This window comes from Streptomyces sp. NPDC007856 (assembly GCF_042868225.1).
Classification (GTDB): Bacteria; Actinomycetota; Actinomycetes; order Streptomycetales; family Streptomycetaceae; genus Streptomyces.
The window spans coordinates 814364-924992 of the sequence record NZ_JBIAEC010000001.1; the positions used below are offsets into that span (position 1 = coordinate 814364).

Consider the following 110629-nt stretch of genomic DNA (forward strand, 5'->3'; position numbering starts at 1 on the left):
CAGCTCCGTCGGCCGGCCCGGAGGCAACAGCTCCGCCGCCGCGTGCAGCCCGGTCAGCGGGGTGCGCAGCTCGTGCGCCACGTCCGCGGTGAACCGCTGCTCGCTCAGCAGTTTGCTCTGCAGGCTCGACGCCATGGAGTCCAGCGCCGCCGCCACCGCGGCCACCTCGTCCTGCGGCCGGGACGAATCCCTCGTACGGGGGTCGTCGACCCGCGCGTCCAGGTCGCCCGCGCTGATCCGCCGGGCCACCCGGGCCGTGCCGTGCAGCCGCCGGGTCACCCGGGTCACCGCGAACACGCCGACCAGCACCGTCGCCCCGATCGCGAGCGCCGACGACCACAGGATCGAGGTGTCGAGCCCGCTGATGGTGCGGGACTGCTGCGAATAGTCGACCGCCACGGCGAGCGCCCGGTGCCCGGCCACCGGGCCCGCCGCCCACATGGTCGGGCGTCCGTCGTGCTGGGAGACCATGGTGCCGCGCTCGCCGGCCGCCGCCAGGGCGCGCAGCGGCGCGGGCAGCCCCTCGGGGTCCACCCCGGCGTTCGGCAGCAGCGTGTCCCCGGCCTCGTACGCCTCGGTGGCGTCCGCGAGGCGGGCCAGGGCCTTGCCGCGGGCCTGGCCGACGGTCTGGTTGGTCACCGACACATGCACCAGGACGCCGAGCAGCGCGGCCAGCGCACAGCACATCACCGTGATGAACGCGGCCGCCTTCACGGCGAGCGGCCCGGCCCAGCGGGGCAGTGCGAGCCTCATCGCGCGCTCGCGGAGGAGGAAGCGGAAAGGGAGGACGGTGAGACGGGCGGTGAGACGGACGGTGAGGGCGAGGCCGAGGGCTTCTTGGCGCGCCGGCCCTTACCCGTGTGCAGGTACTCGTCGCGGGAGAAGACCATCGCGCGCTGCCCCGGGTCCCACACCCAGGTCGTGCGGTACTCGTAGCCGGAGATGTCGGCCGGCGAACGCTCGATCAGTGACCGGCCGGCCAGCTCCACGCCGAGGATCGCGTCGTTGTCGGCCAACACCTGCACCAGCCTGTGCTTCTCCACGGTGTAGACCCGCACGCCCGTCTGGTTGGTCGGGTAGAGCCGGAAGCCCAGCGTCATGTCGTCCCGGCCGTCGCCGGTGAGGTCCCGGTAGTACGGCTTCAGCAGCGGGCAGCGGGCCTGGTCGCCGCCCGGCCGGCAGTCCTTCAGCCGGTCCACGGTCGCGTGGTACGCCCCCTTCGACCCGTAGTCGTCCGGATGCGCCTTGATCTCGGCCTCGACCACCCTCACCGGGTCCACCTTGCGGATGTCGTCGCCGGGAACCGTGATGCCCTTCACGACGCTCCTGGTCGCCACGTCGTAGGGGTACGCCGGGCTGGACGCCGGACGCAGGTCCGGCCACAGCTTGGCGGGGCTGACGGCGGCCGGGGTGGTGCCCGCGCCCCGCAGCTCGCCGGCGTCCCCGCAGGCCACCGCCGTCACCGACAGCAGGGCGACGACGGCCGCGGTGAGGGCGGCGCGCGCGGGACGGCGGGCTGGCACGGTGCTCCTGGGGTGTCGGGGTCGGTCGGGGCCCCGTACACCTTATTCGTAGACGCGGAAAATTCTTATGTAAGTCGTACGTAAGTCCTTTTTGCACCCGTGGGGGGTAGGTGCTGCTGGGAGAGAGGCTACTCGGCCAGCTCCTCCAGCAGCCGCACGGTCGACAGGCCCGCGCGCAGGTACTCCACGAACAACTCGTTGTGCAGCGCCCACGCCGACCGCCGGGCCCGGATCAGCCGGATCACCTCGTCCGGCGCGGCATGCCCCCGCTGGACCAGCGCGTGCGCGACGACCAGACCCGAGCGGTTGTACCCGTGATAGCAGCGCACGAGCACTCGGCGACCGGCGTCCAGCGCCTCGTTCGCCGCCCGGGCCAGCCGGATCACCCCGGCGAGCTGCGTCCCGTCCAGCGGGCCGTCCGGTATCGGCCACACATGGTGCTCGACCCCCGGATCGGGGCCGTACCCTGGCAGCCGCAGCAGCGTCTGCACCACATCGAACTCATCACGTACGACGGCGAGCTCCGGCCGTCCCGAGCGGCCCAGGAACTCGTGCCCGCCCATCCACAGGCCGGGCACGATCTCGTTCCACGGGCTCTCCGGAGCCGGTACGTCGGGCTGCTTCCCGCGGATCCGCAACGGCGCCTCCCCAACTCCCCCAACCGGGGCCGCCCTCCACGGTAACCGGTCTTGCCCCAGGAGCACCCCGCCTGTTCCCATGGTCCAGGGGTGATGGCGCATGAGCGCACTGCGCGTGGTGCCGGCCTATCGGCACGGCCGGGAACGGCTGTACGTCTGCCGCCCGGACGGAAGCAATGTCGCCTGGTACGACCGTGAGACGGGCCGGGTCAACCTGCTCGGCGAGGACAGCCGGGACGACGTACTCCAAGCCCTGAAACCGTTCCTGACCGGCCCGGTGACCGTCGGCCCACCGCCCGTGCCGACCCCCGCTGAACTCGCCCGGCTGACCCTGCACCCCGACGACGACCTGGCGCCCAACCGCCCCGGCGAGGCCCTGCTCGTCGCCCTCGACCGCGACCCCGGCCCCACCCACCGGCTGCGCCCCGACCCGCGCCGGCGCGCCCTGGCCGCCGAGGAGACCGTCGGCACGGCCCTGGACGGCCTGGAGGGGGCCGGCTGGCACACCCTGCACTCCATCGCCCTGCCCGGCGGCGACCGCATCCACCATCTGCTCCTCGGCCCCGGCGGCCTGTACGCCGTACACGCCCTGTACGCCCGCAAGGCCCGCGTCCTGATCGCCGACCCGATGGTCACCGTCGGCCGCCGCGAGACCGAGCCGCTGCTGCGCCGGCTGCGGTCCGTCGCCGACCGGGCCTCCTACGCCCTGACCGCCGAGGTCCGCCCCGTACTGGCCCTGGCGGGCCCGGCCGAGCTGACGGTGACCGCCCCACCACGCGCGGTACGGATCCTCCAGGACACCGAGCTGGCGGGCCTGGCCCGGTTCGGCGGCGTGCTGAAGCCGGCGGACGTGGAGGCGCTGCACGGGATGGCACGGGACCGGAATACGTGGGGGAGGGTGTAGGCCGGGGACGGATCGGGGGGTGTCCGGGGGCGTGGATCAGGGGAGTGGGGCCGCCCCATCCGGGTCCAGCATGGGTGCCATCAGGTCACCGAGGTCCTGCAGCCGCGGCGCGATGTCCTCCGCCTGGAACTCCAGCTGAGCCGGGTCGCGGCAGTCGGCGACCTCCTCCCAGGTCACCGGCGCGGACACCAGCGGGGCCCGGCGGGCGCGCAGCGTGTACGGGGTGGCCGTGGTCTTGCGGGCCGCGTTCTGGCTCCAGTCGACGAACACCTTCCCCGGCCTGAGGCTCTTCGTCATCCGGTGCACCACCAGCCGCGGCATCGCCCGCTCGGCCTCGACGGCGAGCGCCTTCGCGTACTCGCTTGTCCGCTCGGAGGACGAGCCCCGGACGGAGGCCAGCAGGTGCAGCCCCTTCGACCCGGCCGTCTTCGGGTACGCCTCGATGCCGTCCGCCGCGAGCCGCTCGCGTAGCCACAGGGCCACCTGGCAGCAGTGGACGACCGTCGCGGGCGCGCCCGGGTCGAGGTCGAAGACCAGCCGGTCGGCCTCGTCCGGGGTCTGCACCAGCCACTGATGGGTGTGGAACTCGGTGACGAGATTCGCCGCCCAGACGAGGCTCGCCAGATCCTGCAGCACCACCATCCGAGCCGGACTGTCCGCCGAGGACCGCGGCACCTCGGCGGTGGTGACCCACTCGGGCGTACCCGGCGGAACGTTCTTCGTGAAGAACAGCTGCCCCTCCGGTCCGTCCGGATAGCGCAGAAAGGACACGGCCCGGTCGCGCAGGTGCGGCAGGAGCACGGCGGCGCTGGTCGCGTAGTAGTGCACCAGCTCCGCCTTGGTGAAGCCGGTCTCCGGATACAGCACCTTCTCCAGGTTGCTGAGCGCGACCCGCCGCCCCTCCACCTCTGTGATAGGCGTCATACCATGACAATCCCAGACGAATAGGGTTAAGCGGTGTAACCGGCATATTCGTCGTAGCCGGTGGATCCTGTGGATCCGGAAGAAGCCGCGGATCCAGCGGATCTGCCGGATCCAGCGGATCCAGCGGATCCAGCGGATCCAGCGGATCCAGCGGATCCGGCAGATCAGATGGATCCGGCAGAGGAAGGGTGCGGCACGTGCGATCCATATGGAACGGGGCCATCTCCTTCGGGCTCGTCAGCATCCCGATCAAGCTGGTGAACGCCACGGAGAGCCACTCGATCTCCTTCCGCCAGATCCACACCCAGGACAACGGCCGCATCCGCTACCGCAAGGTGTGCGAACTGGAGGACCGCGAGGTCAGCCAGGCCGAGATCGGCAAGGGGTACGAGGACGCGGACGGCACGATCATCCCGATCACCGACGACGACCTCTCCCACCTGCCCATTCCGACCGCCCGCACGATCGACATCGTGGCCTTCGTACCGGCCGACCGGATCGACCCGCTCCAGATGGACGCGGCATACTACCTGGCGGCTGGCGGCGCCCCCGCGGCCAAGCCGTACATCCTGCTCCGCGAGGCCCTGAAACGCAGCAACAAGGTGGCCATCGCCAAGTACGCCCTGCGCGGCCGCGAACGCCTCGGCATGCTCCGGGTGGTCGGCGACGCCATCGCGATGCACGGCCTGCTGTGGCCGGACGAGGTCCGCGCCCCCGAGGGCGTCGCCCCCGACACCGACGTCACCATCCGCGACAAGGAACTCGACCTCGCCGACGCCCTGATGGACACCCTCGGCGAGGTCGACCTGGAAGACCTCCACGACGAGTACCGGGCGGCCCTGGAGGAGGTCATCGCCGCGAAGGCCTCCGGCGAGGCCCCACCGGAGGCCCCGGCACCGGCCGCCGGGGGCAAGGTGCTGGACCTGATGGCCGCGCTGGAGAACAGCGTGCGAACGGCCCGCGAGTCGCGCGGCGTGGCACCCGCCGCGGGCGAGGCCGAGGTCAGACCCCTGCCGAGGAAAGCCGCACCCAAGGCGGCGGGCGGCAAGAAGTCCACGTCCACGGCGAAGAAGGCAGCCACCGCGAAGAAGCCCGAACCGGCCCGCAAATCGACGTCGAAGGCGACGTCCAGGGCGACGTCGAAGGCGACGTCCAAGACGGCTCAGGGGGCGAAGAAGAGCACGACGGCCAAGACGGCTCAGGGTGCGAAGAAGACAGCAGCGAAGGAGACGGCAGCGAAGAAGACCGCGTCGCGCAAGCGGACGGCTTGAGGGAGCAGCTTCGTCGGCGAACCCCGCAACAGACCCTGAATGCGGTCTGCCCACCGAGCCGTACGGACCGCAGCGGGCTGACCCTCTGAATCGGCCGGACTGCTGGTCAGGCACCTGCCAGGCTCCGCCCGTGGAGATACTCGATGTCCTGGCCAACATGGCGAAGACGGGCCGTCTGGGCCCGGTGTTCAGCGGAGCCGACTGGAGCGATGTGACCACAGCTCTCGGCAAGCCACGGGACATCGGGACGATGAGCCGGAACAGAAAGTGGCCTCGGCTCTTCGCCTATGGAGACCTGGAGTTGAGTGTCTGCCGTTGCCGCAAGGTCTCCCTCATCTGCATCCAGACCTGGCGTGACGTCGTCGAACTCCCTGTGTCGATTGTCGGCGGGACGGGCACGTTCCCGGCAGGCCTCAAACACCCGGACGTCGTCTCCGCCTTGGACAAGGCCGGCTGTTCCTGGGCGCCGTATCCTCCGCTGCCCCTCGGCGACCAGTGCTCGCTCGTGACGATCCCGACAGGAGCGAACTTCACCTTCGAGATCCCCGAGGACGAGGACCCCGTACTGAACGTCATGGGCCTGCCCGGCGACGGACACACCTGCTCCGCACGGACCACAGGCCAAGATCATTGAGCTGAAGCGCCTGCCAGCCCGGCCGGCCACGGCGCTAGCGGTTGGCGGCCGGGTCCGCAGGCTAGGCAAACACGAGACACTGCGGTCGAGGCCACTGCATGACCGAACCGCTCCTCGTCCCCCGGTTCAAGCAGCCCTCGTCCCGTAGTCCGCCCGCACCCGAAAAGACAGTGGACGCAAGATCGTGGGATCGGTCATGATCCCGCCGTGCACATACCGAGACGATGCGCCGAGGTCCTCGCCGCAACCCTTCTGACGGCAGTGCTGGCCGGCTGCTCAACGCCACGCATCCAGCCCTCGTCAGCGGCCACGGGCTCGGCGACTACATCTCCGTCGGTCCCCGCGACCCCCTCCCCGACCGGGGGCTCACCTGCGTCTGGAGCGGGAGCACAGCTCCTGGCCACCGTCCTGCCGGTACCGGCAGGCGCGCATGCCTGGACCGACCGCAACGGCGCGCTGGACCTGGACGGCTTTGCCCATGGGCTCTTCAAGCCGGACTTCGTCTCGCGGGCGAAGGCCGTGCTCGTACGCCGACGCTTCGTCGCGGCTGCACGGCAGGGCTGGATCAGCAACGACGGAAGCCAGACGGACATCTTCCTCGTTCGGTTCGCCGCACCCACCGGCGCCGAGAGCATGTACGAGTCCATGGCACACACCTGGCAGACCACCGGCGCGCCGCACCAGCACACCTTCGCGGCCCCCGCGGACCACGCCACCGGCTCCGTCATCAGCACCCTCGACAACCTCGGCAACGCCAGTGTCAAACTGATCAGCGTCCGCAAGAACCTGTTCGTCTACATTCACTACTTCACCCCCGCGACCCCCGACCGCAGCGGGGCACTGAATCTCCTCCATCGCCAACTAAGGGCCGTCCCGTAAATGATCTCCGAATGGGCGAGTATGGCCGTCTGGCTGGTGACTTGGCGGTCTATCCAGCGAGGGTGAGGTTGTGCAGGCGGGCGATGCCGAGCATGGCGTGGTGGACTCCGTCGCCCTTGAGGCGGCAGTCGCGGAGGATTTTCCAGGTCTTCATGCGGGCGAAGGCGTGCTCGACGCGGGCCCGGGCCTGCTTGTGCGAGCGGTTGTGTTCCTGCTTCCAGTCGGGCAGTTCCTCACCGGCCCGGCGGCGGTGCGGCATCACGAGTCCGGTGCCCGGATAGCCGCCATCGGCGATCGTCAGGGTCTTGCCGACGGCGGCCTTGGCCCGGGATTCCTCCCACGCTCTGCAGTCGTTCCGGTTGCCTGGCAACGGTCGGCCGACCACGACGACCAGACGGGTGTCGGCATCGATGACGACCTGGTGGTTGGTGGAGTACCGATAGTTCTTGGACTGTTCGGCGATCGCGTGGTCCCGAGTAGGGACGAGGGTGCCGTCCACGATGAGCACCGTGTCCTTGCGGAATCGTCTGCGGGGCCGGAGTGCGAGCGACGGCCCGAGATGGTCGATGATGCGGTCGGCCGCGGATTTCGAGATGCCGAACAGCGGGGCCAGCTGGCGCAGCGTCAAGTTCGTGCGCCAGTACGCGGTCACCAGCAGTACGCGGTCCTCCAGTGGCAGGCTCCAGGGGCGGCCTTTGCGTACCGGCTCCGCGTCTTCGCGGCGTAGCGCGGTGATCAGCTTGCGGAAGCAGGACGGGCTCAGCCCGGAGAACGGGGTTATCCAGGAGGGCTCCGACGCCGTGATCACACCAGCCACGGCAAGATCGTCTCACCCGCCGTCCCGCCTCACGGAGGTGCCGGGGAATCCCCGGCCGCGCGTCGCTGTCCGGGCCACAGGTCGTCATACGAGGCGTCCATGAACTGCGCCTGCGGCCCGCGCAGTGCCGACGCGTCGGCTATCTCGCCTCGGGCCGCCTCAGCGAGGCGCGCCGCATAACGATACGTAGCGCCCCGCAAGGGTTCGCTTCTGGCAGCCAGATCGATCTCCGCCTGCGCAAGCCACAGGTCATCGACGAGCTGGTCGAGCACGGGATCGGCTGTGGTCCCGCCACTGGGCGGGCGCGTGAGCGCCGCCTTCTCCACCTGCGCCGCGATGCTCAGGAACTTCAGGATCACGTTCTTCAGCTCTGCACGGTGCGCGGCCGACTCCTGTATCTCAAGCTGCCGGGTGCTCGCTCGCGACACCAGGTACTGGCCAAACAGCGACCCGCCCGCGCCGAGCGCAACACCTGCCAGAGACAACAGCGCCGGCCCCAAGGTTCCCCAAGATCCCATGACAGGAGTCTCTCAACTCACCGCTTGAGAGAGACGGGCTGCCCATGGACCGCCCACGCCGGGGCAGTTACGGGACGGCCCTCAGGCGTCGTAGCGCAATTGAAGTTGGTCGGTGATCAGGTGGATTTTCGATCCCGGCTTGCCACGGTCGGTCGGATTCGGTCCGGTCAGTGGCCCCCTTTTGCCGCCCGGATGCTGACGGAGTCGATGGCGCACCGCGACCAGTCCAGTTCACCGCGGGCGCCGAGTTCGTCGAGGATCACGCGGTGGAGCCGGGCCCAGACCCGGTCTCGGCTCCACCGGGCGAAGCGCCGGTAGACCGTCGGCCAGGCAGGGCCGAACACCGGGGGCAGCTGCCGCCACGTGCAGCCTGAAGTGGCCACGAAGATGATCGCCGCGAGGCATTCACGGTCACCAGCCCGCCGTCGCCCGCCGCCCTGCGGGCGTATGACCTGCGTCGGCGGAACCACCCGCCGGAACAGCGTCCACAACTCGTCCGGTACCAACCGCTCAACCAAATCCGTCATGCACGGCTCAACGAACGATCACGCCAAAGGAAACGACGTCAAAGGAGCAGGCCCGGCGTGCGCGCGAACAGGCTGAGCAGGAGAAGAAGGAGCGTCAGGCTCTGGAGACGGCGAAGGCGTGGTGGGGCCGACTGTCCCGCAAGCACATGGAGGAGCTGTTCGCCGCGGTAGCCGAACGGGCCTGGCGTGAGGAGCAACTGCGGGTGGAGATTCCCGAGAAGCCGGGCATGGCCGCCCACTTCGCCTACGGAATACCCGTGTATTCGCGTGGCCGGCATCACGCGCTGTACGGAATCGTGCGCCCGTGCCCCGAGTTGGTCTCCCTCTCACCGCAGCTGGCGTACCAGCGCGTCCTTGTCCGCAACGCTCAGGAGATGAGGGAGTTCGACGAGACGCTGGCCGGCCGCATCACCCACTACGACCTGTGCGAACACGAGCAGCCCAGCGTGACTGAGGCTGGGCGTCATGCATGAGGTCCTGCTGACCCGCTACGCGAAGTGCACCGATGGACGGCAGGACGTCGCCAACCGGCGTATCGAAGATCTGCTTCGCGAGTACGAGTGATATCGCCTGACCGTGCTGAAGGCCCCTGGCATCCGCTGACGGATTTCAGGGGCCTCACTTATTGGCTCTGCCTGTCAACGTTATTCGGCGGCCTGAACGCGCTCTGCGGCGATTAGGCGCTCAATTTCTCTCCGTGCGCTGTTGAGCGCAGTGAGCATCCGCACGCGAGTGTGCTCGAACTCGGGGTCGATCTCGACACCGAGGTCATGTCTCAGTGTGACCCTTAGCAGCCATACACCATCCGACAGTGGGCCGCTGAACCATGCCTTCGCTCGCTGATACGCCTCGTTGAGGTTTGGGCTGCTTGGCAACTGCTTGACGACTGAGTACCCGACTTGGAGCGTCCCGTTGAGTGTCGAGGTCACGTGCAGGACATCCTTTGCGAGAGCCATCTGCGCCTGGGAGTACTGGTCGGCCCAAGCCTCCTTGGCGGAGTCGAGCACTGCAGGGTCGATGGTTTCACCGCGCTCGGCCGCGTGGACAGTGTCTCGGGCGGCGATCCGGTAGGCGCGAGCCGTGGTGTTCAGTTGGGCATAAAGATCGCGTTTGGCCTGCTGCGCTTGCTCCTGGCGCTCTTGCTCCCGTTCACGATCGGCACGCTCGTTTTGCTCTCGGGTGGCGCGCTGGCTGAGCACTGCCCCGCCCAAGGTGCCGCCCAGCGTGCCTCCGACGCTGATGAGTGCGACGGCCAGCGTGGTCACATCCACGAGATCCCCCAACTCGTCCATTCGTCTACTTACAGGCGGCGACCGAATACAGTACGACAGCGACCTTCGCCATGCTCACGCGTCTCAGCCTCGGCAAAGTCCGAGACCGGGACGACGATGTGGTTCATGTGTCCCAGCGGGTGGTGATGGCTTCCGCGACGCTGAAGACCTCATCGCACTCGGCGCACTGTGCTTTGCCGAAAACGTAAGTCAACTTATGCGCGACATCGGTCTGGCCGTCTGCGAGTGCGCGACTGTGGAGTCTTTGGGCCAGCCCCTCCAGGGCTGAGGCGTCTGCAGGCCGCAGCGGCGTCTTCTTTGCCGTGGTCTCGTTCATGTACATGCTGTCCGTGGTCGAGAAGAAGCCGTACTCACCGAAGGCTATGAAGTTCTCTGTACTGCACGCTGGACAGGACACTTCGTATTCATCGTCGTTCAGTCCGTCGAGCTGTTCGCCCCAGACGTCAACCCCCTCGAAGCTGAGGAGTGCGGCAAGCAAATAGACGTAAGTGCCGGGGTCGTCGCCGAGGGCCGGATCGCGAAGAGCCTCCTCGGTCAGTTGCGTCAGGTCGGACATCTCCGAGGCGTAGGCAACGTGGGGATCTTGATCGCCGTATGGCTGATCAGTGCTGGCCGCGATGGCCCCGGCCAGCACGAGTGGCATCTGTCTGTCCGCGGGCGACCACTGGCGTGCCATGTCTCGCAGAGCCGGCAAGGCTGCGTAGCTTGCTGAGTAGACGGTCCCTTGATGGCACAGCCGGGACCAAAGCGCGGTCCAGCCTGAATCCGTCGGGGCCGGGCTCACTGCGCCGAGCAGGCTCGGAATGTCTTCTGCCGTGCCGTAGGCGTGGTGGAGCTGGGACCAGTCCGTCATGCCAGCGATCTAAGCAGTCGGGTGCCGCGGACTCCACGGCTGGAGCCGCGCCAGTTGCCCTGTCATCGAGGCGAGCTAAGCCGAGCGCCGGAAGGGGGCAGCGACCTGCGGCGATGCTCCAAGATCCCGTCCACGCCTCGTCCACAGACCCCGACATACGGCCGCTTCGGGCCGCATACGCCTGCACAAACGCGAAGACCCCGGCCTCAGCGTTTCCGCTGGTGACGGGGTCTTTGGGCACCTCACTGGGGACAGGATGCGGTCAGCCCGCCTTGGCGAGGGCCGGGACGAAGCGGGCCGCGTCGATCGTTCCGACGCCGGTCGCCATGTCGTAGCCCTTCACCGCCGTGTAGCCGGTTACTCCTGCGTAGCTGTTGTTCGTGCCGTCCTTCACGTCCACGATCCCGGTGGACGGGTTCGACGAGGACTTCGCGTACAGCGAGTACAGCGCCTTGTGGATGTCTCCCAGCCGGTGCCCGGCGACCTGGTCGGCCAGGGCCACGATTCCCGCGAAGAGCGGGCTGGCCTCGCTGGTGCCGACGTAGACCTCCCAGCCGACCCGCTTGGGGTCGTAGCTGGAGTACACCCATCCGCCGCCCTTCAGCGCGGCGGACATGGAGACGTCCGGGGTGCTGCGGTGATTGCCGGCCACCCCGTTCTGATACGAGGGACGGGCGAAGACGTGGGACTGGCCGCCGCCGCTGGCGCCGTGGTCGTTGTAGACGCTGTCCGGCGCGGTGCGGTTGCCGTTGGCGTCCAGGTGCAGCTGGGTGCCGCCGACCGAGACCACCAGGGGGTCGTCGGTCGGCCAGGCGTTGACCCTGTACGGATAGGTGGTCTGGCCGTTCGAGGTGGTGTCGGTGGGTCCGCTGTCGCCGGAAGCGTCCGTGACGGTCACACGGTGCTTGGCCGCGTCCTTGTAGGCGTACCGCAGGTTCTGGATGCTGGAGAAGTCACCCTTGCTGAAGCCGGGGAAGTTGTTCTCCGCCACGCCCCAGCTCTGGCTGATCACATCGCCCACGCCGCGGTCGATGAGCGATTTCTCGGCGTCCATGACCTCTCGCAGGCCGGTGGTGCCGTCCCCGATCCGGCCGACCGCGGTCTCCGCCAGGACGATGTGCGCGTCCGGGGCGACGGCATGCGCCATCTCCACGTCGAGGGTGGTCTCCCCGGCCCAGCCGAGCTGGTCGGCGTCGCTGGGGTTGAAGCGCGGGACGTTGCCCCACTTGACCACGTCGACATGGGTGCTCTTGATGCCGAACCGGGCGCTGTAGACATCCAGGTCCTTCTGGATGGTCGGCGAGCCGAACGGATCCACGATCACGATCGTGCGCCCCTTGCCGGTCACACCTGCCTTGTACAGCGGGTTCAGGTTGTACGCCTGGCGGTACTGGAGCGCGTTGTAGCAGTCGAACCCCCACTTCGCCCGGCACTGCGCGGTGGTCATCAGGCTGCCGGGCGCGCTCTTCGATTGCTGCCCGGCCGCCGGCACGGGCTTGACTTCTTGCGCCGGTCGCCCGGGTGCAGCGACGGCGACGGAACCAGACAGAAGCCCTGCTACCGCTGCGAAACTGGTGAGGCTGGTGATCCAGGCTGCGGCGACCGCGGTGCGCCGCCGCGCATGAATCCTGCGCATAGATGCTCCTCGTAGTGGACTAGACCATGCTCGGCCGTGAATTGCGATCCCACCCCGAGGCCGTCCGGGAGGCAAGGGATTGCCCCTGTGTGGCTTGTCACTGCTTCGTCCGCTTCGATCACCTATGTCCATGCCGAGCGCGTCCCGCACGGCCTGGGCAACCCGTCGTCGGCGCGCATGCCGGCCTGGCTGTCGCACGGCTTCAGTCCAGGTGGCAGCGGGACCCTCGCGTGTTGGGTTGTCTCCTGCGCAGTTGCGACTGGTTCGATGCCCGCTGTGTCGGTTTTATGAGATAGCTCGGCTCTGACCGCTTCATGAGATACATCACGGTCTGGCCTCCGAGGAGGGAGCGACGCTTGAGCGGGATCGGGTGCCGCTGGAGCCGGACATGGCGCCACGCGCCCACTTGGTGCCGAGCGGAGCGGTTGGTGGCGTCGGAGCCTTCGGAGCGGCGGCCAGACACAGGTGACGGTCCGTCGAATGTGGCTGCTGACCAGGGTGAATGCCCCAAGATCCTGTCCACGAATAGTCCACAGACCCCGTCCCAGGGCCGCTCAGTGCTGCGTACGCCTGCACAAACGCGAAGACCCCGGCCTCAGCGTTTCCGCTGGTGACGGGGTCTTTGGGCACCTCATACTGGGTGCCCCCGGCAGGATTCGAACCTGCGCACACGGCTCCGGAGGCCGTTGCTCTATCCCCTGAGCTACGGGGGCGTGTCGGGTGCGGAGCTTCTTGCTCGCGGCGACGGACAGAACATTAGCAGGTCCGGCGGGGTGATCAGGAACTCGTTTCCGCTGGGGCCGGTCGGGGCGGGTCCACTGGGTGTCGGAAGGGTCCCCTGTACGGGGTGGAAGTGGGGAAAACCCGGACGCGGTGGCCGGTCCGGACCTACTCTCGACTTGTGCCAGGCGCCTCGGGTCGGGTGCTTGTTGTGGACGACAACAAGGTCATCCGGCAGCTGATCAGGGTCAACCTCGAACTGGAAGGGCTCGAGGTCGTGACCGCGGCCGACGGTGCCGAGTGTCTGGATGTGGTGCATCAGGTGCGGCCCGACGTCGTGACGCTCGACGTGGTCATGCCCCGGCTGGACGGCCTGCGCACCGCCGCCCGGCTCCGCGCCGATCCCCGTACGCACCATCTGCCCCTCGCCATCATCAGCGCGTGCACCCAGTACGAGGTCGACACCGGTCTCGACGTCGGTGTGGACGCCTTCCTCGCCAAGCCCTTCGAGCCCGCCGAACTCGTACGCCTCGTCAAGCAGCTGATCGAGCGCGGGGGCGGGGATGACGGGGGAGACGGGGGAGACGGGCATGAGGGAGGGCACCGTGGTGGGGGTGGCGACGGAGAGGGTGGCGGGGACGGGGATGGGGGCGGTGGCTGTGGTGCCGAGGGGGACGGGGGCGACAGCAGGGTTCCGGGAGGTGTCGCCGACGGGATCTCCGATGGCGTACCGGGTGGGATTCCGTCCGGCGGCTAGTCGGCCTGCGATCGGTGGGGCGTCTGCGTGGCCAGGGATCCGTCCAGCGGCTGGTCGGTCAGGGATAGGTGGGGCGTCTGCGTGGCCAGGGATCCGTCGGGCGGCCAGGTGGCCAGGGACCGGTATCGGCGGGGCGCCCAGGTGGTCAGGGATCTGTGGGGACTCCGAGGCAGGGCGGAGTGCCGTCCCACAGTGAGAACCGCTTCGCCTGCCCACCCCCTTCCTCCCCTACGCTTGTCCCGTGACCCCCGTCGAGCTGTCCCGCACCGTGCTGCACGCGGTGCGTTGTGCTGTCGATGACGGGGAGCTGAGTGTGACCGTGCCCGAGCGGGTCGTGGTGACCGAGCCGGGGCCCGGGGGGTGCGGGGACTTCGCCACCAGTGTCGCTCTGCAGCTCGCCCGGCCGGCCGGGCAGCCGCCACGGCGGGTCGCCGAGATTCTGCGGCCCCGGCTCGTCGGTGCCGACGGCATCCGGGACGTCGTCGTGACCGGGCCCGGGTTTCTCAACATCAGCCTCGACGCGCGGGCCGACCTCGTCACCGGGCTCGTCCGGGAGATCCGGGCCCGTGGTGCCTCGTACGGCCATGGGGACGCCCTCGCCGGTCAGGTTGTCGCGCTGCGGGTGCCGTACGAGGTGCGGGCCGAGGTCGTCGCGGACGCCGTCGTACGGATCGTGGCCACACAGGGCGGGCGGGCCACCGTCGAGCACGGTGAGCCCGTCAATCTGCGGCCCGTGCCCGCGCCGGAGGATCCCGCGCCGCTGGGCCACGACGCCTCCCAGTGGGCCCTGCTGCACCCCGCCGCGCACGACCGGCCGCGGATCACCGCCGATCATCTGGTCCAGCGGGAGAGCAATCCGCTGTTCCGAGTCCGGTACGCCCATGCCCGCATCCGGTCCGTCAGCCGCAACGCCGCCCGCCTGGGCTTTACCGCCGAGCCCGGACCGCTCGACGCAGGCCGCTGCGCCGACGCCGGCCCACTGTCCACCAGCCGCTGCGCCAACGCAGGCCCGCTCGACGCAGGCCGCTCCGCCGACGCCCCCCCGGCCACCCCCGCCAACGGCACTCGCTCCACCGCCAACGGCGCCCCCACCCTCCTCACCCCCCTGGCCGACCACCCCCGCATCCTCTCCGCGGCCGCCACCCACCGTGCCCCGGACCGGCTTGCCCGGCATCTCGTCACCGTCGCGGATGCCGTGCTGCCCTTTCTGCCCTCCGTGCTGCCCTGCGGCGAGGAGAAACCCTCGGCCGCCCACCGCGCCCGGCTCGCCCTCGCCGAAGCCGCCGGGACGGTGCTGGCCGGCGGCCTGTCCCTGCTCGGCATCGACGCACCCGAACACCTCTGAGGCTCCTCGCGAGAGACGCCCGGAGAGAGACAGAGAGTCTGAGAGTCACCGTCATGAGCCGTTCCGCCCATCCCGCCGGGCCCCGCCACGCCGACGTGCTGCCCGAGGGGCACTACTCCGCGCCGCCCGCCGATCTCAACGCCCTCGACCACAAGGTGTGGGCGCAGACCGTCGGGCGCAGCGCCGACGGTGTCGTCACCGTCGGCCGCGTCGATGTGAACACCCTCGCCGAGGACCACGGCACCCCCGCCTACATCCTCGACGAGGCCGACTTCCGTGCACGCGCGCGTGCGTGGCGTTCCGCCTTCGGGGCCGACGCCGACGTGTTCTACGCCGGGAAGGCGTTCCTGTCCCGTGCCGTCGTGCGGTGGCTCCATGAGGAAGGGCTCAACCTCGACGTGTGCTCGGGTGGGGAGCTGGCCACCGCCCTCTCCGGCGGCATGCCGGCCGAGCGCATCGCCTTCCACGGCAACAACAAGTCCGTGGAGGAGATCGAAAGGGCGATCCGCGCCGGTGTCGGGCGGATCGTGCTCGACTCCTTCCAGGAGATCGTGCGCGTCGCCCACATCGCGCAGTCCCTGGGCAAGCGGCAGAAGGTCCAGATTCGGATCACCGTCGGGGTCGAGGCCCATACGCATGAGTTCATCGCCACCGCCCATGAAGACCAGAAGTTCGGGATTCCGCTGGCCGGGGGGCAGGCCGCGGAGGCCGTGCGGCGGGCGCTGCAGCTCGACGGGCTCGAACTGATCGGGATCCACTCCCACATCGGGTCGCAGATCTTCGACATGTCCGGCTTCGAGGTCGCTGCGCACCGCGTTGTCGGGTTGCTCAAGGACATTCGTGACGAGCATGGCGTCGAGCTGCCCGAGATCGACCTCGGCGGCGGGCTCGGGATCGCCTACACCAGTGACGACGATCCGCGCGAGCCGCACGAGATCGCCAAGGCGCTGACCGAGATCGTCACGCGCGAGTGCGAGGCCGCCCGGCTGCGCACCCCGCGCATCTCCGTCGAGCCCGGGCGCGCCATCGTCGGGCCGACCGCCTTCACGCTCTACGAGGTCGGCACCGTCAAGCCGCTGGACGGGCTGCGGACGTACGTCTCCGTCGACGGCGGCATGTCCGACAACATCCGGACGGCCCTGTACGACGCCGAGTACAGCGTCGCCCTCGTGTCCCGGACCTCCAGCGCCGAGCCCATGCTCGCCCGCGTGGTCGGCAAGCACTGCGAGAGCGGGGACATCGTGGTCAAGGACGCGTTCCTGCCGGCCGACCTGGCGCCGGGGGATCTCATCGCCGTACCGGCCACCGGTGCGTACTGCCGGTCCATGGCCAGCAACTACAACCATGTGCTGCGGCCGCCCGTCGTCGCCGTGAAGGACGGCGAGGCGCGGGTGATCGTGCGGCGCGAGACGGAGGAGGACCTCCTGCGTCTCGACGTCGGCTAGCCCACCACCCGGGGGCTGGAAGATCTCCGGTCTTCCGGCCCCATGCCCATGAAATACATGTCTCACGATCCGGACGAAGGGTAGAAACTCCCGTCCGGTGAGTGAGACTGGTCCAACCGTAGACGGTAAGAGGAAACGAGGTCGGATGATGCGTACGCGTCCGCTGAAGGTGGCGCTGCTGGGCTGTGGAGTTGTCGGCTCAGAGGTGGCGCGCATCATGACGACGCACGCCGACGACCTCGCCGCCCGGATCGGGGCGCCCGTGGAGCTCGCGGGCGTGGCCGTACGGCGGCCGTCCAAGGTCCGCGAGGGCATCGACCCCGGCCTCGTCACCACCGACGCCACCGCTCTCGTCAAACGCGGGGACATCGATGTGGTGGTCGAGGTGATCGGCGGGATCGAGCCCGCGCGGACCCTCATCACCACCGCCTTCGAGCACGGCGCGTCCGTCGTCTCCGCCAACAAGGCCCTGCTCGCCCAGGACGGGGCCGCGCTGCACGCGGCGGCGCAGGAGCACGGCAGGGATCTGTACTACGAGGCCGCCGTCGCCGGTGCCATCCCGCTGATCCGTCCGCTGCGCGAGTCCCTCGCCGGCGACAAGATCAACCGGGTGATGGGGATCGTCAACGGCACCACCAACTTCATCCTCGACAAGATGGACTCCACGGGCGCGGGGTACCAGGAGGCGCTCGACGAGGCCACCGCGCTCGGGTACGCGGAGGCCGACCCGACCGCCGACGTCGAGGGCTTCGACGCTGCCGCCAAGGCCGCCATCCTCGCCGGGATCGCCTTCCACACGCGCGTGCGCCTCGACGACGTCTACCGCGAGGGCATGACCGAGGTCACCGCCGCCGACTTCCGCTCGGCGAAGGAGATGGGCTGCACCATCAAGCTGCTCGCCATCTGCGAGCGCTCCAAGGACGGTGCGTCGGTCACCGCGCGCGTGCATCCCGCCATGATTCCGCTGACCCACCCTCTCGCCTCCGTGCGCGGCGCGTACAACGCCGTCTTCGTGGAGAGCGACGCCGCCGGTCAGCTGATGTTCTACGGCCCCGGCGCCGGCGGTTCGCCGACCGCCTCGGCCGTGCTCGGCGACCTCGTCGCCGTCTGCCGCAACCGGCGGGGCGGCGCAACGGGGCCCGGTGAGTCGGCGTACGCCGCCCTGCCCGTCTCGCCCATGGGCGAGGTCGTCACGCGCTACCACATCAGCCTCGACGTCGCGGACAAACCGGGTGTTCTCGCCCAGGTCGCGACCGTGTTCGCGGAGCACGGGGTGTCGATCGATACGGTGCGCCAGCAGGGCAAGGACGGCGAGGCCTCCCTCGTCGTCGTCACCCACCGCGCGTCCGACGCCTCCCTCACCGGGACCGTCGATGCGCTGCGCAAGCTCGACACCGTGCGGGGTGTCGCCAGCATCATGCGGGTTGAAGGAGAGTAACCAGCAATGACCCACCAGTGGCGCGGAATCATCGAGGAGTACCGGGACCGGCTGCCGGTATCCGACACCACGCCGGTCGTGACGCTCCGCGAGGGCGGCACGCCCCTCGTGCCCGCGCAGGTGCTCTCCGAGCGCACGGGCTGCGAGGTCCACCTGAAGGTGGAGGGTGCCAACCCCACCGGGTCCTTCAAGGACCGCGGTATGACCATGGCCATCAGCAAGGCCAAGGAGGCGGGGGCGAAGGCCGTGATCTGCGCCTCCACCGGCAACACCTCGGCCTCCGCCGCCGCTTACGCCGTGCGGGCCGGCATGGTTTCGGCCGTTCTCGTCCCGCAGGGCAAGATCGCCCTCGGCAAGATGGGCCAGGCCCTCGTGCACGGCGCGAAGATCCTCCAGGTCGACGGCAACTTCGACGACTGCCTCACCCTCGCGCGCAACCTGAGCGAGAACTACCCGGTGGCGCTGGTCAATTCGGTCAACCCGGTGCGTATCGAGGGCCAGAAGACGGCCTCCTTCGAGATCGTGGACATGCTGGGCGACGCCCCGGACATCCACGTCCTGCCGGTGGGCAACGCGGGCAACATCACCGCCTACTGGATGGGCTACAAGGAGTACGCCGCCGACGGCATCGCCACGCGGACCCCGCGCATGTGGGGCTTCCAGGCCTCCGGCAGCGCGCCGATCGTGCGCGGCGAGGTGGTCAAGGACCCGTCGACCATCGCCACCGCCATCCGTATCGGCAACCCGGCCTCCTGGCAGTACGCCCTGGCCGCCCGGGACGAGTCGGGCGGCCTCATCGACGAGGTGACGGACCGTGAAATCCTGCGCGCCTACCGCCTGTTGGCCGCGCAGGAGGGCGTCTTCGTGGAGCCCGCCTCCGCCGCCTCCGTGGCCGGTCTGCTGAAGGCCGCCGAGCAGGGCAAGGTCGACCCGGGCCAGAAGATCGTGTGCACGGTCACCGGCAACGGTCTGAAGGACCCCGACTGGGCCGTCGCCGGCGCCCCGCAGCCGGTCACCGTCCCCGTCGACGCGGCCGCCGCGGCCGAGCGCCTCGGTCTGGCCTGAACCCGGAAAAAACCCTGACAGGGTGCACAGGGGGCTTACGACACGCATCGTGCGCCTCCTGTGCGCCCTATGTCGCCACAGAACCTTCCTTCGATAGGCTGTACCGAACCCGCCCGTTGCATATGCCCTCGCATCGGGGCAGCGCCGCGCCGTCTGCGCGGCCCGAGGGTCTCCCCGTACGTCATCGAATGTCTTCGACAGTCACGCAGCTCAAGGAGAGTCAACGAGCGATGGCCGGTCCAGCGTTCCGCGCCGCCGCCGTCCGGGTGCGCGTTCCCGCCACCAGCGCCAATCTCGGCCCGGGCTTCGACGCCCTCGGCCTCGCGCTGGGGCTCTACGACGACGTGGTCGTCCGGGTGGCCGACTCCGGGCTGCACATCGACATTGCGGGGGAGGGCAGCGAGACCCTCCCGCGTGACGAGTCTCACCTTCTCGTCCGCTCCCTGCGCACCGCCTTCGACCTGCTCGGCGGACAGCCGCGCGGCCTGGAGATCGTCTGCGCCAACCGCATCCCGCACGGCCGTGGCCTCGGCTCCTCCTCCGCCGCCATCTGCGCCGGCATCGTCGCCGCCCGCGCGGTGACCATAGGCGGCGAGGCCCGCCTGGACGACGCGGCGCTGCTGGAGCTGGCCACCGAGATCGAGGGCCACCCGGACAACGTGGCCCCGTGCCTGCTCGGCGGGTTCACGATCGCCTGGATGGAGTCGGGCGCCGCCCGGGCGATCAGGATGGAGGCCAGTGATTCCATCGTTCCGGTGGTTTTCGTGCCCGGAAAGCCGGTCCTGACCGAGACCGCGCGCGGCCTGCTGCCGCGCACCGTGCCGCACGTCGACGCCGCCGCCAACGCGGGCCGTGCCGCCCTGCTCGTCGAGGCCCTCACCCGGCGCCCCGAGCTGCTGCTGCCCGCCACCGAGGACCGCCTTCACCAGGAGTACCGCGCCCCGGCCATGCCGGAGAGCGCCGCGCTGGTGGAGCGGCTGCGCGCCGACGGCATCCCGGCCGTCATCTCCGGCGCCGGACCCACCGTCATGGCGCTGGCCGACGCCGACAGCGCCGACAAGGTCGCCCACCTCGCGGGTGCGGGCTGGGCCGCGAACCGGCTGGACCTGGACGTCCAGGGAGCGAGCGTGCTGCCGCTTGCGACCTGACACACGGTTGCCGGATTTGGAGAGGGGGAATGTTTGTTGGATCCGGTAGTGTTAACCTCAAGTCTGCACCCGACCCCACCATGGCGAGGTGCCTCGTGTCCCAGTCCGGGACAGACATTCTTCCGGGAGCCTCCCACGCCACTCCGTGTTCCGTGCGCCGTACCTGGGCAGTACGTCGTATGCGGACACTGAGCGGGCCGCCGGGCACGCTCCGGAATCGGTGCTACCACGCCATGTGACACTGAGTGCCACGACTCGCGGAAGCGCCATCACCGCACATTTCTTCCGCCGCTTTGGCGGACCACCGCCCCGGCACGGTTCACGGAAAGCAAGGACCGTAGCCGGACAGCACAACCGGTCGCCGAGCCAGACAGGCCGACGTCCGCTCCAGGGAAGGACCCTTCGTGAGCGACACCACCGATCTGATGGGCGCACGTGTCGAGGAGACCGCTGCCGCGCCCGCCACGGACGCCTCCGCGCCTGCCACCGGTGCCGGCTCCCGGCGGCGCCGCGGTACCGGCCTTGAGGGCATGGTGCTGGCCGAGCTGCAGCAGGTCGCCTCGGGCCTCGGTATCAGGGGCACCGCGCGGATGCGCAAGAGCCAGCTGATCGAGGTCATCAAGGAGGCGCAGGCCGCCGGGGGCGCCGCCCCCAAGGCCGAGGCCGCCACCGAGACCAAGCCGAAGCGCCGCGCCACCTCCAAGGCCCGTACCGGCGAGGACACCGCCGAGAAGAAGGCGGAGGCCAAGACCGAGGCCCCCGCCGAGAAGGCCGTGGCCCAGCAGCAGATCGAGATCCCCGGCCAGCCCGGTGGGGGTACCACCCGCGCGAGCGCAGCCGAGCGCGGGGGAGAAGCCGAGCGTGGGGGAGACGAGGCGCCGACCGAGCGCCGTCGCCGCCGCGCCACCGCCGAGGCCGGCAGCCCCGCCCCGAGCAGCGCGGAGACCATCGCCGCCGAGGCCAAGGCCGAGCCCAAGGCCGAGACCCCCGCCCAGCAGCCGCAGGGCGAGGCCGGTGACGGCGACGGCCGTGGCCGCCGCGACCGCCGTGAGCGCGGCCGGGACCGCGACCGCCGCGGCAAGGGCGACGAGCAGCAGGGCGGCCAGCGTCAGCAGCAGGGCCAGCAGCAGGGCGGCCGTCAGGACCGTCAGCAGGACGAGGACGACTTCGAGGGCGGCCGCCGGGGCCGTCGCGGCCGCTACCGCGACCGTCGTGGCCGTCGTGGCCGCGACGACATCGCCGAGCCGCAGCTCGCCGAGGACGACGTCCTGATCCCCGTCGCGGGCATTCTGGACATCCTCGACAACTACGCCTTCATCCGGACCTCCGGCTACCTGCCGGGCCCGAACGACGTGTACGTCTCGCTCGCCCAGGTCCGTAAGAACGGCCTGCGCAAGGGCGACCACGTCACCGGTGCGGTCCGCCAGCCCAAGGAGGGCGAGCGCCGCGAGAAGTTCAACGCGCTGGTCCGCCTCGACTCCGTCAACGGCATGGCGCCCGAACACGGCCGTGGCCGCCCGGAGTTCAACAAGCTGACCCCGCTCTACCCGCAGGACCGCCTCCGCCTGGAGACGGACCCCGGCGTGCTCACCACCCGCATCATCGACCTGGTCTCGCCGATCGGTAAGGGCCAGCGCGGTCTGATCGTGGCCCCGCCGAAGACCGGCAAGACCATGATCATGCAGGCGATCGCCAACGCGATCACGCACAACAACCCCGAGTGCCACCTGATGGTCGTCCTCGTCGACGAGCGTCCGGAAGAGGTCACCGACATGCAGCGGTCGGTCAAGGGCGAGGTCATCTCCTCGACCTTCGACCGCCCGGCCGAGGACCACACCACGGTCGCCGAGCTCGCCATCGAGCGCGCCAAGCGTCTGGTGGAGCTGGGCCACGACGTGGTCGTGCTGCTCGACTCGATCACGCGTCTGGGTCGCGCCTACAACCTGGCGGCTCCGGCCTCCGGCCGCATCCTGTCCGGTGGTGTCGACTCGACCGCGCTGTACCCGCCGAAGCGGTTCTTCGGCGCGGCGCGCAACATCGAGGACGGCGGTTCGCTGACCATCCTGGCCACGGCTCTCGTGGACACCGGGTCCCGCATGGACGAGGTGATCTTCGAGGAGTTCAAGGGCACGGGCAACATGGAGCTGAAGCTCGACCGCAAGCTCGCGGACAAGCGGATCTTCCCGGCCGTGGACGTGGACGCCTCCGGTACCCGTAAGGAGGAGATCCTGCTGGGTGCCGAGGAGCTGGGCATCGTCTGGAAGCTCCGCCGTGTGCTGCACGCGCTCGACCAGCAGCAGGCCATCGAGCTGCTGCTCGACAAGATGAAGCAGACCAAGTCGAACGTCGAGTTCCTGATGCAGATTCAGAAGACGACGCCGACGCCCGGCAACGGCGACTAGTCGGTACAGACCGGGTAGGAAAGAAGGCCGCCCCCCGTCAATCGGTGACGGGGGGCGGCCTTTTGGCGCTGAGAGGTACGGGTGCGCATCACGTGCCCCTCCTGACTCATCGCCCCATGGGGGACTCTCTTGTCCACGCCTCCTCCCCGCAGCGGTCGGCACAGACGACGCATACGCATCGTCCTGCCCGTCGCCGCCGCCGGTGTCGCCGCGGCCGTCGCCGCCGCGGTGCTGACCACCTCCGCCGGTGCCACGACGACCTCGGCCTCGCCGACCGTCAAACCCGCCACCGGCTCCGCGTCGCTCAGCGAGCTGACGAACCGCGTCGCGGGCGCGCTCGCCACCGACAAGGACTTCAAGAAGGCTTCGAAGACCAAGGACACGAACGGCGGCGGCACGGCCTCCTCGTCGTCCACGTCGTCCACGTCGTCCACGTCGTCCTCGTCCACGACGTCCGGCACCGGCACCGTCAGCCCGATGATCATCGGCGGTACCACCACGAGCATCACCTCGGCCCCGTGGATGGCCCAGCTCTGGTACTACGACGACAAGGGCACCAGCGACACCAGCGACGACGTCGGCTTCTTCTGCGGCGGTGCCGTGGTGGCGCCGACGAAGATCCTGACCGCCGCGCACTGCGTCAAGGGCTTCGACTGGCACGCCAACGGCGCCGTCGTCACCGGCACCGACCAGCTGCCCACCACCGACGCCTCCGGCAACACCGACGTGCACGGCGGCACGGTCTCCGGCGTCTGGCGGCAGTGGAACCACCCGTCGTACAACGCGACGACCATCGACAACGACATCGCCGTACTGACCCTGCCGAGCCCGATCAAGGCGACGCCGATCCGCATGACGACGTCGACCGACACGGCGTCCTACGCGGCCGGCACCAGTGCCAAGGTCTACGGCTGGGGCCGCACCAGCTCCACCAGCCAGGACATCTCGCAGACGCTCAAGACGGCGACGCTGCCGATCCAGTCGGACAGCACGTGCTCCGGCGCCTACGGCAGCGACTTCATCGCCGGCCACATGGTCTGCGCGGGCAACCCCGCGACCGGCAGCGACTCCGGTACCACCGCCACCTGCAACGGCGACTCCGGCGGCCCGCTGATCGTGAACAACCGCATCGTGGGCATCGTCTCCTGGGGCGTGCAGAACTGCGTCGCCAAGGGCGCGTACAGCGTGTTCAGCAAGGTGAGGTCGTACGTCGGCGCCGCCTACCCGCGCATCGACGACACCAACCTCAGCGGCGACCACAAGGCCGACCTGTTCGTGCGCGAGCACTCCACGAACACCGGCTACGAGAAGGACTCCAAGGGCACCTCGTTCGCGTCCCGCGTCTCCTGGGGCAGCTTCTCCGGGTACAACACGATCCTGCAGACGGACCTGGACCGGGACGGCTACCAGGACTTCATCCTGCGCCGCAGCAGTGACGGGGCCGTCTTCTGGCTGCACTACATCCCGGCCACCCAGAGCTGGAGCAAGAAGGAGATCTTCAGCAACTGGTCCACCCGGAAGTCCACCGTCGCCCCGGCGACGTCACCGGCGACTACCTGCCCGACCTGCTCTCGGTCGACTCCTCCGGCAACCTGTGGATCTACCCGGGCAAGGGCGACGGCTCCTTCGCCTCCCCCGTCAAGGTGGGCTCCGGCTGGGGCCAGTACAACTCCCTGCGCGGCCACGGCGACTTCGACGGCGACGGCAAGGCCGACCTGATCGCCCGCCAGAGCGGCACCGGCGACGTGTACCTGTACCGGGGCACGGGCAAGTCCGGCTCGGGCGCCTTCGCCTCCCGGATCAAGGTGCGCAGCGCCTGGACCGGCTACAACGCCTTTGACGCCGTCGGTGACGTGACCGGTGACGGCAAGGCCGACTTCCTGGCCCGCACCTCCGGCGGCACGCTCTACCTGTACCCGGGCACCGGCAAGGCGACCAGCGAGATCTTTGCCACAAGGATCTCGGTCGGCACCGGTTTCCAGGCGTACGACCTCTGGGGCTGAAGCCCCAGGTGAGCGAGGCTCACCGCCCGTAACCCGATCACGCACAGTGCCCATCGCCGTACGCGGTGGGCACTGTGCGTTGTGCAACCCTTGCCCGAGTTTCTCCGTCTGCCCTTACGGAGTGACGATGGAGCGGTACCGACCGCGCCTGACCCTGAAAGCAGGGGGTAACCGACCGACGAGACCTAGGAGCGATGTGTCCGCCGAGAGCACGCCGGAGCCCGTCATACCCGAGCCGGGCGAGACCGGCCCCCGCCGCAGAAGCCGGAAGGCCCTGCGCGCCGCGGCCTGGACGGCCGCCGGTGTCGTCGCGCTGGGCGGGGCGGGCGGCGGTTACCTGTACTTCAAGCTCAACGGCAACATCCGAAGCGTCGACATCGACCAGGCCCTCGGCACCGACCGCCCCACGAAGATCGACAACGGCTCCGAGAACATCCTGGTCCTCGGCTCGGACACCCGCTCCGGCGCCAACAGGAAGCTCGGCGGCGGCATCGACGACGGCAGCGCCCGCTCCGACACGGCGATGATCGTCCACGTCTACGAGGGCCACAAGAGGGCCAGTGTCGTCTCCGTCCCCCGGGACACCCTGATCGACCGCCCGGCCTGTACCGACACCAAGGGCACCAGGCACCCGGCCGCGAGCGGCGTGATGTTCAACGAGTCCTACGCCACCGGCGGCGCGGCCTGCGCGGTGAAGACCGTCGAGTCCCTCACCGGCATCCGCATGGACCACTACCTGGAGGTCGACTTCGCCGGCTTCCAGAAGCTCATCGACGACCTCGGCGGCGTCCCGGTCACCACGACGAAGACCATCGACGACCCGCAGAGCCACCTGGACCTCCGGGCCGGCACCCACACCCTCGACGGGCAGCAGGCCCTCGGCCTGGTCCGCACCCGGCACGGCGTGGGCGACGGCTCCGACCTGGGCCGCATCGAGCTCCAGCAGGCCTTCGTCAAGGCCCTGCTCGACCAGGTCAAGCACGTCGGCGTCTTCAGCAACCCGAAGAAGCTGTACGACCTCGCGGACACCGCCACCAAGACGGTCACCACCGACTCCGACCTGGGCTCGGTCAACTCCCTGATCGACTTCGCGGACGGCCTCAAGGGCATCGGCTCCCGGCACATGACCATGATCACCATGCCGGTCCAGTACGACCCGTCGGACCCCAACCGCGTGCTCATGCAGAAGCAGAAGGCCCAGCTGGTCTGGGACGCTCTGAAGAACGACCGGCCCATCCCGAAGTCGGCCACAACGGGCACGGCAACCGGTGAAGCAAAGGGTGTGGTGAGCGCCCCATAAGGAGCGCGGGGAACTGCGCGAGTACCCACCACCCGCCCGCACCCGCCCACGTCGAAACCACGGCACCCCCGTAGGCGACAACCCACTCACCCGCAGGAATACAACAACCGCACCCCCGGTTTTGGGAGAGGGCCCCAGTCCTGGCAGACTGGTACGTCGGCTCCGGTTCACGCTCCCGCATCCCGCGGCGGCGACCCGGCGCCCTCCCGAAACCTAGGAGACACCTTGAAGCGCGACATCCACCCCGCGTACGTCGAGACGCAGGTCAGCTGCACCTGTGGCGCGTCGTTCACCACCCGCAGCACCATCGAGTCCGGCACCATCCGGGCCGAGGTCTGCTCCGAGTGCCACCCGTTCTACACGGGCAAGCAGAAGATCCTCGACACCGGTGGCCGTGTGGCCCGCTTCGAGGCCCGCTTCGGCAAGGCCGCCGGCTCCAAGAAGTAGCGAGCCCCATTTCGCCGGTCCACGGTCACGCCCTCGCAGGGGTGTGCCCGGGACCGGCGTTTTTGGTCGCCCGCCCTTCCCTTCACCGCAGTACAGGAGCCCAAGATGTTCGAGGCCGTCGACGAACTCGTCGCCGAGCACGCCGATCTGGAGACGAAGCTCGCCGACCCGTCGGTCCACGCCGACCAGGCGAACGCGCGCAAGCTGAACAAGCGCTACGCCGAGCTGACCCCGATCGTCGCCACGTACCGCTCCTGGAAGCAGGCCGGCGACGACATCGAGACCGCGCGCGAGTTCGCGGCCGACGACCCCGACTTCGCGGCCGAGGTCAAGGACCTGGAGAAGCAGCGCGGGGAGCTCACCGAGAAGCTCCGCTTCCTGCTGATCCCGCGCGACCCGAGTGACGACAAGGACGTCATTCTGGAGATCAAGGCGGGCGCGGGCGGCGACGAGTCGGCCCTGTTCGCCGGCGACCTGCTGCGCATGTACCTGCGCTACGCCGAGCGCGTCGGCTGGAAGACCGAGATCATCGACGCCACCGAGTCCGAGCTGGGCGGCTACAAGGACGTCCAGGTCGCGGTGAAGGCCCGCGGCCAGCTCGAACCCGGCCAGGGCGTGTGGGCCCGGCTGAAGTACGAGGGCGGTGTGCACCGCGTGCAGCGGGTGCCGGCGACCGAGTCGCAGGGCCGTATCCACACCTCCGCCGCCGGTGTCCTCGTGACCCCGGAGGCCGAGGAGGTGGACGTGGAGATCAACCCGAACGACCTCCGCATCGACGTGTACCGCTCCTCCGGCCCGGGCGGCCAGTCGGTCAACACCACCGACTCCGCGGTGCGCATCACGCACCTCCCGACCGGGGTCGTGGCCTCCTGCCAGAACGAGAAGAGCCAGCTGCAGAACAAGGAGCAGGCGCTGCGTATCCTGCGCTCCAGGCTGCTCGCCATGGCGCAGGAGGAGGCCGAGCGGGAGGCCGCCGACGCCCGCCGCAGCCAGGTCCGCACGGTGGACCGCTCCGAGAAGATCCGCACCTACAACTTCCCGGAGAACCGCATTTCGGACCACCGCGTCGGCTTCAAGGCGTACAACCTGGACCAGGTCCTGGACGGCGACCTCGACGCGGTCATCCAGGCCTGCGTCGACGCCGACTCGGCGGCGAAGCTGGCGGCGGCGTAAGACACGTACGAGCACGACACGGAGGACTCGCGTGAACCTGCTGCTCGCGGAGGTGGCCCAGGCCACCCAGCGGCTGGCCGACGCCGGCGTGCCCTCGCCGCGTACCGACGCGGAGGAGCTCGCCGCGTTCGTGCACGGCGTGAAGCGCGGCGCACTGCACTCCGTGAAGGACTCGGACTTCGACGCCCGGTACTGGGAGGTCATCGCCCGGCGTGAGCAGCGCGAGCCGCTGCAGCACATCACCGGGCGGGCCTACTTCCGGTATCTGGAACTCCAGGTGGGGCCGGGCGTGTTCGTGCCCCGGCCGGAGACCGAGTCCGTGGTCGGCTGGGCCATAGACGCCGTACGGGCCATGGACGTCGTCGAGCCGTGCATCGTCGATCTGTGCACCGGCTCCGGCGCCATCGCGCTCGCCCTCGCCCAGGAGGTGCCACGTTCGCGCGTGCACGCCGTGGAGCTGTCCGAGGACGCCCTGGTGTGGACGCGGAAGAACGTCGCGGGGTCCAGGGTCGATCTGCGCCAGGGAGACGCCCTGACGGCCTTCCCCGACCTCGACGGGCAGGTCGACCTGGTGATCTCCAACCCGCCGTACATCCCGCTCACGGAGTGGGAGTACGTGGCGCCCGAGGCCCGCGACTACGACCCCGAGATGGCGCTGTTCTCCGGCGAGGACGGCCTGGACCTGATCCGGGGCATCGAACGCACCGCGCACCGTCTGCTGCGCCCCGGCGGGGTCGTCGTGATCGAGCACGCCGACACCCAGGGCGGCCAGGTGCCGTGGATCTTCACCGAGGAGCGGGGCTGGGCCGACGCGGCCGACCACCCCGACCTCAACAAGCGCCCCCGGTTCGCGACCGCCCGCAAGGCGCTGCCGTGAGCACCCCGACATCAGTCCTTTTCGAAGTCCCGCAGTACGTGTACGAGGAGGCCCGCTAGACATGGCACGGCGATACGACACCAACGACGCGACCGACCGCGTGACGGGTCTGCGTGAAGCCGCGTCCGCGGTCCGCCGGGGCGAGCTGGTGGTGCTCCCGACCGACACGGTGTACGGCATCGGCGCCGACGCGTTCTCCTCGGAGGCGGTCGCCGACCTGCTCGCCGCCAAGGGCCGGGGCCGCAATATGCCCACCCCTGTCCTCATCGGCTCCCCGAACACCCTGCACGGCCTCGTCACGGACTTCTCCGAGCTGGCCTGGGAACTGGTCGACGCGTTCTGGCCGGGCGCCCTGACCCTCGTCGCCAAGCACCAGCCGTCCCTGCAGTGGGACCTCGGCGACACCCGCGGCACGGTGGCCGTCCGCATGCCCCTGCACCCCGTCGCCATCGAGCTGCTCACCGAGGTCGGCCCCATGGCCGTGTCCTCCGCCAACCTCACCGGCCACCCGGCGCCGGAGAACTGCGACGCCGCGCAGGAGATGCTCGGCGACTCCGTCTCCGTCTACCTCGACGGCGGCCCCACCCCGGCCAACGTGCCGTCCTCCATCGTGGACGTCAGCGGCCCGGTGCCGGTGCTGCTGCGCGAGGGCGCGCTCTCCCCGGAGGAGCTGCGCAAGGTCGTACCCGACCTCGAGGTGGCGAATTGACGGCCCCTGAAGCGGGGCGTGGCATAGGCATCGGGGAGCGTGTCGCGGAGCAGACGACGACGTTCGGCTTTCCGCGCGACACCTTCCGTATCCTCCACGTCAGCACCGGCAATGTGTGCCGCTCGCCCATCACTGAGCGGCTGACCCGCCATTTCGTGGCGGAGCGGCTCGGCGTGCTCGGCGGCGGGCTGATCGTGGAGAGCGCGGGCACCTGGGGCCACGAGGGCGCGCCGATGGAGGCCAACGCGGAGACCGTGCTGGCCGACTTCGGCGCGGACGCCTCCGGCTTCTTCGGCCGGGAACTGCTGGACGAGCACGTGATCAGGGCCGACCTGGTGCTCACCGCCACCCGCGACCACCGCGCGCAGGTCATCTCCATGGGCCATTCGGCGGGCCTGCGCACCTTCACCCTGAAGGAGTTCACCCGGCTGGTCCGGGCGATAGATCCGGCCACCCTGCCGCCCCTGGACGACGGCGTGGTCATGCGCGCCCGAGCCCTGGTGCGCGCGGCGGCGGCTCTACGCGGGTGGCTGCTGGCGCCCACCGCGGAGGCGGACGAGGTCCACGACCCGTACGGGGCGCCCCTGACGTTCTTCCGGTCGATCGGGGACGAGATACACCAGGCGCTGGACCCAGTGGTGACGGCGCTGACCGGGGTGGCGGCGCGGACGTGAGCGCCCCGTAAAGAGCTGCAATACCGGGCATACCGCACATCCCCGGCCTACATTGGGAACACGTCACCGTCGACCGCCCGGGAGCCCGCCATGTCGGTCACCCATACCCTCGAGACCGACGTCCTGCGGCGGCAGGACCCGGCGATGGCCGAGATCCTGCTCGCGGAACTGGACCGGCAGTCCACCACCCTGCAGCTGATCGCCGCCGAGAACTTCTGCTCGCCGGCCGTGCTCGCCGCCCTCGGCTCCGCCCTCGCCAACAAGTACGCCGAAGGCTATCCCGGCGCCCGGCACCACGGCGGCTGCGAGATGGTGGACCTCGCCGAACGCGCCGCCATCGACCGGGCCAAGGAACTGTTCGGCGCCGAGCACGCCAACGTCCAGTCCCACTCCGGCTCCTCGGCCGTCCTGGCCGCCTACGCCGCTCTGCTGCGCCCCGGCGACACCGTCCTCGCCCTCGGACTGCACTACGGCGGCCATCTCACCCACGGCTCGCCCGCGAACTTCTCCGGCCGCTGGTTCGACTTCGTCGGGTACGGGGTGGACGCGGAGACCGGGCTCATCGACCACGACCAGGTGCGCCACCTGGCCCTGGGCCACCGTCCGAAGGCGATCGTGTGCGGCTCGATCGCCTACCCCCGGCACATCGACTACGCCTTCTTCCGCGAGGTCGCCGACGAGATCGGGGCCTATCTGATCGCCGACGCCGCGCACCCCATCGGGCTGGTCGCCGGCGGCGCGGCGCCGAACCCGGTGCCGTACGCCGACATCGTGTGCGCGACCACCCACAAGGTGCTGCGCGGTCCGCGCGGCGGGATGATCCTGTGCGGGAGCGAACTGGCCGAACGCGTCGACCGGGCGGTGTTCCCGTTCACCCAGGGCGGCGCGCAGATGCACACGATCGCCGCGAAGGCCGTCGCGTTCGGCGAGGCGGCGACACCGGCCTTCGCCGTGTACGCCCACCAGGTGGTCGCCAACGCACGGGTGCTCGCCGGTCACCTGGCCGCCGAGGGCCTCACCGTCACCACCGGCGGCACGGACACCCATCTGATCACCGCAGACCCGGCCCCGCTCGGGGTGGACGGCCGCAGCGCGCGCGGCCGGCTCGCCGCCGCCGGGATCGTCCTGGACTGCTGCGCGCTGCCGCACGGCGACGGCCGCGGCCTGCGCCTGGGCACGGCCGCGGTGACCACGCAGGGCATGGGAGAGCCGGAGATGGTGCGGATCGCCGCGCTGATGGCGGCCGTACTGCGCGGTGCGACCGAGCCGGCGGCGGCACGGGACGAGGTGCGCTCTCTCACAGGTGCTTTTCCGCCGTATCCGGCCTGAACGGGGGTAGGCGATGACCCGTACACCCCGATGTGCGCCGTGGTTCACAGCCGGGCGTGCAACCATCGTGGCTACCCGGAAGTCCCCATCCATATACGTCCATCGCTAGGGTGTGGGGCTGTGATGGCCAGCGAGACCCGTGGGGAAGCCTGTGCGTGAATACCTGCTGACGCTCTGCATCACGGCCGCGGTGACGTATCTGCTGACAGGGCCGGTACGGAAGTTCGCGATCGTGGCCGGGGCGATGCCGGAGATCCGGGCGCGTGACGTGCACCGGGAACCCACTCCGCGCCTCGGCGGTATCGCCATGTTCTTCGGACTGTGCGCGGGCCTGCTGGTCGCGGACCACCTGACCAACCTCAACGAGGTCTTCGCGAAGTCGAACGAGCCGCGGGCCCTGCTCTCCGGCGCGGCCCTGATCTGGCTGATCGGCGTCCTGGACGACAAGTTCGAGATCGACGCGCTGATCAAGCTGGGCGGCCAGATGATCGCCGCGGGCGTGATGGTCGTCCAGGGTCTGACGATCCTGTGGCTGCCCATCCCCGGCGTCGGCAACGTGGCGCTGACCCAGTGGCAGGGCACGCTGCTGACCGTGGCGCTCGTCGTCATCACGATCAACGCCGTGAACTTCGTGGACGGCCTGGACGGCCTCGCGGCCGGCATGGTCTGCATCGCGGCGGCCGCGTTCTTCCTGTACTCGTACCGGATCTGGTACTCGTACGGCATCGAGGCCGCCGCCCCGGCGACCCTGTTCGCGGCGATCCTGATGGGCATGTGCCTGGGCTTCCTGCCGCACAACATGCACCCCGCGCGGATCTTCATGGGCGACTCCGGCTCCATGCTGATCGGCCTGGTGCTGGCGGCGGGCGCGATCTCGATCACCGGTCAGCTGGACCCGGACGCGCTGGGCCTGTACGTGGGTTCCGAGCGGGCCGCGGTGCACGCGACGGTGCCGGTCTACATTCCGCTGCTGCTGCCGCTGACGATCATCGCGGTGCCGGCCGCCGACCTGGTGCTGGCCATCGTGCGCCGTACCTGGCGCGGTCAGTCGCCGTTCGCCGCGGACCGCGGGCACCTGCACCACCGGCTGCTGGAGATCGGCCACTCGCACAGCAGGGCGGTGCTGATCATGTACTTCTGGTCGGCGCTGATCGGCTTCGGCGCGCTGGCCTACTCGGTCAACTCGGCCTCGATGTGGATCGTGCTCGGCGTGGTGTTCCTCAGCGCGGTCGGTCTGGTCCTGCTGCTGCTCCCGCGCTTCACGCCGCGGGTGCCGGTGTGGGCACAGCGCTTCGTGCCGCCGCGCTACCGGCTGCTCCGCCGTGCGGCCGCGGCCGCCGCGGCAGGCGAGGCCGAGGAGCCGCGGGAGGTGCACGAGGCCCCGGAACGGGCCCCCGTCCCCGCCGGGGTCGCGGGCGTCAACGGAGCGACCGCGATCGGCGCTCGTTCGCGTTTCCTTGATCGGCGCTGACCGGAGCCAAGGTAAGAATCTGACTAGAGCATTGCCCATTCATGGGGGAGCAAAGCCTCCCATTACCAGACAACTGGGCCCGGATTTTGCACAGACGCGCACCCTCGTTCTCATGTGTGACAGCAAGCACACCTAGCAGGTAAAGACCTCATCAAATAGTTTGTGATACGGTTCACGAGAACCCCGGAGAGAACCGAAGGACCGTAGTGCGACGGTCCATTGGTGCGAGGTCTCGATCACTCAGCCCGGGACTACGCTCGTCCATGACGACACCCTGCCCCCTGTGAAAGCGGAGTTGCCGCCATGCCGTCCAATGACGCCCGGAACCTTCTGCAGATCGCTGCGCCCGCAGCAGCTGCAGGCGCGATCGCCGTCGCCGTGAGCGCCGCGGTCGCGGGGGGCAAGGGTGCGCTCGGCGCGGCCGTCGGCACGGTGCTGGCCGTCCTGTTCATGGGAATCGGCCTCTACGTGCTGCAGTGGACGGCAAAGACGCTCCCACAGCTCTTCCAGGCGATGGGCCTCATGCTCTACATGGCCCAGCTGCTGCTCCTCTTCATCTTCGTCGCCGTCTTCAAAGGCACCTCCCTCTTCAACGGCAAGGCGTTCGCCGTGGGGATCGTGGTCACGACCGTCGCGTGGATGGCCGCGCAGGCCCGCGCGCACCTGAAGGCCAAGATCTTCTACATCGACCCCGACTCCGCGAAGAGCGACAAGTCCGAGAAGACAGGGCCGTCGTCGTGAGGGGTAGGGGCGGGATAAAGGCCTGTGAGATCTCCTGCTATCGTCCGGTGCCAACTGCGGCATCGCGGGCGCGGGCATCTGAGCTGACGCCTGCTCGATCGCGAGGCTCGATGCCCCCCAGCCGCCCCCACATCCGTAACACCAGTCCGGTGCCGATCCGCGGCCGCGCGCCGCGCCGACACAACGAGGTTGCCGTACCCATGCGTCACGCCGAAGGAGCCCGCGGTGAGTGCTGACCAGACCCAGCTCGCCTTTGACTGGAGTTGTCGGATCATGTCCGACAACGGGTGTGGCTTCCCGGCTCCGGGCCTGCACTCGTTCCTGTTCAAGCCGATCGCCACGGTCGGGGGCTTCGACTTCAACAAGGTGATGCTGCTCGCGCTCATCACCACCGCGCTCGTCGTCGGCTTCTTCTGGTCCGCCTTCGGCAACGCCAAGGTCGTCCCGGGCAAGCTGCAGATGATCGGCGAGGCCGGCTACGACTTCGTGCGCCGCGGCATCGTGTACGAGACCCTCGGCAAGCGCGAGGGCGAGAAGTGGGTGCCGTTCATGGTCTCCCTCTTCTTCTTCGTCTGGATCATGAACGTCTGGTCCGTGGTCCCGCTGGCGCAGTTCCCGGTCGCCTCGATCATCGCCTACCCGATGGTGCTGGCCGTGATCGTCTGGATCCTCTGGGTCGGGCTGACCTTCAAGCGGCACGGTTTCGTCGGCTTCTTCAAGAACGTGACCGGCTACGACAAGTCGCTCGGCGCGGTGCTCCCGCTGGTCATGCTCATCGAGTTCTTCTCGAACCTGCTGGTCCGCCCGTTCACGCACGCGGTGCGACTCTTCGCCAACATGTTCGCCGGTCACCTGATGCTGGTGATGTTCACCGTCGCCTCCTGGTACCTGCTGAACAGCTGGATGATCCCGGCCGCCGGTGTCTCCTTCGTGATGACGATGGCCATGATCTGCTTCGAGCTTTTCGTCCAGGCCGTCCAGGCGTACGTCTTCGTACTGCTGGCCTGCTCCTACGTTCAGGGCGCTCTCGCCGAGCACCACTGAGCCGCCCCCACCTCCAGGTCGTCCGGTGGCCAACCCCCACCGGTCCGTAAAGAAAAGGAAGATTCAGCATGGCTGCCACTGAGACCCTCGCCGCTGTCTCCGGTTCCATCGGTTCCGTCGGTTACGGCCTCTCGGCCATCGGCCCCGGCATCGGCGTCGGCATCATCTTCGGCAACGGCACCCAGGCGCTCGCCCGTCAGCCCGAGGCCGCGGGTCTGATCCGCGCCAACCAGATCCTCGGCTTCGCCTTCTGTGAGGCGCTCGCCCTGATCGGCATCGTCATGCCGTTCGTGTTCGGTGTGAAGTAAAGACTTCCCTCACCGACACGTATCGACGAAAGGCACTGATGTGATCGCCAACCTGGTACAGCTGGCGGCTCCGGAGAAGGGCGGGAACCCGCTCATTCCCGAGGGCCCCGAGCTGCTCGTCGGCACCATCGCCTTCGCCATCGTGTTCTTCTTCTTCTGGAAGAAGCTGCTTCCGAACATCAACAAGGTTCTGGAGGAGCGTCGCGCGGCGATCGAAGGCGGCATCGAAGAGGCCGACGCCATGAAGGTGGAGGCCCAGAGCGTCCTTGAGCAGTACAAGGCCCAGCTCGCCGAGGCCCGGCACGAGGCCGCGCGCCTGCGCCAGGAGGCGCAGGAGCAGGGTGCCGCCCTCATCGCCGAGATGCGGGCCGAGGGCCAGCGGCAGCGCGAGGAGATCGTCACCGCCGGTCACGCCCAGATCGAGGCCGACCGCAAGGCCGCCGCGCAGACGCTGCGTCAGGACATCGGCAGGCTCGCCACCGAACTGGCCGGCAAGCTCGTCGGCGAGTCCCTGGAGGACCACGCCCGGCAGAGCCGTGTGATCGACCGCTTCCTCGACGAGCTCGAGGAGAAGGCCGAGGCCACGCGATGAACGGAGCGAGCCGCGAGGCCCTGGCAGCCGCACGTGAGCGTCTCGACGCGCTGACGGACTCCACGTCCGTCGACGCCGCTTCGCTCGCCGACGAGCTGGCGGCCGTCACCGCGCTGCTCGACCGCGAGGCCGGCCTGCGCCGGGTCCTCACCGACCCGGCGCAGCCCGCAGAGGCCAAGGCGGAGCTGGTCCAGCGTCTGATCGGTGGCCAGGTCAGCGGGTCCGCCGCCGACCTGGTGGCCGGAATGGCGCGCTCCCGCTGGTCGCAGCCCCGCGACCTGGTGGACGCGCTGGAGGAGCTGGCGAGCATCGCCGACCTCACGGCCGCGGAGAGGACGGGCACCCTCGACGACGTCGAGGACGAGCTGTTCCGGTTCGGCCGGATCGTCTCCTCCAGCACCGAGCTGCGCGCCGCGCTGACCGACCGTGCCGCCGGCACGGCGGCCAAGACGGAGCTGCTGCACCGGCTGCTCGGCGGACGGGCCAAGCCGGTCACCGAGCGTCTGGTGGTGCGCCTTGTGACCGCGCCGCGTGGACGTAGCCTGGAAGCGGGACTGGAGTCCATGTCCAAGCTGGCCGCCGAGCGCCGGGACCGCATGGTCGCCGTCGTCACCTCGGCGGTGCCGCTGAGCGACGGCCAGAAGCAGCGCCTCGGCGCCGCCCTCGCCAAGCTCTACGGCCGTCGGATGCACCTCAACCTGGACGTGGACCCCGAGGTCGTCGGCGGTATCCGGGTACAGGTCGGTGACGAGGTCATCAACGGCTCCCTCGCGGACCGGCTGGATGACGCCGCCCGCCGCATGGCGAGCTAGCAGCAACTCGATATTTCGAGAAGAGCAGTACGTACTTACGGCCCTGGTTGGGCCGTGCAGAGGATTCCTGGGGGTCGCCCCCAGACCCCCCAAGTGAAACTTCGGGCCCAACAAGGAGAGCAGGGAACCCAGATGGCGGAGCTCACGATCCGGCCGGAGGAGATCCGGGACGCGCTGGAGAACTTTGTCCAGTCGTACAAGCCGGACGCGGCCTCGCGCGAGGAGGTCGGTACGGTCACCCTTGCCGGCGACGGCATCGCGAAGATCGAGGGTCTTCCCTCGGCCATGGCCAACGAACTGCTGAAGTTCGAGGACGGCACCCTCGGCCTCGCCCTCAACCTCGAGGAGCGCGAGATCGGTGCCATCGTCCTCGGTGAGTTCAGCGGCATCGAGGAGGGTCAGCCGGTCACGCGTACCGGTGAGGTCCTCTCCGTCGCGGTCGGCGAGGGCTACCTCGGCCGTGTCGTCGACCCGCTCGGCAACCCGATCGACGGCCTCGGCGAGATCGAGACCGACAGCCGCCGTGCCCTTGAGCTGCAGGCCCCCACGGTCATGCAGCGCAAGTCGGTGCACGAGCCGATGGAGACGGGCTACAAGGCCGTCGACGCGATGACCCCGATCGGCCGCGGTCAGCGTCAGCTGATCATCGGTGACCGCCAGACCGGCAAGACCGCCCTGGCCGTCGACACGATCATCAACCAGCGCGACAACTGGCGCACCGGCGACCCCAAGAAGCAGGTCCGCTGCATCTACGTCGCCATCGGCCAGAAGGGCTCCACCATCGCCGGCGTGCGCCGCGCGCTAGAGGAGAACGGCGCCCTGGAGTACACGACCATCGTCGCCGCCCCGGCGTCCGACCCGGCCGGCTTCAAGTACCTGGCGCCGTACACCGGTTCGGCCATCGGCCAGCACTGGATGTACCAGGGCAAGCACGTCCTGATCATCTTCGACGACCTCTCGAAGCAGGCCGACGCCTACCGCGCCGTGTCCCTGCTGCTGCGCCGCCCGCCGGGCCGTGAGGCCTACCCGGGTGACGTCTTCTACCTGCACTCCCGGCTGCTGGAGCGCTGCGCCAAGCTCTCCGACGACATGGGTGCCGGTTCGATGACCGGTCTGCCGATCGTCGAGACCAAGGCCAACGACGTCTCGGCGTTCATCCCGACCAACGTCATCTCCATCACCGACGGCCAGTGCTTCCTGGAGTCGGACCTGTTCAACGCCGGTCAGCGCCCCGCGCTGAACGTCGGTATCTCCGTCTCCCGAGTCGGTGGTTCCGCGCAGCACAAGGCGATGCGCCAGGTCTCCGGCCGGCTCCGTGTCGACCTCGCCCAGTTCCGTGAGCTGGAGGCGTTCGCCGCCTTCGGTTCCGACCTGGACGCGGCCTCGAAGGCCCAGCTGGAGCGCGGTTCGCGCATGGTCGAGCTGCTGAAGCAGGACCAGTACCAGCCGATGGCCACCGAGGACCAGGTCGTCTCCGTCTGGGCCGGCACCAACGGCCGTATGGACGACGTGCCGGTCGCCGACATCCGCCGCTTCGAGAAGGAACTGATCGACTTCCTGCACCGGAAGCACCAGGGCCTGATGACCTCCATCAAGGAGGGCGCCAAGATGTCCGACGACACGATCCAGGCGATCGACGACGCGGTGGCCGAGTTCAAGAAGCAGTTCGAGACCTCGGACGGCAAGCTGCTCGGCGAGGACGTTCCTGCCGCTGCCGCCAAGTGACGTAAGGAAGGGACCTGACTCATGGGAGCCCAGCTCCGGGTCTACAAGCGTCGCATCCGATCCGTCAGCGCGACCAAGAAGATCACGAAGGCGATGGAGATGATCGCCGCCTCGCGCGTCGTCAAGGCGCAGCGCAAGGTGGCGGCCTCCACGCCGTACGCGACCGAGCTGACGCGCGCGGTCACGGCGGTCGGCACCGGCTCGAACACCAAGCACCCGCTCACCACGGAGGCGGAGAACCCGACCCGTGCCGCGGTCCTGCTCCTCACGAGCGACCGCGGTCTGGCCGGCGCCTTCAACTCCAACGCCATCAAGACGGCGGAGCAGCTGACCGAGCGCCTGGAGCGCGAGGGCAAGCAGGTCGACACGTACATCGTCGGCCGGCGCGGTGTCGCCCACTACAACTTCCGTGAGCGCAAGGTCACGGAGTCGTTCACGGGCTTCACGGACGAGCCGACGTACGCGGACGCCAAGAAGGTCGCGGCGCCCCTGATCGAGGCCATCGAGAAGGAGACGGCGGACGGCGGCGTGGACGAACTCCACATCGTCTTCACCGAGTTCGTCTCGATGATGACGCAGACGGCGCTCGACGCCCGGCTGCTGCCGCTGCGCCTCGAGGAGGTCGCGCAGGAGGCCGCCCCCAAGGGCGAGATCCTCCCGCTGTACGACTTCGAGCCGTCGGCGGAGGACGTCCTCGACGCCCTGCTGCCGCGCTACGTGGAGAGCCGGATCTACAACGCGCTGCTCCAGTCGGCCGCCTCGAAGCACGCCGCCACGCGGCGTGCGATGAAGTCGGCCACCGACAACGCGGGCGAGCTGATCAACACGCTCTCCCGTCTTGCCAACGCGGCCCGCCAGGCCGAAATCACCCAGGAAATCAGCGAGATCGTCGGTGGCGCGAGCGCCCTGGCCGACGCGACCGCGGGGAGTGACCGATAATGACCACCACTGTTGAGACCGCGACGGCTACGGGCCGCGTCGCCCGGGTCATCGGCCCGGTCGTCGACGTGGAGTTCCCCGTCGACGCGATGCCGGAGATCTACAACGCCCTGCACGTCGAGGTCGCCGACCCGGCGAACGCGGGCGAGAAGAAGACGCTGACCCTGGAGGTCGCCCAGCACCTGGGTGACGGCCTGGTCCGCACCATCTCCATGCAGCCCACCGACGGTCTGGTCCGCCAGGCCCCGGTGACCGACACGGGCGCGGCCATCTCCGTCCCCGTCGGCGACTTCACCAAGGGCAAGGTGTTCAACACCCTCGGTGAGGTGCTGAACGTCGACGAGTCCTACGACGGCGAGCGCTGGCCGATCCACCGCAAGGCCCCGAACTTCGACGAGCTCGAGTCCAAGACCGAGATGTTCGAGACGGGCGTCAAGGTCATCGACCTGCTCACCCCGTACGTCAAGGGCGGCAAGATCGGCCTGTTCGGCGGCGCCGGCGTCGGCAAGACGGTGCTCATCCAGGAGATGATCTACCGTGTCGCCAACAACCACGAGGGTGTCTCCGTGTTCGCCGGTGTCGGTGAGCGCACCCGTGAGGGCAACGACCTCATCGAGGAGATGACCGACTCGGGCGTCATCGACAAGACCGCGCTGGTCTTCGGCCAGATGGACGAGCCCCCGGGCACCCGTCTGCGCGTCGCGCTGGCCGGCCTGACCATGGCCGAGTACTTCCGTGACGTCCAGAAGCAGGACGTGCTGTTCTTCATCGACAACATCTTCCGCTTCACGCAGGCCGGTTCCGAGGTCTCCACGCTGCTCGGCCGTATGCCGTCCGCGGTGGGTTACCAGCCGAACCTGGCCGACGAGATGGGCATCCTGCAGGAGCGCATCACCTCGACCCGCGGTCACTCGATCACCTCGATGCAGGCGATCTACGTCCCCGCCGACGACCTGACCGACCCGGCCCCGGCGACCACCTTCGCCCACCTCGACGCGACGACGGTGCTCTCCCGTCCGATCTCCGAGAAGGGCATCTACCCGGCCGTGGACCCGCTGGACTCGACGTCCCGGATCCTGGACCCGCGCTACATCGCGCAGGACCACTACAGCGCGGCCATGCGCGTGAAGAACATCCTGCAGAAGTACAAGGACCTGCAGGACATCATCGCGATCCTCGGTATCGACGAGCTCGGCGAGGAGGACAAGCTCGTCGTCCACCGTGCCCGTCGCGTGGAGCGCTTCCTGTCCCAGAACACCCACGTCGCCAAGCAGTTCACCGGCGTGGACGGTTCGGACGTGCCGCTGGACGAGACGATCGCCGCGTTCAACGCGATCTGCGACGGCGAGTACGACCACTTCCCGGAGCAGGCGTTCTTCATGTGCGGTGGTCTTGAGGACCTCAAGGCCAACGCCAAGGAGCTGGGCGTCTCCTGAACTCCCTGAGTTCGTCCGAGGGGGCGGGCGCGTCCCGCCCCCTCATCCACGCCCACTAGAATTGACCCCAACACCCGGCGCCCCTGCCGGGTGGTGACCCGAGGAGCCACCCTTGGCTGCTGAGCTGCACGTCGAGCTGGTCGCCGCCGACCGCCAGGTCTGGTCCGGCGAGGCCACCCTGGTCGTCGCGCGCACCACGTCCGGCGACATCGGCGTCATGCCCGGTCACCAGCCGCTGCTCGGTGTGCTGGAGTCGGGCCCGGTGACCATCCGTACGAGTGACGGTGGAACGGTCGTCGCCGCGGTGCACGGCGGTTTCATCTCGTTCGCGGACAACAAGCTGTCCCTGCTGGCCGAGATCGCCGAGCTGTCGGACGAGATCGATGTCCAGCGCACGGAGCGGGAGCTGGAGCGCGCGAAGGCGGAGGGCGACGCCGCCGCCGAGCGCCGCGCAGACGTTCGCCTGCGTGCGGCGGCGGCGCGCTGAACCAGCCGCGCGGTACGTTGACGTCACTCAGCCGCGGCCGGCCCGGAGCAATCCGGTGCCGGTCGCGGCTGAGGCAGATGTGGGTGTTTTTCCGGTTTCATTACTCAGTGACAGAAGCAGTTCCCCTACCTAGGAGACGAGGAGGTCGGTGCCGATGGTCCTCGCTCTGACTGTGTGCGGGATCGTGGTCGCGCTCGTGGTGGTGGGACTGTTCCTGTTCGGGCTGCGCCGCAGGCTCATCCAGCGCTCCGGCGGCACCTTCGACTGTTCCCTGCGCTGGGACGTGGCCGAGAAACCGGACGCGGGCGGCAAGGGCTGGTCCTACGGCGTCGCCCGCTACAACGGCGACCGCATCGAGTGGTACCGCGTCTTCTCCTACGCCTTCCGCCCGCGCCGCACCCTGGAGCGCGCCGCCATCGAGGTGGCCGGCCGCCGGCTGCCCGAGGGCGAGGAGGAACTGGCGCTGCTCTCCGACGCGGTGGTCCTCGCCTGTACCCATCGGGGCACGCGCCTCGAACTCGCCATGAGCGAAGACGCGCTGACCGGATTCCTAGCATGGCTGGAGGCAGCCCCGCCCGGTCAGCGAGTGAATGTGGCGTAGCCACATTCACTCGCTGGGTGGGGGTCCCCCCGGACGAAGTCTGGGGGAGCGCCAACGTCGCTTAGTGGGTCTTTCTACAGGTTGCTGCTGATGGCGTTCACCAGCTCACCGTCGCTGGTGTCGCCGCTGAACTCCCAGAAGAACGCGCCGCCGAGTCCCTGAGACTTGGCCCAGCTCATCTTCCCGGCGATGGTCGACGGGGTGTCGTACGACCACCAGTTGCTGCCGCAGTGCGCGTACGCCGTGCCCGCGACGGTGCCGGTGACCGGGCAGGACGTCTTGAGTACCTTGTAGTCCTCGATGCCCTGCTCGTACGTGCCCGCAGCCGGACCCGTGGCCGTCCCGCCCGGAGCGTCCTGGGTGACACCGGTCCAGCCGCGGCCGTAGAACCCGATGCCGATGAGCAGCTTGCTCGCGGGGACGCCGATGGACTTGTACTTGGCGATCGCGTCGGCGGTGGTGAAGCCCGCCTTCGGGATGCCGCTGTACGAAGTGAGCGGGGAGTGCGGGGCGGTCGGGCCCTGCGCGTCCCAGGCGCCGAAGAAGTCGTACGACATCACGTTGTACCAGTTGACATAGCTCGCGGCGCCCGCGTAGTCGGCGGCCTCGATCTTGCCGCCGGAGGAGCCGTCGGCGGTGACCGCGGCGGTGACCAGCTTGCTCGAACCGAACTTGGCGCGCAGCGCGGCCATCACGTTCTTGAAGGCCGCCGCCCCGCTGGTGTCACAGGACAGGCCGCAGGCGTTCGGGTACTCCCAGTCGATGTCGATGCCGTCGAAGACATCGGCCCAGCGCGGGTCCTCGACCAGGTTGTAGCAGGAGTCGGCGAACGCGGTCGGGTTGGCCGCGGCCTGGGCGAAGCCGCCGGACCAGGTCCAGCCGCCGAAGGACCACAGCACCTTGATGTTCGGGTACTTGGCCTTCAGCTCGCGCAGCTGGTTGAAGTTGCCGCGCAGCGGCTGGTCCCAGGTGTCGGCGACGCCGCTGACCGACTGGTCGGCGGTGAACGCCTTGTCGTAGTCGGCGTAGGAGTCGCCGATCGCGCACTGGCCGTTGGTCACGTTGCCGAAGGCGTAGTTGATGTGCGTGATCTTCGCGGCCGAGCCGGACGTCACCAGGTTCTTGACGTTGTAGTTGCGGCCGTAGATGCCCCACTCGGTGAAGTAGCCGAGTTTGACCTTGTCGCCGGTGGTCGGGGGAGTGGTGGTGCCGCCGGTGGTGTGCACCTTGACCGCGCCGCTGACCGGGCCGGTCTGGTCGGCGGTGTCGCGGGCCTGCACGGTGTAGGAGTAGTCGGTGCCGGCGCTCAGCCCGCTGTCCGTGTACGACGTGGTGGTGACGGTGCCGACGACCTTGCCGTCGCGCAGCACGTCGTAGTTCTTTATGCCCTTGTCATCGGTGGCCGCGCCCCAGCTGAGCTGCACCGAGGTGTCGGTGATGTTCGAGGCGGTGGGCGTGCCGGGAGCGCTCGGGGCGGCGTCGCCGGGGACGGTCGTACCGTCACAACTGTCGCCGTTCAGCTTGCAGTTCGTCGGCGAACCGGGTCCCGCGCCGTTGAAGCCGAAGGAGACCGAGGCGCCGGGGGCGATGGTCCCGTCGTAGGACTTGTTCTTGGCGGTCCAGTGGGTGCCGGAGCTGGTGACGTCCGCGTCCCAGGCGGAGGTGACGGACGTACCGGAGGGGAAGTCCCACTCGACGGTCCAGGAACTGATGCTGGCGGTACCGGTGTTCTTGATGGTCCACTGACCGCCGAAGCCGGTTCCCCAGTCGCTGGTCTTGGTGAAGCTCGCCGTGGCGTTGGTCGCGGCCTGGGCGGGGCTCGCGAGACCGACGAGGCCGGCCAGGGGGAGCAGCAGGGTCGCGAACCCTGCCGCGGCTCTGTGTCTGAAGCGCATGCTGCGCCTCCTCGATATGGAGGAATGTTCGGGAGTGCCAGGGGCATGACTGAGCCATCACGCCCACGGTGCTGCGAGAGTAGAAAGGTCTGGACCAGCGGTCAATAGGTCTGGACCAATTTGCCCCCGCTGTGCCGCTAGATCCCCAACTCCTGGGCCAGCAAGGCGGCTTGGACCCGACTGCGCAGCCCCAGCTTGGCCAGCAGCCGGCTGACGTGCGTCTTCACCGTGCCCTCCGCCATCCGCAGCCGCTCGGCGATCTCGGCGTTCGACAGGCCCTGGCCGACACAGGACAGCACCTCCCGCTCGCGCCCGGTCAGGCCCTCCAGTACGGCCGGACCGTTCGTCGTCTCCCGCACCGGACCGGCCGCCAACTCGGCAATCAGCCGCCGGGTCACGGCCGGCGCGACGATCCCCTCCCCGCGCGCCACCGTGCGCACCGCCTCCAGCAGATCCCGGGCCTCGGTGTTCTTCAGCAGAAACCCGGCCGCCCCCGCCCGCAGCGCCCCGAACACGTACTCCTGGCCCGTTCGGCCGTGACCGCCCGGGCCCGGTCCATCTCGGCCAGCAGCGCGGTCTGTTCGGCGCGCAACCGGGCGGCCTCGGCGGTGTCCCGGTGATTGCGCACCACCCAGCCGGTCGCGGCCGGCGCGAACGCCACCACGCCGATGCCCACACCGATCAGCAGCGCCTGCGGATCGCGCCACAGGGCGGCCCCGGTACGACCCCGCCGAGCACGGTCAGCAGCCCGGTGATCCAGGGGATGCGGCGGGCCGAGGACGGGGTGCCGTACAGGACGGCCGAGTACACGAGGTCGGTGTACAGCACGATCGTGACGACGCTGCCCAGAGTCACCGTGTCCAGGGTCAGCGCGAGCGTGCCGACCGCGAGACCGATGCGCGGCCGGGAGCGGCGCAGCGGCTCGCACGCGGCCGTCACCGCCAGCGGCACCAACGGCGCCCAGGGCGCCGCCCACTGCACAAGTGGGTCCGAGGGCACCCGCGGATGGATCCCGAACAGCCACAGCAGCACCCCGCCGAGCAGCCCGCCCACGGCGATCCGCACGTCGTCGCGGGGGGCGGGGAGCGGAAGGGGCATGCCCCTAGCCAACACGGGGACTGCACCCTTCGCGTGAGCCGGGAGAATGGTCTGGAGTACATCGAAGGTCGCAGGCGTACACCGAGACGGTGTAGCCGCCCCGCCCCCGCCCGCCCGGCGTGGGGTCGTACGCTGACCGGCGACGAGGAGGGGTGCATGACGGACACGGCGGGCTCCGGTGCGGTGCTGGTCGTCGACGACGACGCGGCGATCCGGCGCTCGCTGGAGCGCGGACTCAGGCTGAGCGGCTTCGCGGTGCGGACCGCCGCCGACGGCCCCGAGGCGCTGGCGGCGATCCGGGACACGCCGCCCGATGTACTGGTGCTCGACGTGTCGATGCCCGGCATGAGCGGCATCGAGGTGTGCACCCGGCTGCGCGACGACGGCCGCGACCTGCCCGTGCTGATGCTCTCCGCGCTGGACGAGACCGCCGACCGGATCGCCGGGCTCCAGGCCGGCGGCGACGACTACCTGGTCAAGCCGTTCGCCCTGCAGGAACTGGTGCTGCGGCTGCGCGCCCTGCTGCGCCGCCGCCCGCCCACCGGCCGCGCGGAGCTGCGGGTCGCGGGCCTGGTGATCGACCCGGACGCGCGCACCGCCGAGCGGGACGGCAGGCACCTGGACCTCACCCGGCGCGAGTTCGAGCTGCTGGAGGTGCTCGCCCGCAACGCCGGACTCGTCCTCACCCGCGACCAGCTCCTGGAACGGGTCTGGGGCTACGACTTCGACGTGCGCACCGACGCCGTCGACACCTTCGTCAGCTATCTGCGGCGCAAACTGGAGGCGGACGGCGGCGGCCGGCTGATCCACACCGTGCGAGGCGTCGGCTTCGTGCTCAGAGAACCGCGGGACACACCGTGAGACTCACCACCCGGATCGCCCTCGCCGTCGGCTGCACCGTCCCGCTGCTCGTACTCGCCGCCGGCTGGCTGCTGCTGCACCTCGTCGCCCGGGACCTGCACCGGGCCGAGGACCAGCACCTGCGGCAACGCGCGGTGGCCCTCGCCCCGGACGCCCGGGCGCTGCTGCGGGCCTCGGCGAACGGCCGCCCCAAGGCCACCGACACCCGGGAGCGGCAGCTGTTCACCGCGGCCCTCGACGTCGGCGTACGGCTCGTCGGGACGGACACCAGCTTCGGCGGCGGTCCCCAGCCCGGCCCCGCCGTGACCCTGCCCGACCGGTCCGCCGGTTTCGCCACCGTCCGCGCCGACGGGCGCAGTTGGCGGGCCCTGGCCCGGCCGGTGCGGACCGCCACCGCCTCCGGCACGCTGTGGCTCTTCTCGCCCGACACCGCCGACCGCACCCAGGTCCGGCTCGTCCGCAACCGGGTGCTCCTCACCGCGGTGCTCGCCGCACCCCTGTCCGGTCTGCTCGCCTGGGGCCTGACCACCGGGGCGAGCGCGCCCCTGACCCGCCTCACCCGCCGCACCGCCGGCCTCGATCCGCGCACCAGCGCCACCCGGCTGCCCGCGGAGCGCACCGGGGTGCGCGAGGTCGACGAACTGGCCGCGACCCTCAGAACCGTCCTCGCCCGCTACGACGAACAGGCCGCCCGCACCGGCCAGGCCCTGGACACCGCCCGCTCCTTCTCCTCGGCGGCCGCACACGAACTGCGCACCCCGCTGATGAGCATGGGCACCAACCTCGACATCCTCACCGACCACCCCGACCTGCCGGCGCCGGAGCGCGCCGAGGTCCTCGCCGACCTGCACCGCGAACACGCCCGGCTGCTCGGCCTCCTGGTGATGCTGCGGGACCTGGGGCGCGCGGACCTGGTGGAGGCCGACGCGTTCCGGCCCGTCGACCTGCCCGATCTCGCCGACGCGGCCGTGGCCGAGGCCCGGCGCCGCGCCCCGGACGCCGACATCACCCTCGACACGGCACCCGGAGTCACCGTGCACGGCTGGGAACCCGGCCTGCGCCTGCTGCTGGACAACCTGCTCGGCAACGCCCTCGTCCACGGCCGCGACACACAGGGCCGGGCACGGGTGCGGGTCGGCGTGACCGGCGGCGCGGGCCAGGTCCTCGTCACGGTCGACGACCACGGCCTCGGGGTACCGTCCGACGCCCGCGCGAGGATCTTCGAGCGGTTCCAGCGGGGCCCGGACAGCGCCGGTTCCGGGCTCGGCCTCACCCTCGTCGCCCAGCAGGCGGCCCTGCACCGGGGGAGCGTCACGGTCGTGGACGGGCCGGACGGGTGCGGCGCGCGCTTCGAGGTACGGCTGCCCGCGCAGGGCGGCGGGGCACCCGCGGACGACGGCGCGCTGCCCGGCCGGCGGGACTGGCTGATCGGCACAGCCGGGGCGAACCGGTCACAGAGTTTTCCCAAAGACCGCTCCTAGCCTCCGTCCCGTCGGACGGCGACCGGTCCGTCCGGAAGGGGCCGGACGGACCACCGGGCCGTCCGGGAAGGGAACGGAGAGCAGGATGAACGCACGACGACGTACCCGCACGCTGCTCGCGGGCGGGGCGATGGCGGCCGTACTGGCGGTGGCGGGCACCACCGGGGCCGCGGCGGCCGACAGTACCCCGAAGCCGGGCCCCACCGGCGACGGGGCGCACACCCTGTGCAAGCGGGTGCCCAAGATCGACCGCCGGATCCAGCGGGCCCTGAAGCGGCTGGACGCGGGGGCCGGCACCCGTGGCTCGGTGGCCCGGCTGCAGCAGCGCGTGGACAACGCGAAGAAGGCGGGTCACACCCAGATCGCCACCTTCCTCCAGGACCGGCTGGACTTCCGCAAGTCGCTGGTGACCAGTCTGCAGCAGCGCCAGAAGGACCTGAACGACGTCCGGACCTGGTGCCAGGACAACAACGGCGGGAAGGCGGGGAGTTGATGCGCGCGCCGTGGGCGGCGCTGCCGGCGGTCGCCCTCCTGGTGACGCTCACCGCGGGCTGCGCCCACCACGCCGGGGCGTCCGCCGGCACCCCGGCGGTGTCCGGCACGCCCGCCGCCGCGCCTTCCGGGTACGCCGAGATGCAGAAGAAGGTGGACGCCGCCGAGTCAGCGGCCGCCGCGGCCGACCGGGACGCGACGAGCGACGCGGACAAGTGACGCGTACGGGTCCCGGTGCGTGCGGCGTCCTCAGCGCTCCCCGCCCGGGACCCACAGCACGTCCCCGACGTCCTTGTTGGCGATACGGGCCAGGATGAACAGCAGGTCGGACAGCCGGTTGAGGTAGGTGGCGGTGAGCGGGTTCATCGTGTCGCCGTGCGCCTCCAGGGCCGTCCAGGTCGAGCGCTCGGCGCGGCGCACGACCGTGCAGGCCTGGTGCAGCAGGGCCGCGCCCGGGGTGCCGCCGGGCAGGATGAAGGAGCGGAGCTTCTCCAGCTGCTCGTTGAAGCGGTCGCAGTCCGCCTCCAGCTTGTCGATGTAGAACTGCTCCACCCTGAGCGGCGGGAACTCCGGGTTCTCCACCACCGGCGTCGACAGGTCCGCACCCACGTCGAACAGATCGTTCTGGACGCGCACGAGGACCTTGACGACCTCCGCGTCCAGGCCGCCCAGCGCGATCGCGGTGCCGATCACCGCGTTGGCCTCGTTGGCGTCGGCGTAGGCCGAGATCCGGAGGTCGGTCTTGGCGACCCGGCTCATGTCACCGAGCGCGGTTGTGCCCTTGTCGCCGGTCCTGGTGTAGATACGCGTCAGATTGACCATGCGGCCAGCGTAGTTATGCCCCGGCCGTCCGGAACACTCGTGTGCCCACCGTCACCGCCAGTGCCGCGAAACCGACGGCGACGAGGACGCCGTAGAGCATGTGCGCGCTCGTGTAGTGGCCGACGTACGCGTCACGCACCGCGTCCACCAGGTAGCGGAACGGGACGAAGTGCGACAGCACGTTCAGCCAGGCGGGCGCGAGCGTCATCGGGAGCATCAGGCCGGACAGCAGCATCGACGGCATCGACACCATGTTGATCAGCGGGCCGAACTCCTGCGGGGTGCGGACCTTCATGCCGAGCGCGTACGACAGCGAGGCCAGCGACACCGTGAGCAGGGCGACGAACGCGAAGCCGATCAGGATGCCGCCGAGCGGCGCGCGCAGCCCCATCACCAGCGCGACCAGCACCAGCAGCACCGCCTGGAAGACGAAGACCGTGGCGTCGCGCAGCACCCGGCCGAGGAGGAGGGCGAGCCGGCTGACGGGGGTCACCCGCGTCCGCTCCACCACCCCCTGCCCCTTCTCGACGATGATCGTGAAACCGGCGAACAGGGCTCCGAACAGGCCGAGTTGGAGCAACAGCCCCGGCACGAGCACCTGCCATGAGCTGCCCCCGCCGCCCAGCGGCAGACCGGTGAGCAGCGGGCCGAAGAAGAGCAGATAGAGCAGCGGCGTGAGCACCCCGAAGAGCAGCGCGAAGCGGGAGCGCAGGGACTGGCGGAGGTAACGGCCGTAGATGAGGCGCGTGTCGTGAAGAAGCATCGTCTGTGAATCCCTATACGGCGACGGGGGCGGCGTCGGCCGGGGCGGGCCCGCGGCCGGTGATGGCGAGGAAGGTGTCCTGGAGGGTGGCGTCGATCGAGCCGCCGTACCGGAGCTTGAGCGCGCTCGGCGTGCCCTCGGCGGCGACCGTGCCCTTGTCGACGATCACCAGGCGGTCGGCGAGGGCGTCGGCCTCGTCCAGGTAGTGGGTGGTCAGGAAGACGGTCGTGGCGTGGTCGTCGCGCAGTCGGCGGACCAGGTCCCACAGGTCGGCGCGGCTGCCCGGGTCCAGGCCGGTCGTCGGCTCGTCCAGGAACAGCACCTTCGGGCGATGGGTGAGCGCCATCGCGATGTCCAGACGGCGCCGCTGGCCACCGGAGAGCGCGCCGGCCTTCCGGTCGAGAAGGCCGGTGAGGTCGAGCTCCCGCGCCAGCTCCTCGGCCCGCGCGGCCGCCTCGGCCTTCGCCAGGCGGTACATCCGCCCCTGGGTGACCAGCTCCTCCCGCACGCTGATCTGCGGATCGACGCCGCCGGACTGGGCGACGTACCCACTCACCGCACGCACCCCGGCCGGATCCGTCGCCAGATCGTGCCCGGCGACCGTGGCCGCGCCGCCGGTCGGCTCCAGCAGAGTGGTGAGCATCCGCAGGGTGGTCGTCTTGCCGGCGCCGTTGGGGCCGAGGAAGCCGAGGATCTCGCCCTCGCGGACGGCGAGGTCGATGCCGCGCACGGCCTCCACGGATCCGGCCTTGGTCTGGAAGGTGCGGGCGAGTCCCGCAGCACTGATGACTACTGACATGCCCCCAGAAAAACAGAGTCAGCACAACTTTGTAACGACACCAAATTTGTACTCTGGTCAAGTTTCCATGACCTCCAGCGAAGCTAGGATGCGGGCATGGCAGAGGGGCTCAGGGAGCGGAAGAAGCGGCAGACCCGGCAGTACATCTCGGATGTCGCCACGGGGTTGTTCCTGGAGCGCGGCTTCGAGGCGGTCACCGTCGCCGAAATCGCGGAAGCGGCGAACGTCTCCGTCAACACCGTCTACAACTACTTCCCGGCCAAGGAGGATCTCTTCTTCGACCGGTCCGCCGGCATGGTCGACCGCCTCGCCCGTTGGATCCGCAGCCGGGACGAGGGGGAGTCCGCCGCCGGCGCCGTCCTGCGCGAACTGCGTGCCGAGGTCCAGGCCGTCTCGCCCCGGGTCGGCCTGATGGACGGCTACGACCGCTTCATGCGGGTCATCCATGACGCGCCGCCCCTGCGCTCCCGCCTGTGGACCTTCCAGCAGGAAGTCCACGACAACGTGACGACGGCCCTGCGTGAGGAGACCGGCGCCACCGCCGACGACCCGCTGCCGGACCTGATGGCCGGTCAGGTCTGCTGGATCCATCAGACGGTCTTCGTCACCATCGGCCGCGAGATGATGGCCGGCCGCAAACCGGCCGAAGTCTCCCGAGAGGTACTCGCCCTCCTCGACGACATCGAGGACCTGTTGAGCGACCGCGTCCTGAACTACGCCGTACGCGGCAAGGCCTGAGCGCGCCGCCGGACGGCGCCAACCGCCACGGACCCGCGAGGATTTGCGCTCCGGCCGGCGAGGCCGGAATCCTGTCGGATCCGCCGGCTCGAGGGCCGCCCAGCCCGTCGATCGAGACGTGACCGGTGTCTCAGCGTCTGAGACCGTGACACGCGTTACTAACCGCTCACACAGCGCCGCCGGAGCGCTATGGTCCGCCGGAGAAGCAGACTTGGAGCGCGTTCAAGGGAGTCGGAGTGGCACGGAAGCTCGCCGTCATCGGGGCCGGTCTCATGGGGTCCGGGATCGCTCAGGTCGCCGCGCAGGCGGGCTGGGACGTCGTCCTGCGGGACGTCACCGACGAGGCACTGAAGCGTGGCACCGACGGCATCAAGGCCTCGTACGACAAGTTCGTGAGCAAGGGGAAGATCGAGGCGGCCGCCGCCGAAGCCGCCCTGGCCCGCATCACCCCGACCACCGACCTGGACGCCGCCGCCGACGCCGACGTCGTCATCGAGGCCGTCTTCGAGAAGCTGGAGGTCAAGCACGAGATCTTCCGCACGCTCGACAAGCTCGTGCGCGAGGACACCGTGCTCGCCTCCAACACCTCCGCCATCCCGATCACCAAGATCGCGGCGGCCACCGAGCACCCCGAGCGGGTCGTCGGCGTCCACTTCTTCTCGCCGGTGCCGATGATGCAGCTCGTCGAGCTGGTCCGCGGCTACAAGACCAGCGACGAAGCCCTCGCCACCGCGCGGGAGTTCGCCGAGTCCGTCGGCAAGACCTGCATCGTCGTCAACCGGGACGTGGCCGGCTTCGTGACCACCCGGCTCATCTCCGCCCTCGTGGTGGAGGCGACCAAGCTCTACGAGTCCGGCGTCGCCACCGCCGAGGACATCGACCTCGCCTGCAAGCTGGGCTTCGGCCACGCCATGGGCCCGCTCGCCACCGCCGACCTCACCGGCGTCGACATCCTGCTGCACGCCACCAGCAACATCTACACCGAGTCCCAGGACGAGAAGTTCGCCCCGCCGGAGCTGATGCGCCGGATGGTGGACGCCGGTGACATCGGCCGCAAGAGCGGGCAGGGCTTCTACAAGTACTGAGCACCTTCCGTACGGACATCCGCCGGACATCACCCCCGGGAGTATCACTCCCAGGGGTGAATTCGGTATCGGTTCGCTTACAAGCAGCAACCGCACCACCACTCACACAGTCAGACGTTGCAACGTCACGGAGTACGCCAACCGCACTCAACGGGGAGCGCATATGTACATCAGGGGCGACCACGCCGAGCTGGTCGTCGGGGGCCGCCTCGACGTCCGCAGCGCGGCGGACGCCCGTACGGCCCTGCACTCGGCCGTCGACACCGGAGTCGGCGACCTGGTGCTCGACCTGTCCGAACTGGACTCCTGGGACGCCACCGGACTCGGGGTGATCATGGGCGCCCATCGGCGGGCCGGCCGCTGCGGGCGCCGTCTGGTGCTGCGCGGTGTCCCGCCGCAGATGCAGCGCCTGCTGGTGGCCACCCGGCTGCACCGCATCCTTGCCATCGAAGGCGGCATCGGGGTCGAGTCCCAGCCCCGGGTGTGAGACGCGTACGAGTCTGAGCCGGACGGAGACCGCTGCGGCCGCTGAGACCCGGACACAGCCGCCGAAGCGCACGACGGGGGCAATCCTCACCGGACTGTGATGTCTTGGACCGCACGGCACCCCGCCCTGTCGGAGATACTGAGCGAAGGTTTAGGGTTCGGTCGCCCGCCGCCTCGCAACCCTCGACGAGCGGGCCCGGACCAGAAGCGACAGCGCGGTGTGCGACAAGGCCGGGAGGGGCCGGAATCCGGGCACACGACGCTTTTGGGGGGTCTTAACCCATGGAACCCATGGACCCGATCGACCGGGAACCCGCGGAGCACGGTCAGGCGGCGAGCCGCCGCCCGCCCCGGGAGTCCCTCACCTCGGACTTCGGTCAGAGCACGCCCGCGCTCGCCCGTACGGCGCACGTCGTGGCCGGCGACCTGCTGCTGACCGTGAACCCCGTGGACGGCAGCGAGATAGAGCCCTGCCCGCCGGACCGGCGGCCGGTGCGGCCCCGCAAGCGCACCGCCGCCGAGCGCGCCGAGGCCGAGCGGGCCGCCCGGCCGCCGGTGCCGCCAGGCCCCGCCCAGCCGGCCCTCTCCCTGCTGGAACGCCAGGACGAGCGCGAGCGCCTGGTCCGCCTGCTGGCCCGGGGGCGTTCGGTACGGCTCACCGGGCCCGGCGGCTCGGGCCGCACGGCCCTGCTGGAGCTGGTCGCCGAGGACTGCCTGGACCTCGCCCCCGACGGCGTGGTCCGGCTCACCGGCTTCCACCGCACCACCACCGACCTGCTGCACGACCTCTTCCACGCGGTCTACGACGCCCCGCGCCACCGCCTCGATCCGGAGGAACTGCGCGCACTGGTCCGCGAGATCGGCGCGGTCGTCGTCCTGGACGACGTCGAGTTCGGCGGCGCCGCGCTCGACGAACTCCTCGACGCCACCCCCGAGTGCGCGTTCCTGATCGGCGCCACCCCCGACGTGCCCGCGCCCTCCGAGGGGGCCGAGGTCGAGGAGGTCTTCCTCAGCGGCCTCGACCGCGCCGCCGGCGTGGAGATCCTGGAGCGGACCGTCGGCCGCGTCCTCACCGAGGAGGAGTCCAACTGGGCCGGCGACCTGTGGTTCGAGTCCGAGGGGCTGCCGCTGCGCTTCGTCCAGGCCGGGGCCCTGCTCCGGCAGCGCGACGAGCTGCGGGCCGGCGTGGGGGCGGTGGACGAGTACGGCGTCTTCGAGGACGTACGCCCGCCGGCGGAGCTGTCCCTGGAGCCGGCGGACGAGATCCCGCTGCCCTCCCTCGGCGAGGCCGCCGCGCCCGCCCCGCTGCTCGCCTCCCGGCTCAGCGCCTCCGCCCGTGCCACCCTGCGCTTCGCGGTCGCCCTCGGCGGCGAGGTGCCGCACCAGGCGCATCTGCCGGCGCTGATCGGCGACACCCACGCCGACGCCGCCCTCGGTGAGCTGGCCGGGTGCGGACTGGTCTCGCCGGTCGGCGCCCGCTACCGGCTCGCGGCCGGGGTGCAGGCCCAGCTGGAGGCCGCCGGGTACGCCGACGACGCTCAGGCCCAGGCGCTGGCCGCCGCCGAGCACTACACCTGGTGGGCCGGGCATCCGTCGGTCACCCCCGAGCGGGTGTGCGCCGAGGCGGACGCGGTGCTGGCCGCGCTCGCCATGATCGTCCCGCACCCGGCACCCCCGGCCGAGGGCGAGGAGAGCTGCGCGGTACGGCTCGCCCGTACGGCCTCGCCGGCGTTCGCCGCCGGGCTGCACTGGAGCGCCTGGGAACGGGCCCTGCGGTCCGGCGCGGAGGCCTCCCGGCTGACCGGCGAGGTGGCCGAACAGGCCTACTTCCACCACGAGTTGGGTGTCCTCGCGCTCTGCGGGGGTCAGCTCGACCGGGCCCGCGCCGAGCTGGAGGCGTCCATCGGGCTGCGCGGGGCGCTCGCCGACAAGCGGGGCACGACCGCCGGGCGCCGAGCGCTCGCACTGGTCGCCGACCGCTCCGGTGACGTACCCGGGATCGCCGCGACGGCGGGGGACGAGCTGCCGGAGGTACGGCACGAGGAGTCGGCCCCACCGCCGTACCCGCCCCTCGGTGACCCGCTGGTCACGACCAGGCTCCTGGCCACCACGGAGCGGGGCGGGGGCTTGCGGCGGCTGGCCCGCCGCAATCTCGTGGCGGTCGGCTCCGGGGCGCTGCTCGCCGCCGTGCTGGGTACGGTCGTCACGCTGGGCATGACGTCCAACGAGAACGCCGACAAGAACCCGGCCGGCAAGGTCGACGTGAACCCCTCGGCGAGCCAGGGCACGGACGACGGCACCCTCGGGGCCGACCCGAACCAGACCCCGTCGGCGGGCGGCTCGGCCCCGGCCGTCCCCCGCCCCACGGACTCGGGTGGCACGACGCAGGATCCGACGCCGTCCCAGCCGGCCACATCGCCGTCGTCGGCCCCGAGCCACACCCGGGGCACGGGTGGGGGAGGTACGACACCGACGCCGTCCAGGTCCACGACCAAGTCGGGTACGCCGACACCGACGAAGTCGACCGACCCGAGCCCGTCGGCCTCGACCTCGCCGTCACCCAGCACGTCCTCGCCGTCCGCGTCCACGTCGGCCCCGGGCCCGTCCACGACGGACACGGCGAGCGGCCCGACGGCACCGCAGAGTTCGGGGAGCGCAACGAACTCGGGGACCGCGTCGCAGTCGTCCGGCTCGGTCATCTGACCGAGCCGAGAAGGTGAGCCTCAGAACAGCCGGAGCTTGTCGTCCTCGATGCCCCGCAGGCCGTCGTAGTCCAGGATCTGGCAGTCGATGCCGCGGTCGGTGGCGAGGACGCGGGCCTGGGGCTTGATCTCCTGGGCGGCGAAGATGCCACGGACCGGGGCCAGGTGCGGGTCGCGGTTCAACAGCTCCAGGTAGCGGGTGAGTTGCTCGACGCCGTCGATCTCGCCCCGGCGCTTGATCTCCACCGCGACCGTCCCGCCGTCCGCGTCCCGGCACAGGATGTCCACCGGACCGATGGCCGTCATGTACTCGCGGCGGATCAGCGTGTAGCCGTCGCCGAGCGTCTCGATGCGGTCGGCGAGCAGCTCCTGCAGGTGCGCTTCCACGCCGTCCTTGATCAGACCCGGATCCACGCCGAGTTCGTGGGAGGAGTCGTGGAGGATCTCCTCCATCGTGATGATCAGTTTCTCGCCCGCTTTGTTGACGACCGTCCAGACGCCGTCTTCCTCGCCGGTGCCCTCCTTGAGCGTGCAGGGCGGCGACATCCAGTTGAGGGGCTTGTAGGCCCGGTCGTCGGCGTGGATGGAGACGCTGCCGTCCGCCTTGACCAGGATCAGGCGGGGCGCCGAGGGCAGGTGGGCGGTGAGCCGGCCGGCGTAGTCGACCGAGCATCGGGCAATGACGAGACGCATGGTCGGCAACGCTACTCGACGCCCTGAGGTGCGCGCGATTCGCCCGTCCCGCTCCCGATCGATCGCCCCAATTGTCCCTGGAAACTCTTGTTCATCCCTGGCCGATTGTGCCCGTAACGGGACCGTTCCATATACGCATTCTGCTGGTGTGGTCACCGACCGTTGCCTACCGTAGTAAACGGGAGGTCGCCGTCTATGTACTGAGCGTGTTCGAAATCGCGAACTCCCTGACCTGTCCGGCAACCCCTGCTCCGCGGGGGTGCGAGAGGAGAACCCATGTCGCTCGACGTCTCACCGGCCCTACTCGAACAGGCCGAGCGAGGCGAGGTCGACGAAGCAGCATTCGTCGACTGCGTCCGGACCTCCCTGCCCTACGCATGGGAGATGATCAGCTCCCTGGTGGCCCAGCTGAAGGTCGACGGCGGACCGTTCGCCGACAACCAGACGCCCCCGCCGGACGAGCAGGCACGCGGTCAGCTGCTGCGTGCGCTCGCGAGTGACGCCATCCGCGGCGCCCTGCAGCGGCACTTCGGTGTGCGGCTGGCCTTCCAGAACTGCCACCGGGTGGCGGTGTTCCCGCTGGACGCCTCGGCCGACGAGACGTTGGCCCGCTTCACCTCGGTACGCAGCCAGTTGCTGAACCAGTCGCCGGAGCTTCGGGACTGCTGACGGGGCGGTCCCGGTACGACGGACGTTGTGAGCCGCTTGCTTGCCGCTCCACCTGCGGGAGGTGCATTCAGTGCTGGGGCGGCAAGCCCCCGAGACGGCCCGGGAGTTGTCGGACGGCTCAGCGCAGCTGGGGCAGCACCTCGGCGCCCAGCCGCCGCAGGTTCTCCTCCGTCGCGGCGAGATCGCCCGAGCCCTCCACGAGGAGGGCGAAGCGGGAGATGCCGGTGCGCTCCGAGGTGGCCGCGAGCCGGTCGGCGGCCAGCCGCGCAGTGCCGACCGGGTGCAGTCCGCAGAGCAGTTCGGTGTAGGCGTACGGGTCGCGCATCGCGCGCGCCCGGCCGTCCACCGTCACATGCGCCTCCAGGCCCTGTTTCAGCCAGCCCGGCATGGCCTTCATGAGCGTCTCCGCCGCGTCCGTGCGCCGGTCGGCGAGCTGGCACACCCCGGCCGAGACATGCGCGGCGCCCGCGATCTCCTCGGCCGGCCGGCCCGCCGCGCGGGCGCAGCGCTGCCAGAGGGCCACCATCTCGGCCTTTTCCTCGTCCCCGATGTGCATGCCGAGCAGCATCGGCAGCCCGCGCTCGGCGGCCAGCCGTACGCTCGCCGGGGAGGTGCACGCGACGACGACCTCCGGGCCCGGAGTCTCGGTCAGCGCCTCCGACGGACGGGGTACGACCGGCACCTCGCGGAAGCTGAACCTTTCGCCGGACGCCGACACCCGTGGCTCGCGCAGCCAGCGCAGCAGCAGATCGAGTGACTCGGGGAATCCGTGTTCGTACGCCTCCAGGCCGGCGCCGAAGACCTCCAGGTCCACCCAGGGCCCGCCCCGGCCCACGCCGAGCGTGAACCGGCCGCCGCTCGTCAGGTGCAGCAGCGCGGTCTGTTCGCCGAGTGCGACCGGGTGGGCGGTGGGCAGTACGCTGACCGCAGTGCCGACCCGGATGCGGCGGGTGCGGCCGAGCAGCAGGGCGGCCAGGGTGACGGCGGACGGGCATGTGCCGTACGGCACGAAGTGGTGCTCGGCCAGCCACACGGCGTCAAGACCGGCCTCCTCGGCGACCTCCGCGGAGCGGACCACCCGGTGCAGGGCCTCCCCGGGGCCCTGGCCCGGGAACTGGGCGCCCAGCACAAAACTTCCTACGTACATCTCATTTCCTGCTTCCTTGGCTCCGACCCGGAGCTCCCCCACAGGGCATAACCGTCTGACACGTGCGCAGGACACGGCCTGACGGAGAGATTTGCGGATTGTCTGCAGAATGGGCCGCCCTGGAGGGTGACTTGGGTGGGTTGGTTCCGTACGCGTACCCCACACGGCGGCGCGTAGGCTGGATGCAGCCCGTGCTTCCTGTGCAGCCCCGAGAGGTGTCCCGTGTCCCCGCGTCGCAATCGACCGAAGGCAGCCGGATCGTCGGGCCGGAGCGCCGAGGACGACCGCGCCGGCCGGTACGGCGGCTGGCAGTCGACCGAGAGCTGGCAGGGCGAGGACTGGAGCGTGCGCCATGTCGCCGGGGCGAGCGCGGAGGGCAAGACCTACCGCTGCCCGGGCTGCGACCAGATGATCCCCTCCGGCGTCCCGCATGTGGTGGCCTGGCCGGAGCACGCGGGTGTGGACGACCGCCGCCACTGGCACAAGGCCTGCTGGAACGCGAAGGACCGCCGCACCACAAGGGTGCCGCGGTCCCGTAACGCGCCGAGGTTCTAGCCGGTCTCCTCGCGGCTGACGTGCCGGTGGAACGAAGGTGGGCCGCAGCGCGGACGGCAGGTCGGCCACCGTCCCCCACACCAGGACGTGATCCGGATTCATGGGGTCGTTCTCCAGTGTTGCGATGACCCCTTCCGACAGAAGGATCTTGATAAGGGCGCTTTGCATATGGAGACCGATCATCCCGGAGTACCGGACAATCGGCGCGTCGGGATTGCCGGAGGTGAGGCTGTCGACAGCGGCCTGGGTCATGCCGGGATCGCATTTCCAGCCCACTGACACGGGGGCCGAAGCCGTCTCGGCATCGGGATCGTCGCAGACCACCGCGCCCGATCGGGTCGCCGTTCCGGTTTCCCCGTCACAGAAGGCGGGCAATCCCGCACGCCGGAGCGCCTGGACCACGTGGTCGGCCAGTTCGTCACAGACCGCCAGAACTTCATCTGACGCGCGGGTGAAGCCGTACTCGGACATAGCGACGTCGTACGGATCGAGCACGGACCGAACGAGGTCCAGGTCCAAGGGCACAGGCACGTCACTGCCTTCGGCGAATTTGTAGATCGACGGGCTGTAGCTCACAGTGGGTCTCTTCCTGCAGATGATCGGCACATCGCCTGCCGCTCGTACCTGGTCCTTCGCTTGCGGTTTCAGAGCCTGGTTCTTGACGTCGATGAGGGTTCCGTCCCGATAACCGTCGAACTTCGCATATCCGCTTTTGCGCCACTCCCCGTTCGTGACCAGTTGCCCATAGGCGCGATCGGCCTGGTCCATGGTCTCCGTTTCCGGCAGCCACTTGCCGGGCCCACCCATTTCGAGACCACACGCAATAGCGCCCCCGACGGTTCGACGCCTGGAGACGGCCGGTACGACGGCATGGCGATGTAACCCCAGCGACGGAGTTCCCCCGGTCGCAGAGTGATGGGCGCGAGAGAGACGGTCTGGTCAGGTACCCGTCATGCGCGGCGCCACCTTATGCATTCGGTTGTGCGGCGGTACAAGGCATTCCAAGTGGGTAGAGGCGCGCCGGCCTGAAATCGCTCGTCAAACACGAGGGCCTCCCGTCGGTGCCGTGGGGATCTGGCGATCCACAGCGCCGGGGAGGCCCTCACCCGATCAAGCGAGGCTCACACGTCCCGCTTCTCCAGCAGCGCGATGGCGCCGGCGAACGCGGCTGCCGACAGGCCCAGCATGATCCACAGCGGGTCCCAGCCCGTGGGGCCGGAGCTGCTCAGGGAGTTGTCGTAGAAGCAGCTCATCTGGCTCGGGATGGAGTACTCCAGCAGCCACTGCCGCACCTTGGACAGCGACTGCGAGGCCATGAACAGCGCGATCACCAGCGGGGCCAGGACCGCGCCGATCATGATGGTGATGGCGCCCGCGGAGTGCCGGATGATCGAGCCGATGAGCAGCGAGAACAGCCCGAGCAGCGCGATGTAGAGGCTGATGCCGAGGGTCGCCTTCAGCCAGTCGCCGGTGGAGGGGGTGCGGGCGCCGCCGACGCCGTTCAGCATGGACGCGTGGATCATGGCCATGAGGCCGGACACGGCCAGGGTGACGACGAAGGCGACGGCGAAGAACACGACCGCCTTGGCGGCGAGCACCCGGCCCCGGCTCGGGCACGCGACCATCGTCGTACGGATCATGCCGGTGCCGTACTCCGAGGCCGTGGTCAGCACGCCGAGCGTGATGATGCACATGCTGCCCAGCAGCAGGCCGAAGAAGCCGAACTGGAGCGGGTTCTGGTCCGACAGGGTCTCCGGGCTGGAGTTGGACTTCACCACCGAGGCGGTCAGCAGGCCGATGGCGAGGACGAGCACCACGAAGACGCCGAGCGTCCACATCGTCGAACGCACCGACTTGATCTTGGTCCACTCCGAGGACAGCGCGTGCCCGAGGTGGGTGCGCACGACCGGGATCGGCGAGGTGTAACCGGGGTACGACCCGCCGGGCGCCGCCTGCCAGTGGGGCGCGGCTGCGGGGGCCTGCGGCATGGGGGGCTGGTGGGTGCTCATCGGGCGTCCTCGGGCTTGGTCAGGTCGGCGGGGGCGGTGGCCGGGGCCGGGGGAGCGGTGGCGGGCGCCTGCTGCGGCGCGGGCGCTGCCGCGCCGGCGGGCTGGGCCGAAGCGGGCGGCTGGGCCTGCGGGGCGGCGGGAGTCGTCGGCGCGCCCGCGGCCTGGGCCTGCTGGGCGTACGGGTTGGGGGCGCCGGGAGCGCCGTAACCGGCAGCCTGCGGGCCGCCGTACGGTCCCGCCGACCCCTGGGGCATCGCGAAGGGCTGCCCGCCCTGCTGGGGCGGCGGCGGGGCGTACCAGCCGGGCTGGCCCTGGCCGGGCACCGGCATGGGCGGCTGGGCGCCCGGCGGCAGCGGCTGCTGCAGGCCCGCCTTCTGGTCGATGGTCGAGCGGTAGTCGACCGCGCCCTGCGTCATCCGCATGTACGCCTCCTCCAGCGAGGCCTGGTGCGGCGACAGCTCCCACAGCCGGACGCCCGCCTCGTGCGCGAGGTCGCTGATCCGGGGCAGCGGCAGCCCGGTCACCCGCAGCGCGCCGTCCTGCTCCGGCAGTACATGGCCGCCCGCCTCGGTGAGCGTGGTGCTCAGCTTCTCGCGCAGCTGCGGCTCGGTGTCCGGGGTGCGCACCCGGGCGAAGTCGGCGGAGTTGGCCGAGATGAAGTCCTTCACGCTCATGTCGGCGAGCAGCTGGCCGCGCCCGATGACGATGAGATGGTCGGCGGTGAGCGCCATCTCGCTCATCAGGTGGGAGGAGACGAACACCGTACGGCCCTCGGCGGCCAGGGCCTTCATGAGGTTGCGGACCCAGAGGATGCCCTCGGGGTCGAGGCCGTTGACCGGCTCGTCGAACAGCAGCACCTGCGGATCGCCCAGCAGCGCGGCGGCGATGCCGAGCCGCTGGCCCATGCCCAGCGAGAAGCCCTTGGAGCGCTTGCGCGCCACGTCCTGCAGGCCGACGACACCGAGCACCTCGTCCACGCGGCGGGCCGGGATGCCGGACAGCTGGGCGAGGCTCAGCAGATGGTTGCGGGCGGTCCGGCCGCCGTGCACGGCCTTGGCGTCGAGCAGCGCGCCGACCTGGCGGGGGGCGTTGGGCAGCTTGCGGTACGGGTAGCCGCCGATCGTCACCGACCCGGACGTCGGGTTGTCCAGCCCGAGGATCATCCGCATCGTCGTCGACTTGCCCGAGCCGTTCGGCCCGAGGAAGCCGGTGACGGCACCTGGCCGCACCTGGAAGGAAAGGTTGTACACGGCGGTCTTGTCGCCGTAGCGCTTGGTCAGGCCGACAGCCTCGATCATGCTCCGCACCCATCGAAAGGTTCAGGACAGCGGGGAGCCGCCCCCGTAAGGGTTAGGAGGATATCGAGGCGCTGACGGTTCCGCCCAAGGGACGGCAAAGCCAGAGCACTACGGTCCGTGGCGAAAACCGCTACTGGGCGTCCCTGCGCTTGAGGAGGACATACCCGCCGGCGAGCGCGGCGATCACCCACAGCACCATGATCCCGAGCCCGCCCCAGGGCCCGTACGGCGTGTCGTCGGCCCTCGGGACCACCTGCATGATCCGGCTGCCCGCCTGGTCCGGCAGGAACCGGCCGACCTTCTTCGTCGCGTCGACGTTGCCGAGGATGGTGGAGATCAGGAAGAAGAACGGCATCAGGATGCCCAGCGACAGCATCGGCGAGCGCAGCATCGCGGCCACGCCCATGGAGAACACCGCGATCAGCGTCATGTAGAGGCCGCCGCCGACGACCGCGCGCAGCACGCCCGGGTCGCCGAGCCGCGCCCCGTGCGGGCCGAGCATCGCCTGGCCGAGGAAGAACGCGGCGAAGCTCGTGGCCATGCCGACCACGAGCGCGAGCGCGCCCGCGACCGCGATCTTGCCGAACAGGAAGGTGGCGCGCTGCGGTACGGCGGCCAGCGAGACCCGGATCATGCCGGTGCTGTACTCGTTGGAGACGACCAGCACACCGAACACGATCATGGCGAGCTGGCCCAGGGTCATGCCCGCGAAGCTGACGTAGGTCGGATCGAACGACAGCCGGTCCTGCACCGGCATCGAGTCGAACTGGCTCCGCGACAGCGCGGAGATGAGCGTTCCGATGGCGATCGTGACCACCACGGCCAGCGACAGCGTCCACACCGTGGATGCCACCGACCGGATCTTGGTCCACTCGGACCGGATGACCTGCACGGCTGCCATGGGCGTCAGGCCCCCTTCCACTCGGCGCCCCACTCCCGCGGGGCGTCCCCGGGCCCGGCGTGCGCGTGGTACTCCACGGACTGCGCCGTCAGCTGCATGAACGCCTCCTCCAGCGAGGCCTGCCGGGGGCTCAGCTCGTGCAGCACGATCCCGTACCGCGCCGCCAGCTCACCGATCCGCTCGGCCTTGCCGCCCGCCACCTCCAGCGCGCCCCCGCCCGCCTCCACGACGGTGATCCCGTCCTCGTGCAGCACATCGAGCAGCCGCTCGCGCTGCGGAGAGCGGATCCGGACGTAACTGCGCGCGTACTGCCGGATGAAGTCGGTCATGGTCGTGTCCGCCAGCAGCCGCCCCTGCCCGATGACGACGAGATGGTCGGCGGTCAGCGACATCTCGCTCATCAGATGGCTGGACACGAACACCGTCCGCCCCTGCGCGGCCAGCGACTTCATCACGTTCCGGATCCAGTGGATGCCCTCCGGGTCCAGCCCGTTGACCGGCTCGTCGAACATCAGGATCCGCGGATCCCCGAGCAGGGCCGCCGCGATCCCCAGCCGCTGCCCCATGCCGTACGAGAACCCCTTGGCCTTCTTCCGCGCCACGGCGGTGAGCCCGACGGTGTCCAGCACCTCCGCCACCCGCGACCTCGGGATCCCGTTGCTCTGCGCCAGACACAGCAGATGGTTGTAGGCACTGCGCCCGCCGTGCACGGCCTTGGCGTCCAGCAGCGCGCCGATGTACGTCAGCGGGTCCTTGAGCTGGTCGTAGTGCTTGCCGTCGATCCGGACGTCACCGGCGGTGGGGTGATCGAGCCCGAGGATCATCCGCATGGTCGTGGACTTCCCGGCGCCGTTGGGCCCGAGGAAGCCGGTGACGATGCCGGGCCGCACCGCGAAGGTGAGATGGTCGACCGCCACCTTCTCGCCGTACCGCTTGGTCAGCCCCGCCAGCTCGATCATGCGGCCACGCTAAGACGGGACAAAGCCCCCTGCCACCGGAGCGGGAGGGGGCTTCGTGTCCTTCGGCGACCGTGCGCGGAAGGGTTACCGGGTCTGCTGGGCCGGCACCCCACGGGAGATGGGCTCGTCGTCCCCGGGCGTGCCCGCGGCAGCGACCGCCGCGCCCGTCAGCGTCGCCAGCATCTCGCGGACGTTCGTCAGCTGGGCGTTGATCGAGTCGCGTCGGTTGGTCAGCGCGGCCAGCTCGCGCTCGGATTCCGAGCGGATGCGGTCGGCCTTGGCGTTGGCGTCGGCCACGATGTCCTCGGCCTGGCGCTGGGCGGTCTCCACCGTCTGGCGGGCGCGGCGCTCGGCGTCGGTGCGCAGCTTCTCGGCCTCCAGGCGCAGCTGCTCGGCGCGGTGCTCGATCTCCGCCAGCCGCTTCTCGGCCTTCTGCTGACGCGAGGCCAGGTCGCGCTCGGACTGCTCGCGGCGCTTGGCGAGGTTCGTCTCGAAGTCGGCGGCGGCCTGCGCGGCCTTGGCGCGGGTCTCCTCGAAGAGGGCGTCCGCCTCCTCGCGCTTGGACTGCGCGTCCTTCTGGGCCTCGGAACGCAGCTGGGCGGCCTCGCCCTTCGCCTTCTCGACGATCCGGACGCCCTCGTCCTCGGCCTTGGCCTTGCGCTCGGCGGCGTAGGACTCGGCGTCGTTGCGGACCTGCTGGGCCGCGGACTCGGCGAGGTCGCGGTGCTGTTCGGCCGCCCGCCGGGCCTCCTCACGCAGCTCCTTGGCCTCTTCCTCGGCCAGGCGCAGGATCTTCTCGACCCGGGCACCGAGACCCGCGTACGACGGTTCGGCGTCGGTGACCTGGGCCTGCGCGTTCTGCGTCTCGAGGTGGAGCTCCTCGATGCGCTTCTCCAGGGCGGTGATGCGGGCGAGGGCGCTGTCACGGTCGGAGACGAGCTTGGAGATACGTTCGTCCACCTGAGCGCGGTCGTACCCACGCCGCACAAGCTCGAAGCCGTAGGGGGAAGTGTCGCTCATGGGGTTCCTGTCAATGAGACCGGTGAGGTGATAAGGGGAATCCTAGGGGCCGAAGCGGTGTGTCATCGAGCGGATACGGTTTTGATCTGGAGAATGGCACCTCTTTTGGGTGGCTGGCCGCCGGACGACTTGCCAATGACTCGGGCAAAGCCCCCAGACGTTACCGGAACGCACCGCTCACACTAGCCGTCTGACGACTTGCCACCCGATCGGGGGGCGCCGACCGTCGCGCCGGCCTTGACCGAGCCCTCCTTGCCGGCCGACGGGGCCTCGAAGGACTCCAGCGCCTCCAGGACGTCCTGAACCCGGGAGATCTCGGCGTTGATGTCCTCGCGCCGGCGCACCAGGATCTCCAGCTCGCGCTTGCCCTCCTCGACCGTGCGCCGGGCCTCGCGGATCGCCTCGGCCTTGAGCTCCTCGGCCTCCTTGACGAGGCTGGCCTTCTTCTGCTCGGCCTCCTTGAGCAGCCCCTCCGCCTTCTTGACGGCGGCGATGCGCACCTTGCCCGCCTCGGAGTTGGCGTCCGACACCAGCTCCTTGGCCTTCGCCTCCGCCTTGGCCAGCTGCTCCTCGGCGGCCTTGATGAGCGCGTCGCAGCGGTCGCCGGTGGACTTCATGGTCTCGGCGGCCTCGCGCCGGGCCCGCTCGTGCAGCTCCTCGATCTCGGTGGTGATGCGGTCGCGCAGCTCCTCCGCGCGCTCCCGGATCGCGGTCGCGTCCCGGCGGGCGCCGACCAGCAGCTCGTCGGCGTCCGTGCGGGCCTTCTCCACCCGGGAGTTGCCCTCGACCGTCGCCTCGGCGACGATCCGGTCGGCCTCGCTGCGCGCCGCGCCGACCATCGTGTCGGCCTGCGACTCGGCGTCCGCGGTGGTCTTCAGCGCCTGCTCCTGGGCCTCGCTGAGCAGCTTGTCGACCTCGGACGTGGTCTCGGTGATGAGCGTGTCGACCTGCTCGGCCGCCTCCGAACGCCGCTTGTTGGCTTCCTTGCGGGCCTCGTCCAGGGTCCGCTCGGCCTCCTCGCGGGCGGAGTTCAGGAGCCGTTCGGCCGCCTCCTCCACGTCCGCCCTGAGCTGCTCGGACTCCGCCCGCACCCGCTCGGCGTGGGCCTGTGCCGAGCCGACCGTCTCGGCGGCCTCCGCGCGCAGCCGTTCGGCCTCGCCGGTGGCGTCCCCGATGAGCTGCTCGGCGGCCGCCAGGGCCTCCGCGCGCACCCGGTCCGCCTCGGCGAGGGCCTCCGTACGCACCCGCTCGGCCTCGGCGACCGTCTCGTTCTGGAGGCGCTCGGCCTCTTTGCGGGCCTCGGTGATGAGGGTGTCCGCCTGGGTCGCCGCGTCCGAGCGGATGCGGTTGGCGTCCTCGCGGGCGTCCGCCCGGGTGCGGGCGGCGGCCTGGTCGGCCTCGGCGAGCGCGTCCGAGGCCTCGGTGCGCACCCGCTGGGCGTACTCGCCGGCGTCCGAGCGCAGCCGCTCGGCCTCCGCCATCGCCTCCGCGACCGCGCGCTCGGCCAGCGCCTTGGCGGCCTGAGACTCCTCGTTCGCCTCGCGGCGGACACGGCTCGCGTCCTCGCTCGCCCGCTCCCGCTCGGCGTAGGCGTCGGCGCGGACCCGGTCCGCCTCCTCCTCGGCCTCCCGCCGGGTACGGTCCGCCGCGTGCTCGGCGGCCGAACGCAGCCCGGTGATCTCCTCCTGCGCCTGCTCGTGCAGCCCGGCGACGGAGTCCCGCACCTGCTGGGCGTGCTGCTCGGCGGCGGACACCATCTCGGTGGCGCGCCGGTCGGCCTCCTCGACCAGCCGGGTCGCCTCGGCCTGCGCCTCCTCCACGCGCCCCCGCGCTACGGCCAGCAGCTCCTCGCTCTGCTCGCGGGCCCGCTGGCGCTCCTGGTCGGCCTCGGCCCGCGCGGAACCGAGGGTCTCCTCGGCCTCGCGGCGGCGCCGGACGGCCTCCTCCTGGGCGGCGGCCAGCGTCTCGGACGCCTCGGTGCCGAGCCGCTCGGCGGCGGCCTGCGCCTCCGCGCGCACCCGGTCGGCGGTGTCCTGGGCCTCCGCCTTCAGCCGCTCGGCCTCGGCGGCGGCCTCCGAGCGCAGCCGTACGGCGACGGCCTCGCCCTCGGCGCGCGAGGCGGACGCGTCGGACGCGGCCTCGTCGCGCAGCCGGTCGGCCTCGGCCTCGGCCTGCTGCTGGAGCGCGCGGATCCGTTCCGCCGACTCCGCGCGCAGGCGCTCGCTCTCCTCGGCGGCCTCGCGGCGGATCCGGGCGGCCTCCTCGCGAGCCTCGGTGAGCGCCTGCTCGGCCGACTCCAGCCGGTCCCGTGTCTCGGTCTGCAGCCGGGTCAGCTCTCCGGCGGCCTCCGCACGGCGGGCCTCGACGGCACGCTCGGTCTCCTCGCGCAGCTCGCGCGCGGCGGTCTCGGCGCCCGCCTTGACCGACTCGGCCTGCTCGTCGGCCTCGGCGCGCAGCCGCTCGGCCTCCTTGCGGGCCCGGTCCAGGGTCTCCTCGGCCTGCCGGCGCAGGCTGGTGGCCCGCTCGATGGCCTCGGTGCGGACCTTCTCGCTGTCGGTGGTCGCGGTCTGCCGCAGCTCGTCGGCGTCCGCCTTGGCCTTGGCCAGCAGTTCCTCGGCGGACCTGGCCGCCTCCTCGATCTGCGCGACCGCCTCCCGGCGGGCCTCCGCGCGGATCGACTCTCCCTCGGCGACCGCGTCGGCGCGCAGCTGCTCGGCCTCGCCGCGCAGCCGGCGGGCCTCCTCCTGCAGCTCGACCGTCTTGGCGCGGTACTCCTTGGTGTCGTCCTTCGCCGCGCCCTTGAGCTGCTCGGCGATGTCGTGCGCCTCGGCGCGCAGCCGGTCCGCCTCGGCCTCGGCCTCGGTGCGGATCCGCTCGGCCTCCTCGGCGGCGGCCTTGGTGGTCCGCTTGGCCTCCTCGGACGCCTTGTTGAGCACGTCCTCGGCGGTCTTGGCGGCCTTGGACAGCTGGGTCGCGCTCTCCTCGGCGGTGACCGTGCGGGCCTTCTCGGCGGCCTCGGCGACGATCTTCTCGGCCTCGGCACGGGCGTCCGCGACCAGCTGCTCGGCCTCGGACCTGGTCTGCTCGGCCTCCTTGGTGGCCTCCTCGACCAGCCGGGCGACCTGCTCCTTCGCCGTCCGCGTGCGCGCCTCGCCCGCCGCCTCGGCGCTCGCGAGGGTCTTGGCGGCGGCCTGCTCGGCCTCCGTCTGCAGCTTCTCGGCCTCGGCCTGCGCCTTGCGCAGCGCCTCCTCGGCCGCCGCCATCCGCTCCTCGGCGGCCCGGCTCAGCTCGGTGGCCTGCCGGCGGGCGGTGTCCGACTCGCCGGCCGCGTCGGTGCGCAGCCGCTCGGCGTGGTCGGTGGCCTCCTGGGCCTGCGTGGACGCCGCGTTCAGCAGCCGCTCGGCGTCCGTGCGGGCGCGGCGCAGCAGCTGCTCGGCCTCCGCGCGGGCCGCCTCGGCGTCGTTCTGCAGCCGCTCGCGGGCCTCCCGGGTCAGCCGCTCGGCCTCCGCGCGGGCGGCGGCCATGGCCTGCTCGGCCTCGGCGCGGGACTCCTCCAGCAGCCGGCGGGCCTGCTGTTCGGTGCGGGCGCGCAGCTGCTCGGCCCACGCCACGTTCTCGTTGACGTGCGACTCGACGGTGGCGCGGCGCTCGGCCAGCTCCTGGTCGAGCTGCTGGCGCCGGGTCACGGCCTCCTGGTGCAGCTCCGCCTGCAGCCGGGCGGCCTGCTCGGCGTGCTCCTGCAGGATCCGCTGGGTCTGCGCGCGCGCCTCGGCGGCCATCCGCTCCGCGTCCTGGCGCAGCTGGTCGGCCTGCATCTGGGCATTGCGGAGCAACTGCTCGGCCTGATAGCCGATGTCACCGCCGTCGAAGGCGGGCCGGGTCATCAGGGTGCGGCGCGCCTCGTGCAGCTTGGCGCGCAGCACCTCGACCTGGTAGCCGAGGTCCTCGGCGTGCTGGATCGCCTTTTCCCGCTCGGTCTTCAGCCGCTTCATCTCGGCCTCGAACCGAGAGAGGTGGTCGACGTCAGCCGCCGGCTCTCGCTCCTGGCTCTCGTAGCCCCGCACTGCGCGGTCCCATCCGTCCCCTGGTCAGTTTCTCCTGCGAGCTCCGTCCATCCGCCGAACGGGGCCCCCGGGGAATGGTGTCAGATCAACGGCGGAGCACGGGCTGCTGCCCCGACGCTCGTCCCCCGAAACCCGGACCCCGGAACGGCCGTCCCCCGCGTTCGGGGACGACCGCCCCCAACCCTACCGGCCCATATGTACGGGGGTCAGTGCTCAGGGGACTCAACAGGGGCCGAAGTGACCAGTTCTGTGAGCACGCCATGGCAATCCTTGGGGTGCAGGAAGGTGATCCGCGACCCCATGGAGCCGCGCCGCGGCTCGTCGTACAGGACGCGCACGCCCTTCTCGCGGATGTCCGCGGCGTCCCCGTCCACGTCCGCCGTGCCGAAGGCGATGTGGTGGACGCCCTCCCCGTTCTTCGCCAGCCACTTGCCGACCGCGGAGTCCTCGCGGGTCGGTTCCAGCAGCTGGAGGTAGGAGGCGCCGCCGTCCGAGGTCTCGTTGATCTTGAGCATGGCCTCGCGCACACCCTGCTCTTCGTTGACCTCGGTGTGGAACACCTCGAAGCCGTAGGTGGCCTGGTAGAACTCGACGGTCGCGTCGAGGTCGTGGCAGGCGATCCCGATGTGGTCGATTCGCGTCAGCATGGATTCAGTGCACCGCCACTGCCGTGGTTACGCAACGTGCCAGCGATCACACTGACAGGCCGATGACGGCACGGAGTGCCATCAGTACATTCGAAGTAAACCCTCGTTCACTCCTCGGCCTGGGCAGGCCGGTAAGGGGATCGCAGCTCATGCCTTCTGGAACGAACAGCTCGGTGATCGTCGCGGGCGCGCGCACGCCCATGGGACGACTGCTCGGCTCCCTCAAGTCCTTCTCCGGAGCCGACCTCGGCGGCTTCGCGATCAAGGCCGCCCTCGACCGTGCGGGGATCGGCGGCGACCAGGTGCAGTACGTGATCATGGGCCAGGTACTCCAGGCGGGTGCCGGGCAGATCCCGGCCCGCCAGGCCGCCGTCAAGGCCGGCATCCCGATGAGCGTCCCGGCGCTCACCATCAACAAGGTCTGCCTCTCCGGCCTGGACGCGATCGCCCTGGCCGACCAGTTGATCCGCGCGGGTGAGTTCGACATCGTCGTGGCGGGCGGCCAGGAGTCCATGACCAACGCCCCGCACCTGCTGCCGAAGTCCCGCGAGGGCTTCAAGTACGGCGCGGTCCAGATGCTGGACGCGATGGCCTACGACGGCCTGACCGACTCCTTCGAGGGCATCGCCATGGGCGAGTCCACGGAGAAGCACAACACCCGCCTCGGCATCGGCCGCGCCGAGCAGGACGAGATCGCCGCCCTGTCCCACCAGCGGGCCGCCGCCGCGCAGAAGAACGGCCTGTTCGAGGCCGAGATCACTCCGGTGGAGATCCCGCAGCGCAAGGGCGACCCGGTCCTGTTCAGCAAGGACGAGGGCATCCGCGGCGACACCACGGCCGAGTCCCTGGGCAAGCTGCGCCCGGCCTTCAGCAAGGAGGGCACGATCACCGCCGGCTCCTCCTCGCAGATCTCCGACGGCGCCGCCGCCGTGGTCGTGATGAGCAAGGCCAAGGCCGAGGAGCTGGGCCTGAGCTGGCTCGCCGAGATCGGCGCGCACGGCAATGTGGCGGGACCGGACAACAGCCTCCAGTCCCAGCCGTCCAACGCCATCCTGCACGCCCTGAAGAAGGAGGGCCTGGAGGTCTCCGACCTCGACCTCATCGAGATCAACGAGGCCTTCGCCGCGGTCGCCGTGCAGTCAATGAAGGACCTCGGCGTGTCCGCGGAAAAGGTGAACGTCAACGGCGGTGCCATCGCCCTGGGCCACCCGATCGGCATGTCCGGCGCCCGGCTCGTGCTGCACCTCGCCCTGGAGCTGAAGCGGCGCGGCGGCGGCACCGGCGCGGCCGCGCTGTGCGGCGGCGGCGGCCAGGGTGATGCGCTGATCGTGCGGGTACCGAAGGCGTAGGCACTCTCGTCGTGCGCGTCCGCACGTCGTTGTACGCGTCTGTACGTCTGTGAACTGAACGGAGCTGTTTGATGCAGGACGTCTCCTCTCTGGTGGCCCAGGCCAGGGAAGGCCGGCCGCGGGCCGTGGCCCGGCTGATCTCCCTCGTGGAGGGGGCGTCCCCGCAGCTCAGGGAGGTCATGGCGGCCCTGGCCCCGCTGACCGGCAATGCCTATGTGGTCGGTCTGACGGGCTCCCCGGGGGTCGGCAAGTCGACCTCCACCTCCGCGCTCGTCACGGCGTACCGCAAGCAGGGCAAGCGGGTCGGCGTCCTGGCCGTCGACCCGTCCTCGCCGTTCTCCGGCGGCGCCCTGCTCGGCGACCGCGTCCGCATGTCGGACCACGCGTCGGACCCGGGGGTCTACATCCGCTCCATGGCCACGCGAGGGCACCTGGGCGGCCTGGCCTGGGCGGCTCCGCAGGCGATCCGGGTGCTGGACGCGGCGGGCTGCGACGTGATCCTGGTGGAGACGGTCGGCGTCGGCCAGTCGGAGGTCGAGATCGCCTCCCAGGCGGACACCAGCGTGGTCCTCCTGGCCCCCGGCATGGGCGACGGCATCCAGGCGGCCAAGGCCGGCATCCTGGAGATCGGCGACGTGTACGTCGTCAACAAGGCGGACCGGGACGGCGCCGACGCCACGGCCCGCGAACTGAACCACATGCTCGGCCTCGGCGAGTCCCGGGGCCCCGGCGACTGGCGCCCGCCCATCGTGAAGACGGTCGCGGCCCGTGCCGAGGGCGTCGACGAGGTCGTGGAGGCCCTGGAGAAGCACCGCGCGTGGATGGAGGAGCGCGGGGTGCTGGTCGAGCGCCGCAAGGCCCGTGCCGCCCACGAGGTGGAGACCATCGCGGTCACGGCCCTGCGCGAACGCATCGGGGACCTCCACGGCGACCGCCGCCTCAGCGCGCTCGCGGAGCGCATCGTCGCGGGCGAGCTGGACCCGTACCGGGCGGCGGACGAGCTGGTGGCGGGCCTGACACAGGGCTGAGGGGTCGCCGACTCAGCGATCGCGCTGGTAAGTTGACGGGCATGTTCCTCACCTTGGCGTAGAGCGCACACCGGACCGCGAGGCCGACGAAGAGGCCCTCGCGTCCCTCGGTGTCCCCGCTTCCGCCTCCACCAGAGGAACATCCGCATGTCCACGCATGCCCCTGTGCGGCCCTCGTACGCCGCCGTGCTGCGCCTTCCGCACGCGCGCCGCACCTTCGCCTCCGCCCTCGCCGCCCGCCTGTCCTACGGCACGGTCTCCCTCGCCGCGCTGCTCTCCGTCACCCGGGCCACCGGCTCCTACGCCGTCTCCGGCGCCGTGCTCTCCCTGTTCGGCGCCGCGACGGTCTTCCTGAGCCCGTTCAGAGCGTCCTTGATCGACCGGCACGGTGCGCGCAGGGCCCTGCTGCCCATGTCCGTGCTCTACGGCGCCCTGCTCTGCGTCCTGGCCGCGCTGACCTGGCGCCCCGGGGCACCACCGCCGGCCATTGCCGCCGCGGCGGCCCTCGCGGGCGCGTGCGCGCCTCCGCTGGGGCCGACGATGCGCGCGCTGTGGGCCGAACTCGCCCCCGAGCCGGGCATGCTGGCCCGCGCCTACAGTCTGGACGGGGTCGCGGAGGAACTGCTGTACGTGTCCGGCCCGGTGCTGGTCGGCGCGCTGCTCGGCTTCGCACCCCCGGCGTCCGGGATCCTGCTCAGCGCGCTGCTGGTCGTGGGCGGTACCTGCGCCTTCGTCGCGTCCCCCGTGCTGCCCGGTGCCCGTGGCGCCGCCCCTGGGACGAGGCGCGGCACCCTCTTCGGCCTGTGGGCGCCGGTCGCCGTGGCCCTGGGCGCGGGACTGGCGCTCAGCGGGCTGGACCTGCTGGCGATGGCCTTCGTCACGCAGCGGTCGTACGGGACCGGCGTGGTGCCCTGGGTGCTGGGGGCGCTCTCGGCGGGCAGTGCGGTGGGCGGCCTGGTCAACGGAGCGGTGCGGTGGCGGGCGCCGGCCCGGGTCCGGCTGTGCGGGTTCGCCGTGGCGCTGGGCCTGGTGATCGCGGCGGGGGGCCTGGCGCCCGGCGTGTGGTCCCTCGCCGGGGTCATGGGACTCGCCGGAGCGTTCGTCGCCCCCACCCTGACGACGGCGTACCTCGTGGTCGAGGAGACGGCACCCGAGGGTGCCCGCACCCAGGCGGGCGCCTGGGTCAACACCGGGGTGAACGCGGGGAGTTCGGCGGGAGCGATGGTGACGGGCGCGCTGATCGGACGGGTGCCGCTGGGGGCGTGTTTCGGCCTGGCGGGCGCGGTGGCCGTGCTGCCCGTCGTGGCGGCGTATCGCCGTCGCGGGGTGCGGGTCGCCGGCGGCTGATCGCTCCCCCACTCTCGACTTCGCTCGAGCGGGGGGACCCCCATCGCGGCGGAGCCGCACATCGATACAGCCCCGCGCCCCTGACGGGGCGCGGTTCCCCCAGGAGGCTCAGGGACGGCCCCGCTGCCCCCGCAGATGGTCGGCGATCGGCTTCAGCGCCTTGTCCAGTTCGGTCAGCGCCTCCGGCGACAGCAGATCGATGAAGTGGCGCCGTACGGAGGCGACGTGATGCGGCGCCACCTTCCTCATCGTCTCCATGCCGTGCTCGGTCAGCACGGCGTACAGCCCCCGCCGGTCGGACTCGCAGTTCTCGCGGCGCACCAGGTTCGCGTTCTCCATCCGCGTGATCTGGTGCGACAGCCGGCTCTTGGACTGCAGGGTCGCGGAGGCGAGGTCGCTCATCCGCATCCGTACGTCGTCCGACTCTGACAGGTTCACGAGGATCTCGTAGTCGTTCATAGTCAGGCCGAACGGCTGCAGATCCTTCTCCAGTTGGTACGTCAACAGCCTGTTGACCTCCAGGTGGGTGCGCCAGGCGCACTGCTCCGCATCGGTCAGCCAGCGCGTGGCCGTCTCGGTCTCCATGAATGAAGTCTACCTAAGAAGTTGAATGGCGAACTACTTCGGGTGGTGTGACAGTGCGCACGCGTTCGATGTCACCCTCCGCAGACTACCGCTCACAGCCCGAAGCGGCGCTGGAGGTCTCCCAGCTGTCCGGGAAGGCGCGGTGCCCCCGATGGTTGCCGACCGTGTCCGCCCGGTGCCGCTCCGCCACCTCCGGGCACCCCCGGTTCGGACGGAACGACACCCGTCGCCGTCTCCTCCATGAGGGTCTCCGTCGACTGCAACAGGACCGTCCCGGCGCCCACGAACTCGAACTGGTGCTCCTCCCCGGATACCCCGCCGAGGCCCGTCATCGCACGTAGACCGCCCAGTACACCCGTCAGATAGCCATGGTCGTAGTGATGGCACGGTGACGGGCAGTCGGCCCACCCGACGAGCGCCTGCGGGTCGACCCGGATCGGAGGTTCCATGAACACCACCGGACCGTTAGATGCGGCCACAAACTTTCCGGTTCCGATAAGGGTCAGAAAACCCGGCACGATCGATTGCTTGAGCGCGAGACTTGGCTGAAAAGCGAGCAGGTTGCCCGCGCGAATGGTCAGGTTCCCGTCGTCCAGGTCGTAGGAATTGACGTCGAAGGCCCGGTCGGCGAGCAGCATCTTGCCCGAGCCCGCCGCCACGACCCAGTCGCTCGCGTGCAGTGGCGAATGGAACGAGGTACGGACAAGTCGGTCGAGTCGGCCGTGCCCGATGCCGTTGAACTCGATCGCCCCGTAGTAGGCGATCATCTTCCCCTTCTGCAGGAACCACTGCCCGCTCTTGAGCTCCACGCAGAACGTGTACTTGTTCACGTTGTCGTCGGCGGGCAGGGTCATCGGGTCGTACACCACCGGCCCGGCGCCCGGGGTTCCGTACGCGCTCACAGCTTCTCCTCCGACGCCTGGACGTACACCGTGCCGTTGCCGCTCAGCTCCAGCTGGAAGGCCTCGCCGGAGCCGCGGCCCACCATGTCGCGCCAGCCGAGCGCGGTGGACAGTCTGTTGCGGACCTCGCCGTGGTGGGCGACGTACGCCTGTGGGTCGACGTGGACCGGGCGCTGGGGGGTGATCGGGATCTCGAAGACGCCGCCGTGCGCCATCACGGCGACCGAGCCCTGGCCCCGGAGGGTCGTGGTGAACAGGCCCTGCCCGGTGACCTGGCCCCGGACCAGGCCCATCACTCCGCCCTGCGAGCCCATGAACATCGTGCCCTGCTGCAGTGTGCCCTCGAAGGCGAGCAGCCGGTCGGCCTCGACGTACAGGGTGTCGCCGGAGAGGTTGATGACGTGGACGTGGTGGCCGCCGTGCCCGAAGAAGACGGTGCCGCTGCCCTCGACCGTCATCAGCGGGGTCGCCTCGCCCGTCACCCGGCGCCCGATCATGGACATGAGCCCGCCCTGGCCGCCCTGGATGTTCGGCGTGAAGGACACGTCGCCCTTGTAGGCGAGCATCGCCCCGCGCTGACTGAACAGCCGCTGACCGGGCAGCACGGTCGCCTCGACCATCTTCGAGTTGATCTCCCGGAACGCCATGGCTACAGATCCCCCGCGATCGTGTTCCGCTCGCTCGGCTGCACGTACACCAGTCCGTCGCCCTCGAAGCGGATCTGGAAGGCCTCGCCGCCGCCCTCCCCGAAGAACGTGCGGAACGTCACCCCGGACTGGAAGGACTGCCGCACGTCGCCCTGGTGGGCGATGTAGGCACCCGGGTCGACGATCAGCGGGTACTGCGGGGTGACCCGGAGCACGACCGCCGGCCCGTCGGACATGATCGCCGCCTGCCCGTGCCCCTCGACGGTCGTGGTGAACAGACCGTTGCCCTGCGAGGCGCCGCGCAGCCCGGTGAACGTCGTGCCCGTGCGCAGCCCCGCGTCCGTCACGAGCAGGTTGCTCGACTCCACGTACAGCTTGTCGCCCCGGAGGCTCACGAGGTTGATCTCGGTCGCCCGGTCCGCGAACCAGCACGTGCCGTGCCCCTTCACCTCCATCACCGTCATCTGCTCGCCGGTGAGCCGCCGGGTCACCATCCCGCGCAGTCCCTCGCCCCCACCGGTGAGCTTCTTGAAGCTCATCTGCCCGTCGTACGCGACCATCGAGCCGTTCTTCGCCTTCACGGCGTCCCCGGTCATGTCGACGGCGAGCACCTTGCTGCCTTGAAGTCGGAACATCGCCACGGAGCGAAAGTAGCGGCGCCACGGGTGGACGGAACAGGGCCCGTGGGTGGATACCGACCCTGAGCGGACCCCTAGGGCCGCCGTTTGCTTCAATGGTGGAACGCTTGTGCGTGCGTTCACAAACGGCAGCCCGCAGCCGACGGACCGTAACCGCGAGACCGTCGCGCCCCCTCCCACCGAAGGTGATCCGTGGACATCAAGACCGCCACCGCCCTCCGCCGCCTCCGCCTGGTCTCCGCGCCCGAGGCCGTGTCCTTCCTGATCCTCCTCGTCTGCTCGGTGCTGAAGCGGACCACCGACTTCAACGCGGTCCCCGTCATGGGCGCGGTCCACGGCGTCCTGTTCATCCTGTACGTGATCTTCTGGGCGGACGCCTGGAACCGCGCCAAGTGGCCGCTGAAGACCGGTCTCCTCTACTTCGTCCTCTCGGTGCTGCCCACCGGCGGCTTCTTCGCCGAGCGCAAGCTGCGCCGCGAGGCCGAGAACGCCGTCATCGCGGCCCGCGCCCGCAAGGAAGGAATCGTGAACGCATGATCGTCGCCTTCTCCGTGACGCCGCTGGGCGTCGGCGAGGACGTGGGGGAGTACGTCGCCGACGCCGTCCGCGTGGTGCGCGAGTCGGGGCTGCCCAACCGCACCGACGCCATGTTCACCTCGATCGAGGGCGAGTGGGACGAGGTCATGGCCGTCGTCAGGCGCGCCGTCGCGGCCGTGGAGGCGCGCGCCCCGCGCGTGTCGCTCGTCCTGAAGGCCGACATCCGCCCCGGCGTGACCGATGGGCTCACCTCCAAGGTCGAGACCGTGGAACGGCATCTGGCGCAGTAGTTCGGCCCCCTTTTGAGCGGTCGCCGGGGGAGGTGTACGTTCCCCTCCTGATCATCCGAGCGATCGCTCAACTTCACGCTCTGGCCTGGGGGAACACCATGGGTCTCTACCGAGAGACACACATACGCGCCGATTTCGACGAGCTGTGGGCGCACACCCAGGACCCCGCCACGCGCCTGCGCTGGGACCTCCGCTTCAAGTCCATCGCCCCCCTGCCGGGCGTGGCGGGCGAGCCCCGGCGCTTCACGTGCACCTGGCGTGTGCTGCCGCTGCTCATCGTGCCCGCCACCGGTGTCGCCGCCGGCGAGCGGGACCGCCCCGACGGCACGCGCGTGTGCGCCCTGCGTTTCTCCTCCTCGCACCCGCTCTCCCCGATCGCCGAGGCGAGCGCCTACTGGCGTTACGTGCCCGACGCGCAGGGCGTGCGCCTGCTCACCGGGTACGAGTACCGCGCCCGCGGGGGCGCGTTCGGGGCGGTCGCGGACCGCCTGGTCCTGCGGCCGCTGACGGGCTGGGCGACGGCGTGGTCCTTCGACCGGCTCCGGCTGTGGCTGGAGCGGGGGATCACTCCCGAGCGGGCCCTGGTCAACTGGATCGTCGAGCTGGCGGTCCGTGCGGTTGTCCTCACGGTGTGTCTGACCGGGCTGGGGCTGGAGTCGCTGCTGCGGCTCTTCGGGTCCTTCGCCGACACCGTGGCCTATCTGTGCCCGCTGGTGCTGGTGGTCGCCGGGTCGCTCGCGGTCTTCAAGGCGCCGCTGGCCGGGACGCCCGCCGCCCGGCGCTGCCTGCGGGCGCCGGTCACCCGGGCGCGTGCGCCGCGGGTGCTGCGGCGGCTGGAGGCGTACGGGTGAGGGTCCGGGCGACCTGCGAGGTCCCGGAGCCCGTCAGTGTCACCCCCAGGGGCGTCCGCTCGTACAGCACCTGATGTCCGTAGCGCCGTGAGGTCAGCAGACCGGCATCCCGCAGTACCGTCAGGTGGGCCGACACCGATGAGGGGGCCAGCCGTAGCCGGTGGGCCAGTGCCGTGGTGGTCGCCGGTTCGTCCAGCGCGGCCAGCACCTCGGCGCGGTTTCGGCCCAGCAGCCGTACCAAAGCCTCCGGCGTCCGTTCGCCCGACTCCGTCCACAGGCCCGCGATTCCCCGGGCCGGATAGACCAGCGTCGGCTGCCACGGCGGTTCGAAACCGGTGATCACGTCGGGCCACGAGAAGACGCTCGGCATCAGTACGAGCCCCTGGCCGCCGAGGTCGCGCGCGTGCTCGGTGTGCAGGGCGAGCGTCAGCGTGCGCCCGTCCCAGGACAGGCGGCTGTCCAGCTCCGGCAGCAGCGTGCCGAGGCCCACCTCGGCCAGGCGGCGGGAGTGGAAGGCCACGTCCGCCTCCAGCAGAGCCCGCAGCCGGGGCCAGTCCGGGGCGATCAGCGCCCGCCAGGCCTCCTCCACGGCATCGGCCAGCTCCTCGATCATCCGGGCCGGGTCCGCGAGCCAGGCGCGGCCCTGGGGCGACTCCAGCGCGCCGGGTGTGCAGGCCAGGGAGAGCGCGGTGTCCTCGCGGGCCGCTTCCGGGTCGGACGCCCGTACGGCCGCGATCTCCTCCTCGAACGTGGCGGCCGGCCCGATCGGCGGCGCCCCGAGCCAGTCCGGCGAGTGCCCCCGCCGGGGCATCAGCAGCCACAGCGGAGCCAGGTCGAGCCCGGCCGCCGCGTCCCTGATCCGCCGTAGCCAGGGCGCCTGATAGGCGTGCCGGTCCGGCCGCCTCAGGGTACGCACCGCCTCCTGCGTCTCCCACAGCGGGGAGATCGCGAACCGGCAGCGCAGGAAGTCGTCGTCGCCGAAGTGCAGCCTCGACGCCATGGACACCCCCGGGAGGATTCGGCTGGAGCCGAAACTCTACGGCTCCCGGACTGTCCCCGGGCACGCTGCCCGGCATGTCCGCTCCCACCGGGGCCGGCCCGGCGTCCGCCGGGTACGGCCGTGTCTTCGCCGTGCCCGAGTTCCGGGCCGTCTTCGCCGCGCACGTCCTGTCCATGCTGGGCGTGATCGTCAGCGAGATCGCGCTCTCCGTCCTCGTCTACGACCTCACCCGCTCGCCCCTGCTGAGCGCGCTCACCTTCGCGCTGGGCTTCCTGCCGTACGCCGTCGGCGGCACCCTGCTCGCGCCCGTCGCCGACCGCTTCCCGGCCCGGGGCGTGCTGGTCGGCTGCGATGTGGTGTGCGCCGGCTGTGTGGCCCTGATGACGGTGCCGGGCACCGGCATCGGGCTGCTGCTCGCGCTGCGCTGCGCGCTCGCCGTCGTCTCGCCGGTGTTCTCCGGCACCCGTATGGCCACCCTGGCCGACGTCCTCGGCGACGGGGACCTGTTCGTCCTCGGCCGCTCGCTGCTGCGGATCGTCGCGCAGAGCGCGCTGCTCGTCGGCTACGGCCTCGGCGGTCTGCTGCTGACCGCCGTCAGCCCGCGCCACGCCCTGCTGATCACCGTCGGCACCTTCCTCGCCTCCGCCGCGCTGCTGCGCTGCGGCACCCGGCACCGCCCGGCCCGCACGCGCCGTGGCGCGGACACCCCGCCCGGTCCGCGCGCCCTGCCGACCGACCGCCGGGTGCGCGTGCTGCTGCTCATGTTCTGGATCCCGTCGGCGTTCTCGGTCGTACCCGAGGCGCTGGCGGCGCCGTACGCCGACGAGCTGGGCAGCGGCTCCGTGGGCCTCGGCCTGCTGATGTGCGCGCTGCCCGTCGGCACGGTGGCCGGTGAACTGTTCGCCGGGGCCCGGCTGGGGCCCAAGGCCCGCGAACGCATCGCCCTCCCGTTGCTCTGCCTGACCCTGCTGCCGTACCTCGGCTACGCCCTGCGCCCCGGACTGGCCGCCTCCCTGGTGCTCCTGCTGCTGTCCGGGGCCGGGTCGGCGTACACGCTGGGCCTGGACCAGTGGTTCGTGCGGGCCGTGCCGCGGGAGCTGCGCGGGCGGGCCATGACCGTGCTGCAGGCCGGGCTGATGACCGTCCAGGGCGTCGGCATGGTACTGACCGGTGTGGCGGCACAGACGGTGGGCCTGCGTACGGCGGTGGCCGGGGCCGGTGTGACGGGTGTGCTGTGCTGTTGCGGGCTGGCGATGGCCGCCCGGGCCACGGAGAAGGAACCGGGGGCCGAGAAGCGACCGAAAGCCGAGACGGGGCTGCCCGGAATATGACCGGCCGGTAGGGTCTGATGACGTGCCGAAGCCACTCAGCCTCCCGTTCGACCCCATCGCGCGCGCCGACGAGCTCTGGAAGCAGCGCTGGGGAAACGTGCCGTCCATGGCCGCGATCACCTCGATCATGCGGGCTCAGCAGATCCTGCTCGCCGAGGTGGACGCGGTGGTCAAGCCGTACGGACTGACGTTCGCGCGGTACGAGGCACTGGTGCTGCTCACCTTCTCCAAGGCCGGCGAGCTGCCCATGTCCAAGATCGGCGAGCGGCTGATGGTGCATCCCACGTCCGTGACGAACACGGTCGACCGGCTGGTGAGGTCCGGGCTGGTCGCCAAGCGGCCCAACCCCAACGACGGCCGCGGCACCCTCGCCGTCATCACCGACAAGGGCCGCGAGGTGGTCGACGCGGCCACCCGCGACCTGATGGCGATGGACTTCGGGCTCGGCGTGTACGACGCGGAGGAGTGCGCGGAGATCTTCGCGATGCTCCGCCCGCTGCGCATCGCGGCGCACGACTTCGAGGACGAGTGACCCCGGACAAGATCTCCCGGAACGGGTGGTTACGCTCGTTCGCATGAAACGAAGCGTGCTGACCCGCTACCGCGTCATGGCCTACACCACCGGTGTCCTGCTGGTCCTGCTGTGCCTGAGCATGATCGCGAAGTACGGGCTGGACATCAGCGGTGCCGCCGACGTCACCCGGGTCGTCGCCATCGCCCACGGCTGGCTGTACGTCGTCTACCTCGTCGTCGCCTTCGACCTGGGCTCCAAGACGAAGATGCCGATCGGCAAGCAGCTGTGGGTGCTGCTCGCGGGGACGATTCCCACGGCCGCCTTCTTCGTCGAGCGGAGGATCAGCCGCGAGCTGGAGGCCAAGGTCGCCGACCGGGCCCCGGCCGTCGCCAAGGCGTAAGGGCGACCGGCGTCACACCGCCGTACGGACGCCGTACGGCGGTCAGCCATCGACATTTACTAGGACGTCCAAGTAAATTCGATGGTATGGACGCTCACGCCATCGAGGAGGGCCGCCGACGCTGGCAGGCCCGCTACGACGCGGCCCGCAAGCGGGACGCAGACTTCACCACGCTCTCCGGCGATCCCGTGGAGCCGGTGTACGGGCCCCGACCGGGCGACACGTACGAGGGATTCGAGCGGATCGGCTGGCCCGGGGAGTACCCCTTCACGCGCGGGCTCCATCCGACCGGCTACCGCGGGCGTACCTGGACGATCCGGCAGTTCGCCGGGTTCGGCAACGCCGAGCAGACCAACGAGCGGTACAAGATGATCCTGGCCGCCGGCGGCGGCGGTCTGTCCGTGGCCTTCGACATGCCGACGCTCATGGGGCGCGACTCCGACGACCCCCGCTCGCTCGGCGAGGTCGGGCACTGCGGGGTCGCCATCGACTCGGCCGCCGACATGGAGGTCCTGTTCAAGGACATCCCGCTCGGTGACGTCACCACCTCCATGACCATCAGCGGGCCCGCCGTGCCCGTCTTCTGCATGTACCTGGTCGCCGCCGAGCGCCAGGGCGTGGACCCGTCGGTCCTCAACGGCACGCTGCAGACCGACATCTTCAAGGAGTACATCGCGCAGAAGGAGTGGCTCTTCCAGCCCGAGCCGCATCTGCGCCTGATCGGCGACCTCATGGAGTACTGCGCGGCCGGCATTCCTGCCTACAAGCCGCTGTCCGTGTCCGGCTACCACATCCGTGAGGCGGGGTCGACGGCCGCGCAGGAACTGGCGTACACCCTGGCGGACGGCTTCGGATACGTCGAGCTGGGGCTCAGCCGCGGCCTGGACGTGGACGTCTTCGCGCCCGGTCTGTCCTTCTTCTTCGACGCGCACGTCGATTTCTTCGAGGAGATCGCCAAGTTCCGTGCCGCGCGCCGGATCTGGGCCCGCTGGATGCGGGACGTGTACGGCGCGAAGAGCGAGAAGGCGCAGTGGCTGCGGTTCCACACGCAGACGGCCGGTGTGTCGCTGACGGCCCAGCAGCCGTACAACAACGTCGTCCGTACGGCCGTGGAGGCGCTGGCGGCGGTCCTCGGCGGGACCAACTCGCTGCACACCAACGCGCTCGACGAGACTCTGGCGCTGCCCAGCGAGCAGGCCGCGGAGATCGCGCTGCGCACCCAGCAGGTGCTGATGGAGGAGACCGGGGTTGCCAACGTGGCCGACCCGCTGGGCGGTTCGTGGTACGTCGAGCAGCTGACGGACCGGATCGAGGCCGACGCGGAGAAGATCTTCGAGCAGATCAAGGAGCGGGGCCTGCGGGCCCACCCGGACGGGCGGCACCCGATCGGGCCGATCACCTCCGGGATCCTGCGCGGGATCGAGGACGGCTGGTTCACCGGCGAGATCGCCGAGTCCGCCTTCCGCTACCAGCAGGCGCTGGAGAAGGGCGACAAGAAGGTCGTCGGCGTCAATGTCCACACCGGCTCCGTGACCGGGGACCTGGAGATCCTGCGGGTCAGCCATGAGGTGGAGCGGGAGCAGGTGCGCGTCCTCGGTGCGCGCAAGGCCACGCGGGACGAGTCCGCGGTGCGCTCCGCGCTGGAGGCCATGCTGGCTGCCGCGCGGGAGGGTTCCAACATGATCGAGCCGATGCTGGACGCGGTGCGGGCCGAGGCGACGCTGGGCGAGATCTGCGGGGTGCTGCGGGACGAGTGGGGCGTGTACACGGAGCCTGCGGGCTTCTGAGCGGGCTCAGGCGGACGAGGTAAGGCCCAGGAGCAGTACCCGCGTGAAGTCGCGGACCCACTCCTCGTCCGCCGGTTTGCCGCTCACCAGGGTGCGGTGGACCACCGCGCCCGCGACCATGTCGAAGATCATGTCGCCCGTGCGGGCGGACTCCTCCGGGTCGGGTTCCGGGGGGAGTTCGCCGCGGCTCTGGGCGCGGGCGCGGCCCTGCAGGACCAGGCGCATCTGGCGCTCCACGATGGAGGCCCGGATGCGCTCGCGCAGGGCGTCGTCGCGGGTGGACTCGGCGACCACCGCCATCAGGCCACTCTTGGCCTCCGGACGGGCCAGGATGGCCGCGAACTGCAAAACCACACCCTCGATGTCGGCGGCCAGGCTGCCGCGGTCGGGAAGCTCCAGCTCGTCGAAGAGTTCCGCCACCGCGTCGCACACCAGCTCGGGCTTGCCGGCCCAGCGGCGGTACAGCGTCGTCTTCGCAACCCCGGCCCGGGTCGCCACGTCCCCCAGGGTGAGCTTGGACCAGCCCAGTTCCACCAGCGCCTCCCGGGTCGCGGCCAGGATCGCGGTGTCCGCGGCGGCGCTGCGCGGGCGCCCGGTACGGCTGGCGGGAGTGCGGCTCTGCATCCCTCGACCATAACCGGCGGGATCTGTGCGGTCGTGAGGGAGATCACCGGGGAGTGGTGTCGCGGGGGGTCCGTCTGGCATTACGCTACGAGTCGTAGCGAAAGCGCGTGCGGGCTCGTGATGGACGTACACGGGACGCACGCGAGCGGTGACCACGGGGGCGTGGGGTGGGGACCCGGCGCCCGCGCACGACACTTTTTCATTCCGGCGCGATAACGGGGGAGGATAGACGCATGCAGCCACGGAACATGTCCATGAGCGGCGTCGTCGACCTCGCCGCGGTGAAGGCGGCCCAGGAGGCCAAGGCCAAGGCCGAGCAGACGCGCGCCGAGGCCGCCCGGCACGGCGGCACGGGTGCCGTCGCCCCGGCCGATCTCGTCATCGACGTCGATGAGGCGGGCTTCGAGAGGGACGTCCTCCAGCGCTCCGCCGAAGTACCCGTCGTCATCGACTTCTGGGCCGAGTGGTGTCAGCCCTGCAAGCAGCTGAGCCCGGTCCTGGAGCGGCTGGCCGTCGAGTACGGCGGGCGCATCCTCCTCGCCAAGATCGACGTCGACGCCAACCAGATGCTGATGCAGCAGTTCGGGGTGCAGGGCATCCCGGCCGTCTTCGCCGTCGTGGCCGGACAGGCGCTGCCGCTGTTCCAGGGGGCGGCCGGCGAGCAGCAGATCCGGCAGACCCTGGACCAGCTGGTGCAGGTCGCCGAGCAGCGCTTCGGCATCACCGGCCTGACCGTCGACCCGGACGCGCAGCCGGGCGAGGCGGTCGCGCAGGAGCAGGCGGGGCCGTACGACGCGGCGCTGAACGCCGCCGCCGAGGCGCTGGACGCGGGCGACCTGGGCGGCGCCATCCGGGCGTACCAGAACGTGCTGGCCGACGACCCGGCCCACCCCGAGGCCAAACTGGGTCTCGCGCAGGCCGAGTTGCTGCAGCGGGTGCAGGGCTTCGACCCGCAGAAGGTCCGTCAGGAGGCCGCGGAGAAGCCGAAGGACGCCGACGCGCAGATCGCCGCCGCCGATCTGGATCTGGTGGGCGGGCATGTCGAGGACGCCTTCGGACGGCTGATCGAGACCGTGCAGCGTACGGTGGGTGACGACCGGGACACCGTGCGGCGCCGGCTGCTCGAACTGTTCGAGGTCGTGGGACCAGAGGATGCGCGCGTGGTGGGCGCACGAAGGGCCCTCGCGCGCGCCCTGTTCTGACCAGTCGCTAAACGCCACGGCTTGTGATGCCGGGGTGAAAGGTTTGCCGACGAGTCGTCACAGCGGCTCTGCTTTACCAAAGCTTGGTAATTGCGCAAACTGTTACTCGGAGTAAGTCGAGGCCGTTGATCTGTCTGGTTTCATCCAGGGATCAACGGCTTTGCTCTGCCCATGGATGCCACCCAGCGTCGCGCTCCGAGACCGGTCGGTCGTCCTCCGGTTATCCGGCCGTTACTAGCCAGTAACGAACCCCCTTGTGCCCGGCGCGAGAATGCACCACGATCGGCGACGCTCGGTCCATTCCCTCACCCCCGGCAGCCGGTCGGGTCACGGGAGAATCTGGGTCCCCACCGAGCAGAGCCGACGGCAGTGGCGCCGGCTCTAGGGCAGGGGGGTCTTCGCCCAACGGCGAAGCCTGTCCAGCAAGGTTGTGCGTGATGCGTGTCAGGCGCGACCAGTGGTTGTCGCTCGGGGGTGATCGCCGGTGATTCGGGCGCGGTTCGCGCCGCCGAGCGCGGGCGCTCTCCTTTCCGAGGACGTAGCACTTCTCCCATCCCTGCCTGGTTGAGCCGCCGACCGGTGGCGAGTCCGGGCCAGGAGATGTACGTCCGAGAAGGAGGAAATATGGAGTCCCAGGTGCGTGGCGGGACCAGATGGAAGCGGTTCGCTGTGGTCATGGTGCCCAGCGTCGCCGCGACGGCCGCGATAGGTGTCGCCCTCGCGCAGGGCGCTCTCGCCGCGTCGTTCAGTGTGTCGGGTCAGTCGTTCAAGGTGACGGCCGACTCGCTCGAGGGCAAGGGTTTCGAGCAGTACGGCGCCCTCGACAACGGCTACGAACTGAACGGCAAGAAGACGCTCCACCCGGTTGCCGTGTCGGCGTTCACCCACGCCGAGATCACCAACCTGTGCCAGTCCGTGGTCACGCCCGACGTGCCGATCTTCGGCAAGGTCAGCCTGATCCTGCGGGCGGGTGGACCGGGTCACGACAAGGTCGAGGCCGACCGGATCTACATCGACGTCGCGGACCTCAACGCCGACGCCACCTTCAACAACATCGACATCGGTGTTGCCGCCAAGGACGCCGACAAGGGTCCGGGCATGAAGGGCGGGGGCGAGCAGGCCAACCCGTACGGCTTCGCCCAGCAGGCCGACTCGGCCACGCTGGTCGGTGTGAAGCAGACGGCGTGGGCGACCACCGCCGGCACCTTCAAGCTGAGCGGTCTGCACATGTCGCTGTCGACCGATGGCGCGGAGTGCTACTAAGCACTCGTTGACGGGCGGGGGAGCCGATGGCGCCCCCGCCCGTCCCCTCTCCGGCCGCGTCTTCACGCGCGGCACACATCACGACCACAGCAACGCCGCACCAGGGAGCTGTTTTCCATGAGCGCCGAGACTCCTGCCGCCGCGCCCGGCCAGTTCACCCGCCGGAGGCTGCAGTTCCGCGCCTGGCGGGGCACGCGTCCGTTCTGGGCCGGTCTGTACGTCCTGCTCAGCGGTCTTCCGATCATCTACTTCCCCTACTTCCACCTCCAGGTCGGGCATCTGACGCTGGCGATGGCGACGACGGCGGGAGCGGGATCCCTGATCATCGGCGTACTGCTCATCGTCCTGGGCATCAGCCTCTGGTTCCAGAAGCACGTACGGACGTTCGCGGGCGTCGCCGCGATCCTGCTGGCGCTGGTGTCCCTGCCCGTCTCCAACTTCGGCGGCTTCATCATGGGCTTCCTGCTCGCCCTCATCGGAGGGGCGATGGCCGTCGCCTGGTCGCCGGGCACTCCGCCGCAGCCGCAGTCGCCGGCCGAGGCGGGCCCGGACGAGGGCGGTGCCCCGCGGACCGCGCCGCTGCCCGAGCAGCGCATGGACGCGGCGGGGGAGAACGACCTGTCAGGAACGAGCCCGGCCAACGGGGCGAACGGGAGGCACAGTGCCGGCTGACGAGGTGACCCGCGCGACCGATGTGGACGGGTCGCGCGCGAGAACCGGGCCCCGACACGCGGCCCCCAGGAAGCCGCTGTTCACCAGGTTCCACATGCCGGCCGGCAAGGCGATAGCCACCGTGGCGATGCCGACGGCGGTGCTGATGGGCATGGGCTTCACCTCCTCGCTGGCCCTCGCGGCCGGCAACGGCGGCAGCCCGTCCCCGTCGACCACGTCCAAGAGCCTGACGGCCGACGAGTACAAGGACTGTGTGAAGGCGCTGGACGGGTCCAAGGACGCCTCGTCGTCGCCCTCGCCGTCCGCCTCGAAGAGCGCCGACACGGCCACCCCGTCGCCCTCGGCGAGCGCGGACGCCAAGGACTCGAAGGCCACGCAGTCCGGTGACTCGGGCAAGACCTCTTCGTCGGATTCAGGTTCCGGCGACAAGGCCACGCCCCAGCCGTCCGCGACCTCCGGCTCCTCGGGCGCCGGTTCGTCGGGTTCGTCGTCGTCCAGCGGTGACACGGCCACGCCCGCCCCGTCCGCGTCCAAGAGCAGCGGCGGTCTGCTGGGCACCCTCGGGGACACGCTCGGCGGCATCCTCGGCGGCGGCAGTTCGGACTCCGGCAGCTCCGCCGCGAGCTCGACGCCGTCCGCGAGCCCGTCGGCGAGCGCCTCCCCGGACGCGTCGTCGTCCGGCTCCAAGGTCACCGACACCGTGAAGGACACCGTCTCCACGGCAGGCAAGACGGTCGCGGACACGGTCAAGAAGGCGACCGACACGGTCAAGAAGACCACCGACACGGTCACCAGGACGGCCCAGGACACCGTCAAGGCGGCCGAGTCGGCCACGCCGAACCCGTCGGCGAGCTCCTCCGCCTCGGCGCAGAACTGCCCGGCGGCCACGACCGACCAGAGCGGCGTCGACAACAAGGTGCCGGTGGCGGACGACCCCTGGTACCTCAGTGCCAGCTCGCTGCTGCTCAAGGGCGCCGACTACCAGGGCATCGTCGAGGTGAAGACGGCGTCCGGCACCACCAAGAAGGTGCTGAAGTACGTCATCTCCGGCGGCACGGACATCGGCGACCTGCACCAGACGGTGAACGACAAGCTCTCCGGCAAGACCTACCACGTGCAGGCGGCCCAGGGCTCGACGTCCACCATCCGGGGCGGCGCCACCACGATGTACACCCAGAGCATCTCGGGCAACCTGTTCGGTCTGATCCCGATGACGTTCACGCCCGACAGTCCGCCCCCGCTGAACCTTCCGCTGATCTACTTCACCAACGTCCACGTGGTGCAGGCGGCGCAGTTCGGCGGCAACCTGCACGTGCCCGGCATGCATGTGTACACGACCGACTGACCGGTCCTGCAAAGCCCGTTCGGGAGCCGCACACAGCTGAGGGCGCCCCCCTGGTCCAGGGGGGCGCCCTCAGCGCCGTACAAGGCCCTTGTGGGGCCCGTCAGTTGTGCTGGGAGTTCTGGGTGCCGAGGTGGTGGACGCGGAGCATGTTGGTGGTGCCGGGGACGCCGGGGGGCGAGCCGGCGGTGATGATGACCGTGTCGCCCGCGTCGAAGCGGCCGAGCCGGGCGACCTCCTGGTCCACCAGGTCGACCATCTCGTCGGTGGTGTTCACGAACGGCACGACGTGCGGCTCCACGCCCCAGCTCAGGGTGAGCTGGTTGCGGGTGCCCTCGTCCGTGGTGAAGGCGATGATCGGCTGGATCGCGCGGTAGCGGGACAGGCGGCGCGCGGTGTCACCGGACTGGGTGAAGGCGACCAGGCCCCGGCCGCCGAGGAAGTCGGCGATCTCGCAGGCCGCGCGGGCCACCGAACCGCCCTGGGTGCGCGGCTTCTTGCCCGGCACCAGCGGCTGCAGGCCCTTGGAGAGCAGCTCCTGCTCGGCCGCCTGGACGATCTTCGACATGGTCTTGACCGTCTCGACCGGGTAGGCGCCCACGCTGGACTCGGCCGACAGCATGACCGCGTCGGCGCCGTCCAGGATCGCGTTGGCCACGTCGGAGGCCTCGGCGCGGGTCGGACGGGAGTTGGTGATCATCGACTCCATCATCTGGGTCGCAACGATCACCGGCTTGGCGTTGCGCCGGCACAGCTCGATCAGGCGCTTCTGCACCATGGGGACCTTCTCGAGCGGGTACTCGACGGCGAGGTCACCGCGGGCGACCATCACGCCGTCGAACGCCATCACGACGTCCTCCATGTTCTGCACCGCCTGCGGCTTCTCCACCTTGGCGATGACCGGGACGCGGCGGCCCTCCTCGTCCATGACGCGGTGCACGTCCTGCACGTCCTTGGCGTCCCGGACGAAGGACAGGGCGACCAGGTCGCAGCCCATGCGGAGGGCGAAGCGCAGGTCCTCGACGTCCTTCTCGCTCAGCGCGGGTACGTTGACGGCCGCGCCGGGCAGGTTGATGCCCTTGTGGTCGGAGACGACACCGCCCTCGATGACGATCGTCTTCACCCGGGGGCCCTCGACGTCCAGGACCTTCAGCTCGACGTTGCCGTCGTTGATCAGGACCTGGTCGCCGCGCGAGACGTCGCCCGGCAGCCCCTTGTACGTCGTACCGCAGATGGTCTTGTCGCCCGGAACGTCCTCGGTCGTGATGACGAACTCGTCACCGCGTTCCAGCTCGACCGGACCCTCGGCGAAGGTCTCCAGGCGGATCTTCGGGCCCTGCAGGTCGGCGAGGACGCCGATGGGCCGGCCGGTCTCCTTGGACGCGGCCCGGACGCGGTCGTACCGCGCCTGGTGCTCGGCGTGGGAGCCGTGGCTGAAGTTGAACCGGGCCACATTCATGCCCGCCTCGATCATGGCGACGAGCATCTCGTGGGAGTCGACCGCGGGGCCGAGAGTACAGACGATTTTCGAACGGCGCATGGGGCGATCCTATCGGTTTGTTTCGCTACGGAATATTCCGTCTGGCGGAAGATACAAATGAGTGCCGCACCGCTCAGGTGCTGCTATTCAGTTGTTCTTTCCGACCAGTGCGTAGGTCTGCGTCGCGATCTCCAGTTCTTCATCCGTCGGGACCACGGCCACCGCCACCCGCGCCGACTCCGGCGAGATCAGCCGGGACTCGCCCGAGCGCACGCCGTTCAGCTCCGGGTCGACCGCCAGGCCCAGGGACTCCAGGCCCGCGATCGCCGCCTCCCGCACGGGCGCCGCGTTCTCGCCGACCCCGGCCGTGAACGCGACCGCGTCCACCTTCCCGAGCACGGCGTAATAGGCGCCGATGTACTTCTTGAGCCGGTGAATGTAAATGTCGAACGCGAGAGCGGCGGCTTCGTCGCCCTCGTCGATCCGGCGGCGGATCTCCCGCATGTCGTTGTCCCCGCACAGACCGAACAGACCGCTCCTCTTGTTGAGAAGAGTGTCGATCTCGTCCATGGACATATCCCCAACCCGGGCCAAATGGAAGATGACGGCCGGATCCACATCACCGGAGCGCGTACCCATCACCAGCCCCTCCAAAGGAGTGAGCCCCATCGAGGTGTCCACGCACCGGCCCTTCTCGACGGCGGACGCCGAGGCGCCGTTGCCCAGGTGCAGCACGATGACGTTGACCTCGGACGGTTCCTTGCCGAGCAGTCGCGCGGTCTGACGCGAGACGTAGGCGTGCGAGGTGCCGTGGAAGCCGTAGCGGCGGATGCGGTGCCGGTCGGCGATCTTCGGGTCGATCGCGTAGCGCGCCGCCGACTCCGGCATCGTCGTGTGGAACGCGGTGTCGAACACGGCGACCTGGGGCAGGTCGGGGCGCAGCGCCTGGGCGGTGCGGATGCCGGTCAGGTTGGCCGGGTTGTGCAGCGGGGCGACCGGGATCAGCCGCTCGATCTCGGCGAGCACCTCGTCGTCGATGACGGTCGGCTCGGTGAAGAACATGCCGCCGTGCACCACCCGGTGCCCGATCGCGGCCAGTTCCGGCGAGTCCAGGCCCAGCCCGTCCCGGGCCAGCTCCTCGGCGACCGCCTTGAGGGCGGCGTCGTGGTCGGCGATCGGCCCGGTGTGCTCGCGCGTGTCCCCGGAGGTGAGGCAGGTGTGCTTGAGCCGGGAGGTCTGCTCGCCGATGCGCTCCACCAGCCCGACGGCGAGCCGGCTCGCGTCGCGCATGTCGAGGAGCTGGTACTTCACCGACGAGGAGCCGGAGTTGAGGACGAGGACGCGGCTCGCCGCGAGGTTTTCTGCCACGGTGATTCTGATGCTCTCTGTACTCAGTTGGCGGGCGTCTGGGCCTGGATCGCCGTGATGGCGACGGTGGAGACGATGTCCTGGACGAGCGCGCCCCGGGACAGATCGTTGACCGGCTTGCGCAGCCCCTGCAGGACCGGCCCGACGGCGATCGCGCCGGCCGAGCGCTGCACGGCCTTGTAGGTGTTGTTGCCGGTGTTGAGGTCGGGGAAGATCAGCACGCTGGCCTGCCCGGCGACATCGGAGTCCGGCAGCTTGGTCGCGGCGATGGACGGCTCGACGGCCGCGTCGTACTGGATCGGCCCCTCGATCTTCAGGTCGGGCCGGCGCGAGCGGGCCAGCTCGGTGGCCTCGCGCACCTTCTCGACATCGGCGCCGAAGCCGGACGTGCCTGTGGAGTACGACAGCATCGCGATCCTGGGCTCCACGCCGAACTGCGCGGCCGTGGACGCCGACTGGATGGCGATGTCCGCGAGCTGCTCGGCGTTCGGGTCCGGGTTGACCGCGCAGTCGCCGTAGACCAGCACCTTGTCGGCCAGGCACATGAAGAAGACGGACGAGACGATCGACGACTCGGGCCTGGTCTTGATGATCTCGAAGGCCGGGCGAATGGTGGCCGCCGTGGAGTGCACCGAGCCGGACACCATGCCGTCGGCGAGGCCCTCCTGGACCATCAGGGTGCCGAAGTAGTTGACGTCCGAGACGACGTCGTAGGCCAGCTCGACGGTGACGCCCTTGTGGGCCCGGAGCTGGGCGTACTTCTCGGCGAAGGAGTCGCGCAGCTCGGAGGTGGCGGGGTCGATCAGCTGGCTGTCGCCGAGGTCGACGCCGAGGTCGGCGGCCTTCTTTCGGATCTGGTCGACCGGGCCGAGCAGGGTCAGATCGCACACGCCCCGGCGCAGCAGCACCTCGGCCGCGTGCAGCACCCGCTCCTCGGTGCCCTCCGGGAGGACGACCCGGCGCTTGTCGGCGCGGGCCTGCTCCAGCAGCTTGTGCTCGAACATCATCGGGGTGACCCGGTCGGTGCTGGGGGCGCTCACGCGCGCGGCCAGGTCGGCGGTGTCGGCGTACCGCTCGAACAGGCCGAGCGCCCGCTCCGCCTTGCGCGGGGTGGCCGCGTTCAGCTTGCCCTCCAGGGAGAACAGCCGCTCGGCGGTGGGGAAGCTGTTGCCCGTCACGGAGAGCACCGGGGTGCCGGGGGCGAGGCGGGCGGCGAGGGTGAGGATCTCCTCGCTCGGCACCTCGTTCAGGGTCAGCAGCACGCCGGCTATCGGCGGGGTGCCGGCGCTGTGCGCGGCCAGCGAGCCCACGACCAGGTCGGCGCGGTCGCCCGGGGTCACGACCAGGCAGCCCGGGGTCAGGGCGCCGAGCAGGTTGGGCAGCATCGCGCCGCCGAAGACGAAGCCGAGGGCGTCCCGGGCGAGCCCGGAGTCGTCGCCGAGCAGCACCTTGGCGTCGAGGACCTGGGCGATCTGGGCGACGGTCGGCGCGGACAGCGCGGGCTCGTCGGGGACGACGTAGCAGGGCACCGGCAGCCGGTCCGCGAGCCGCTCGGCGATCTCGTCGCGGTCCTCGCGGGCCACCCGGTTGGTGACCATCGCCAGCACGTCGCAGCCCAGGCCGTCGTAGGCGCGGTAGGCGTTGCGGGTCTCGGCGAGCACCGACTCGGTGGTCTGCCCGCGGCCGCCTACCACCGGGATCACCGGGGCGCCGAACTCGTTGGCGAGGCGGGCGTTCAGCGACAGCTCGTCCGGCAGCTGGGTGTCGGCGAAGTCGGTGCCGAGGACGAGGACGACGTCGTAGTCACGCGCCACCAGGTGGAAGCGCTCGACCAGCGCGGAGACCAGCTCGTCGGTGCCCTGCTCGGCCTGGAGCGCGGACGCCTCGTGGTAGTCCATGCCGTAGACGGTCGCCGGATCCTGGGAGAGGCGGTACCGCGCCCGCAGCAGCTCGAACAGCCGGTCGGGGCCGTCGTGCACGAGCGGACGGAACACGCCCACCCGGTCGACCTGCCGGGTCAGGAGCTCCATGACCCCCAGCTCCACGACCTGGCGGCCGTCACCGCGGTCGATCCCGGTCACGTACACGCTGCGCGTCACGCGTCCACTCCGTTCCTCTGTTCGTGTGACTTGTATGTCTTGAATGTCGCGTCTTCGGCATAAAAATCGCCCACCAAGGTGAGCGGAACCCTCTTGACAATACCCCTGGCCCCGGATAAGGCGCCCGTCAAGTGACTCACTGCCCCGGTGGACGTGAAACAATCGACACTGGCTCACCGGTAACGACAGCGAGCAGGAGACACAGCACGATGCGCATCGGAGTTCTCACCGCAGGCGGCGACTGCCCCGGCCTGAACGCCGTGATCCGGTCGGTCGTGCACCGGGCGGTTGCGCAGTACGGCGACGAGGTCATCGGCTTCGAGGACGGCTACCGGGGTCTGCTCGACCGGCACTACCGCACCCTCGACCTGGACGGGGTCAGCGGCATCCTGGCCCGTGGCGGTACCATCCTCGGCTCCTCCCGGCTGGAGCGCGACCGGCTGCGCGAGGCCTGCGACGGCGCCGCCGACATGGTCGAGGAGTTCGGCATCGACGCGCTGATCCCGATCGGCGGCGAGGGCACGCTGACCGCGGCCCGCATGCTCTCCGACGCGGGACTCCCGGTCGTCGGTGTCCCCAAGACCATCGACAACGACATCTCCTCCACCGACCGCACCTTCGGCTTCGACACGGCCGTCGGGGTCGCCACGGAGGCGATGGACCGCCTGAAGACCACGGCCGAGTCCCACCAGCGCGTGATGGTCGTCGAGGTCATGGGCCGGCACGCGGGCTGGATCGCCCTGGAGTCCGGCATGGCCGCCGGCGCCCACGGCGTCTGCCTGCCCGAGCGCCCCTTCGACCCCGCCGACCTGGTCAAGATGGTCGAGGAGCGCTTCGACCGCGGCAAGAAGTTCGCCGTCATCTGTGTCGCGGAGGGCGCACACCCCGCCGAGGGCACCATGGACTACGGCAAGGGCGAGATCGACCAGTACGGCCACGAGCGCTTCCAGGGCATCGGCACCGCGCTGGCGTACGAGCTGGAGCGGCGCCTCGGCAAGGAGGCCAAGCCGGTCATCCTCGGCCACGTCCAGCGCGGCGGCGTCCCCACCGCCTACGACCGGGTCCTCGCCACCCGCTTCGGCTGGCACGCCGTCGAGGCCGCGCACCGCGGCGAGTTCGGCCGGATGACCGCGCTGCGCGGCACCGAGATCGTGATGGTGCCGCTCGCGGAGGCGGTCACCGAGCTGAAGACGGTGCCCAAGGACCGCATGGACGAGGCGGAGTCGGTCTTCTAGGCCGTCCGGTCCGCCACACCCTTCCAGAAGTTCGCCACGATCCGGTCGAGGAACTCCCGGCCGGACTCGCTGGCGCTTGTGCTGCCGCCGCCCCAGCTCAGGGTGGCGGCCATGTGGCCCTGGTAGTCCTCGTGCAGTTGCTGCAGAAGGTCTTCGAGGACGGTCCGGTCCACGGGTGCCAGCTTCGCCACCGGACGCACATAGGCCTGCCAGCGGGTGGTCACCGCGCTGTGCAGCAGTTCGGCGAGTTTCGCCTCGCGGCCGGTGACGGCGACGAAGTCGGGCAGGGCGAGATCCAGCACCCGGGCGAGTGCGGCCGACTGGCGCTCGTTGCCCCGCCACTGCCCGCCCTCCTCCATGTGCAGATAGGCGCGCAGGTCCATGTCCACGGCGCGGGCGACGTCCTCGGGCGCGACGGCGCGGGCGATGCGGTGCTCGCGCAGGGTCTGCGGCCGGCCGAGGAGTTCGCCCGGGGAACACCACAGCACGCCGGCCAGCGCGGTGAGTTCCGGGTGACTGGGTGCGGCGGCGCCGCGTTCCCACGCGATCACCAGATCGGGAGTGACGTACGGCAGTCCGTACGAGGCCCGCAGGCCGTAGGCGACGTGCTCGGGGCCCATGCCGAGCGCGGCGCGCAGCCGGCGGGCCGCGGGGGCGTTGAAGGGGGGAGCTGAGGGTTGGCGCACCTCGCACAAGCTAGGGCCGCCGTGACGCGATGGCTACGGTCTGTTCGGCCAGGATCACGGATTGTCGGAACGTACAGTTCCGGCCGTTCGGTAGGTAACGGACGGAACACCCTTCCGGCTCACCCCTTGACCGCCCCGCCCAGCGCGAAATCGCCGCCCAGTCGTAGTTGATGCTGACCGAGGCCGGCAAGGCCGCCTCCTCCAGCTCCGTCGGCACCCCGTCCATGAAGTTCTTCAACCCTCCATCTCGGACTCGGCGTCGGCGAGGACGACGTCCGCCGTGGCGATCGGCTTGAAGTGCGCCCGTACGTCGGGCAGGTCCCGCACCGCGGCACGGGCCGCCGAGAGCAGGGCGTGGGAGCCATGCCAGGCCTCGGGGCGCAGCCAGCCGATGAGCGACGCGGTGAGCGCGGCGGTGTTCTTGGCGCCCTCGCCCAGCTCGGCGGCGGCCACCTGCCAGGGTGTCCCGGGCAGGTGCCCCACTTCCACGAAGGTTCCGTTGCCGGGGTGGGGCCGGTCCCTTCGTCCCTCGATGTGTGCGCGCACGGCGGCGTACTCCAGCGCGAGTGCGGTCAGGACCAGAACAGTGGGCTTCGTCTCCGGCACACCCTTAAGGTAATGCCTGGGGAAGGGGTGCACGTGGCTGAACGGGACGTCACGGTGGGCCAGTTGCTGCTCGCCGAGTACCAGACGATCAAGGACGAGCAGAAGACCCGGATCGGGTTCCGGGACAATCTGCTCTACGTCACTCTCACCGTGGTGGCCGCCGTGATCGCCGCCGCCGCCCAGGCCAAGCAGCCGGCGATGCTGCTGGCGCTGCCGCCGGTGTGCGTGGTGCTCGGGTGGACCTATCTCGTGAACGACCAGAAGATCTCGGCGATCGGGGCCTATGTGCGGGGCGAGTTGGGGCCCCGGCTCGCCGCGACGGCTCAGGCCGAGGGGGGCGAGGTCTTCGCGTGGGAGATCGCGCACCGCACGGACCCGGGGCGCGTCTCCCGGAAGGTCGCGCAGTGCGTGGTGGACCTCCTCGCCTTCTGCGTCGTGCCGCTGAGCGCGCTCGTCGTGTACTGGGCGGGCGGTGATGCCTCGGCCGGGCTGGTGGTCCTGTCCGCGCTGGAGGCGGTCGCGGTCATGGGGCTGGGGGTGTGCATCGTCCAGTACGCCGTGCCGTTCGGGGCGGGGAGTGCGGCCGGGTGAGCGATCACGTCGACTTCCGGGGCGGGGACTTCCGCGGGGGCCCGTCATCGGCAAGGCGGAGTACAAGCAGCAGGCGCCGGCCCGGGCCGACGTGCCTGGCGAAGCCGCGCAAGCCTCGCCCGGGCCGAGGCCCTCACCGCCCCTGAGGCACCCACCGATAAACCAACTCCGGCCTCCCCACCTGCCCGTACAGCGGACTCCGGCCCGCCCGTCCCGCTTCCACCAGGTGCTCCAGATACCGCCGGGCCGTGATCCGTGAGATACCGACCGCCTCGGCGACGCCGGCCGCGGTCAGCCCCTCGGAAGCCTCCCGCAGTGCCCCCGTCACCCGCTCCAGCGTCGGCCCGCTCAAGCCCTTGGGCAGTGCGGCGGGCGACGGCGCGCGGAGTGCGGCCAGCGCCCGGTCGACCTCGTCCTGGCCGCTCGCCTCGCCCGCCGCCGCACGGAACTCGGCGTAGCGGACCAGGCGGTCCCTGAGCGTGGCGAAGGTGAAGGGTTTCAGGACGTACTGGACGACGCCCAGGGAGACACCCTCGCGGACCACCGCCAGGTCCCGGGCCGACGTGACCGCTATGACGTCCGCGTGATGGCCGGCCGCGCGCAGGGAGCGGGCCAGCTGCAGGCCGTGCACATCCGGCAGATGCAGGTCCAGGAGGAGCAGGTCCACGGGCGTGCGGTCGAGGAAGCGCCGCGCCTCCGCGCCTGTGTGCGCCTTGCCGACCGCGACGAATCCCGATACCCGGCCGACGTACATCACATGCGCGTCGGCGGCCACCGGGTCGTCCTCGACGACCAGGACGCGGATGGGCTGCTGCTCGTTCGTCATCTGCTGCCACCCGTGGGGGTGCGCAGCGGCAACCGGACCTCGAACACCGCTCCGCCCTCGCCATCCTCGTCGGACTCCGCCACCGTCAACGTGCCCTCGTGGCGGGTCACCGCCTGCCGGACCAGGGCCAGCCCGAGGCCCCGTCCGCCGGGCCCGGCCGGCTTCGTCGAGAACCCCCGCTGGAATACCAGGTCGGCATGGTCCGGGTCGACCCCGGGGCCCGTGTCGGACACCCTGAGGACCACCTCGGTGTCCGAGGCGTACGCCGTCACCGTCACCCGCGCCCGGACGCTGCCCTGCGCCGCGTCCACCGCGTTGTCGATCAGGTTGCCGAGGATCGTGACCAGGTCACGGGCGGACAGGTCGTCCGGGAGCAGGCCGTCGTCCAGGCGGCTGTCCTCCGACACCACCAGCTCCACGCCCCGCTCGTTGGCCTGCGCGGTCTTGCCGAGCAGCAGGGCGGCGAGCACCGGTTCGCCGACCGCCGCGACCACCTGGTCGGTGAGTGCCTGGGCCAGCTCCAGTTCCGCCGTGGCGAACTCCACCGCCTCCTCGGCCCGGCCCAGCTCGATCAGCGACACCACCGTGTGCAGACGGTTGGCGGCCTCGTGCGCCTGTGAGCGCAGCGCCTGGGTGAAGCCCCGCTCCGAGTCCAACTCGCCCATCAGCGACTGGAGTTCGGTGACATCGCGCAGGGTGACGACCGTGCCGCGGCGCTCCCCGCCCGTCACCGGGGAGGTGTTCACCACCAGCACCCGGGACGCCGTCAGGTGCACCTCGTCCACCCGGGGCTCGGAGGACAGCAGCGCGCCGGTCAGCGGGGCCGGCAGGCCCAGGTCGGCCACCGAGCTGCCGATCAGATCCGTGTCCGGAGCGCCCAGGCCCAGCAGCTCGCGGCCGCCGTCGTTGATCAGCGCCACCCTGTACTGCCCGTCCAGCATCAGCAGGCCCTCGCGGACCGCGTGCAGCGCCGCCTGGTGGTAGTCGTGCATCCGGCTCAGCTCGGTGGCGTTCATGCCGTGGGTGTGACGGCGCAGGCGCGCGTTGATCACATACGTGCCGACCGCGCCGAGCAGCAGGGTGGCCCCCGCGAAGCCGAGCAGGGCCGTGACCTGCCCCTGGACCCGGGCGCTGATCGCCTCCACCTTGATACCGGCGCTGACCAGGCCGATGACGCGGCCGTTCTCCTCGACCGGGGTCACCGCGCGCACGGAGGGGCCGAGGGTGCCGGTGTAGGTCTCGGTGAAGGTGTGGCCGTGCAGGGCGGGGTCGATACGGCCGAGGAAGCGTTTGCCGATCTGTGTCCGGTCGGGGTGGGTCCAGCGGATGCCCGCCGGGTTCATGATCGTGACGAAGTCGACGTCCGCGTCCCGTATGACCATGAGCGCGTACGGCTCCAGCTCCACCGTGGGGTGGGAGGTGTGGATCGCCGAGCGGACCGAGGGGGCGTCCGCGATCGAGCGGGCCACCGCGGTGACCTGGCGGACCGCCGCGTCCTCGGCCTGCCGCTGGTCGCTGACGTAGGTGAACAGCGCATACCCGGCCACGACCACCGCTATCAGCACGGCCTGCACGGCGAACAGCTGGCCGGCGAGGCTGCGAGGTCGGGGGAGGGACGGGAAGCGCATGTCAGCAGTGTGCCTCTCCGGTTAAGCGTGAACTAAATGAACGGAAGGGTGACCGCCCTCACAGGTCGGGAGATAGTCACGGCATTCCCCAAACAACGCCCGGACGTGAGCCGCACGCCGGTTGTTCGCCGACGAAGACGTCAAGGAGGGCAGTCGTGGCCGCCATAACCCCCGATACGGCACCTGCCGCACCCCGCGTGAAGCGGGACCGGACCCACTATCTGTACATCGCCGTCATCGTGGCGGTCGCGCTCGGCATCGCCGTGGGCCTCATCTGGCCCGACGCCGCTGTCCAGCTGAAGCCGCTCGGTACCGGTTTCGTGAACCTGATCAAGATGATGATCTCGCCGATCATCTTCTGCACGATCGTGCTCGGGATCGGGTCCGTACGGAAGGCCACCAAGGTCGGAGCCGTCGGCGGTATCGCCCTCGGCTACTTCCTCGTGATGTCGCTCGTCGCGCTCACCATCGGGCTCGTCGTCGGCAATGTGCTGCACCCCGGTGACGGGCTGCACCTGACGAACGCGATCAAGCAGACCGGGCATGCCCAGGTGTCCCCGGACGCGCTGCCGCCCGTCGACTTCGTGCTGTCGATCATCCCGACCACGTTCGTCTCCGCCTTCACCGAGGGCCAGGTCCTCCAGACGCTGCTGGTGGCCCTGCTCGCCGGGTTCGCGCTGCAGGCCATGGGCTCGGTCGGGCAGCCGGTGCTGCGCGGCATCGAGCACATCCAGCGGCTGGTCTTCCGCATCCTGTCGATGGTCATGTGGGCCGCGCCGATCGGCGCGTTCGGCGCGATCGCGGCCGTCACCGGTTCGGCCGGACTGGATGCGCTGAAGAGCCTCGCCGTGCTGATGCTCGGGTTCTACGTCACCTGTGTGCTGTTCGTCTTCGTGGTGCTCGGCGCGATCCTTCGCGCCGTCGCGGGCCTGAACGTCTTCTCCCTCTTCAAGTACCTGGGGCGGGAGTTCCTGCTGATCCTGTCCACCTCCTCCTCCGAGTCCGCGCTGCCGCGGCTGATCGCCAAGATGGAGCACCTGGGAGTCAGCAAGCCGGTCGTCGGCATCACCGTGCCGACCGGTTACTCCTTCAACCTCGACGGCACGATGATCTACATGACCATGGCGTCGCTGTACATCGCGGACGCCCTGGGCACGCCGATGTCCGTCGGCGAGCAGATCCCGCTGCTGCTCTTCCTGCTGCTGGCCTCCAAGGGCGCGGCGGGCGTCAGCGGCGCCGGTCTCGCCACGCTGGCCGGCGGTCTGCAGTCGCACAAGCCCGCGCTGGTCGACGGGGTCGGGCTGATCGTCGGTATCGACCGGTTCATGAGCGAGGCCCGTGCGCTGACGAACTTCGCGGGCAACGCGGTCGCCACGGTGCTGGTGGGCACATGGACGAAGGAGATCGACAAGGAGCGGGTGCGGCAGGTGCTCGCGGGTGAGCTGCCGTTCGACGAGACCACGCTGATGGACGAGGGCCAGGGCACGGTCGCCGAGGTTCCCGAGCCCCGCGAGGGGGAGCTGGCCAAGGCCTGATCCCCGATCACCCGAAAGGAACCCCGGATGCCCGGCCCCGCCTGAACCCGGGCCGGGCATCCGGGAACCACCGCCGGGCGGCTGGGGCTCCCCCGTGCCTCAGCCGCCCGGCTTCTCTCGTTCCTCACTCACCTTGGCCACCAGCTCGGTGGCCGTCGAGGCGGGTACGCCCGCCGCGGTCAGCACCGTGACCGTGGCCGAGCGGCCCGCCTCCTGTGCTGTCAGCAGGCCGTCGTTCACCGCCTCCATCACCGCCATGATCACCTGCTCGTGCACGTACGCCAGCGCCGGCGCCGGCAGGGGTGAGCTGAACACACCCTGATCAAGGCCCTGCTGGAGCAGTCGGACCTTGCCCTCGCGCAACGGGGCGAGGCGTTCGCGGATGCCCTGGACGGTGACCGTGCGCTGGGCCAGGGCGATCAGCAGCCGGTAGCGGTCGGCGATCTCCCCGATGGCGAGCACCGAGCGGGCCACCGACTCCGCCGGGTCGGCCACCCCGGCACGGGCGCGGGCGTCCGCGTCCGCCAGCGCCGCCACCGCCCCGTCGACCAGGGTGCTGATCAGTGCCTCGCGGCTGGGGAAATGGCCGTACACCGTCCGTCGTACGACTCCCGCGGCGCGCGCGATCTGGTCCATGGAGGCGTCGGGATCGCGCAGCAGTTCGGCGAGGGCGACGTCGAGGATGCGGCGCCGGTTGGCGTCGGCGCGGCTGGTGTTACCCGTGGTCATGGCCGTCATTCTGCCTTCCCTCCGCCTTCCCTCTGCACCTCACTCGACTTGCACAGCACTGTGCAACGACGTACATTGCACAGTGTTGTGCAATTGCGCGACGCTGTGCAAATCCATGCCGTGCACCACGTACTCGTCGCACACCTGAGGAAGGCGACCCCTGACATGCGACTCGTCATGACCGAACCGGTCGAGAAGATGGAGCGCCCCTACGCCCGGCGCTGGTGGGCACTGCTCGTGCTCTGCCTGAGCCTGCTGATCATCGTGATGGCGAACACCGCCCTCACGGTCGCCGCGCCCGACATGACGAAGGACCTCGGGCTGACCAGCGCCGACCTGCAGTGGGTGATCGACGGCTACACCGTCCCCTACGCCGCGCTGATGCTGCTGCTCGGCGCCATCGGCGACAAGTACAGCCGGCGCGGCGCGCTCGTCCTCGGCCTCGTCGTCTTCGGCGGCGGCGCGGTCTTCGGGTACCTCGCCGACAGCGCGGCGACCGTCATCGCGGCCCGTGCCGTGATGGGTGTCGGGGCGGCGCTGATCATGCCCGCCACGCTCTCCCTGCTCGCCGCGACCTTCCCGCGGGGCGAGCGGGCCAAGGCGATCACCCTGTGGACGGCGACGGCAGGCCTCGCCATCGCCGCCGGACCGGTCGTCGCCGGCGCCCTGCTGCGCGACCACGGCTGGTCCTCGACCTTCCTGATCAACGTGCCCATCGCGGCCGTGGCGATCGCTGCCGCCTTGGTCCTGGTGCCGCCCTCCAAGGCCGGTCACCACGACCGCATCGACTACGCCGGCGGGCTGCTGTCGGTGATCTGGACCGGCTCGCTGGTCTACATGATCATCGAGGGCCCGCACTTCGGCTGGGGCGTCAAGGCCGTCACGGCGGCGGTCATCGCGGGCATCGGCCTGGTCGCCTTCGTCGCCTGGGAGCTGCGCCACCCCCGCCCGATCCTCGACGTGCGCCGCTTCACCACCCGCCGCTTCGCCGGCTCCAACCTCGCCGTCGCCCTGTTCTTCCTCGCCGTCTTCGGCGCCTTCTACTACCTCACCCAGCATCTGCAGTTCGTCCTCGGCTACGACGCCCTGGAGACCGGCCTACGCATGCTGCCGCTGGCCGGCGCCGTCTTCGTCGGCTCGGCGCTGACCGGCTGGCTCACCCCGCGCGTCGGCATGAAGTGGACCGTCACGGCGGGCATGGTCGGCGGTACGACGGCCCTTGCGCTGCTGACCCGGGTCGACGCGGCCTCGACGTACGCCGACTTCCTGGCCCCCCTGATCATCCTCGGCCTCGCCATCGGCCTCGCCCTCTCGCCCTGCACCGACGCGATCATGGGCGCCTTCCCCGAGTCCGAGCTGGGCGTCGGCGGCGCGGTCAACGACACCTCGCTGGAGCTCGGCGGCTCCCTCGGCATCGCCATCCTCGGCTCGCTGCTCGCCACGTCGTACGGCAACCACCTCCGCGACGCCGGCGCGGGCAGCAAGCTCCCGGCGAGCGCCCTGGACACCGCGCGGGACTCGGTCGGTGCCGGGTACGCCGTCGCCCAGGGAATCGGCGACAAGGCACACGCGCTGGCCGCACAGGCGGCCCGCGCCAAGGACCCCCAGCAGGCCGCACAGCTCAAGCAGCAGGCCACCGAACTCGCCGCGGGCGCCCGGCAGATGGCCGACGCGGTCGGCTCCTCCTTCTCCTCCGCCGTCGCGCACACCAGCCTGGTCGGCGCGGTGATCCTCGGCATCGGCACGGTCCTCGTGGCCGTCCTGCTGCCACGCCGTGAAGCCGCCGCGCCGGAGGCGAGGACCGAGGAGAGGGAGCTGGTGAACAGCTCGGCCGACTGACGGTTTCCCGCCTCCATCCGCTAACGTGCCGCTCCGGACCGACCGGAACGGCACGTTCGTGCCTGGCGTCAGTACGTGTGAGTCAGTACCTGTATGGAGGCACGGGGGACATGAAGATCGACTGGGACCGGCGCACCTGCGCGCGCAAGGGGCACGTGACCTACGCGCCCGACGACCCCCGGCTGCGGATCCGGCTGCACGCCGAGACCGCGCTCGGGGAGGTGTGGCGCTGTCTGCGCTGCGGCGACTTCGTGCTCGGTGAGCCGCACGGCTCCGGACCGGCCGCGGACGCCCCGCTGGTGCCGCGCGGCAAGGTGCTCCGCGACCTGTTCATCCTGCGCTTCCTCTCGATCGAGCGGGCCGTGCGCGGGGTGTTCATCGTGCTGGTCGCGGTCGCGGTGTGGAAGTTCAGCAACAGCCAGGACGCGGTGCGCCGGCTCTTCAACGAGAACCTGGATGCCTTCCGCCCGGTCTTCAGGCACTTCCACTACGACCTCGACCACTCACCGGTGGTCGGCTCCATCCAGAAGGCGTTCGGCTACAAGCACTCCACGCTGCTGCTGGTCGCCGCCCTGCTGCTGGTCTACGCCCTGATCGAACTGGTCGAGGCGGTCGGCCTCTGGTACGCCAAGCGCTGGGCGGAGTATCTGACGGTCGTCGCCACCGCCGCCTTCCTCCCCCTGGAGATCTACGAGCTCACCGAGAAGGTCAGCTATCTGAAGATCACCACCCTGGTCCTCAACATCCTCGCGGTCCTCTACATCGCCCTGGCCAAGCGCCTGTTCGGCCTGCGCGGTGGCCGCAGGGCCTTCGAGGAGGAGCGGCACAGCGCCTCCCTGATGGAGGTGGAGGAGTCGGCGGGGGTGACCGTCTGAGGGTGCATCGTGGCCCCCGGCCTTGCCTTGACGCCGACGTCAACACCTACGGTCGTAGACATGCGAATCGGCGAGCTGGCCGCGCGGGCCGGGACCAGCACCCGCACCCTGCGCTACTACGAGGCACGGGGGCTGCTGCCCGCCCGGCGCGACGACAAGGGACACCGCATCTACGACGAGAGCGACCTCAGGCTGCTCCAGCAGATCCGGACGCTGCAGGACTTCGGGTTCGAGCTGGAGGAGACCCGCCCCTTCGTGGAGTGTCTGCGTGCCGGGCACCCGGACGGCGACTCCTGCCCGGCCTCGCTCCAGGTCTACCGCCGCAAGCTGGCGGAGCTGGACGCGCTCATCGGGCAGCTGTCGGCGGTGCGGGAGACGGTCGCCGGGCAGCTGCGGCGGGCCGAGCTGGCCCGTGACGCGCTGGCCGCCGAGGCGCTGGTTCCGGGTGGCCCGGAGCCCGTGTGCGAGCTGGGAGGGCTTTCGCGATGAGCTTGGTGAGCGGACTGACCGAGGTGACGGACGCGGATTTCGAGACGGAGGTACGGGGCTCGGACCTGCCGGTGCTGGTGCAGTTCACGGCCGACTGGTGCGGTCCGTGCCGGCAGCTCGCGCCGGTGCTGAAGGACATCGCCTTCGAGGAGGGCGACCGGCTGAAGATCGTACAGATCGACGTCGACCGCAATCCGGGGACGACGGTCGCCTACGGGGTGCTGTCCACGCCGACCCTGATGGTCTTCCGGGACGGTGAGCCGGTGCGGTCCATGGTGGGGGCGCGGCCCAAGCGGCGGCTGCTGGAGGAACTGGCCGACGTGCTGTAAAGCCGAGCCGCCCACGAAAAAAATCCCCTGAGCAATTGCGCTCGGGGGATTTCTGTGCGTATATTCAGTGGTTCGTGACTTCATTTCGACAAGTCACGGAGAAGTTCACTGAGCACAGTATATCCGGGCGGGAGCGGAATTGTCAAACACCGAATTTCCGAACGATGAATTGCGGCACGAGCAGGAATTCATCGACGGACTGTACGCGCGCGTGGACGTGCTGCGCGGCGACGCCGAGACCTCGGTCGCGGACGCGCTCGCCCAGGGCGACAAGCCCATGCAGGCCCGGCTGGAGCGGGACATCCTGGTCGCCGAGCGGTCGGGGCTGCTCGCCGCGCTGAACGCCGTGGACGGCTCGCTCTGCTTCGGCCGGATCGACCTGGCCGACGGCACCGCCCACCACATCGGCCGGATCGGGCTGCGCGAGGACGACGCCGAGCGCACCCCCGTCCTCATCGACTGGCGGGCCGACGTCGCCCGTCCCTTCTACCTGGCCACCGGTCACACCCCGATGGGCCTGCGCCGCCGCCGGCACATCAGCACCGAGGGCCGGACCGTGACCTCCCTGCACGACGAGATCCTCGACCTCGGCGACGCCACCCGCACCGGGTACGAGGACCACAACGCGGACGCCGTGCTGCTGGCCGCGCTGAACTCGGCGCGCACCGGCCGCATGAGCGACATCGTGCAGACCATCCAGGCCGAGCAGGACGAGATCATCCGGGCGCCGTACCGCGGGGTGCTGGTGGTCGAGGGCGGGCCCGGCACCGGCAAGACCGCGGTCGCCCTGCACCGCGCCGCCTATCTCCTCTACGAGTACCGCGAGCTGCTGGCCCGCCGGGCCGTGCTGATCGTCGGCCCCAACCCGGCCTTCCTCGGCTACATCGGCGAGGTGCTGCCCTCCCTCGGCGAGACCGGGGTGCTGCTGGCCACGGTCGGCGAGCTGTTCCCCGGCGTGAAGGCGACCGCGACGGACACCGCCGAGGCGGCCGCCGTGAAGGGCCGGGCCGACATGGCCGACGTGCTCGCCGCCGTCGTACGCGACCGGCAGGCCCTGCCGGACCCGGTCATCGCGATCGAGCACGACCGCGAGGTGCTGATGCTCGACGACGGGCTGGTCTCCGTCGCCCGCGAGCGCACCCGCGCCGCCAAGCTGCCGCACAACGCGGCCCGCGAGTACTTCGAGGGCCACATCCTCAACACCCTCACCGAGCTGTACGCCGAACGCGTCGGCACCGACCCGTACGACGGCAGCAGCCTGCTCGACGCCTCCGACATCACCCAGATCCGCGACGAGCTCGCCGAGAACCCCGAGGTCTGGTCCGCGATCGACCAGCTGTGGCCGCGGGTCACCCCGCAGCGGCTCGTCGCCGACTTCCTCGCGGAGCCGGACGGCTACCTGCCTCAGGCGGACGCGGACGCGATCCGCCGCCCGGTGACCCGTGCCTGGACCGTCGCCGACGTCCCCCTCCTGGACGAGGCGGCCGAACTCCTCGGCGAGGACGAGCGCTCGGCACGGGCCCGTGCCGAGCGCGAACGAGAGACCCAGATCGCCTACGCGCAGGGCGTGCTGGACGTGTCGTACGCCTCCCGGACCTACGAGTTCGAGGACAAGGAGGACGGTGACCCGGACGGGTCGGAGGTGCTGTCGGCGCACGACATCATCGACGCCGAGCGGTTCGCCGAGCGGCACGAGGAGGCGGACCACCGCAGCGCCGCCGAGCGCGCCGCGGCCGACCGGACCTGGGCGTTCGGGCACATCATCGTGGACGAGGCGCAGGAGCTGTCGCCGATGGCCTGGCGGCTGCTGATGCGGCGCAGCCCGACCCGCTCGATGACCCTGGTGGGCGACCCCGCCCAGACCGCCGAGGCGGCCGGTGTCGGCTCCTGGGCGGACATCCTCGCCCCCTATGTCGAGGACCGCTGGGAGCACACCCGGCTCGGCGTCAACTACCGCACCCCGGCCGAGATCATGGAGCTGGCCGCGGCCGTGGTCCGCGCCGAGAACCCGGACTTCGAGCCGCCGAGCTCGGTCCGGTCGACCGGGGTACGGCCCTGGGTGCGGCGGGCCGACGGCGACCTGCCCGAGGCAGTGGCCAAGGCGGTCGCCGAACTCACCCCGGCCGAGGGCCGCCTCGCCGTCGTCGCCCCGCGCGAGCTGCACCGCTCGCTGGCCGGCCGGCTGGACGGCGTCACGGCGGGCGCCGAGCCCGATCTGACCCGTACGGTCGTGCTGCTCGACCCCCGCCAGGCCAAGGGCCTCGAATTCGACTCGGTCCTGGTGGTGGAACCGGCCCGCTACGGCACGAGCGACCTGTACGTCGCCCTGACCCGGGCCACCCAGCGGCTCGGGGTGCTGTACACGGACGAACTGCCCAAGGCGCTGGCCGCGGGCGTCACCGGGGACTAGGCGAACCGCCGGTGGGCGACGGCGGCGGGTAGCTCGGGTGCAGCGAGGAGGACAGCGGCTCCAGCGACGCGCACAGCGCGGTCGGGAAGGCCGGTTCCCTGCGCTGCACGGCCCGGCACCCGCCGGCCGCGCTCTCGAGGAACGGCCTCCAGCCGGAGTGCTCGGCCCGGAAGAAGTACCGGTCGCCGAGGCGGGACGCGCAGGCGGGGTCCTTGGTGTCGTCGCCGCACGCCGGTCCCGTGCGCCAGGAGAAGTCCAGCACCAGCCACTTTCCGTCGCAGTGCTCGGCGTCCCGGTAGGAGTGCATGGGGGCGTCGACGGCGATCATCGCCTGCTCGTAGGAGGCGGTGGTGCAGCCGGTGGCCGGCGGATGGCAGCCGAGTTCCCCGCACAGCCGCAGCGCGGGCGGCTTGGCGCCGTCGGCGGTGAAGACGATGTCGTTGTCGACCACCAGCTCCCGCTCGCCCAGCGGCTTGGGCAGCCGTACCCGGACCGTGGCCGTCGTCTCCCTGGTGCACCCGGAACGCCTGTCACCGGACGGGGAGCTGAAGGTGATCTGCACATGTACGGTGCCCGGCACCGTGCCGTACTCGGCGTCGGTGTCCACCGCCTTGAGATCCCGCACGCACGGGTGCTCGCCGCTGGGCACGCGCGCGTCCAGGTTCAGCGTGCGGTGGTCGGCGCCGATCCTTGCACCGGTGACTCCGGACGGGCCGAAAGTGGTCCACGGGACCGGCCCGGTCCGAGTGGGCGAGGCGCCTCCGGCCACCCGGGTGCCGCAGCCGCCCAGCAACAGGACGGCCACGGCGCACAGCAAAGCGGTCACTGATCTCCAAAGTCGCACGCGCCTCAATCCCCCCGTGGTGCACCTGAGTTGACCTGGAGGCACTATAGGGCGCGCGCCGTCCGGTCAGGCGGGCCGCAGCCAGAGAGTGGCCAGCGGCGGCAGGGTCAGCCGGATGCTCGCCGGGCGGCCGTGCCAGCCCTGGGGTTCCGGTTTGATGATGTCGGGGTTGGTGACGTCGCCGCCGCCGTACCGCGCGGCGTCCGTGTTCAGCGACTCGTGCCAGGCGGGCACGTCCTCGGGGACCCCGAGCCGGTAGTCGTGGCGGACCACCGGGGACATGTGGGAGACCGCGAGCAGCGGGTTGCCGTCGGCGTCGAGGCGCAGGAAGGCGAAGACGTTGTCGTCCGCCGCGTCCCCGGTGATCCACTGGAAGCCCGCCGGGTCGGTGTCCCGCTGCCACAGGGCCGGGGTCGCCCGGTACAGCGCGTTCAGGTCCCGTACCAGATCCCGTACGCCCCGGTGGTCGGCCTCGGCGCCGTAGGACGGGTCGAGCAGCCACCAGTCGGGGCCGTGTGCCTCGGACCACTCGGCGCCCTGCGCGAACTCCTGCCCCATGAAGAGCAGCTGCTTGCCGGGGTGGGCCCACATGAAGCCCAGGTAGGCGCGGTGGCCGGCGCGCTGCTGCCACCAGTCGCCGGGCATCTTCGACACCAGGGACCGCTTGCCGTGCACGACCTCGTCGTGGGAGATGGGCAGGACGTAGTTCTCGCTGTAGGCGTACACCATCGAGAAGGTCATCTCGTGGTGGTGGTACTTGCGGTGCACCGGCTCGTGGCCCATGTACTCCAGCGAGTCGTGCATCCAGCCCATGTTCCACTTCAGGCCGAAGCCGAGCCCGCCGAAGCCGCTCGGGCCCTTGTGGTGGGTGGGGCGGGTGACGCCGTCCCAGGCCGTCGACTCCTCGGCGATGGTCACCACCCCCGGGCAGCGCCGGTAGACGGTGGCGTTCATCTCCTGCAGGAAGACCACCGCGTCCAGGTTCTCCCGGCCGCCGTGCTCGTTCGGCGTCCACTGGCCCGGCTCGCGCGAGTAGTCCAGGTAGAGCATCGAGGCGACGGCGTCCACGCGCAGGCCGTCGATGTGGAACTCCTCGCACCAGTACACGGCGTTCGCCACCAGGAAGTTGCGCACCTCCCGGCGGCCGAAGTCGAACTCCAGCGTGCCCCAGTCCGGATGCGCGGCCCGCAGCGGATCGTGGTGCTCGTACAGCGGCCGCCCGTCGAACTCGGCCAGCGCCCAGTCGTCGCGCGGGAAGTGCGCCGGCACCCAGTCCATCAGCACCCCGATGCCGGCCTGGTGCAGCCGGTCCACCAGATACCTGAAGTCGTCCGGGGTGCCGAGCCGGGCCGTCGGGGCGTAGAACCCGGTGACCTGGTAGCCCCAGGACCCGCCGAAGGGATGCTCGGCGACCGGCATCAGCTCCACATGCGTGAAGCCCATCTCCCGTACATAGGCGGGGAGTTGTTCGGCCAGCTGTCGGTAGGTGAGGCCCGGGCGCCACGAGGGCAGGTGGACCTCGTAGACGGAGAAGGGCGTCTCGTGCACGGGGATGTCGGCCCGGTGCGCCATCCACTCCGCGTCGGCCCACTCGTGCTGCGGGACGTCCACGATCGACGCCGTCGCGGGCGGGGCCTCGGTACGGCGGGCCAGCGGATCGGCGCGCAGGGTGCGCGAGCCGTCCGGGCGGGTGATCTCGAACTTGTACACCTCGCCCGCGCCGATCCCCGGCACGAACAGCTCCCACACCCCGGAGGAGCCCAGCGAGCGCATCGGGAAGCCGGTCCCGTCCCAGAAGTTGAAGCCGCCCGCGATCCGCACGCCCCGCGCGTTGGGCGCCCACACCGCGAACCGGGTGCCGGTGACCCCCTGGTGGCTGGTGACGTGCGCGCCGAGCGCCTGCCACAGCTGCTCGTGCCGGCCCTCACCGATCAGATGCAGGTCCAGCTCGCCCAGGGTGGGCAGGAAACGGTAGGGGTCCTCGGTGTCCAGGACGTTCCCCTCGTACGCCACCAGCAGCCGGTACTTCGGTGCGCCCGCGAGCGGCAGCAGACCCGAGAAGAACCCGTCACCGTCGTCGTGCAGCTCGGCCCGCAGCTCGCCGGTGACGACCGTGACGGACAGCGCGTACGGCCTGAAGACCCGGAAGACCACGCCGCCGGGCACCGGATGGGCGCCCAGGACGGAGTGCGGGTCATGGTGGGTGCCGTGCAGCAGCCTTTCCCGGTCGGCGGGGGAGACGGCGGCCGCCGGCCGCTCGTGCGCCGGCACCTTCTGCCTCGGGACCGTCTTCTCCCTGGTCCTGGTGTGCTTCTTGCCTTTCGGGGTCACGGACGAGCCTCCTGGTTGTTCACGCGGCGAGGCGACGGATCGCCGAGAGCGGTACGGGGAGCCAGTCGGGGCGGTGCCGGGCCTCGTAGACGACCTCGTAGACCGCCTTGTCGGTCTCGAAGGCCCGCAGCAGCACCGGATCGGTGCGCGGATCGCGGCCGGACACCTCCGCGTACCCACAGCAGTAGGCGGCCCGGCACACGCGCGCCCAGTCCGGCGCGGGCGGGGTCACGGAGTGGGCGGCGTAGTCGAAGGAGCGGAGCATCCCCGCGATGTCCCGCACCGGCGGCTGCGGCATCCGCCGTTCGGCCGGCGGCCGGGCCGGCTCGCCCTCGAAGTCGATCAGCGACCACTCCCCGGAAGGGGAGCGCAGACACTGGCCCAGGTGCAGATCGCCGTGGATCCGCTGAGCGGTCCAGGTGCGGCCCTCGGCGGCGAGCGAGGCCAGCGCCGCGTAGGCGGAGCGCAGCCCGCTCTCGTACGGCCGCAGGCCGGGCACCGCCTGGACGGCCGCCTCCAGTCGCTCGGTCATCCCGTCGGCCAGCGACTGCAGCTGCACATGACCGAGGGTGACCGTCGGCAGGGCGCGGGCGAGCGCGGTGTGCACCTCGGCGGTGGCCCGGCCCAGCGACCTTGCCTCGGCGGCGAAGTCCTCGCCCTTGGCCAGCTCGCGCAGCGCCAGCTCCCAGCCGTCGCTCGCCCCGCTGACGAAGGGCTGGAGCACCGCCAGCACATACGAATCCGCGTCCAGCTCGGCGTGCAGCCAGGCCGTCGGCGCGGGCACCCGGGGGCAGTCCGCGCGGGCCAGCGCCAGGGGTATCTCCAGGTCGGGGTTGACGCCGGGCACCACCCGGCGCAGCAGTTTCAGGATGAACGTATCGCCGTAGACCACCGACGAGTTGGACTGCTCGGCGGTCATCAGCCGGGCCACGAGACCCTCGCGGATCTCCTGGCGCGGGTCCCGCTCGAAACGCAGCCCGCCGATGCGCGCCCGGGTGCGCAGGGCCTCCAGGAGCACCTCGGCGGGCCGGGGGTCGTACAGGGCCTCGTACACCGTGCGTCCGGCGAGCGGCCCGTCCGCCACATGCCCGATCAGCGCGGGCGCCAGCCGGGGCGGCAGCGCCTCGCGCACGCCTATGAGGAGCTGGTAGCAGTCGCCCGGATGGGGCTCGGCGCCCAGCGCGGACGGCTGGTGGACGCGCAGCAGCAGGTGGTACAGGCCCAGCCGGCCGTCGGGCGGCAGCAGTTCGGTGACGGCCACGGGGGTGAACCCGGTGACCGGGCGCCCCTTGCCGGCGAACCAGCGCTGCCTCGGCAGCCACTCGCGCAACAAGGGGTCGAGCGAGGCGAGGAGAGGAGTGGTGCTGGAAGAGGTGACCGTTTCCGCCATGGGCGTCACGTCCTTTCCCCGGGTCGTCGGGGTGTTACTGATGCGTGCCCCGGGTGGGGCGGTGGAAACCGCCCCACGAGGGCCACTACGCGGCTTCCCGCCGCAGGCGGAACCAGTAGAAGCCGTGCCCCGCGAGAGTGAGCAGGTACGGCAGCTCGCCGATCGCCGGGAAGCGGACCCCGCCGAACAGCTCGACCGGGTGCCGCCCGCCGAACCGGCTCAGGTCCAGCTCCGTGGGCTGTGCGAAGCGGGAGAAGTTGTGGACGCAGAGCACGAGGTCGTCCTCGTACTCCCGCAGGAAGGCGAGCACCGCCGGGTTGGTGGACTGCAGCTCGGTGTAGGACCCCAGTCCGAAGGCGGGGTTCTGCTTGCGGATCTCGATCATGCGCCGGGTCCAGTGCAGCAGCGACGACGGCGACGACATCGACGCCTCGACGTTGGT

General features: G+C 70.5%; 101 protein-coding genes, 1 tRNA gene and 5 pseudogenes (1 of these 107 only partly in view). 63 read left to right on the forward strand and 44 right to left on the reverse strand.

Going from position 1 to position 110629, the window contains the following annotated elements; translation table 11 throughout:
• The 3 genes from ACFYOH_RS03880 to ACFYOH_RS03890 form a co-directional block, all read right to left on the reverse strand.
• On the reverse strand, positions 1-753 hold the 5' portion of the coding sequence (locus ACFYOH_RS03880) for an ATP-binding protein (protein ID WP_388620833.1). The gene continues 498 nt to the left of window position 1, outside the view; 753 of the gene's 1251 nt are visible here — the first part of the coding sequence; it begins with the start codon at positions 751-753; the stop codon falls past the left edge of the window.
• Positions 750-1523, reverse strand: coding sequence for a hypothetical protein (locus tag ACFYOH_RS03885; RefSeq protein WP_388620835.1), 774 nt, complete (start codon positions 1521-1523; stop codon positions 750-752). The genes ACFYOH_RS03880 and ACFYOH_RS03885 overlap by 4 nt, the downstream gene beginning before the upstream one ends.
• 128 nt (positions 1524-1651) lie before the next feature.
• Positions 1652-2161, reverse strand: a complete 510-nt coding sequence (locus ACFYOH_RS03890) for a protein phosphatase (RefSeq protein WP_388620837.1) — start codon at positions 2159-2161, stop codon at positions 1652-1654.
• Positions 2162-2261: 100 nt separating this feature from the next.
• On the opposite strand from ACFYOH_RS03890, the gene ACFYOH_RS03895 reads away from it, so the two are divergent.
• Positions 2262-3065, forward strand: coding sequence for an NERD domain-containing protein (locus tag ACFYOH_RS03895; protein WP_388620839.1), 804 nt, complete (start codon positions 2262-2264; stop codon positions 3063-3065).
• Between the two features lie 36 nt (positions 3066-3101).
• Here the strand turns inward: ACFYOH_RS03895 and ligD are convergent, their stop codons facing one another.
• Positions 3102-3989, reverse strand: a complete 888-nt coding sequence (gene ligD / locus ACFYOH_RS03900) for a non-homologous end-joining DNA ligase (protein WP_388620841.1) — start codon at positions 3987-3989, stop codon at positions 3102-3104.
• Positions 3990-4186: 197 nt separating this feature from the next.
• Here ligD and ACFYOH_RS03905 point away from each other — a divergent pair, with 197 nt between their 5' ends.
• From ACFYOH_RS03905 to ACFYOH_RS03915, 3 genes are all read left to right on the forward strand, one after another.
• Positions 4187-5260, forward strand: coding sequence for a Ku protein (locus ACFYOH_RS03905; protein ID WP_388620843.1), 1074 nt, complete (start codon positions 4187-4189; stop codon positions 5258-5260).
• A gap of 130 nt (positions 5261-5390) precedes the next feature.
• Positions 5391-5894, forward strand: coding sequence for a hypothetical protein (locus tag ACFYOH_RS03910; RefSeq protein ID WP_388620844.1), 504 nt, complete (start codon positions 5391-5393; stop codon positions 5892-5894).
• Positions 5895-6101: 207 nt separating this feature from the next.
• Positions 6102-6773 (forward strand): hypothetical protein, encoded by a 672-nt coding sequence (locus tag ACFYOH_RS03915; protein WP_388620846.1) that lies wholly within the window; start codon positions 6102-6104, stop codon positions 6771-6773.
• 49 nt (positions 6774-6822) lie between these two features.
• Here ACFYOH_RS03915 and ACFYOH_RS03920 read toward each other — a convergent pair whose 3' ends face one another.
• The 3 genes and pseudogenes from ACFYOH_RS03920 to ACFYOH_RS03930 form a co-directional block, all read right to left on the reverse strand.
• Positions 6823-7590 carry a transposase gene (locus ACFYOH_RS03920; protein ID WP_388620848.1) on the reverse strand — a complete coding sequence of 256 codons (768 nt, stop codon included), beginning with the start codon at positions 7588-7590 and terminating at the stop codon, positions 6823-6825.
• Between the two features lie 29 nt (positions 7591-7619).
• A complete protein-coding gene (locus ACFYOH_RS03925) occupies positions 7620-8108 on the reverse strand; it encodes a hypothetical protein (RefSeq protein ID WP_388620849.1) in 489 nt (162 codons plus the stop codon).
• A gap of 105 nt (positions 8109-8213) precedes the next feature.
• Positions 8214-8635: pseudogene (locus tag ACFYOH_RS03930) on the reverse strand (IS5 family transposase); the annotation flags it as partial.
• Between the two features lie 146 nt (positions 8636-8781).
• On the opposite strand from ACFYOH_RS03930, the gene ACFYOH_RS03935 reads away from it, so the two are divergent.
• Complete coding sequence (locus ACFYOH_RS03935; RefSeq protein WP_388620851.1) at positions 8782-9108, forward strand: hypothetical protein; 327 nt, start codon at positions 8782-8784, stop codon at positions 9106-9108.
• Positions 9109-9279: 171 nt separating this feature from the next.
• Here ACFYOH_RS03935 and ACFYOH_RS03940 read toward each other — a convergent pair whose 3' ends face one another.
• The 4 genes from ACFYOH_RS03940 to ACFYOH_RS03955 form a co-directional block, all read right to left on the reverse strand.
• Complete coding sequence (locus ACFYOH_RS03940) at positions 9280-9927, reverse strand: hypothetical protein (protein WP_388620853.1); 648 nt, start codon at positions 9925-9927, stop codon at positions 9280-9282.
• A 103-nt stretch (positions 9928-10030) separates the two neighbouring features.
• Entirely contained in the window at positions 10031-10780 is a 750-nt protein-coding gene (locus ACFYOH_RS03945) for a hypothetical protein (RefSeq protein WP_388620855.1), read from the reverse strand.
• Positions 10781-11042: 262 nt separating this feature from the next.
• On the reverse strand, positions 11043-12272 hold the full coding sequence (locus ACFYOH_RS03950; RefSeq protein WP_388620857.1) for a S8 family serine peptidase: 1230 nt from the start codon (positions 12270-12272) through the stop codon (positions 11043-11045).
• Between the two features lie 785 nt (positions 12273-13057).
• A tRNA-Arg gene (locus ACFYOH_RS03955) sits at positions 13058-13129 on the reverse strand.
• Between the two features lie 140 nt (positions 13130-13269).
• Between ACFYOH_RS03955 and ACFYOH_RS03960 the strand changes: the two are divergent.
• The 26 genes and pseudogenes from ACFYOH_RS03960 to ACFYOH_RS04085 all read left to right on the forward strand — a co-directional run.
• Positions 13270-13773 (forward strand): annotated as a pseudogene (locus tag ACFYOH_RS03960) (response regulator); the annotation flags it as partial.
• Between the two features lie 361 nt (positions 13774-14134).
• A complete protein-coding gene (nrtL, locus tag ACFYOH_RS03965) occupies positions 14135-15238 on the forward strand; it encodes an ArgS-related anticodon-binding protein NrtL (RefSeq protein ID WP_388620859.1) in 1104 nt (367 codons plus the stop codon).
• A gap of 53 nt (positions 15239-15291) precedes the next feature.
• Positions 15292-16683 carry a diaminopimelate decarboxylase gene (gene lysA / locus ACFYOH_RS03970; RefSeq protein ID WP_388620861.1) on the forward strand — a complete coding sequence of 464 codons (1392 nt, stop codon included), beginning with the start codon at positions 15292-15294 and terminating at the stop codon, positions 16681-16683.
• A 145-nt stretch (positions 16684-16828) separates the two neighbouring features.
• Positions 16829-18121, forward strand: a complete 1293-nt coding sequence (locus tag ACFYOH_RS03975; protein ID WP_388620863.1) for a homoserine dehydrogenase — start codon at positions 16829-16831, stop codon at positions 18119-18121.
• Between the two features lie 6 nt (positions 18122-18127).
• On the forward strand, positions 18128-19186 hold the full coding sequence (gene thrC / locus ACFYOH_RS03980) for a threonine synthase (RefSeq protein WP_388620865.1): 1059 nt from the start codon (positions 18128-18130) through the stop codon (positions 19184-19186).
• 230 nt (positions 19187-19416) lie between these two features.
• Positions 19417-20334 (forward strand): homoserine kinase, encoded by a 918-nt coding sequence (gene thrB / locus ACFYOH_RS03985; RefSeq protein ID WP_388620867.1) that lies wholly within the window; start codon positions 19417-19419, stop codon positions 20332-20334.
• Positions 20335-20738: 404 nt separating this feature from the next.
• Positions 20739-22736: a transcription termination factor Rho gene (gene rho, locus ACFYOH_RS03990; RefSeq protein ID WP_388620869.1), complete on the forward strand. Its 1998-nt coding sequence runs from the start codon at positions 20739-20741 to the stop codon at positions 22734-22736.
• Positions 22737-22907: 171 nt separating this feature from the next.
• Positions 22908-24739, forward strand: a pseudogene (locus ACFYOH_RS03995) (trypsin-like serine protease).
• Between the two features lie 196 nt (positions 24740-24935).
• On the forward strand, positions 24936-26039 hold the full coding sequence (locus tag ACFYOH_RS04000) for an LCP family protein (protein WP_388620871.1): 1104 nt from the start codon (positions 24936-24938) through the stop codon (positions 26037-26039).
• A gap of 225 nt (positions 26040-26264) precedes the next feature.
• Entirely contained in the window at positions 26265-26486 is a 222-nt protein-coding gene (gene rpmE / locus ACFYOH_RS04005; protein ID WP_030740744.1) for a 50S ribosomal protein L31, read from the forward strand.
• Positions 26487-26591: 105 nt separating this feature from the next.
• Positions 26592-27659: a peptide chain release factor 1 gene (prfA, locus tag ACFYOH_RS04010; RefSeq protein ID WP_388620872.1), complete on the forward strand. Its 1068-nt coding sequence runs from the start codon at positions 26592-26594 to the stop codon at positions 27657-27659.
• A 31-nt stretch (positions 27660-27690) separates the two neighbouring features.
• On the forward strand, positions 27691-28536 hold the full coding sequence (gene prmC, locus ACFYOH_RS04015; protein WP_351799915.1) for a peptide chain release factor N(5)-glutamine methyltransferase: 846 nt from the start codon (positions 27691-27693) through the stop codon (positions 28534-28536).
• A gap of 61 nt (positions 28537-28597) precedes the next feature.
• Entirely contained in the window at positions 28598-29245 is a 648-nt protein-coding gene (locus ACFYOH_RS04020; RefSeq protein ID WP_388620874.1) for an L-threonylcarbamoyladenylate synthase, read from the forward strand.
• The gene (locus ACFYOH_RS04025; protein WP_388620876.1) at positions 29242-29919 is read left to right on the forward strand and encodes a protein-tyrosine-phosphatase; all 678 of its coding nucleotides are present in this window, start codon (positions 29242-29244) and stop codon (positions 29917-29919) included. The genes ACFYOH_RS04020 and ACFYOH_RS04025 overlap by 4 nt, the downstream gene beginning before the upstream one ends.
• 90 nt (positions 29920-30009) lie before the next feature.
• Positions 30010-31248: a serine hydroxymethyltransferase gene (gene glyA, locus ACFYOH_RS04030; RefSeq protein ID WP_388620877.1), complete on the forward strand. Its 1239-nt coding sequence runs from the start codon at positions 30010-30012 to the stop codon at positions 31246-31248.
• Between the two features lie 151 nt (positions 31249-31399).
• On the forward strand, positions 31400-32719 hold the full coding sequence (locus tag ACFYOH_RS04035; protein ID WP_388620879.1) for an MraY family glycosyltransferase: 1320 nt from the start codon (positions 31400-31402) through the stop codon (positions 32717-32719).
• Positions 32720-33022: 303 nt separating this feature from the next.
• Entirely contained in the window at positions 33023-33460 is a 438-nt protein-coding gene (locus ACFYOH_RS04040; RefSeq protein WP_388620881.1) for a hypothetical protein, read from the forward strand.
• Between the two features lie 273 nt (positions 33461-33733).
• The gene (gene atpB, locus ACFYOH_RS04045) at positions 33734-34504 is read left to right on the forward strand and encodes a F0F1 ATP synthase subunit A (protein WP_388620883.1); all 771 of its coding nucleotides are present in this window, start codon (positions 33734-33736) and stop codon (positions 34502-34504) included.
• A gap of 68 nt (positions 34505-34572) precedes the next feature.
• Positions 34573-34812 carry an ATP synthase subunit C gene (locus tag ACFYOH_RS04050; protein ID WP_003992984.1) on the forward strand — a complete coding sequence of 80 codons (240 nt, stop codon included), beginning with the start codon at positions 34573-34575 and terminating at the stop codon, positions 34810-34812.
• A 40-nt stretch (positions 34813-34852) separates the two neighbouring features.
• Complete coding sequence (locus ACFYOH_RS04055; protein WP_388620885.1) at positions 34853-35404, forward strand: F0F1 ATP synthase subunit B; 552 nt, start codon at positions 34853-34855, stop codon at positions 35402-35404.
• Positions 35401-36216, forward strand: coding sequence for a F0F1 ATP synthase subunit delta (locus ACFYOH_RS04060; protein ID WP_388620886.1), 816 nt, complete (start codon positions 35401-35403; stop codon positions 36214-36216). Before ACFYOH_RS04055 ends, ACFYOH_RS04060 begins: the two co-directional genes overlap by 4 nt.
• Positions 36217-36348: 132 nt before the next feature.
• On the forward strand, positions 36349-37941 hold the full coding sequence (atpA, locus tag ACFYOH_RS04065) for a F0F1 ATP synthase subunit alpha (protein ID WP_388620888.1): 1593 nt from the start codon (positions 36349-36351) through the stop codon (positions 37939-37941).
• A 21-nt stretch (positions 37942-37962) separates the two neighbouring features.
• The gene (locus ACFYOH_RS04070; RefSeq protein WP_388620890.1) at positions 37963-38880 is read left to right on the forward strand and encodes a F0F1 ATP synthase subunit gamma; all 918 of its coding nucleotides are present in this window, start codon (positions 37963-37965) and stop codon (positions 38878-38880) included.
• Positions 38880-40316 (forward strand): F0F1 ATP synthase subunit beta, encoded by a 1437-nt coding sequence (gene atpD, locus ACFYOH_RS04075; protein ID WP_388620892.1) that lies wholly within the window; start codon positions 38880-38882, stop codon positions 40314-40316. The genes ACFYOH_RS04070 and atpD overlap by 1 nt, the downstream gene beginning before the upstream one ends.
• A gap of 112 nt (positions 40317-40428) precedes the next feature.
• Positions 40429-40803, forward strand: a complete 375-nt coding sequence (locus tag ACFYOH_RS04080; protein ID WP_031171909.1) for a F0F1 ATP synthase subunit epsilon — start codon at positions 40429-40431, stop codon at positions 40801-40803.
• A gap of 154 nt (positions 40804-40957) precedes the next feature.
• Positions 40958-41404, forward strand: a complete 447-nt coding sequence (locus ACFYOH_RS04085) for a DUF2550 domain-containing protein (protein WP_351215662.1) — start codon at positions 40958-40960, stop codon at positions 41402-41404.
• 74 nt (positions 41405-41478) lie between these two features.
• On the opposite strand, the gene ACFYOH_RS04090 is transcribed toward ACFYOH_RS04085, so the two are convergent.
• The 3 genes and pseudogenes from ACFYOH_RS04090 to ACFYOH_RS04100 all read right to left on the reverse strand — a co-directional run.
• On the reverse strand, positions 41479-43299 hold the full coding sequence (locus tag ACFYOH_RS04090) for a glycosyl hydrolase family 18 protein (RefSeq protein WP_388620894.1): 1821 nt from the start codon (positions 43297-43299) through the stop codon (positions 41479-41481).
• A gap of 137 nt (positions 43300-43436) precedes the next feature.
• Positions 43437-43820: pseudogene (locus ACFYOH_RS04095) on the reverse strand (LuxR C-terminal-related transcriptional regulator); the annotation flags it as partial.
• Positions 43820-44397, reverse strand: a pseudogene (locus tag ACFYOH_RS04100) (two-component sensor histidine kinase); the annotation flags it as partial. The pseudogenes ACFYOH_RS04095 and ACFYOH_RS04100, both read right to left, overlap by 1 nt.
• A gap of 156 nt (positions 44398-44553) precedes the next feature.
• Here ACFYOH_RS04100 and ACFYOH_RS04105 point away from each other — a divergent pair.
• From ACFYOH_RS04105 to ACFYOH_RS04120, 4 genes are all read left to right on the forward strand, one after another.
• Positions 44554-45258: a response regulator transcription factor gene (locus ACFYOH_RS04105; RefSeq protein ID WP_388620896.1), complete on the forward strand. Its 705-nt coding sequence runs from the start codon at positions 44554-44556 to the stop codon at positions 45256-45258.
• Positions 45255-46739, forward strand: a complete 1485-nt coding sequence (locus ACFYOH_RS04110) for an ATP-binding protein (RefSeq protein WP_388620898.1) — start codon at positions 45255-45257, stop codon at positions 46737-46739. Before ACFYOH_RS04105 ends, ACFYOH_RS04110 begins: the two co-directional genes overlap by 4 nt.
• A gap of 85 nt (positions 46740-46824) precedes the next feature.
• A complete protein-coding gene (locus tag ACFYOH_RS04115; protein ID WP_388620900.1) occupies positions 46825-47232 on the forward strand; it encodes a hypothetical protein in 408 nt (135 codons plus the stop codon).
• Complete coding sequence (locus tag ACFYOH_RS04120) at positions 47232-47450, forward strand: hypothetical protein (RefSeq protein ID WP_388620902.1); 219 nt, start codon at positions 47232-47234, stop codon at positions 47448-47450. The genes ACFYOH_RS04115 and ACFYOH_RS04120 overlap by 1 nt, the downstream gene beginning before the upstream one ends.
• 30 nt (positions 47451-47480) lie before the next feature.
• On the opposite strand, the gene ACFYOH_RS04125 is transcribed toward ACFYOH_RS04120, so the two are convergent.
• The 3 genes from ACFYOH_RS04125 to ACFYOH_RS04135 are packed head-to-tail and all read right to left on the reverse strand — an operon-like array spanning position 47481 to position 49615.
• The gene (locus ACFYOH_RS04125; protein WP_388620904.1) at positions 47481-48053 is read right to left on the reverse strand and encodes a cob(I)yrinic acid a,c-diamide adenosyltransferase; all 573 of its coding nucleotides are present in this window, start codon (positions 48051-48053) and stop codon (positions 47481-47483) included.
• Between the two features lie 13 nt (positions 48054-48066).
• Positions 48067-48816, reverse strand: a complete 750-nt coding sequence (locus ACFYOH_RS04130) for an ABC transporter permease (RefSeq protein WP_388620906.1) — start codon at positions 48814-48816, stop codon at positions 48067-48069.
• A gap of 13 nt (positions 48817-48829) precedes the next feature.
• Positions 48830-49615, reverse strand: coding sequence for an ABC transporter ATP-binding protein (locus ACFYOH_RS04135; protein WP_388620908.1), 786 nt, complete (start codon positions 49613-49615; stop codon positions 48830-48832).
• A 96-nt stretch (positions 49616-49711) separates the two neighbouring features.
• Between ACFYOH_RS04135 and ACFYOH_RS04140 the strand changes: the two genes are divergently transcribed.
• The 4 genes from ACFYOH_RS04140 to ACFYOH_RS04155 all read left to right on the forward strand — a co-directional run bounded on the left by ACFYOH_RS04140 (position 49712) and on the right by ACFYOH_RS04155 (position 54627).
• A complete protein-coding gene (locus ACFYOH_RS04140; RefSeq protein ID WP_388620909.1) occupies positions 49712-50353 on the forward strand; it encodes a TetR/AcrR family transcriptional regulator in 642 nt (213 codons plus the stop codon).
• Positions 50354-50589: 236 nt separating this feature from the next.
• Entirely contained in the window at positions 50590-51438 is an 849-nt protein-coding gene (locus tag ACFYOH_RS04145; RefSeq protein ID WP_388620911.1) for a 3-hydroxyacyl-CoA dehydrogenase family protein, read from the forward strand.
• Between the two features lie 163 nt (positions 51439-51601).
• Positions 51602-51925 (forward strand): STAS domain-containing protein, encoded by a 324-nt coding sequence (locus ACFYOH_RS04150; protein WP_388620912.1) that lies wholly within the window; start codon positions 51602-51604, stop codon positions 51923-51925.
• 290 nt (positions 51926-52215) lie between these two features.
• Positions 52216-54627, forward strand: a complete 2412-nt coding sequence (locus ACFYOH_RS04155) for an ATP-binding protein (protein ID WP_388620914.1) — start codon at positions 52216-52218, stop codon at positions 54625-54627.
• Between the two features lie 20 nt (positions 54628-54647).
• On the opposite strand, the gene nucS is transcribed toward ACFYOH_RS04155, so the two are convergent.
• Positions 54648-55319 carry an endonuclease NucS gene (nucS, locus tag ACFYOH_RS04160; RefSeq protein ID WP_388620915.1) on the reverse strand — a complete coding sequence of 224 codons (672 nt, stop codon included), beginning with the start codon at positions 55317-55319 and terminating at the stop codon, positions 54648-54650.
• 276 nt (positions 55320-55595) lie between these two features.
• On the opposite strand from nucS, the gene ACFYOH_RS04165 reads away from it, so the two are divergent.
• Positions 55596-55988, forward strand: a complete 393-nt coding sequence (locus ACFYOH_RS04165; protein WP_388620917.1) for an SCO5389 family protein — start codon at positions 55596-55598, stop codon at positions 55986-55988.
• Between the two features lie 118 nt (positions 55989-56106).
• Here ACFYOH_RS04165 and ACFYOH_RS04170 read toward each other — a convergent pair whose 3' ends face one another.
• A complete protein-coding gene (locus ACFYOH_RS04170) occupies positions 56107-57135 on the reverse strand; it encodes an LLM class flavin-dependent oxidoreductase (protein ID WP_388620919.1) in 1029 nt (342 codons plus the stop codon).
• Positions 57136-57357: 222 nt separating this feature from the next.
• Between ACFYOH_RS04170 and ACFYOH_RS04175 the strand changes: the two genes are divergently transcribed.
• Positions 57358-57690: an ATP/GTP-binding protein gene (locus ACFYOH_RS04175; protein ID WP_388620921.1), complete on the forward strand. Its 333-nt coding sequence runs from the start codon at positions 57358-57360 to the stop codon at positions 57688-57690.
• 1121 nt (positions 57691-58811) lie between these two features.
• On the opposite strand, the gene ACFYOH_RS04180 is transcribed toward ACFYOH_RS04175, so the two are convergent.
• From ACFYOH_RS04180 to mce, 7 genes are all read right to left on the reverse strand, one after another.
• Entirely contained in the window at positions 58812-59699 is an 888-nt protein-coding gene (locus ACFYOH_RS04180) for an ABC transporter permease (RefSeq protein WP_388620923.1), read from the reverse strand.
• A complete protein-coding gene (locus tag ACFYOH_RS04185) occupies positions 59696-60997 on the reverse strand; it encodes an ABC transporter ATP-binding protein (protein WP_388620924.1) in 1302 nt (433 codons plus the stop codon). Before ACFYOH_RS04185 ends, ACFYOH_RS04180 begins: the two co-directional genes overlap by 4 nt.
• A 130-nt stretch (positions 60998-61127) precedes the next feature.
• Positions 61128-61898: an ABC transporter permease gene (locus ACFYOH_RS04190; RefSeq protein WP_388620926.1), complete on the reverse strand. Its 771-nt coding sequence runs from the start codon at positions 61896-61898 to the stop codon at positions 61128-61130.
• A 5-nt stretch (positions 61899-61903) separates the two neighbouring features.
• Positions 61904-62857: an ATP-binding cassette domain-containing protein gene (locus ACFYOH_RS04195; RefSeq protein WP_388620928.1), complete on the reverse strand. Its 954-nt coding sequence runs from the start codon at positions 62855-62857 to the stop codon at positions 61904-61906.
• Between the two features lie 84 nt (positions 62858-62941).
• Positions 62942-63877: a cellulose-binding protein gene (locus tag ACFYOH_RS04200; protein WP_351800012.1), complete on the reverse strand. Its 936-nt coding sequence runs from the start codon at positions 63875-63877 to the stop codon at positions 62942-62944.
• A 182-nt stretch (positions 63878-64059) separates the two neighbouring features.
• A complete protein-coding gene (scy, locus tag ACFYOH_RS04205) occupies positions 64060-67941 on the reverse strand; it encodes a polarized growth protein Scy (RefSeq protein WP_388620929.1) in 3882 nt (1293 codons plus the stop codon).
• A 206-nt stretch (positions 67942-68147) separates the two neighbouring features.
• On the reverse strand, positions 68148-68588 hold the full coding sequence (gene mce, locus ACFYOH_RS04210; protein WP_388620931.1) for a methylmalonyl-CoA epimerase: 441 nt from the start codon (positions 68586-68588) through the stop codon (positions 68148-68150).
• A gap of 149 nt (positions 68589-68737) precedes the next feature.
• On the opposite strand from mce, the gene ACFYOH_RS04215 reads away from it, so the two are divergent.
• From ACFYOH_RS04215 to ACFYOH_RS04225, 3 genes are all read left to right on the forward strand, one after another.
• Positions 68738-69937, forward strand: coding sequence for an acetyl-CoA C-acetyltransferase (locus tag ACFYOH_RS04215; protein ID WP_388620933.1), 1200 nt, complete (start codon positions 68738-68740; stop codon positions 69935-69937).
• A gap of 71 nt (positions 69938-70008) precedes the next feature.
• Positions 70009-70965: a methylmalonyl Co-A mutase-associated GTPase MeaB gene (gene meaB, locus ACFYOH_RS04220; RefSeq protein WP_388620935.1), complete on the forward strand. Its 957-nt coding sequence runs from the start codon at positions 70009-70011 to the stop codon at positions 70963-70965.
• Between the two features lie 147 nt (positions 70966-71112).
• Entirely contained in the window at positions 71113-72312 is a 1200-nt protein-coding gene (locus ACFYOH_RS04225; RefSeq protein WP_388620937.1) for an MFS transporter, read from the forward strand.
• A gap of 108 nt (positions 72313-72420) precedes the next feature.
• Here ACFYOH_RS04225 and ACFYOH_RS04230 read toward each other — a convergent pair whose 3' ends face one another.
• The 4 genes from ACFYOH_RS04230 to ACFYOH_RS04245 form a co-directional block, all read right to left on the reverse strand.
• A complete protein-coding gene (locus ACFYOH_RS04230) occupies positions 72421-72897 on the reverse strand; it encodes a MarR family winged helix-turn-helix transcriptional regulator (protein ID WP_388620939.1) in 477 nt (158 codons plus the stop codon).
• Between the two features lie 92 nt (positions 72898-72989).
• Positions 72990-73799: an AIM24 family protein gene (locus ACFYOH_RS04235; protein ID WP_388620941.1), complete on the reverse strand. Its 810-nt coding sequence runs from the start codon at positions 73797-73799 to the stop codon at positions 72990-72992.
• Positions 73796-74446, reverse strand: coding sequence for an AIM24 family protein (locus ACFYOH_RS04240; protein WP_388620943.1), 651 nt, complete (start codon positions 74444-74446; stop codon positions 73796-73798). Before ACFYOH_RS04240 ends, ACFYOH_RS04235 begins: the two co-directional genes overlap by 4 nt.
• A 2-nt stretch (positions 74447-74448) precedes the next feature.
• Positions 74449-75081 carry an AIM24 family protein gene (locus ACFYOH_RS04245; RefSeq protein ID WP_388620945.1) on the reverse strand — a complete coding sequence of 211 codons (633 nt, stop codon included), beginning with the start codon at positions 75079-75081 and terminating at the stop codon, positions 74449-74451.
• Positions 75082-75276: 195 nt separating this feature from the next.
• Between ACFYOH_RS04245 and ACFYOH_RS04250 the strand changes: the two genes are divergently transcribed.
• The 3 genes from ACFYOH_RS04250 to ACFYOH_RS04260 all read left to right on the forward strand — a co-directional run bounded on the left by ACFYOH_RS04250 (position 75277) and on the right by ACFYOH_RS04260 (position 76762).
• Entirely contained in the window at positions 75277-75621 is a 345-nt protein-coding gene (locus ACFYOH_RS04250; RefSeq protein WP_388620947.1) for a DUF3817 domain-containing protein, read from the forward strand.
• A complete protein-coding gene (locus ACFYOH_RS04255; protein ID WP_388620949.1) occupies positions 75618-75911 on the forward strand; it encodes an MTH1187 family thiamine-binding protein in 294 nt (97 codons plus the stop codon). Before ACFYOH_RS04250 ends, ACFYOH_RS04255 begins: the two co-directional genes overlap by 4 nt.
• A 98-nt stretch (positions 75912-76009) precedes the next feature.
• Positions 76010-76762 carry a hypothetical protein gene (locus ACFYOH_RS04260; RefSeq protein WP_388620951.1) on the forward strand — a complete coding sequence of 251 codons (753 nt, stop codon included), beginning with the start codon at positions 76010-76012 and terminating at the stop codon, positions 76760-76762.
• Here ACFYOH_RS04260 and ACFYOH_RS04265 read toward each other — a convergent pair.
• Positions 76710-77762 (reverse strand): DUF5937 family protein, encoded by a 1053-nt coding sequence (locus ACFYOH_RS04265; protein ID WP_388620953.1) that lies wholly within the window; start codon positions 77760-77762, stop codon positions 76710-76712. The genes ACFYOH_RS04260 and ACFYOH_RS04265 overlap by 53 nt on opposite strands.
• Positions 77763-77836: 74 nt before the next feature.
• Between ACFYOH_RS04265 and ACFYOH_RS04270 the strand changes: the two genes are divergently transcribed.
• The 4 genes from ACFYOH_RS04270 to ACFYOH_RS04285 all read left to right on the forward strand — a co-directional run bounded on the left by ACFYOH_RS04270 (position 77837) and on the right by ACFYOH_RS04285 (position 81794).
• On the forward strand, positions 77837-79093 hold the full coding sequence (locus tag ACFYOH_RS04270; RefSeq protein WP_388620955.1) for an MFS transporter: 1257 nt from the start codon (positions 77837-77839) through the stop codon (positions 79091-79093).
• Positions 79094-79115: 22 nt separating this feature from the next.
• A complete protein-coding gene (locus tag ACFYOH_RS04275; protein ID WP_388620957.1) occupies positions 79116-79625 on the forward strand; it encodes a MarR family winged helix-turn-helix transcriptional regulator in 510 nt (169 codons plus the stop codon).
• A 43-nt stretch (positions 79626-79668) separates the two neighbouring features.
• Entirely contained in the window at positions 79669-80007 is a 339-nt protein-coding gene (locus tag ACFYOH_RS04280; RefSeq protein WP_388620958.1) for a DUF3817 domain-containing protein, read from the forward strand.
• An 86-nt stretch (positions 80008-80093) separates the two neighbouring features.
• Positions 80094-81794 carry a methylmalonyl-CoA mutase gene (locus ACFYOH_RS04285; protein WP_388620960.1) on the forward strand — a complete coding sequence of 567 codons (1701 nt, stop codon included), beginning with the start codon at positions 80094-80096 and terminating at the stop codon, positions 81792-81794.
• 6 nt (positions 81795-81800) lie between these two features.
• Here the strand turns inward: ACFYOH_RS04285 and ACFYOH_RS04290 are convergent, their stop codons facing one another.
• A complete protein-coding gene (locus tag ACFYOH_RS04290) occupies positions 81801-82418 on the reverse strand; it encodes a TetR/AcrR family transcriptional regulator (protein ID WP_388620961.1) in 618 nt (205 codons plus the stop codon).
• Between the two features lie 233 nt (positions 82419-82651).
• Here ACFYOH_RS04290 and ACFYOH_RS04295 point away from each other — a divergent pair, with 233 nt between their 5' ends.
• The 4 genes from ACFYOH_RS04295 (at position 82652) to ACFYOH_RS04310 (ending at position 86900) form a co-directional block, all read left to right on the forward strand.
• The gene (locus ACFYOH_RS04295) at positions 82652-83620 is read left to right on the forward strand and encodes a tetratricopeptide repeat protein (RefSeq protein WP_388620962.1); all 969 of its coding nucleotides are present in this window, start codon (positions 82652-82654) and stop codon (positions 83618-83620) included.
• Positions 83621-84244: 624 nt separating this feature from the next.
• A complete protein-coding gene (locus tag ACFYOH_RS04300) occupies positions 84245-84883 on the forward strand; it encodes a DUF6230 family protein (RefSeq protein ID WP_388620964.1) in 639 nt (212 codons plus the stop codon).
• Between the two features lie 117 nt (positions 84884-85000).
• On the forward strand, positions 85001-85555 hold the full coding sequence (locus ACFYOH_RS04305; protein WP_388620966.1) for a DUF6114 domain-containing protein: 555 nt from the start codon (positions 85001-85003) through the stop codon (positions 85553-85555).
• Positions 85545-86900, forward strand: a complete 1356-nt coding sequence (locus tag ACFYOH_RS04310; protein ID WP_388620968.1) for a hypothetical protein — start codon at positions 85545-85547, stop codon at positions 86898-86900. The genes ACFYOH_RS04305 and ACFYOH_RS04310 overlap by 11 nt, the downstream gene beginning before the upstream one ends.
• A gap of 100 nt (positions 86901-87000) precedes the next feature.
• On the opposite strand, the gene pyk is transcribed toward ACFYOH_RS04310, so the two are convergent.
• The 3 genes from pyk to pta all read right to left on the reverse strand — a co-directional run bounded on the left by pyk (position 87001) and on the right by pta (position 91844).
• Positions 87001-88437, reverse strand: a complete 1437-nt coding sequence (pyk, locus tag ACFYOH_RS04315; protein WP_388620970.1) for a pyruvate kinase — start codon at positions 88435-88437, stop codon at positions 87001-87003.
• Between the two features lie 87 nt (positions 88438-88524).
• Positions 88525-89745 (reverse strand): acetate kinase, encoded by a 1221-nt coding sequence (locus tag ACFYOH_RS04320; protein WP_388620972.1) that lies wholly within the window; start codon positions 89743-89745, stop codon positions 88525-88527.
• Positions 89746-89768: 23 nt separating this feature from the next.
• Positions 89769-91844 (reverse strand): phosphate acetyltransferase, encoded by a 2076-nt coding sequence (gene pta, locus ACFYOH_RS04325; RefSeq protein WP_388620974.1) that lies wholly within the window; start codon positions 91842-91844, stop codon positions 89769-89771.
• Positions 91845-92053: 209 nt separating this feature from the next.
• On the opposite strand from pta, the gene ACFYOH_RS04330 reads away from it, so the two are divergent.
• Positions 92054-93079 carry an ATP-dependent 6-phosphofructokinase gene (locus ACFYOH_RS04330; RefSeq protein ID WP_388620976.1) on the forward strand — a complete coding sequence of 342 codons (1026 nt, stop codon included), beginning with the start codon at positions 92054-92056 and terminating at the stop codon, positions 93077-93079.
• Here the strand turns inward: ACFYOH_RS04330 and ACFYOH_RS04335 are convergent.
• Together ACFYOH_RS04335 and ACFYOH_RS04340 are read right to left on the reverse strand one after the other, a co-directional pair.
• Entirely contained in the window at positions 93076-93765 is a 690-nt protein-coding gene (locus ACFYOH_RS04335) for an XRE family transcriptional regulator (protein WP_388620978.1), read from the reverse strand. The two genes, ACFYOH_RS04330 and ACFYOH_RS04335, sit on opposite strands and share 4 nt — an antisense overlap.
• A 234-nt stretch (positions 93766-93999) precedes the next feature.
• Positions 94000-94371 carry a hypothetical protein gene (locus ACFYOH_RS04340; RefSeq protein WP_388620980.1) on the reverse strand — a complete coding sequence of 124 codons (372 nt, stop codon included), beginning with the start codon at positions 94369-94371 and terminating at the stop codon, positions 94000-94002.
• Positions 94372-94404: 33 nt separating this feature from the next.
• Between ACFYOH_RS04340 and ACFYOH_RS04345 the strand changes: the two genes are divergently transcribed.
• The gene (locus tag ACFYOH_RS04345) at positions 94405-94962 is read left to right on the forward strand and encodes a hypothetical protein (RefSeq protein WP_388620982.1); all 558 of its coding nucleotides are present in this window, start codon (positions 94405-94407) and stop codon (positions 94960-94962) included.
• A 133-nt stretch (positions 94963-95095) separates the two neighbouring features.
• On the opposite strand, the gene ACFYOH_RS04350 is transcribed toward ACFYOH_RS04345, so the two are convergent.
• Both ACFYOH_RS04350 and ACFYOH_RS04355 read right to left on the reverse strand, forming a co-directional pair.
• Positions 95096-95788, reverse strand: coding sequence for a response regulator (locus tag ACFYOH_RS04350; protein WP_388620984.1), 693 nt, complete (start codon positions 95786-95788; stop codon positions 95096-95098).
• Positions 95785-97416 (reverse strand): ATP-binding protein, encoded by a 1632-nt coding sequence (locus tag ACFYOH_RS04355; RefSeq protein WP_388620986.1) that lies wholly within the window; start codon positions 97414-97416, stop codon positions 95785-95787. The genes ACFYOH_RS04350 and ACFYOH_RS04355 overlap by 4 nt, the downstream gene beginning before the upstream one ends.
• 155 nt (positions 97417-97571) lie before the next feature.
• On the opposite strand from ACFYOH_RS04355, the gene ACFYOH_RS04360 reads away from it, so the two are divergent.
• Positions 97572-98951, forward strand: coding sequence for a cation:dicarboxylate symporter family transporter (locus ACFYOH_RS04360; protein WP_388620988.1), 1380 nt, complete (start codon positions 97572-97574; stop codon positions 98949-98951).
• A 99-nt stretch (positions 98952-99050) separates the two neighbouring features.
• Here the strand turns inward: ACFYOH_RS04360 and ACFYOH_RS04365 are convergent, their stop codons facing one another.
• Complete coding sequence (locus ACFYOH_RS04365; RefSeq protein WP_388620990.1) at positions 99051-99689, reverse strand: TetR/AcrR family transcriptional regulator; 639 nt, start codon at positions 99687-99689, stop codon at positions 99051-99053.
• Between the two features lie 156 nt (positions 99690-99845).
• Here ACFYOH_RS04365 and ACFYOH_RS04370 point away from each other — a divergent pair, with 156 nt between their 5' ends.
• The 5 genes from ACFYOH_RS04370 to ACFYOH_RS04390 all read left to right on the forward strand — a co-directional run bounded on the left by ACFYOH_RS04370 (position 99846) and on the right by ACFYOH_RS04390 (position 105622).
• Positions 99846-101519, forward strand: a complete 1674-nt coding sequence (locus ACFYOH_RS04370; RefSeq protein ID WP_388620992.1) for an MFS transporter — start codon at positions 99846-99848, stop codon at positions 101517-101519.
• 110 nt (positions 101520-101629) lie between these two features.
• The gene (locus tag ACFYOH_RS04375) at positions 101630-102394 is read left to right on the forward strand and encodes a DUF2127 domain-containing protein (RefSeq protein WP_388620994.1); all 765 of its coding nucleotides are present in this window, start codon (positions 101630-101632) and stop codon (positions 102392-102394) included.
• A 60-nt stretch (positions 102395-102454) separates the two neighbouring features.
• Positions 102455-102883, forward strand: a complete 429-nt coding sequence (locus tag ACFYOH_RS04380; protein ID WP_388620996.1) for a MerR family transcriptional regulator — start codon at positions 102455-102457, stop codon at positions 102881-102883.
• Positions 102880-103212 (forward strand): thioredoxin, encoded by a 333-nt coding sequence (trxA, locus tag ACFYOH_RS04385; RefSeq protein WP_388620997.1) that lies wholly within the window; start codon positions 102880-102882, stop codon positions 103210-103212. Before ACFYOH_RS04380 ends, trxA begins: the two co-directional genes overlap by 4 nt.
• A 169-nt stretch (positions 103213-103381) precedes the next feature.
• Entirely contained in the window at positions 103382-105622 is a 2241-nt protein-coding gene (locus tag ACFYOH_RS04390) for a HelD family protein (protein WP_388621089.1), read from the forward strand.
• Here the strand turns inward: ACFYOH_RS04390 and ACFYOH_RS04395 are convergent.
• The 4 genes from ACFYOH_RS04395 to ACFYOH_RS04410 all read right to left on the reverse strand — a co-directional run.
• Positions 105609-106448: a hypothetical protein gene (locus ACFYOH_RS04395; protein ID WP_388620999.1), complete on the reverse strand. Its 840-nt coding sequence runs from the start codon at positions 106446-106448 to the stop codon at positions 105609-105611. The two genes, ACFYOH_RS04390 and ACFYOH_RS04395, sit on opposite strands and share 14 nt — an antisense overlap.
• A gap of 84 nt (positions 106449-106532) precedes the next feature.
• Complete coding sequence (glgB, locus tag ACFYOH_RS04400; protein ID WP_388621091.1) at positions 106533-108737, reverse strand: 1,4-alpha-glucan branching enzyme; 2205 nt, start codon at positions 108735-108737, stop codon at positions 106533-106535.
• 79 nt (positions 108738-108816) lie between these two features.
• Positions 108817-110187 (reverse strand): maltokinase, encoded by a 1371-nt coding sequence (locus ACFYOH_RS04405; protein WP_388621001.1) that lies wholly within the window; start codon positions 110185-110187, stop codon positions 108817-108819.
• A gap of 85 nt (positions 110188-110272) precedes the next feature.
• On the reverse strand, positions 110273-110629 hold a 357-nt coding region (locus ACFYOH_RS04410), incomplete at its 5' end, for an alpha-glucosidase C-terminal domain-containing protein (protein ID WP_388621003.1).

Coding starts and splice junctions, on each gene's coding strand:
- ACFYOH_RS04230 (WP_388620939.1), bottom strand. CDS start 72,897: ATGGAGACCGAGACGGCCACGCGCTGGCTGACCGATGCGGAGCAGTGC.
- ACFYOH_RS04350 (WP_388620984.1), bottom strand. CDS start 95,788: ATGACGAACGAGCAGCAGCCCATCCGCGTCCTGGTCGTCGAGGACGAC.
- meaB (WP_388620935.1), top strand. CDS start 70,009: ATGCAGGACGTCTCCTCTCTGGTGGCCCAGGCCAGGGAAGGCCGGCCG.
- ACFYOH_RS04060 (WP_388620886.1), top strand. CDS start 35,401: ATGAACGGAGCGAGCCGCGAGGCCCTGGCAGCCGCACGTGAGCGTCTC.
- ACFYOH_RS04290 (WP_388620961.1), bottom strand. CDS start 82,418: ATGCAGAGCCGCACTCCCGCCAGCCGTACCGGGCGCCCGCGCAGCGCC.
- ACFYOH_RS04120 (WP_388620902.1), top strand. CDS start 47,232: ATGCGCGCGCCGTGGGCGGCGCTGCCGGCGGTCGCCCTCCTGGTGACG.
- ligD (WP_388620841.1), bottom strand. CDS start 3,989: ATGACGCCTATCACAGAGGTGGAGGGGCGGCGGGTCGCGCTCAGCAAC.
- glyA (WP_388620877.1), top strand. CDS start 30,010: ATGTCGGTCACCCATACCCTCGAGACCGACGTCCTGCGGCGGCAGGAC.
- ACFYOH_RS04260 (WP_388620951.1), top strand. CDS start 76,010: ATGGGTCTCTACCGAGAGACACACATACGCGCCGATTTCGACGAGCTG.
- ACFYOH_RS03945 (WP_388620855.1), bottom strand. CDS start 10,780: ATGACGGACTGGTCCCAGCTCCACCACGCCTACGGCACGGCAGAAGAC.
- ACFYOH_RS04245 (WP_388620945.1), bottom strand. CDS start 75,081: ATGTTCCGACTTCAAGGCAGCAAGGTGCTCGCCGTCGACATGACCGGG.
- pyk (WP_388620970.1), bottom strand. CDS start 88,437: ATGCGCCGTTCGAAAATCGTCTGTACTCTCGGCCCCGCGGTCGACTCC.
- ACFYOH_RS04405 (WP_388621001.1), bottom strand. CDS start 110,187: ATGGCGGAAACGGTCACCTCTTCCAGCACCACTCCTCTCCTCGCCTCG.
- ACFYOH_RS04085 (WP_351215662.1), top strand. CDS start 40,958: ATGGTCCTCGCTCTGACTGTGTGCGGGATCGTGGTCGCGCTCGTGGTG.
- atpA (WP_388620888.1), top strand. CDS start 36,349: ATGGCGGAGCTCACGATCCGGCCGGAGGAGATCCGGGACGCGCTGGAG.
- atpB (WP_388620883.1), top strand. CDS start 33,734: ATGTCCGACAACGGGTGTGGCTTCCCGGCTCCGGGCCTGCACTCGTTC.
- ACFYOH_RS04140 (WP_388620909.1), top strand. CDS start 49,712: ATGGCAGAGGGGCTCAGGGAGCGGAAGAAGCGGCAGACCCGGCAGTAC.
- ACFYOH_RS04330 (WP_388620976.1), top strand. CDS start 92,054: ATGCGCATCGGAGTTCTCACCGCAGGCGGCGACTGCCCCGGCCTGAAC.
- ACFYOH_RS04280 (WP_388620958.1), top strand. CDS start 79,669: ATGAAACGAAGCGTGCTGACCCGCTACCGCGTCATGGCCTACACCACC.
- prfA (WP_388620872.1), top strand. CDS start 26,592: ATGTTCGAGGCCGTCGACGAACTCGTCGCCGAGCACGCCGATCTGGAG.
- ACFYOH_RS04040 (WP_388620881.1), top strand. CDS start 33,023: ATGCCGTCCAATGACGCCCGGAACCTTCTGCAGATCGCTGCGCCCGCA.
- ACFYOH_RS04225 (WP_388620937.1), top strand. CDS start 71,113: ATGTCCACGCATGCCCCTGTGCGGCCCTCGTACGCCGCCGTGCTGCGC.
- ACFYOH_RS04130 (WP_388620906.1), bottom strand. CDS start 48,816: ATGCTTCTTCACGACACGCGCCTCATCTACGGCCGTTACCTCCGCCAG.
- ACFYOH_RS03925 (WP_388620849.1), bottom strand. CDS start 8,108: ATGGGATCTTGGGGAACCTTGGGGCCGGCGCTGTTGTCTCTGGCAGGT.
- ACFYOH_RS04270 (WP_388620955.1), top strand. CDS start 77,837: ATGTCCGCTCCCACCGGGGCCGGCCCGGCGTCCGCCGGGTACGGCCGT.
- ACFYOH_RS04070 (WP_388620890.1), top strand. CDS start 37,963: ATGGGAGCCCAGCTCCGGGTCTACAAGCGTCGCATCCGATCCGTCAGC.
- ACFYOH_RS04190 (WP_388620926.1), bottom strand. CDS start 61,898: ATGGCAGCCGTGCAGGTCATCCGGTCCGAGTGGACCAAGATCCGGTCG.
- ACFYOH_RS04165 (WP_388620917.1), top strand. CDS start 55,596: ATGTCGCTCGACGTCTCACCGGCCCTACTCGAACAGGCCGAGCGAGGC.
- ACFYOH_RS04215 (WP_388620933.1), top strand. CDS start 68,738: ATGCCTTCTGGAACGAACAGCTCGGTGATCGTCGCGGGCGCGCGCACG.
- ACFYOH_RS03975 (WP_388620863.1), top strand. CDS start 16,829: ATGATGCGTACGCGTCCGCTGAAGGTGGCGCTGCTGGGCTGTGGAGTT.
- ACFYOH_RS04170 (WP_388620919.1), bottom strand. CDS start 57,135: ATGTACGTAGGAAGTTTTGTGCTGGGCGCCCAGTTCCCGGGCCAGGGC.
- ACFYOH_RS04185 (WP_388620924.1), bottom strand. CDS start 60,997: ATGATCGAGGCTGTCGGCCTGACCAAGCGCTACGGCGACAAGACCGCC.
- ACFYOH_RS04155 (WP_388620914.1), top strand. CDS start 52,216: ATGGACCCGATCGACCGGGAACCCGCGGAGCACGGTCAGGCGGCGAGC.
- ACFYOH_RS04355 (WP_388620986.1), bottom strand. CDS start 97,416: ATGCGCTTCCCGTCCCTCCCCCGACCTCGCAGCCTCGCCGGCCAGCTG.
- ACFYOH_RS04050 (WP_003992984.1), top strand. CDS start 34,573: ATGGCTGCCACTGAGACCCTCGCCGCTGTCTCCGGTTCCATCGGTTCC.
- ACFYOH_RS04180 (WP_388620923.1), bottom strand. CDS start 59,699: ATGAGCACCCACCAGCCCCCCATGCCGCAGGCCCCCGCAGCCGCGCCC.
- ACFYOH_RS04240 (WP_388620943.1), bottom strand. CDS start 74,446: ATGGCGTTCCGGGAGATCAACTCGAAGATGGTCGAGGCGACCGTGCTG.
- ACFYOH_RS04200 (WP_351800012.1), bottom strand. CDS start 63,877: ATGAGCGACACTTCCCCCTACGGCTTCGAGCTTGTGCGGCGTGGGTAC.
- ACFYOH_RS03940 (WP_388620853.1), bottom strand. CDS start 9,927: ATGGACGAGTTGGGGGATCTCGTGGATGTGACCACGCTGGCCGTCGCA.
- mce (WP_388620931.1), bottom strand. CDS start 68,588: ATGCTGACGCGAATCGACCACATCGGGATCGCCTGCCACGACCTCGAC.
- ACFYOH_RS04305 (WP_388620966.1), top strand. CDS start 85,001: ATGAGCGCCGAGACTCCTGCCGCCGCGCCCGGCCAGTTCACCCGCCGG.
- atpD (WP_388620892.1), top strand. CDS start 38,880: ATGACCACCACTGTTGAGACCGCGACGGCTACGGGCCGCGTCGCCCGG.
- ACFYOH_RS04265 (WP_388620953.1), bottom strand. CDS start 77,762: ATGGCGTCGAGGCTGCACTTCGGCGACGACGACTTCCTGCGCTGCCGG.
- thrB (WP_388620867.1), top strand. CDS start 19,417: ATGGCCGGTCCAGCGTTCCGCGCCGCCGCCGTCCGGGTGCGCGTTCCC.
- ACFYOH_RS03935 (WP_388620851.1), top strand. CDS start 8,782: ATGGAGGAGCTGTTCGCCGCGGTAGCCGAACGGGCCTGGCGTGAGGAG.
- nucS (WP_388620915.1), bottom strand. CDS start 55,319: ATGCGTCTCGTCATTGCCCGATGCTCGGTCGACTACGCCGGCCGGCTC.
- ACFYOH_RS04135 (WP_388620908.1), bottom strand. CDS start 49,615: ATGTCAGTAGTCATCAGTGCTGCGGGACTCGCCCGCACCTTCCAGACC.
- ACFYOH_RS04115 (WP_388620900.1), top strand. CDS start 46,825: ATGAACGCACGACGACGTACCCGCACGCTGCTCGCGGGCGGGGCGATG.
- ACFYOH_RS04365 (WP_388620990.1), bottom strand. CDS start 99,689: ATGACGGCCATGACCACGGGTAACACCAGCCGCGCCGACGCCAACCGG.
- ACFYOH_RS04090 (WP_388620894.1), bottom strand. CDS start 43,299: ATGCGCTTCAGACACAGAGCCGCGGCAGGGTTCGCGACCCTGCTGCTC.
- ACFYOH_RS04380 (WP_388620996.1), top strand. CDS start 102,455: ATGCGAATCGGCGAGCTGGCCGCGCGGGCCGGGACCAGCACCCGCACC.
- ACFYOH_RS04295 (WP_388620962.1), top strand. CDS start 82,652: ATGCAGCCACGGAACATGTCCATGAGCGGCGTCGTCGACCTCGCCGCG.
- trxA (WP_388620997.1), top strand. CDS start 102,880: ATGAGCTTGGTGAGCGGACTGACCGAGGTGACGGACGCGGATTTCGAG.
- ACFYOH_RS04150 (WP_388620912.1), top strand. CDS start 51,602: ATGTACATCAGGGGCGACCACGCCGAGCTGGTCGTCGGGGGCCGCCTC.
- thrC (WP_388620865.1), top strand. CDS start 18,128: ATGACCCACCAGTGGCGCGGAATCATCGAGGAGTACCGGGACCGGCTG.
- ACFYOH_RS04105 (WP_388620896.1), top strand. CDS start 44,554: ATGACGGACACGGCGGGCTCCGGTGCGGTGCTGGTCGTCGACGACGAC.
- ACFYOH_RS04255 (WP_388620949.1), top strand. CDS start 75,618: ATGATCGTCGCCTTCTCCGTGACGCCGCTGGGCGTCGGCGAGGACGTG.
- ACFYOH_RS04300 (WP_388620964.1), top strand. CDS start 84,245: ATGGAGTCCCAGGTGCGTGGCGGGACCAGATGGAAGCGGTTCGCTGTG.
- ACFYOH_RS04285 (WP_388620960.1), top strand. CDS start 80,094: ATGGACGCTCACGCCATCGAGGAGGGCCGCCGACGCTGGCAGGCCCGC.
- ACFYOH_RS04370 (WP_388620992.1), top strand. CDS start 99,846: ATGCGACTCGTCATGACCGAACCGGTCGAGAAGATGGAGCGCCCCTAC.
- ACFYOH_RS04125 (WP_388620904.1), bottom strand. CDS start 48,053: ATGGTCAATCTGACGCGTATCTACACCAGGACCGGCGACAAGGGCACA.
- ACFYOH_RS04375 (WP_388620994.1), top strand. CDS start 101,630: ATGAAGATCGACTGGGACCGGCGCACCTGCGCGCGCAAGGGGCACGTG.
- ACFYOH_RS04020 (WP_388620874.1), top strand. CDS start 28,598: ATGGCACGGCGATACGACACCAACGACGCGACCGACCGCGTGACGGGT.
- lysA (WP_388620861.1), top strand. CDS start 15,292: ATGAGCCGTTCCGCCCATCCCGCCGGGCCCCGCCACGCCGACGTGCTG.
- ACFYOH_RS04195 (WP_388620928.1), bottom strand. CDS start 62,857: ATGATCGAGCTGGCGGGGCTGACCAAGCGGTACGGCGAGAAGGTGGCG.
- ACFYOH_RS03895 (WP_388620839.1), top strand. CDS start 2,262: ATGAGCGCACTGCGCGTGGTGCCGGCCTATCGGCACGGCCGGGAACGG.